General features: G+C 39.0%; 111 protein-coding genes, 1 tRNA gene and 1 pseudogene (1 of these 113 running past the window's edge). 26 read left to right on the top strand and 87 right to left on the bottom strand.

Translation table 11 applies throughout. The annotated features are described in order from the left end of the window. From I6F40_RS10020 to rlmE, 10 genes are all read right to left on the bottom strand, one after another. On the bottom strand, positions 1–99 hold the start of the coding sequence (locus tag I6F40_RS10020; RefSeq protein WP_166376963.1) for a phosphate ABC transporter substrate-binding protein. It extends 324 nt beyond the left edge of the window; 99 of the gene's 423 nt are visible here — the first part of the coding sequence; its start codon is at positions 97–99; its stop codon lies off the left edge, out of view. An 11-nt stretch (positions 100–110) separates the two neighbouring features. Beyond that, positions 111–1,445: a hypothetical protein gene (locus tag I6F40_RS10015; protein ID WP_197192844.1), complete on the bottom strand. Its 1,335-nt coding sequence runs from the start codon at positions 1,443–1,445 to the stop codon at positions 111–113. Between the two features lie 1,127 nt (positions 1,446–2,572). Then, the gene (locus I6F40_RS10010) at positions 2,573–4,198 is read right to left on the bottom strand and encodes a methyl-accepting chemotaxis protein (RefSeq protein WP_166376961.1); all 1,626 of its coding nucleotides are present in this window, start codon (positions 4,196–4,198) and stop codon (positions 2,573–2,575) included. Between the two features lie 200 nt (positions 4,199–4,398). After that, positions 4,399–4,483 (bottom strand) — tRNA-Leu (locus tag I6F40_RS10005). Positions 4,484–4,563: 80 nt separating this feature from the next. Further along, a complete protein-coding gene (gene secG / locus I6F40_RS10000; protein WP_002962769.1) occupies positions 4,564–4,917 on the bottom strand; it encodes a preprotein translocase subunit SecG in 354 nt (117 codons plus the stop codon). Between the two features lies 1 nt (position 4,918). After that, a complete protein-coding gene (tpiA, locus tag I6F40_RS09995) occupies positions 4,919–5,668 on the bottom strand; it encodes a triose-phosphate isomerase (protein WP_166376960.1) in 750 nt (249 codons plus the stop codon). 71 nt (positions 5,669–5,739) lie between these two features. Then, positions 5,740–7,089 (bottom strand): phosphoglucosamine mutase, encoded by a 1,350-nt coding sequence (gene glmM, locus I6F40_RS09990; RefSeq protein WP_166376959.1) that lies wholly within the window; start codon positions 7,087–7,089, stop codon positions 5,740–5,742. Next, entirely contained in the window at positions 7,086–7,934 is an 849-nt protein-coding gene (folP, locus tag I6F40_RS09985) for a dihydropteroate synthase (RefSeq protein ID WP_166376958.1), read from the bottom strand. The genes glmM and folP overlap by 4 nt, the downstream gene beginning before the upstream one ends. Positions 7,935–8,012: 78 nt before the next feature. Further along, positions 8,013–9,956 (bottom strand): ATP-dependent zinc metalloprotease FtsH, encoded by a 1,944-nt coding sequence (ftsH, locus tag I6F40_RS09980; RefSeq protein WP_032827068.1) that lies wholly within the window; start codon positions 9,954–9,956, stop codon positions 8,013–8,015. Between the two features lie 66 nt (positions 9,957–10,022). Continuing rightward, a complete protein-coding gene (gene rlmE / locus I6F40_RS09975; protein ID WP_007586629.1) occupies positions 10,023–10,652 on the bottom strand; it encodes a 23S rRNA (uridine(2552)-2'-O)-methyltransferase RlmE in 630 nt (209 codons plus the stop codon). Between the two features lie 88 nt (positions 10,653–10,740). Here rlmE and yhbY point away from each other — a divergent pair, with 88 nt between their 5' ends. Then, positions 10,741–11,037: a ribosome assembly RNA-binding protein YhbY gene (yhbY, locus tag I6F40_RS09970; RefSeq protein WP_002963153.1), complete on the top strand. Its 297-nt coding sequence runs from the start codon at positions 10,741–10,743 to the stop codon at positions 11,035–11,037. Positions 11,038–11,117: 80 nt separating this feature from the next. Here the strand turns inward: yhbY and I6F40_RS09965 are convergent, their stop codons facing one another. After that, the gene (locus I6F40_RS09965) at positions 11,118–11,621 is read right to left on the bottom strand and encodes a SixA phosphatase family protein (protein ID WP_165728722.1); all 504 of its coding nucleotides are present in this window, start codon (positions 11,619–11,621) and stop codon (positions 11,118–11,120) included. Beyond that, positions 11,618–12,772 carry a serine hydrolase domain-containing protein gene (locus tag I6F40_RS09960; protein ID WP_165728721.1) on the bottom strand — a complete coding sequence of 385 codons (1,155 nt, stop codon included), beginning with the start codon at positions 12,770–12,772 and terminating at the stop codon, positions 11,618–11,620. The genes I6F40_RS09965 and I6F40_RS09960 overlap by 4 nt, the downstream gene beginning before the upstream one ends. Before the next feature lie 113 nt (positions 12,773–12,885). On the opposite strand from I6F40_RS09960, the gene I6F40_RS09955 reads away from it, so the two are divergent. The 6 genes from I6F40_RS09955 (at position 12,886) to I6F40_RS09930 (ending at position 18,876) form a co-directional block, all read left to right on the top strand. After that, positions 12,886–13,689 carry a hypothetical protein gene (locus tag I6F40_RS09955; protein ID WP_007586622.1) on the top strand — a complete coding sequence of 268 codons (804 nt, stop codon included), beginning with the start codon at positions 12,886–12,888 and terminating at the stop codon, positions 13,687–13,689. Positions 13,690–14,118: 429 nt separating this feature from the next. Then, on the top strand, positions 14,119–14,901 hold the full coding sequence (locus I6F40_RS09950; RefSeq protein WP_231609340.1) for a MipA/OmpV family protein: 783 nt from the start codon (positions 14,119–14,121) through the stop codon (positions 14,899–14,901). Then, positions 14,891–15,274, top strand: coding sequence for a DUF3019 domain-containing protein (locus I6F40_RS09945; RefSeq protein ID WP_007586617.1), 384 nt, complete (start codon positions 14,891–14,893; stop codon positions 15,272–15,274). The genes I6F40_RS09950 and I6F40_RS09945 overlap by 11 nt, the downstream gene beginning before the upstream one ends. A 25-nt stretch (positions 15,275–15,299) precedes the next feature. Then, positions 15,300–16,004, top strand: a complete 705-nt coding sequence (locus I6F40_RS09940; protein ID WP_166376954.1) for a response regulator transcription factor — start codon at positions 15,300–15,302, stop codon at positions 16,002–16,004. Positions 16,005–16,023: 19 nt separating this feature from the next. Beyond that, positions 16,024–17,316 (top strand): sensor histidine kinase, encoded by a 1,293-nt coding sequence (locus I6F40_RS09935; protein ID WP_166376953.1) that lies wholly within the window; start codon positions 16,024–16,026, stop codon positions 17,314–17,316. 204 nt (positions 17,317–17,520) lie between these two features. Further along, the gene (locus tag I6F40_RS09930; RefSeq protein WP_197192842.1) at positions 17,521–18,876 is read left to right on the top strand and encodes a sodium-dependent transporter; all 1,356 of its coding nucleotides are present in this window, start codon (positions 17,521–17,523) and stop codon (positions 18,874–18,876) included. Positions 18,877–18,955: 79 nt separating this feature from the next. Here the strand turns inward: I6F40_RS09930 and I6F40_RS09925 are convergent, their stop codons facing one another. Both I6F40_RS09925 and I6F40_RS09920 read right to left on the bottom strand, forming a co-directional pair. Next, positions 18,956–19,405, bottom strand: coding sequence for a GNAT family N-acetyltransferase (locus tag I6F40_RS09925; RefSeq protein WP_165728719.1), 450 nt, complete (start codon positions 19,403–19,405; stop codon positions 18,956–18,958). A 74-nt stretch (positions 19,406–19,479) separates the two neighbouring features. Continuing rightward, positions 19,480–20,223 (bottom strand): sporulation protein, encoded by a 744-nt coding sequence (locus I6F40_RS09920; RefSeq protein ID WP_007586609.1) that lies wholly within the window; start codon positions 20,221–20,223, stop codon positions 19,480–19,482. A 265-nt stretch (positions 20,224–20,488) separates the two neighbouring features. Here I6F40_RS09920 and I6F40_RS09915 point away from each other — a divergent pair, with 265 nt between their 5' ends. Then, complete coding sequence (locus I6F40_RS09915) at positions 20,489–22,063, top strand: cation:proton antiporter family protein (protein ID WP_007586608.1); 1,575 nt, start codon at positions 20,489–20,491, stop codon at positions 22,061–22,063. Between the two features lie 347 nt (positions 22,064–22,410). Continuing rightward, complete coding sequence (locus I6F40_RS09910; RefSeq protein WP_007586607.1) at positions 22,411–22,635, top strand: DUF3820 family protein; 225 nt, start codon at positions 22,411–22,413, stop codon at positions 22,633–22,635. Between the two features lie 88 nt (positions 22,636–22,723). On the opposite strand, the gene I6F40_RS09905 is transcribed toward I6F40_RS09910, so the two are convergent. From I6F40_RS09905 to ilvY, 6 genes and pseudogenes are all read right to left on the bottom strand, one after another. Beyond that, positions 22,724–23,971 carry an ATP-binding protein gene (locus I6F40_RS09905; RefSeq protein ID WP_024608150.1) on the bottom strand — a complete coding sequence of 416 codons (1,248 nt, stop codon included), beginning with the start codon at positions 23,969–23,971 and terminating at the stop codon, positions 22,724–22,726. Between the two features lie 25 nt (positions 23,972–23,996). Beyond that, a complete protein-coding gene (locus I6F40_RS09900) occupies positions 23,997–24,689 on the bottom strand; it encodes a response regulator (RefSeq protein ID WP_007584133.1) in 693 nt (230 codons plus the stop codon). Positions 24,690–24,703: 14 nt separating this feature from the next. Beyond that, on the bottom strand, positions 24,704–25,084 hold the full coding sequence (locus I6F40_RS09895; protein ID WP_024594036.1) for a DUF3019 domain-containing protein: 381 nt from the start codon (positions 25,082–25,084) through the stop codon (positions 24,704–24,706). 1 nt (position 25,085) lies between these two features. Beyond that, positions 25,086–25,898 carry a MipA/OmpV family protein gene (locus tag I6F40_RS09890; protein ID WP_197192841.1) on the bottom strand — a complete coding sequence of 271 codons (813 nt, stop codon included), beginning with the start codon at positions 25,896–25,898 and terminating at the stop codon, positions 25,086–25,088. Positions 25,899–26,345: 447 nt separating this feature from the next. Further along, positions 26,346–26,489 (bottom strand): annotated as a pseudogene (locus I6F40_RS19700) (GGDEF domain-containing protein); the annotation flags it as partial. Positions 26,490–26,646: 157 nt separating this feature from the next. Then, positions 26,647–27,552, bottom strand: a complete 906-nt coding sequence (ilvY, locus tag I6F40_RS09880; protein ID WP_166376951.1) for an HTH-type transcriptional activator IlvY — start codon at positions 27,550–27,552, stop codon at positions 26,647–26,649. A 138-nt stretch (positions 27,553–27,690) separates the two neighbouring features. Here ilvY and ilvC point away from each other — a divergent pair, with 138 nt between their 5' ends. Then, positions 27,691–29,163: a ketol-acid reductoisomerase gene (gene ilvC / locus I6F40_RS09875; RefSeq protein ID WP_166376950.1), complete on the top strand. Its 1,473-nt coding sequence runs from the start codon at positions 27,691–27,693 to the stop codon at positions 29,161–29,163. A gap of 190 nt (positions 29,164–29,353) precedes the next feature. Beyond that, the gene (locus I6F40_RS09870; RefSeq protein WP_166376949.1) at positions 29,354–31,273 is read left to right on the top strand and encodes a methyl-accepting chemotaxis protein; all 1,920 of its coding nucleotides are present in this window, start codon (positions 29,354–29,356) and stop codon (positions 31,271–31,273) included. 88 nt (positions 31,274–31,361) lie between these two features. Here the strand turns inward: I6F40_RS09870 and I6F40_RS09865 are convergent, their stop codons facing one another. Then, a complete protein-coding gene (locus I6F40_RS09865) occupies positions 31,362–31,691 on the bottom strand; it encodes a GIY-YIG nuclease family protein (RefSeq protein WP_166376948.1) in 330 nt (109 codons plus the stop codon). 107 nt (positions 31,692–31,798) lie between these two features. On the opposite strand from I6F40_RS09865, the gene I6F40_RS09860 reads away from it, so the two are divergent. Continuing rightward, the gene (locus I6F40_RS09860; protein ID WP_166376947.1) at positions 31,799–32,158 is read left to right on the top strand and encodes an outer membrane protein assembly factor BamE; all 360 of its coding nucleotides are present in this window, start codon (positions 31,799–31,801) and stop codon (positions 32,156–32,158) included. 133 nt (positions 32,159–32,291) lie between these two features. Here I6F40_RS09860 and I6F40_RS09855 read toward each other — a convergent pair whose 3' ends face one another. Together I6F40_RS09855 and I6F40_RS09850 are read right to left on the bottom strand one after the other, a co-directional pair. Next, positions 32,292–32,615: an RnfH family protein gene (locus tag I6F40_RS09855; protein ID WP_007584122.1), complete on the bottom strand. Its 324-nt coding sequence runs from the start codon at positions 32,613–32,615 to the stop codon at positions 32,292–32,294. Continuing rightward, positions 32,612–33,052 carry a type II toxin-antitoxin system RatA family toxin gene (locus tag I6F40_RS09850; protein WP_166376946.1) on the bottom strand — a complete coding sequence of 147 codons (441 nt, stop codon included), beginning with the start codon at positions 33,050–33,052 and terminating at the stop codon, positions 32,612–32,614. Before I6F40_RS09850 ends, I6F40_RS09855 begins: the two co-directional genes overlap by 4 nt. 146 nt (positions 33,053–33,198) lie before the next feature. On the opposite strand from I6F40_RS09850, the gene smpB reads away from it, so the two are divergent. Both smpB and I6F40_RS09840 read left to right on the top strand, forming a co-directional pair. Continuing rightward, entirely contained in the window at positions 33,199–33,678 is a 480-nt protein-coding gene (gene smpB / locus I6F40_RS09845) for an SsrA-binding protein SmpB (protein WP_007584119.1), read from the top strand. 586 nt (positions 33,679–34,264) lie between these two features. Continuing rightward, positions 34,265–36,856 carry a TonB-dependent receptor gene (locus tag I6F40_RS09840; RefSeq protein ID WP_166376945.1) on the top strand — a complete coding sequence of 864 codons (2,592 nt, stop codon included), beginning with the start codon at positions 34,265–34,267 and terminating at the stop codon, positions 36,854–36,856. A 59-nt stretch (positions 36,857–36,915) separates the two neighbouring features. Here I6F40_RS09840 and I6F40_RS09835 read toward each other — a convergent pair whose 3' ends face one another. Together I6F40_RS09835 and fadR are read right to left on the bottom strand one after the other, a co-directional pair. Continuing rightward, on the bottom strand, positions 36,916–37,521 hold the full coding sequence (locus tag I6F40_RS09835) for a peroxiredoxin (RefSeq protein WP_007378637.1): 606 nt from the start codon (positions 37,519–37,521) through the stop codon (positions 36,916–36,918). Positions 37,522–37,885: 364 nt separating this feature from the next. Continuing rightward, on the bottom strand, positions 37,886–38,599 hold the full coding sequence (fadR, locus tag I6F40_RS09830; protein WP_004335692.1) for a fatty acid metabolism transcriptional regulator FadR: 714 nt from the start codon (positions 38,597–38,599) through the stop codon (positions 37,886–37,888). 544 nt (positions 38,600–39,143) lie between these two features. On the opposite strand from fadR, the gene dsbB reads away from it, so the two are divergent. Beyond that, positions 39,144–39,662 (top strand): disulfide bond formation protein DsbB, encoded by a 519-nt coding sequence (gene dsbB, locus I6F40_RS09825; protein ID WP_166376944.1) that lies wholly within the window; start codon positions 39,144–39,146, stop codon positions 39,660–39,662. 1 nt (position 39,663) lies between these two features. Continuing rightward, positions 39,664–39,966: a DUF6170 family protein gene (locus I6F40_RS09820; protein WP_166376943.1), complete on the top strand. Its 303-nt coding sequence runs from the start codon at positions 39,664–39,666 to the stop codon at positions 39,964–39,966. Positions 39,967–39,990: 24 nt separating this feature from the next. Here the strand turns inward: I6F40_RS09820 and I6F40_RS09815 are convergent, their stop codons facing one another. Beyond that, positions 39,991–40,287 (bottom strand): ComEA family DNA-binding protein, encoded by a 297-nt coding sequence (locus I6F40_RS09815; RefSeq protein ID WP_166376942.1) that lies wholly within the window; start codon positions 40,285–40,287, stop codon positions 39,991–39,993. A gap of 311 nt (positions 40,288–40,598) precedes the next feature. Here I6F40_RS09815 and I6F40_RS09810 point away from each other — a divergent pair, with 311 nt between their 5' ends. Continuing rightward, entirely contained in the window at positions 40,599–40,916 is a 318-nt protein-coding gene (locus I6F40_RS09810) for a YebG family protein (RefSeq protein WP_007584105.1), read from the top strand. A gap of 275 nt (positions 40,917–41,191) precedes the next feature. Here the strand turns inward: I6F40_RS09810 and putP are convergent, their stop codons facing one another. Continuing rightward, on the bottom strand, positions 41,192–42,670 hold the full coding sequence (gene putP / locus I6F40_RS09805) for a sodium/proline symporter PutP (RefSeq protein ID WP_101217622.1): 1,479 nt from the start codon (positions 42,668–42,670) through the stop codon (positions 41,192–41,194). Between the two features lie 332 nt (positions 42,671–43,002). Between putP and I6F40_RS09800 the strand changes: the two genes are divergently transcribed. Beyond that, positions 43,003–44,229 (top strand): EAL and HDOD domain-containing protein, encoded by a 1,227-nt coding sequence (locus I6F40_RS09800; RefSeq protein ID WP_197192839.1) that lies wholly within the window; start codon positions 43,003–43,005, stop codon positions 44,227–44,229. 262 nt (positions 44,230–44,491) lie between these two features. On the opposite strand, the gene I6F40_RS09795 is transcribed toward I6F40_RS09800, so the two are convergent. From I6F40_RS09795 to ccmA, 10 genes are read right to left on the bottom strand one after another with little or no spacing between them, the layout of a single operon-like run. Continuing rightward, positions 44,492–45,223 (bottom strand): MlaA family lipoprotein, encoded by a 732-nt coding sequence (locus I6F40_RS09795; protein ID WP_007585858.1) that lies wholly within the window; start codon positions 45,221–45,223, stop codon positions 44,492–44,494. A gap of 9 nt (positions 45,224–45,232) precedes the next feature. Continuing rightward, positions 45,233–46,483: a c-type cytochrome biogenesis protein CcmI gene (ccmI, locus tag I6F40_RS09790; protein WP_166376940.1), complete on the bottom strand. Its 1,251-nt coding sequence runs from the start codon at positions 46,481–46,483 to the stop codon at positions 45,233–45,235. After that, positions 46,484–46,945, bottom strand: coding sequence for a cytochrome c-type biogenesis protein (locus I6F40_RS09785; protein ID WP_165739534.1), 462 nt, complete (start codon positions 46,943–46,945; stop codon positions 46,484–46,486). Continuing rightward, positions 46,945–47,514 (bottom strand): redoxin family protein, encoded by a 570-nt coding sequence (locus I6F40_RS09780; RefSeq protein WP_007585852.1) that lies wholly within the window; start codon positions 47,512–47,514, stop codon positions 46,945–46,947. Before I6F40_RS09780 ends, I6F40_RS09785 begins: the two co-directional genes overlap by 1 nt. Beyond that, entirely contained in the window at positions 47,511–49,481 is a 1,971-nt protein-coding gene (locus I6F40_RS09775) for a heme lyase CcmF/NrfE family subunit (RefSeq protein ID WP_166376939.1), read from the bottom strand. Before I6F40_RS09775 ends, I6F40_RS09780 begins: the two co-directional genes overlap by 4 nt. Positions 49,482–49,483: 2 nt before the next feature. Continuing rightward, on the bottom strand, positions 49,484–49,963 hold the full coding sequence (gene ccmE, locus I6F40_RS09770) for a cytochrome c maturation protein CcmE (protein ID WP_166376938.1): 480 nt from the start codon (positions 49,961–49,963) through the stop codon (positions 49,484–49,486). Further along, positions 49,960–50,163: a heme exporter protein CcmD gene (gene ccmD / locus I6F40_RS09765; protein WP_166376937.1), complete on the bottom strand. Its 204-nt coding sequence runs from the start codon at positions 50,161–50,163 to the stop codon at positions 49,960–49,962. The genes ccmE and ccmD overlap by 4 nt, the downstream gene beginning before the upstream one ends. Positions 50,164–50,165: 2 nt before the next feature. Further along, on the bottom strand, positions 50,166–50,903 hold the full coding sequence (locus I6F40_RS09760) for a heme ABC transporter permease (protein ID WP_007585844.1): 738 nt from the start codon (positions 50,901–50,903) through the stop codon (positions 50,166–50,168). Then, positions 50,903–51,589 (bottom strand): heme exporter protein CcmB, encoded by a 687-nt coding sequence (gene ccmB, locus I6F40_RS09755; RefSeq protein ID WP_002959286.1) that lies wholly within the window; start codon positions 51,587–51,589, stop codon positions 50,903–50,905. The genes I6F40_RS09760 and ccmB overlap by 1 nt, the downstream gene beginning before the upstream one ends. Then, entirely contained in the window at positions 51,589–52,209 is a 621-nt protein-coding gene (gene ccmA, locus I6F40_RS09750; protein WP_166376936.1) for a cytochrome c biogenesis heme-transporting ATPase CcmA, read from the bottom strand. The genes ccmB and ccmA overlap by 1 nt, the downstream gene beginning before the upstream one ends. Before the next feature lie 113 nt (positions 52,210–52,322). Between ccmA and fliK the strand changes: the two genes are divergently transcribed. Next, complete coding sequence (gene fliK, locus I6F40_RS09745) at positions 52,323–54,614, top strand: flagellar hook-length control protein FliK (protein ID WP_166376935.1); 2,292 nt, start codon at positions 52,323–52,325, stop codon at positions 54,612–54,614. 2 nt (positions 54,615–54,616) lie between these two features. After that, on the top strand, positions 54,617–54,925 hold the full coding sequence (locus I6F40_RS09740) for an EscU/YscU/HrcU family type III secretion system export apparatus switch protein (protein WP_166376934.1): 309 nt from the start codon (positions 54,617–54,619) through the stop codon (positions 54,923–54,925). Between the two features lie 31 nt (positions 54,926–54,956). On the opposite strand, the gene I6F40_RS09735 is transcribed toward I6F40_RS09740, so the two are convergent. The 31 genes from I6F40_RS09735 to I6F40_RS09585 form a co-directional block, all read right to left on the bottom strand. Continuing rightward, positions 54,957–55,358: a DUF2802 domain-containing protein gene (locus I6F40_RS09735; RefSeq protein WP_166376933.1), complete on the bottom strand. Its 402-nt coding sequence runs from the start codon at positions 55,356–55,358 to the stop codon at positions 54,957–54,959. 17 nt (positions 55,359–55,375) lie between these two features. Beyond that, positions 55,376–55,873 (bottom strand): chemotaxis protein CheW, encoded by a 498-nt coding sequence (locus tag I6F40_RS09730; protein WP_166376932.1) that lies wholly within the window; start codon positions 55,871–55,873, stop codon positions 55,376–55,378. A gap of 21 nt (positions 55,874–55,894) precedes the next feature. Then, the gene (locus I6F40_RS09725) at positions 55,895–56,671 is read right to left on the bottom strand and encodes a chemotaxis protein CheW (RefSeq protein WP_166376931.1); all 777 of its coding nucleotides are present in this window, start codon (positions 56,669–56,671) and stop codon (positions 55,895–55,897) included. 3 nt (positions 56,672–56,674) lie between these two features. Then, the gene (locus I6F40_RS09720) at positions 56,675–57,445 is read right to left on the bottom strand and encodes a ParA family protein (RefSeq protein WP_007585827.1); all 771 of its coding nucleotides are present in this window, start codon (positions 57,443–57,445) and stop codon (positions 56,675–56,677) included. 12 nt (positions 57,446–57,457) lie between these two features. Further along, complete coding sequence (locus tag I6F40_RS09715) at positions 57,458–58,414, bottom strand: flagellar motor protein MotB (RefSeq protein WP_166376930.1); 957 nt, start codon at positions 58,412–58,414, stop codon at positions 57,458–57,460. A 2-nt stretch (positions 58,415–58,416) separates the two neighbouring features. After that, on the bottom strand, positions 58,417–59,181 hold the full coding sequence (locus I6F40_RS09710; RefSeq protein WP_166376929.1) for a flagellar motor protein: 765 nt from the start codon (positions 59,179–59,181) through the stop codon (positions 58,417–58,419). After that, positions 59,174–60,340 carry a protein-glutamate methylesterase/protein-glutamine glutaminase gene (locus tag I6F40_RS09705; protein WP_166376928.1) on the bottom strand — a complete coding sequence of 389 codons (1,167 nt, stop codon included), beginning with the start codon at positions 60,338–60,340 and terminating at the stop codon, positions 59,174–59,176. Before I6F40_RS09705 ends, I6F40_RS09710 begins: the two co-directional genes overlap by 8 nt. 58 nt (positions 60,341–60,398) lie before the next feature. After that, complete coding sequence (locus I6F40_RS09700) at positions 60,399–62,582, bottom strand: chemotaxis protein CheA (RefSeq protein ID WP_197192838.1); 2,184 nt, start codon at positions 62,580–62,582, stop codon at positions 60,399–60,401. 15 nt (positions 62,583–62,597) lie between these two features. Then, positions 62,598–63,365 (bottom strand): protein phosphatase CheZ, encoded by a 768-nt coding sequence (locus I6F40_RS09695; RefSeq protein WP_166376926.1) that lies wholly within the window; start codon positions 63,363–63,365, stop codon positions 62,598–62,600. A gap of 18 nt (positions 63,366–63,383) precedes the next feature. Next, positions 63,384–63,767, bottom strand: coding sequence for a chemotaxis response regulator CheY (gene cheY, locus I6F40_RS09690; protein ID WP_008132609.1), 384 nt, complete (start codon positions 63,765–63,767; stop codon positions 63,384–63,386). Positions 63,768–63,807: 40 nt separating this feature from the next. After that, on the bottom strand, positions 63,808–64,518 hold the full coding sequence (locus tag I6F40_RS09685) for an RNA polymerase sigma factor FliA (RefSeq protein ID WP_166376988.1): 711 nt from the start codon (positions 64,516–64,518) through the stop codon (positions 63,808–63,810). Between the two features lie 26 nt (positions 64,519–64,544). Beyond that, on the bottom strand, positions 64,545–65,405 hold the full coding sequence (locus tag I6F40_RS09680) for a MinD/ParA family ATP-binding protein (RefSeq protein ID WP_166376925.1): 861 nt from the start codon (positions 65,403–65,405) through the stop codon (positions 64,545–64,547). Next, positions 65,398–66,879, bottom strand: a complete 1,482-nt coding sequence (flhF, locus tag I6F40_RS09675; protein WP_166376924.1) for a flagellar biosynthesis protein FlhF — start codon at positions 66,877–66,879, stop codon at positions 65,398–65,400. Before flhF ends, I6F40_RS09680 begins: the two co-directional genes overlap by 8 nt. A gap of 20 nt (positions 66,880–66,899) precedes the next feature. Beyond that, entirely contained in the window at positions 66,900–69,011 is a 2,112-nt protein-coding gene (gene flhA / locus I6F40_RS09670; RefSeq protein ID WP_166376923.1) for a flagellar biosynthesis protein FlhA, read from the bottom strand. Positions 69,012–69,084: 73 nt separating this feature from the next. Beyond that, the gene (flhB, locus tag I6F40_RS09665) at positions 69,085–70,215 is read right to left on the bottom strand and encodes a flagellar biosynthesis protein FlhB (protein WP_197192837.1); all 1,131 of its coding nucleotides are present in this window, start codon (positions 70,213–70,215) and stop codon (positions 69,085–69,087) included. A 9-nt stretch (positions 70,216–70,224) separates the two neighbouring features. Then, positions 70,225–71,004: a flagellar biosynthetic protein FliR gene (gene fliR / locus I6F40_RS09660; RefSeq protein WP_166376921.1), complete on the bottom strand. Its 780-nt coding sequence runs from the start codon at positions 71,002–71,004 to the stop codon at positions 70,225–70,227. Positions 71,005–71,006: 2 nt separating this feature from the next. Next, on the bottom strand, positions 71,007–71,276 hold the full coding sequence (gene fliQ / locus I6F40_RS09655) for a flagellar biosynthesis protein FliQ (protein WP_166376920.1): 270 nt from the start codon (positions 71,274–71,276) through the stop codon (positions 71,007–71,009). A 40-nt stretch (positions 71,277–71,316) separates the two neighbouring features. Beyond that, on the bottom strand, positions 71,317–72,057 hold the full coding sequence (fliP, locus tag I6F40_RS09650; RefSeq protein ID WP_166376919.1) for a flagellar type III secretion system pore protein FliP: 741 nt from the start codon (positions 72,055–72,057) through the stop codon (positions 71,317–71,319). A 4-nt stretch (positions 72,058–72,061) separates the two neighbouring features. Continuing rightward, positions 72,062–72,445 (bottom strand): flagellar biosynthetic protein FliO, encoded by a 384-nt coding sequence (fliO, locus tag I6F40_RS09645; RefSeq protein WP_166376918.1) that lies wholly within the window; start codon positions 72,443–72,445, stop codon positions 72,062–72,064. Continuing rightward, on the bottom strand, positions 72,442–72,840 hold the full coding sequence (fliN, locus tag I6F40_RS09640) for a flagellar motor switch protein FliN (protein WP_166376917.1): 399 nt from the start codon (positions 72,838–72,840) through the stop codon (positions 72,442–72,444). The genes fliO and fliN overlap by 4 nt, the downstream gene beginning before the upstream one ends. Before the next feature lie 20 nt (positions 72,841–72,860). Then, complete coding sequence (gene fliM / locus I6F40_RS09635; protein WP_166376916.1) at positions 72,861–73,949, bottom strand: flagellar motor switch protein FliM; 1,089 nt, start codon at positions 73,947–73,949, stop codon at positions 72,861–72,863. A 9-nt stretch (positions 73,950–73,958) separates the two neighbouring features. Next, positions 73,959–74,474, bottom strand: coding sequence for a flagellar basal body-associated protein FliL (gene fliL / locus I6F40_RS09630; protein WP_197192836.1), 516 nt, complete (start codon positions 74,472–74,474; stop codon positions 73,959–73,961). 57 nt (positions 74,475–74,531) lie between these two features. After that, complete coding sequence (locus I6F40_RS09625) at positions 74,532–76,316, bottom strand: flagellar hook-length control protein FliK (RefSeq protein ID WP_197192835.1); 1,785 nt, start codon at positions 76,314–76,316, stop codon at positions 74,532–74,534. Positions 76,317–76,406: 90 nt separating this feature from the next. Further along, the gene (gene fliJ / locus I6F40_RS09620; RefSeq protein WP_197192834.1) at positions 76,407–76,853 is read right to left on the bottom strand and encodes a flagellar export protein FliJ; all 447 of its coding nucleotides are present in this window, start codon (positions 76,851–76,853) and stop codon (positions 76,407–76,409) included. Then, complete coding sequence (gene fliI, locus I6F40_RS09615) at positions 76,853–78,187, bottom strand: flagellar protein export ATPase FliI (protein ID WP_010553908.1); 1,335 nt, start codon at positions 78,185–78,187, stop codon at positions 76,853–76,855. The genes fliJ and fliI overlap by 1 nt, the downstream gene beginning before the upstream one ends. Positions 78,188–78,205: 18 nt before the next feature. Then, positions 78,206–79,012 carry a flagellar assembly protein FliH gene (gene fliH, locus I6F40_RS09610; RefSeq protein ID WP_166376911.1) on the bottom strand — a complete coding sequence of 269 codons (807 nt, stop codon included), beginning with the start codon at positions 79,010–79,012 and terminating at the stop codon, positions 78,206–78,208. 3 nt (positions 79,013–79,015) lie between these two features. Then, the gene (gene fliG, locus I6F40_RS09605; RefSeq protein WP_166376910.1) at positions 79,016–80,056 is read right to left on the bottom strand and encodes a flagellar motor switch protein FliG; all 1,041 of its coding nucleotides are present in this window, start codon (positions 80,054–80,056) and stop codon (positions 79,016–79,018) included. Then, on the bottom strand, positions 80,049–81,764 hold the full coding sequence (gene fliF, locus I6F40_RS09600; RefSeq protein WP_166376909.1) for a flagellar basal-body MS-ring/collar protein FliF: 1,716 nt from the start codon (positions 81,762–81,764) through the stop codon (positions 80,049–80,051). Before fliF ends, fliG begins: the two co-directional genes overlap by 8 nt. A 20-nt stretch (positions 81,765–81,784) precedes the next feature. Beyond that, entirely contained in the window at positions 81,785–82,117 is a 333-nt protein-coding gene (gene fliE, locus I6F40_RS09595; RefSeq protein WP_166376908.1) for a flagellar hook-basal body complex protein FliE, read from the bottom strand. 155 nt (positions 82,118–82,272) lie between these two features. Continuing rightward, positions 82,273–83,739, bottom strand: a complete 1,467-nt coding sequence (locus tag I6F40_RS09590) for a sigma-54-dependent transcriptional regulator (RefSeq protein WP_197192833.1) — start codon at positions 83,737–83,739, stop codon at positions 82,273–82,275. Beyond that, positions 83,736–84,848 (bottom strand): sensor histidine kinase, encoded by a 1,113-nt coding sequence (locus I6F40_RS09585; RefSeq protein WP_166376906.1) that lies wholly within the window; start codon positions 84,846–84,848, stop codon positions 83,736–83,738. Before I6F40_RS09585 ends, I6F40_RS09590 begins: the two co-directional genes overlap by 4 nt. Before the next feature lie 131 nt (positions 84,849–84,979). Between I6F40_RS09585 and I6F40_RS09580 the strand changes: the two genes are divergently transcribed. Then, positions 84,980–85,570 (top strand): DNA-3-methyladenine glycosylase I, encoded by a 591-nt coding sequence (locus I6F40_RS09580; RefSeq protein ID WP_166376905.1) that lies wholly within the window; start codon positions 84,980–84,982, stop codon positions 85,568–85,570. A 179-nt stretch (positions 85,571–85,749) separates the two neighbouring features. Here I6F40_RS09580 and I6F40_RS09575 read toward each other — a convergent pair whose 3' ends face one another. Then, the gene (locus tag I6F40_RS09575) at positions 85,750–87,186 is read right to left on the bottom strand and encodes a sigma-54 dependent transcriptional regulator (protein ID WP_166376904.1); all 1,437 of its coding nucleotides are present in this window, start codon (positions 87,184–87,186) and stop codon (positions 85,750–85,752) included. 449 nt (positions 87,187–87,635) lie between these two features. Here I6F40_RS09575 and fliS point away from each other — a divergent pair, with 449 nt between their 5' ends. Beyond that, positions 87,636–88,025, top strand: coding sequence for a flagellar export chaperone FliS (gene fliS / locus I6F40_RS09570; protein ID WP_166376903.1), 390 nt, complete (start codon positions 87,636–87,638; stop codon positions 88,023–88,025). Positions 88,026–88,030: 5 nt separating this feature from the next. Further along, positions 88,031–88,342, top strand: coding sequence for a hypothetical protein (locus I6F40_RS09565; RefSeq protein WP_166376902.1), 312 nt, complete (start codon positions 88,031–88,033; stop codon positions 88,340–88,342). Between the two features lie 828 nt (positions 88,343–89,170). Here the strand turns inward: I6F40_RS09565 and fliD are convergent. The 17 genes from fliD to I6F40_RS09480 all read right to left on the bottom strand — a co-directional run bounded on the left by fliD (position 89,171) and on the right by I6F40_RS09480 (position 107,728). Continuing rightward, positions 89,171–90,595 (bottom strand): flagellar filament capping protein FliD, encoded by a 1,425-nt coding sequence (gene fliD, locus I6F40_RS09560; RefSeq protein ID WP_197192832.1) that lies wholly within the window; start codon positions 90,593–90,595, stop codon positions 89,171–89,173. Between the two features lie 25 nt (positions 90,596–90,620). Continuing rightward, positions 90,621–91,004 carry a flagellar protein FlaG gene (locus tag I6F40_RS09555; RefSeq protein WP_166376900.1) on the bottom strand — a complete coding sequence of 128 codons (384 nt, stop codon included), beginning with the start codon at positions 91,002–91,004 and terminating at the stop codon, positions 90,621–90,623. 96 nt (positions 91,005–91,100) lie between these two features. Continuing rightward, the gene (locus I6F40_RS09550; RefSeq protein ID WP_166376899.1) at positions 91,101–92,498 is read right to left on the bottom strand and encodes a flagellin; all 1,398 of its coding nucleotides are present in this window, start codon (positions 92,496–92,498) and stop codon (positions 91,101–91,103) included. A 237-nt stretch (positions 92,499–92,735) separates the two neighbouring features. Then, positions 92,736–94,142: a flagellin gene (locus I6F40_RS09545; protein ID WP_197192831.1), complete on the bottom strand. Its 1,407-nt coding sequence runs from the start codon at positions 94,140–94,142 to the stop codon at positions 92,736–92,738. Between the two features lie 280 nt (positions 94,143–94,422). Beyond that, on the bottom strand, positions 94,423–95,682 hold the full coding sequence (gene flgL / locus I6F40_RS09540) for a flagellar hook-associated protein FlgL (RefSeq protein WP_166376897.1): 1,260 nt from the start codon (positions 95,680–95,682) through the stop codon (positions 94,423–94,425). A 2-nt stretch (positions 95,683–95,684) separates the two neighbouring features. Beyond that, positions 95,685–97,691, bottom strand: a complete 2,007-nt coding sequence (gene flgK, locus I6F40_RS09535) for a flagellar hook-associated protein FlgK (protein ID WP_197192830.1) — start codon at positions 97,689–97,691, stop codon at positions 95,685–95,687. 1 nt (position 97,692) lies between these two features. Beyond that, entirely contained in the window at positions 97,693–98,688 is a 996-nt protein-coding gene (gene flgJ / locus I6F40_RS09530) for a flagellar assembly peptidoglycan hydrolase FlgJ (RefSeq protein ID WP_166376895.1), read from the bottom strand. Positions 98,689–99,070: 382 nt separating this feature from the next. Next, positions 99,071–100,165: a flagellar basal body P-ring protein FlgI gene (locus tag I6F40_RS09525; protein ID WP_197192829.1), complete on the bottom strand. Its 1,095-nt coding sequence runs from the start codon at positions 100,163–100,165 to the stop codon at positions 99,071–99,073. 10 nt (positions 100,166–100,175) lie between these two features. Further along, the gene (gene flgH, locus I6F40_RS09520) at positions 100,176–100,859 is read right to left on the bottom strand and encodes a flagellar basal body L-ring protein FlgH (RefSeq protein ID WP_197192828.1); all 684 of its coding nucleotides are present in this window, start codon (positions 100,857–100,859) and stop codon (positions 100,176–100,178) included. A gap of 16 nt (positions 100,860–100,875) precedes the next feature. Next, positions 100,876–101,664 (bottom strand): flagellar basal-body rod protein FlgG, encoded by a 789-nt coding sequence (flgG, locus tag I6F40_RS09515; RefSeq protein WP_166376892.1) that lies wholly within the window; start codon positions 101,662–101,664, stop codon positions 100,876–100,878. Positions 101,665–101,685: 21 nt separating this feature from the next. Beyond that, positions 101,686–102,429, bottom strand: coding sequence for a flagellar basal body rod protein FlgF (locus I6F40_RS09510; RefSeq protein ID WP_166376891.1), 744 nt, complete (start codon positions 102,427–102,429; stop codon positions 101,686–101,688). Between the two features lie 226 nt (positions 102,430–102,655). Beyond that, the gene (gene flgE, locus I6F40_RS09505; protein ID WP_166376890.1) at positions 102,656–104,020 is read right to left on the bottom strand and encodes a flagellar hook protein FlgE; all 1,365 of its coding nucleotides are present in this window, start codon (positions 104,018–104,020) and stop codon (positions 102,656–102,658) included. Between the two features lie 62 nt (positions 104,021–104,082). Continuing rightward, positions 104,083–104,763, bottom strand: coding sequence for a flagellar hook assembly protein FlgD (locus I6F40_RS09500; protein WP_166376889.1), 681 nt, complete (start codon positions 104,761–104,763; stop codon positions 104,083–104,085). A 13-nt stretch (positions 104,764–104,776) separates the two neighbouring features. After that, the gene (gene flgC / locus I6F40_RS09495) at positions 104,777–105,208 is read right to left on the bottom strand and encodes a flagellar basal body rod protein FlgC (protein ID WP_166376888.1); all 432 of its coding nucleotides are present in this window, start codon (positions 105,206–105,208) and stop codon (positions 104,777–104,779) included. Between the two features lie 5 nt (positions 105,209–105,213). Beyond that, the gene (gene flgB / locus I6F40_RS09490; protein WP_166376887.1) at positions 105,214–105,621 is read right to left on the bottom strand and encodes a flagellar basal body rod protein FlgB; all 408 of its coding nucleotides are present in this window, start codon (positions 105,619–105,621) and stop codon (positions 105,214–105,216) included. Positions 105,622–105,944: 323 nt separating this feature from the next. Beyond that, a complete protein-coding gene (locus I6F40_RS09485; protein ID WP_166376886.1) occupies positions 105,945–106,775 on the bottom strand; it encodes a CheR family methyltransferase in 831 nt (276 codons plus the stop codon). A 20-nt stretch (positions 106,776–106,795) separates the two neighbouring features. Then, a complete protein-coding gene (locus I6F40_RS09480) occupies positions 106,796–107,728 on the bottom strand; it encodes a chemotaxis protein CheV (RefSeq protein ID WP_166376885.1) in 933 nt (310 codons plus the stop codon). Between the two features lie 133 nt (positions 107,729–107,861). Between I6F40_RS09480 and flgA the strand changes: the two genes are divergently transcribed. The 3 genes from flgA (at position 107,862) to flgN (ending at position 109,390) form a co-directional block, all read left to right on the top strand. Further along, positions 107,862–108,569, top strand: coding sequence for a flagellar basal body P-ring formation chaperone FlgA (flgA, locus tag I6F40_RS09475; protein WP_197192827.1), 708 nt, complete (start codon positions 107,862–107,864; stop codon positions 108,567–108,569). A gap of 76 nt (positions 108,570–108,645) precedes the next feature. Then, the gene (gene flgM, locus I6F40_RS09470) at positions 108,646–108,966 is read left to right on the top strand and encodes a flagellar biosynthesis anti-sigma factor FlgM (RefSeq protein ID WP_197192826.1); all 321 of its coding nucleotides are present in this window, start codon (positions 108,646–108,648) and stop codon (positions 108,964–108,966) included. Continuing rightward, positions 108,959–109,390, top strand: coding sequence for a flagellar protein FlgN (flgN, locus tag I6F40_RS09465; protein WP_197192825.1), 432 nt, complete (start codon positions 108,959–108,961; stop codon positions 109,388–109,390). The genes flgM and flgN overlap by 8 nt, the downstream gene beginning before the upstream one ends. Before the next feature lie 143 nt (positions 109,391–109,533). Here flgN and I6F40_RS09460 read toward each other — a convergent pair. Next, the coding region (locus I6F40_RS09460) for a beta strand repeat-containing protein (protein ID WP_197192824.1) at positions 109,534–115,343 on the bottom strand (5,810 nt) is incomplete at its 5' end.

The raw sequence follows: 115,343 nt of genomic DNA, 5'->3' as shown, positions 1-115,343 counted from the left end.
GTTGTTTTTATTTACAACAACAGACAACGCTGCGTTGCTTGTACTCGTCATAATAGACGATAATATTAATAAGAATAAAATTGATTTAAAGATTCTCATGGATTATTCCTTTAAAAAATAATATCTAACGATACAGTTGATACAATAATGTTTTTACCAGTAGCTGAAAGTGTTTCGTTAGTAAGGTTTAAAAAACCTGAACCACCAGTCGCAAGGCCATCATTATTTAAAGGACGAAAGCTATCGAATTGCATTTTCAATGCCATTTTTTTGTAAAAATCCCAACGAAGACCCGCTGTAATTGTGTTTGAACGTGAACTTGAGTTTCTAACAACATATGTATCTAAGGGTTCGCTACCTAAACCAACAACCTGAGAATCAAGGCTAGCTTTTAAATCAGCATCAACATCTAGTTCAAAGTTTTCAGTTAAAGATTTAGCATATGAGTAGCCAACATAAGGCGTAAGTGAATCGAATCTATATCCAACCATGCCATAAGCAGCTATACCGTTCGATAAAGCAGAGTCTGCTTTTCTGTGTGCCCATTCAAATTGACCAAAGTAGCTGCCGTTATCGTATACTACAGCAAGGCTTGTAAGGTTAAATGGTCTGCGCTTACGTTGAATAATACTAAATACATCATCTGCATTTGGAACCACGTCTGAGCAAGCACCTACAGCACAATTATCACTTTGAGGATCTATAGAAAGTCCTAGTTGATAGTCTGTACTAACTAACATTCTCATATCACCTGGGACGTAATCACCTTCAGCGCTAATAGTTGAATGTTGAGCATTCATGTATCCAGCTCTGAAAGTCCATGAATCATACTGTACTGTACCAACTAAACCTGCCATGTGATGAAATTTAATATAACTTTTACCAGGGAAATATAGTTTATCAAATTTGCCAGCATAAGCTTGTATTTGGTACGACACATCGCCGTCACCAATAAAGTTACTATATATAGCATCAACACCATCGATATTATTGATTGTAGCTTGACTATATAAATCTATAACAGGTCTTACCCAAACGTTAGAATAGTTAACATTACGCGTGTCTGAACCTAAAAATACAGGTGATACAAATCGTCCTGCTCTTAAGCGAAGATTTGGATTATATTTGTAGCTAATATAAGCCCAATCTAATGATGGCTGGTAATTATTCTTGTAGTTACGACGTGATAGTAGTTGCACTACACCTGATAATTTATCTGATATTTGGTATTGACCCTGTATACCTAGCACGGTGTCATTGTCAAAACTCCAATGATCATCAGCACCGCTAGGTAGCGTATTGTTCTGAATAAATTCGATGTCTTGTTTATTCGTTTTTACTGCACTTAACGTAGCAAAACCAGATATTTTAAAGTCATCTGATGCTTGAGCAAAGTTAGATAATGATATTAAAGTTAAAGTTAAACAGATATAGATGTATTTCATTTTGACCCTTGATTTAGCTAGTTTGTATTTAGCAAGTTCCCTTGTAACTAAATAAAACCAATCCTTTTGTTTGATTCTCTACTTTTATTATAATCCATTTATACTTTTTTTGAAACAAATATTGAACTTATACCATTTCACTTGGTCCAATGGTTTCAAATTTTTAGTAGGTATACACAACATACTAAAGGAGGAAGTTTTTTTGGATAATTTAAATATATAAATATTCCATTTATGAAACTTTCAAAGCACAACCCTTTACTTCAATCAGCCGCCTCACAGAATCCAATTTATAGTCAGATGTACTAGGCGTGTTGATCTTTGTGGATTTACATTTGTTCAATCTAGGGGCGATTTAATCACTGCGCGAGATTTGTAACATAGTGGGCTCGGTAACAGCCCCGCGTTACCCTACTGTCTTACATCCATGTAAGAATAAGTAAAAATCGAGCAACAAAGAGTGAATCGTCCCCTTGGGAGAACCCAAAGGGCAGCGCATGTTTGGTTTTTATGCTGCGGTATCGCCTACTAATGGGGAGTAATAAACTTGAGAAAACTTAAGCTAACAATGGATGGCTTGAACTTTTATTAGCTATCGCTGCTCAGAAATAGATTAATCCGTAAGCTTATTAACAAGCTCGGTTTTGCATTATTACAAGAAGTTAATTACGCAATTAGAAGCGTTTTGACGAAAGGCCTTAAAGATATTAGGAACAGCGACCTTTTCCATCGAACATTAGGCACGATCGGAACCGTCTAAATGATGTAGTTTAGGTATTCATAGCGTGGACTTTCTCGCGTATGACTAGCACCTTACAAAAATGAAATAGCACACGATTCGCCGGTCAAAATAAACCATAGGAAGCCGGGTATCCGTAAGTACATATGGTGTGCATGATTAATCTGAGCAACCATTTAATCCTTGATAGTACTTTTTCAGTGCTGTGGTAATTTTAGATGCCTAGCTAAAGACTACGCAGTTTAAATTGGAGGATGAGCGAGGACGGAATTATCAATGGTGCTTAAAAGTATTAAAAATAGATACACTATTATTGAAAAAAACATGCCGTTCACCTCAAGTAAACGGCACTAACTATTGAGTTCGCTTTTTCTATATTAAGTGGAAATTATTCTATTCTAAATTTAGCTGTTGCATCGAGTAAGTTATCAGAGAGGTAATGTAAATTTTTGGCAACATCACGTACAGCGAGTAGAGAACTCATCGTATCCTCAAACGATACATGCATATTGGATACGTTTTCAACAACCATAGCAGCAACAGATGTTTGTTCCTCAGTCGCTGCTGCTATCTGCGAATTCATACCATTAATTTCTAACATTTGCTCTGCAATTTTCTCTATTGAAATACCTGTTTTCTCTGCCGCAGTCGCATTATCTGTTGCCATGTCTCTAGCTGAAGTCATAGCAGATACAGACTCATTTGCAGCGGTAGTTAATGCGCCAAGTAATTCTCGAATCTCATTAGTTGAATGCGCAGTACGAGAAGCTAGTTCACGAACCTCATCTGCCACTACAGCAAAACCACGTCCATGCTCACCAGCACGAGCGGCTTCAATTGCAGCGTTAAGAGCAAGTAAGTTAGTTTGATCAGCGATAGAAGTAATAACGTTTAAAATCTGCGATACATTTTTTGTGTCATCTGCAAGCTTATTTATAGTTGTGGCGGCTTGATTTATTTCGTTACTTAGCGTGCGAGAAACCGTGACTGACATTTTAACTTGTGTACGACTTTGCTCGACTTCTTTTTCGGCAGTTTCTGCTGCGTGAGAAGCACTAGCTGCAGATTGAGATATGTCACCTACGCTCTGCTTCATTTCTTCCATTGATTGTTTAACAACCTCTGCATCGGTCGTTTGTTTAGTTGTAGCACGCTCCGCTTGTTCCATACCTTGAACTAGTCGTGTTGAGTTTTCCATTAAAGGCTCACACACAGCAATTACTTCAAGAACCGTCTCTCTTAATAAAGAAATAAATGCGTTAAAGTTAATAGAAACTTGTCCAATCTCATCTTCTGAATTCACAGCTAGTTGTGTGCTTAAAGAGCCATTACCGCTTGCTAATAAACCTAGGTTGTTAGCTGCATCACTAGCAGATGAACCTATATTTTTAGCAATCCATATAGCCATAAATAACAATAAAATTAATGAGATAATTGATACAACTAACATTAAGGTTAATGCTTCATCAGAGCGCGTTTTGGTGTTGGCAACCAGTTCAAAAAAACGATTATCAGCTTTTTGTTGAGCACCTTTAAAGCTTTCTAAAACAGATCCATATAAGCTTGTTTTAAGCTGCGCTTGTTGCTGGATTTTACTAAAATCAGCAGTCCCATTAACCATACCTGTAGCAATGCTTGAGGAAATTTTTTCATAATCTGACAACTCATTAATAATATCGTTACTAATGTAGGAATTATTAAGCTGTGTTATTAAGGTAATATTAGATTCAATAGTTCTATAAACATCATCTGCCTTAGTAATAATGTCTTGTTCACCGAACGTAACAGCTTGAGTATAAAGCTCATCTAACTTCTCAAGAAGCCCTACGTTCTCCGAAGTTATTTTTACTATTTCATATGATGAACTACCCATCTCATCAAGGGAAACCTTGTTATCATTCATTGCTAAATAATTTACCAATACGATCACTACAAAAGCCACTATCGCAATACACGTAATAGCATGTATTTTCTTAGTGATGCTTAAGTTTTGAAAAGAGAAGCCTGAAGCCATGCTTTACTACCTTATTTTAATGTCTATATCCATTATCGGCCTGATATCTATAAGTGTGAGCTAAATTTGTAATATTTCTAGTTTTTTTTCTAATAAATAGAATAATTATTTAACAACGTACAAGTTTAGCTCAAAAAACACTCGAAATATATTTCACATACAAAAAAACCAGTAACATCACTATTACTGGTTTCTAAATTTGGTGCGGATGGGGGGACTTGAACCCCCACGCCCTAAAGCACCACCCCCTCAAGGTGGCGTGTCTACCAATTCCACCACATCCGCATTATTAAGCTTTCGCTTAATTGTTAAACATGTGATTTATTTGAGGACTATAAATCGTTTAACGATAGCTTTACGCTAAATTAGTTTGGTACGTCAGAGCTTTGCTCTTTAGTAGATGTTACTGGAACATCTTCTTCAACAGGAACTACTGTTTCTACTGCTGGAGCTGCTTCTAGGTTTTCCCATTCGTCAGTCTTTTTAATTTGACCAGCAGTTAGGTTTCCTAACACAATGCTTAATACAAAAAATACCGTTGCTAAGCTTGTGGTTGTTTTTGTCATAAAGTTACCTGCACCTGACGAACCAAAAACTGTGCCTGATGCACCAGCGCCAAATGAAGAACCCATATCTGCGCCTTTACCTTGTTGAATTAAAACCATTCCAACTAGAGCCAAAGCCACAACTAAATAAACTACTAATAAAATTTCGTACATCTTATACAGTCCCTTTTGCACTGTTACAGATTGCAGTAAAAGATTCTGCTTTTAGACTTGCGCCGCCAATTAAGCCGCCATCTATATCTGTTTGTGCAAATAATAATTCGCTATTTTTTTCATTAACGCTACCACCATATAAGATGGTAAGCCCTTGTGCTAAATTGCTATCAAGTGATGCAATTTTGTCACGGATAAATTTATGAACAGTTTGTGCCTGCTCTGGCGATGCAGTCTTACCTGTGCCTATGGCCCAAACGGGCTCGTATGCTATCACAGAATCTTTCAGTGCTGCTACACCTAATTTCTCTATTACTGCATCAATTTGTGCAGCAACTACTTGTTCGGTTTGACCGTTTTCTTGCTCACTTTCGCTCTCGCCTACACATAATATTGGTGTTAACCCAACTTGCTGTGCTCTAGCAAACTTTTCAGCGACGGTTGCATTACTTTCGTTATAAATACTGCGGCGTTCAGAATGACCAACGAGTACGTAAGTTACACCTAAATCTTTTATAAGCTGCGCATCAACTTCACCAGTAAATGCGCCAGGTGTATTTTCAGAAACAGTTTGAGCTCCTGTAGAAACACCGCTAGCTACCATTGCTGGTACAAGTGGGAATGGAGGAAATAAAACAATGTCCATCTCTTGTGATTTTACATCGTTAATAGCGTCAGACATTTGTTTAACTAACTCTAAAGAGCCATTCATTTTCCAGTTGCCTGCGACCATCGCCTTGCGTATTGCCATTATCCACTCCACATTAGAAAGCGGACGAGATATTAACTTTTCTCGCCCAAAGTTACAAGAGATTATTGTTATTAATCAGTTTGTTTGCTCATAGATTCTACAACAGCTGCAATTTTTTGAGCGCTGTCTATTACAATCTTTTCTTGCTCTGCTTCAACCATAACACGAACCACAGGTTCAGTGCCTGACTTACGCAGTAAAACACGGCCTTTATCGCCTAAAGCAAGCTCAACTTCTGCTACAGCTGAAAGTACTTCTGGTGCTTTTGTAGGGTCAGTTCCAGCTGTATAACGCACGTTAATCATCTTCATTGGATACTTGGTAAAACCAGCGCCTAAGTCTTGCAATGTACGATTTTGTGCAACCATAGCAGCAAGTACTTGTAAGCTTGAAATAATACCATCACCCGTGCTAATTAAGTCTAGATTCAGTACATGGCCTGAGCTTTCACCGCCAATTTTCCAGCCTTTTTGCTGTAGTAATTCCATAACATAGCGGTCACCCACTTTACTGCGAACAAACTCGATACCTTTTGCTTTTAAAGCATTTTCAAGGCCCATGTTAGACATAACAGTGCCAACTACCCCACCGCCCAAATTATCATCTTCGGCTGCTTGGCAAGCAATAATATAAACCAGATCATCACCATCAAAAACACGGCCATTATGATCAACCATCATTACGCGATCACCATCACCATCGTATGCAATACCTACGTCGGCTTTAAGTTCAAGCACTTTACGTTTAAGGGTATCTACGTGAGTAGCGCCACATTCATGGTTGATATTAACGCCGTTAGGCTCACACGCATGTGTTATTACTTCTGCGCCAAGTTCACGCATAACAGAGGGTGCAATATGATAAGTAGCACCATTTGCACAATCGACAACAATCTTAAGACCTTCTAAAGACAGGCCTTGCGGGAACTGGCTCTTACAAAACTCTATATACCGGCCATCCGCACTTACCAAGCGCGATGCTTTGCCTAATTTATCTGAAGCAACACATGTCATTTGCTCATCAAGCATAGCTTCAATTTCAAGCTCTACTGCGTCATCAAGCTTTAAGCCTTGACCATTGAAAAACTTAATACCGTTATCGTAATACGGATTATGTGAGGCACTAATTACAATACCTGCCTCAGCACGAAATGTTTGCGCTAAATAAGCAACGGCCGGTGTCGGCATAGGGCCAAGTAATACAACATCAATACCAGCGGCAATTAAACCAGCCTCAAGTGCGGTTTCAAGCATATAGCCCGAAATACGTGTATCTTTACCTATAATTACTTTTTTAGTGCCACTTTGAGATAATACGCGTCCAGCAGCCCAGCCTAATTTCATTGCAAACTCAGGGTTTATTGGAGCAGCGCCTACAAGTCCACGCACGCCATCGGTGCCAAAATATTTTCTTTCTTTCATTGTGAAATTCCTTGTTCGCAGGCTTGGTATACCCCAAGTACATCTGCGGTTTCTTTTACGTCATGTACACGAATAATTTTTGCGCCATTTTGCACTGCGATTAAGGCACCTGCTAAGCTGCCCGCTAACCGTTCATTTGTATCTCTATTTAATAAATTACCTATCATCGATTTACGAGATAATCCAGCCAATAACGGCAAACCTAATTTATTAAAATCATCAAACCTAGCCAATATTTGATAGTTATGACTAAGCGTTTTTCCAAATCCAAAACCTGGGTCTAGAATAAGTCGTTCAAACTTAATCCCAGCTGTTTCACATGCTTTAATACGTTCACTAAAAAACAGATTTATATCTATAAACAAATTATCGTAATGAGGTGACGATTGCATGCTGCGGGGCTGCCCTTGCATATGCATTAAACAAATTGCTACATCTTCATACTGCGCAACCGTTTCTAAGGCATCTATTTCTTGTAAAGCTCTAACATCATTGACTATATCTGCCCCTGCGAGTATTGCTTGCTCCATTACCTGTGCTTTACTGGTATCAATCGAAATGACGCAATCACTGTGCTGACGTATCGCTTTAATAGCAGGGATTACTCGAGCAAGTTCATCATTTAAGCTAACATCTGGCGCGCCTGGGCGAGTAGATTCTCCCCCTATATCTAAAATTGTCGCACCGTCATCTAATAATTGCATTGCGCGCTTTAGTGCTATTTTGGGATCTAAAAACTGCCCACCATCAGAAAATGAATCCGGCGTTACATTTAATATTCCCATAATGACGGGCTTTTCAAGATTAAGCGTACGCCCTCTCGGAAGCTTTAATATGTTAGTCATTGCCAACCTTTATTCTTTTTCTAAATAGCTGATACAAAAAAGCCCCGAAGTTCGGGGCTTTCATTACTATTTTAACGATTATTCAGCTTTGTCATCAAGGTTTGTTTCATCTTTTTTTGATGAATCATCAGTCTTTTGACTTTCATCAGCAACTGGTTCTTGAGGTTCTTCCGCTTTTACCGGTTTAGCTTCATGACGGTCATGCGCATCACGCGGTTCACGTACTGGTTGGCGTGCCATTAAATCATCAATTTGCTTAGCATCAATAGTTTCGTATTTCATTAACGCATCTTTCATTGAGTGAAGAATATCAATATTTTCTTTTAATATTTCTTCTGCTCTTTGATAGTTACGATCTGAAAGTAATCGAACCTCTGCATCAATTACTTTTGCCGTGTCGTCCGACATGCTAGATGAACGACTACCGCCACCACCCATATACATTTCGTTCTGATCTTCAGCGTAAAGTAACGGACCTAGTTTTTCACTTAAACCCCAATGTGTAACCATTTTACGCGCTATATCTGTAGCTCGTTCAATGTCATTACTTGCACCCGTTGTTACTTTATCTGCGCCGTAAATAAGCGCTTCAGCAATACGGCCACCATAAAGGCTAGAAATCATTGATTCTAAAAGCTCTTTTGAATGACTAACACGATCTTGCTCAGGCAAGTACATTGTTACACCCAGCGCACGGCCACGTGGAATAATAGATACTTTATAAACTGGATCATGTTCTGGCACCATACGACCAACAATAGCATGGCCAGCTTCATGGTACGCTGTCATTGCTTTTTCTTGCTCGCTCATCACCATGGTCTTGCGCTCTGCGCCCATCATGATTTTATCTTTAGCAGCGTCAAATTCAGCCATACTTACAACACGTTTATTACCACGCGCTGCATAAAGTGCAGCTTCGTTTACTAAGTTAGCTAAATCCGCGCCAGAGAAACCTGGAGTACCACGTGCTATAAGAGCAGCTTCTACGTTATCGCCTAATGGCACTTTACGCATGTGTACTTTAAGTATTTGCTCACGACCACGAATATCAGGTAAACCTACTTCAACTTGACGGTCAAAACGACCTGGGCGAAGTAATGCAGGGTCTAGTACATCTGGTCGGTTAGTTGCTGCGATAACAATAATACCTTCGTTACCACCAAAACCATCCATTTCTACTAGCATTTGGTTAAGTGTTTGCTCACGTTCGTCGTTACCGCCGCCCATACCAGCACCACGTTTACGACCAACAGCGTCAATCTCATCTATAAAGATAATACAAGGCGCCGCTTTTTTAGCTTGCTCAAACATGTCTCGTACACGTGACGCACCAACACCCACAAACATTTCAACAAAATCTGAACCAGAAATTGTAAAAAATGGCACTTTAGCTTCACCAGCAACAGCCTTCGCAAGTAACGTTTTACCGGTACCTGGAGGACCAACCATTAGTACACCTTTAGGAATACTACCGCCAAGTTTTTGAAACTTAGAAGGATCTCGTAAAAAGTCTACCAGCTCAGTAACATCTTCTTTCGCTTCATCACAACCTGCAACATCAGCAAACGTTGTTTTAATTTGATCTTCACTCATTAAGCGAGCTTTACTCTTACCAAATGACATAGCGCCTTTACCGCCGCCGCCTTGCATTTGACGCATGAAGAATATCCATACACCTATAAGCAGTATCATCGGGAACCAAGAAATAAATATACTTGCTAAGAATGATTGTTCTTCAGGTTGTACACCCTTCACATTTACATCATTTTTAAGTAAATCATTTATTAAGTCTTCATCGTACATTGGCATCGTTGTTTGAAAACGCTCACCACTGCTCTTAGTACCAGTAATATTTCCTGTACCGCGGTCGATAATAACTTCTTGTAAAGAGCCACTGCGGACATCTTTTACAAATTGAGTGTAACTTGTTTGACGATCAACTTGCTCGCCGCCATTAAAGCTCTGAAAGACTGACATCAGCACAACTGCAATCACCAGCCATAGTATTAAATTTTTCGCCATATCGCTCAAGGGGTTAACCTCTTGTATCCAATTAATTTAAATTCAACTAAACGCCAAGCAACTGTACTACAGTTTGTATCCAGTCGCTACTATATATACTTCCCGAGAACGGGCACGTGAGGCATCAGGTTTGCGTATTTTCACTGCTTTAAAACTATTACGTACATCTTGCAAGTATTGATCAAAGCCTTCTCCTTGGAAAACTTTAACAATAAATGCGCCATTTTTCTTTAGTACTTGACTACACATATCCAGCGCAAGTTCTACCAAATACATACTACCCGCTTGATCTACTGAGTTATTGCCACTCATATTTGGTGCCATGTCAGAGAGTACCACATCAACATTTTTACCATCAATACGTTTTAACAACGCATTTAATACAGCCTCCTCACGAAAGTCACCTTGTAAGAAGTCAACACCCGCAAGTGAATCCATCGGCAATATATCACACGCGATCACTTGGCCTTTGTCACCTACTTTTTCAGCCAAATATTGAGACCAACTTCCTGGAGCCGCCCCTAAATCAACAACTGTCATACCTGGACGAAGTATTTTATCTCTATTTTGTACTTCATCTAATTTAAAAACCGCTCGGGAACGCCAGCCTTTTTTTTGCGCTTCTTGAACATATTTATCATCAAAATGTTCTTTCAGCCATCGCTGTGAACTGGCTGACTGTTTTTTATTTGTCATAAATTAACACGCAACTAATTAGTAATATTCTCTAGATGGCGTTAGAATACCCTTAATTCAAGCCATATTCAGCAAAATTTGTATAAACATGACATTATCAAACAAACAAAAGCAGTTTTTAAAAGGTCAGGCACATAGCCTTAAGCCTGTAGTTTTACTAGGTTCTAACGGTTTAACCGAAGGCGTAGTAGTAGAAATTCAAAGTGCATTAGAAATTCACGAATTAATCAAAGTTAAAGTTCCAACTGACGATCGTGAAACAAAAGCATTAATTTTTGAAGCAATCGTACGTGAAACTGGTGCGACTAAGCTACAAACGATAGGTCACACTATTGTGCTTTATCGTCAAAGCGTTGAGAAAAAAATACATTTACCGCGTAACTAATTATTCCTGTTAAAGGATTTAGTGCGTTTAAATTAAAAAAACCAGCTTAATGCTGGTTTTTTATTATTTAACATTTTAAATCAAAAACTCATTTTATGATGGGTTACATCATATTCGCTACCATTACTACTGCGCTTCTTATTCAATATAAAGTACTGAGAAAATTGTGTTTCACTCATTGCTGGCACTTTTTCATTCGAAAGTAGCTCGGCTAGTTGCGGTGTTGTATTACTGTGCCCAATAACAACAACTACACCTTTTAGTTTTAGTAACTCATTTTTTAAATCACTTAGCTTACCTGCGTTATACACATTTATTTTGGTATTAAAATGTGCCTGCAAAGGTGCGGCTGTTTGCAACGTGCGTTTATAGTTGCTGCTAAAAAGATGTATATTTTGATGTTCTTTAAACAACGTAACTAAATTATTTGCACGTGCCTTCCCCTCTTCTGAAAGCGCTGGATTTTTACCCGTTAACTTTTCGCTATGACGAAACAAATATATCTCATCAGGTGCTGCAAACACTAAACTACAATTGAATGACATGATTAAAAAAGTGATTGCTAATATTATTTTATTATTCATATTTTTTTACCTCGTTTGTATTCTAATAGCCTGTCGATAAATTCAGTCGTTAGCTCATTGATTACGCCGGTTTCAGCATTAACTATTAAGCTAAAACCAATATTTAAGTGAGGAAATACAACCACATCACTTCTATAACCTTGCACCCAGCCACTATGATAGTAAAGTGTTTCATCAGCATAGTTATAAACGCGCCAGCCTAATCCGTAATAGGCTTCATTGAGGTGTTTTTTCCATACCCTGCGATGCATTTCTTTTTTTGTATGTGTATAAGGGCGTGTTTGTTTTGCTAGAGTATCCAATGACAAAACATCAGGATATTGGCCCAGCTGCGCTCTTAACCAAATAGCCATATCACTTGCGCTAGCGTTCACACCCGCTGCAGGTCCCACTTTATAATAATTTTTTTTAAGCTTAGCGCTATACCAGCGTTTTTTACCCCGCACATGAGGTAGAGCATAATTATTGTCATGCACCATTTGTTCAAAACCTAAGCTCGCATCACTCATTTTTAATGGCTCAAAAATAGCTTCTCGTAACCACTGTCCGTAACTTTTATCGGTGCTTTGTAATATCACATCGCCTATAAGACTAAACATAACGTTTTGATAGCCATAACATTCGCCGGGTTTGCAAATTGGTTTGACGCTAAGCAGCTTTTCAACAATACCTGGGTAATCCATACGAGATTCAATTAAATTGTCGTATGCATTAGGAACTAATCCACTTGAATGGCTCAAAAGATGAAACACCTTTAAATCATCTTGATAAACAGTCCCTTTAAAATCAGTTATGTATTCGCTAACAGGCTTATCTAATTCCAGTAGGCCGTTAGCAGCCAATTTAGCTGATAACGAGCCTGCAAATGTCTTCGAAACAGACGCGAGTCTAAACCGAGTATGCTTATTAACTTTTTGTCCATTTCGTGATTTAGTTACGCCCATGGTGTGGATGTAGTCTGAATTGTTTATATTTACAATCGAAAGCGCTGCACCGGGTATACCTTTACTTTTTAATTTTTTTTGTGCGTAACGGCCGTACTTTTTTACAAATGCATCCCAATCAGGATCCGCTTTTGCTGCAAAACCCATAGAACTAAACAGCAAACACAAAGCAGATAGGCAATACGATAAAGAGTTGAGATACTTCATTTTTTATAAAATTTATCTTTTTAACTACATCTGCGCAGATAATATCATGAAGTTTTGTTTGTACTAACGTACAATACGACGATTATTTGGTTTTAAGCGAGTGTTTAGTACTTATGCGTTTTTTAGTTGTGTCACTTTTTATTTTATTATCAACTGGTTGTGCTATTACAAAGCAACCGGCCGAACCACTGGCTATGCCATTAAAGCCAACATTAAAAAGTCAGACCTATCAACTTGAGTACACTACAGAGCACTCATCTCCAAAAGTTAAATCGGTTCAGCTTCCTGCACATAAAGTAGTTAGAAACCAAACAGTAAAAATCATTACCGATAAGGCAAGCGTAACCGATAAACTTCTATCGCAAATTAGCCAAGCACTGAACGATAAACAACTAAAAGTAACAACTAAAAATAACAGTGACTACACACTGACTATTCAGCAACTCGATTTAACTTTCACAGATGATACTAAGTACGCAATAAAGCAACCAGAGAAGCCATTTACTTTATATTCAAATGTTGCCCAGCAATACCCAACACAACAGTGCGCTGCAATATTTGCACAAGTTAGTATGCGTCTCACGCACAAGTCATCGGGTGATGTTGTTTGGTTTGCTAAATCTTCAATCGACAGTGCAAGTTTTCATCGTGAACCACTAATTTACAATTTCACCGAAGAGCAAAAAATAACAAATGAGCTTGAGGTTGTCGCTTTTATTCATCAGCAAAACACTGACGAGGCCCGAATTGAAAGACTTGGCAAAGATATTCAAATACCTCAGTACAAAACGTTGTCAAAACTATCTAGCCTTACCAAACTTAGCGGTCCATGTAATAGAACAGAAGTAAGTGCATTAACACCTATGATGCAGTTTTACTTGAGTAGTATATTAATCGATAAAATTAAAGTTCAGTAAATTAGGGTCTGTTGATCTTTACGGATTAAAATTTGTTCAAACTAGGGGCTATTTAATCGCGGCGCGAGATTTGTAACCTAGTGGGCTAAGTAAAAACCGAGCAACAAAGAGTAAATAGCCCCTAGGAAGAACCCTTTGGGCAGCGCCTGTTTGGCATTAATGCTACGTTATCGCCCATTTATGGGGAATAGCCACACTGCATAGGCTCTGCCTTACCTAAATACCAAACAGACTGCTGCAAATTTAACCTTGAAAGATCAACAGACCTAACACTTACTACATTTTTTTACAGATTAAAGGAACGAATTAACAATATACTACGCTTAATAACAAATAATAATTAGGCCCTAAGGGATGAGAAACGCTTTGCTTAACCATACTTTACTGAGCATAACACTGCTTTTTTGCTGCATTTTTAGCACGTCGAGTATGGCAAGTAACCGCTATTATGCAGATAATACGTTAGAGCCAATCCAAGGCTTTGCGTGGGATTGGAGTGCTGGTGCGGGCTTTTATATTGAAGATTCTTACCTTGTCGGCATTGAGTCTTACGATAAAGGCGTTGAGCTCGACTTAAGTCTTGCTGTTTCCTACGATAAATTTTACCTTGATTTCGATCACAATCAACTCAGTGGCGGCCTTGTAATAGGCTACAGTCTTATAGATAAATTTGATTGGGGCCTAGATATATTAGGCACAAATACTCAAGCTGGATTTGACGAAAAAGGCCTCGGATTCTATAACCATGGTGTTATAAAAGAACTCCAAGGTATAAAAAAACGTAATTACGACTTTGACGTCGGCCTTCGACTTTCTCGTCGATTTGAAAATTCTCAATTCTCTTTTGAATACCTTCATGATGTATCTGGCGCGCACAATGGCTGGGTTATAAACAGCTTTTTTAGTCACATTTTACCATGGCGAAACTGGGAGTTTAGATCTGGTGTTGGTTTAAGCGCCTACTCTGCTGACTTTACCAATTATTACTTTGGCATTGATAGCGATGAAGCCACCAGCCTTCGCCCGATTTATAGCAGCAATGCCAGTACTAGTATTATTTTTGAGTTCCATGCTGAGTACCCAATAAGCCAAGATTGGGTGTTTTTATCCGGCTGGCTTACCACATGGTTTTCAAAAGAGATTGACGACAGTCCAATTATTTCCCAAGGATATCAACACAAAGCCAAGGTAGGCCTACGTTATGTATTTTAGATGGATCTGTGTATTACTGATCTTCCCCAGTACTTTTACTGTTAAAGCTCAGGAACCTCCTGAAGCACTTATAGCAGTTCCAGACACCTGCGTTGCATTGCGCGAAGGGCGAAATTGCTATGCTGACGTAACGCTAACGTGGGAGCAACCTATCATTGGTAATTACTGCCTACGTGACGCCACCTCAAAGTACATAATGCAATGTTGGCTCAAGCAACAGAGCGGTACCTTTAATTATGCATTTGATTCACAGCAAAGTATTTCATTTGAACTATTTGACAGCAATACCTCTAAAATAATTAGTATTGCCGAAGTAAAGCTTCAATGGGTATATCAAAACAGGCAAAAAAAGCGCCGCTGGCGACTATTTTAATACCAATCGCATTAAGGATATTTTCATGGATAACTATGGCACTATTTTACTCGTTGAAGACGATGTATCACTTGCTCAATGGGTTGCTGAATATTTAACAGAGCAAGGCTACACAACGCATGTTTGTCACAGAGGTGACGAAGTAATTAGCCAAGTCAAAACGTTAAATCCAAATATCGTGCTCCTTGATATTATGCTTCCAGGGCAAGATGGTATAAGCGTGTGTAGAGAACTTCGTAGTTTTTATAATTCGCCCATCATAATGCTCACCGCACGCGATGAAGAAATGGATGAGGTCATTGGTCTAGAAGTAGGTGCAAGCGACTACATAATGAAACCTGTACGCCCTCGTGCATTGCTAGCGCGTATAAAAGCAGCCCTTCGCCAAAAAAATGAGCCAAATACCCCACACGTTAACGAGAGTGTTATTAATGTTGGTGCGCTTAGTATTGATACCGAATCTAGAAATGTAAAACTCAACAAGCAAGACGTAAACATATCAAGTGCTGAGTATTTACTGCTTCATTACCTTGCGAGCAATGCAGGCCAAGTGGTCTCGCGTGACGCTGTATTTAAAGCAACCAAAGGCAGAGAATACGATGGGCTTGATAGAAGTGTTGATGTACTTATTTCTGCACTTCGTAAAAAGTTTAATGATGATCCACAAAACCCTGAAAAAATTAAAACTATTTGGGGCCGTGGATATTTACTTGTTTCTACTGCGTGGTAATAAAGTGATGAATAAATAAATGAAAAAGTTTTATATATCGCTTCTAGGCAGTGCACTTTTATCTATTGTGGTATTGGGCTGGCTTATTGATGCTTTTAGTCAACAAGCGCATACCCCACAGGATGAATTTAGTCAGCAAAGTAAAATGATCATGGGTTTTAGCAAGCAGTTAGCTAACATACCCACATCTGAGCGCAGCGATTATGTAAAACAACTGGCGCTAGAGTTTGATGTTTTAATTGATTACAAACCTAATGAATCACTTGCTTTACCGCCTTCTTTATTATTACAAATGCACACGCCGGGTGGGCTGATTTTAGAAGATCAGCAAGGCTTTTATATGCTTTATAGCAGCGCTGTTTTAAATCCTTTTCACTTATCAATGCGTTTAGATAAAATTTTTGATAGCGAGCAACATAATGACATTATATTAACCTTGCTCTTTTACGCAGGCTTATGTGTATTTATGGGGTTTATTATTGCGCCCTTAGCTAAACGATTAACCGTGTTAAATGAAGCCGCTAAAAAGTTTGCCTCTGGTAATGTTCAAGCCCGAATAAAAGTATCGCATTTTACTTACATAAAAGACGTAGAGCTTACCTTTAACCGCATGGCCAGCCAAATAGAGAAGCTTGTCGCCGAAAACAAGCTAATGGCCTCAAGTTTATCTCATGATATACGCACCCCTATCGCGTGCCTGCGATTTGGTTTAGATGCGGCATTAGATAGCCATGATGAGCAAAAAGTAAAACAGTATTTAACCCGTATGGAAAATGATTTAGACCATATGGAATCGATGCTTAGTAGCTATTTAGCATTTGCTACTTTAGAGCAAAATGCTAATAAGCTGACCTATTCATCAACAAACATTAAGTTCTACCTTGAAGATATTTTAGTGCAACTTACACCTAAGCTTGAAATGCAAATGCTCAACGTACAGCTCAATAGTACCGATAAAATAATAAATGCAGATCTTCACTGGCTTGCTCGCGCAATTACTAATTTATTAACTAACGCATGTGATTTTGCAAGCCAACATATTTACTTAAGCGCAAAGTTACACGAGCAACAGCTTATAATAACGGTAGAAGATGACGGCCCGGGTATCGCTCGAGAAAATTTTAGTAATGTATTTAGCCCATTTTTTAGGGAAGAAGATCACCGTAACAGAGCTGATAAAAGTTACGGCCTTGGTCTAGCTATTGTTGAAAAAGTAGCCGACTGGCATCATGGCAGTGTTAAAGTAAGTAAAAGTACCCAGCTAGGTGGTGCGTGTTTTACTCTCACTATTGCACAGCATCATAATTCGTAAAGCAATAGTTGCAGACTGTAATTAACAATTATTAAACAAAATCAACTCGTTATTTTAAACGACTCGATAACAACAATTAAAATCGATGGTTATAACACACACTTTACTTATTAAATTGTGCTAGATCAGCAAATAAGCACTTTTTATTTTTTAACATTTCCAGTAGATTGTCACCGCCGTCACACAATAGAGAAGTACAATAATATGAGCGCAGTTAGAGGCGAGTTCAGCTCTCGCTTTGGTTTTATTATGGCCGCCGCGGGTTCTGCCGTTGGTTTGGGCAATATTTGGGGATTCCCTACACAAACAGCAAGTAATGGCGGTGCTGCATTTTTAGTCGCATATTTAGTGCTTGCGTTCTTTTTAGCCTACCCCGCTTTAATGGCTGAACTTATGATTGGTCGTCATGGCCAAGCAAATGCGGTTTCATCACTTCAAAAAATATCTAATAAGCCATGGCAAAAACACTTTGCCTTTATTGTTGGTTTTGGCGGTATTTTATGTGCTGGCTTTATATTAAGTTTTTACGCCATTGTTGCCGGTTGGATGCTCAGCGCTACAGCTGAACCCATAGCTACTCTTGTCGGTGCCGACACAGCATCGACATGGTTAAGTGAGCAATCACTTACCCGGAACATCATATTCACTCTCGTCTTTATCGTACTAACTGTCGCTATTATTAGTAGAGGCGTTGAGAACGGTATTGAAAAATGGTCAAAACGTTTAATGCCCGCTCTTTTGGGGATTTTATTTGCACTTATTGCTTATGTAATGACCCAAGATGGCGCAATGGAGGGTTTAAAGGCTTACTTAGTTCCTGATTTTTCGTCTATTTTTGACGCAAAACTATTAGTTAGCGCACTAGGACAAGCTTTTTTCTCTTTATCGCTAGGTACTAGCGTAATGATTATTTACGGCTCGTACATTAGCAAAAAAGAAAATCTTGTTTCTTTAGGTGCCTATGTAACCCTTATTGATGTATTTATAGCCTTTGTAGCGGGTTTACTGATTATTCCGGCTATGTATGTAGCGCAAGCTCAAGGCGTTGAAATATTCTCGGCCTCAACAGGTAAATTACTCTCTGAAGATACGTTAGTGTTTCAAGTACTCCCTGCTTTATTTGATGGAATGGGCGAAGTTGGCTTATTTGTGGGCTTTTCATTTTTTGCGTTAATGAGTATTGCCGCTTTAACGTCATCTATTTCAATGTTAGAGGCACCAGTATCATACACTGTAGAACACTTTGGGATGAAACGCGTTCAGGCAACCTGGTTGATTGGAGCTTTAATTGCTATCGTTAGCATTATAATTGTGTGTAACCTTAGCAGCTTATTTGGCTTAGTGATTACTTTAACTACAAAAGTAGCTCAACCTTTGCTTGGCCTGATGTGTTGTATATTTGTAGGCTGGATTTGGTACAGAAGCTCATTACTTAAAGCAATTAAAGAAGGTAATCCTGAGGTCCATAACACATTGTTTTGGAAAATATGGCCTTGGTATACCAAGTTTGTGTGTCCACTTGCTATTGGTATGGTGTTTTTACACTCACTCTTGAGCTAAATAATACCTTAACCTTAAAATAGTCTTAAATTAAAATAGCCCACATTAGTGGGCTTTTTTATAGCTGCTTAAATTGGATTTATTTAGTGAGTTTTAAAATCATATCTTGATGAGGTATACCGTCTTCTAAATATTCACTTTTATAATCCTCAAAGCCAAAAGAGCGGTAAAAATCAAGTAAGTAAGTTTGTGCACCTATATAAATATCTCGCTCAGGCCATTGTGCTTTGCAGCAGTCTATAGCTTTAGTAATAAGTAAAGTAGCATACCCATTACCACGCGCTCCTTCACTCACTAGCACGCGACCTATTGCGCTGTATTGCTCACTTTTGTCATAACAACGCGCATAAGTTTGTAGTTGCTCATTATCCAATGTATATAAATGCTGTGTATTTGAAGCAATATCTACATCATCAAGTTCAGGGTAAGGACATTTTTGCTCTACAACAAACACATCAACCCGCCCACGCATAATAGTAAAAAGAGTCTGTGTATCAAGAGCGTCAAACTGCTCACATTTAAACTGCATATTAAATCCTATAAGCAAAAAACCCAGCTTAGGCTGGGTTTATTAAAATCACTCGCTAGCTTAGTTAGCTTATACTAAGTAAATAAGCGCTCTAGCTGATCACACAACTGCGATAGATTCACATGATCGTGCTCTATGGTCAAATCTACATAACCATCGCCTTTAAAGGCTCTGTCTAGCTCTATAAGCACATGTGTTTTATGTGCCTCTGGTACAAACGATAATTCAATCTCCTGAATGCCAAATAAGCTGCGGCTATTAGGTTTATACTCAAGTTCTTGATAACAGCCAGATAATGACTGAAAAGTTGAAGCCCGTAAGTGGCCTTTTTCTACGTCAGCTTTCATTAAACTAAAACCTAACTTTTCCATCGCTTGCATACACGTTTTAACCGCTTCATTAGGGTAAATGTGTAAATGATCTTTATCTGTTGGGTCAAGTGCTAAGTCTATATCTAGGCCTGTTTCTAGCCATACATGTGATTGATTATAACCTGCATTAATTTCTGTAATAGGTGTTTCAGAATGAAGACGTGCTTCAAAAGGGATGTTTTTAACTTCGCCTGGCTCAATTGTACCAATATCTGTAATTCGCCATTGCTCAATTACATGATTAGTAAAATAATCACCATCATCACCCGCAACTTTAACACGAGTCATTAATAATAAATCTAAGCCTGCGATATCTTGGCTAACATCCCCTGCTGTGATAACTATTTGTGCGTTAAAAAGTTGACCTGGTTGTAGGTGTTCAGTTTCTAAAATAGTGTCTACTTTTGCAGCACCAATACCTACCGACGCTAAAATCTTTTTAAACATATCTCTCTCCTTAAGCTGAGCTGCTCTATTATTTGCTCTGGCTTAAACTTCTTCGTTATCGCATCTTAACCATATTTAAAAGCTAATGTCAGTGAAAAAATGTTATTTACATACTATTTACGATTAAATAAGTGTTTAATGCGCATTTTTCATACGCAGCAAGGCAAGTAATTGATTAGACGCGTTCATTTTTAGGTCTATTATATTTTCAATGGCATAAATTTTTCGTTACACTGCAACACCAAATGAAGTGATATTAAGAATTATGGAACTAATCTATTTTGCTGCCGCGTTTGTTTGTGGTTTTGCCGTTTATCAATTAAAACTACCTCCTCTTATTGGATTTTTATTAGCAGGCTTTGCTTTAAATTTATCGGGATATAAAAGTACAGAGTTGCTCGATACAATTGCAGCCCTTGGCGTAACCCTTCTTCTTTTTAGTATTGGCTTGAAACTTAAAGTTAACAGTTTGATTAAACCTCAAGTTTGGGCACCTGCAACATTGCATATCATTTTTAGCAGTGCGTTATTTAGTGGTTTTATGCTGTTACTTGGCGTATTCGCTATTCCACTATTTGTTGATTTAAGTTGGCAAAGTGCTTTATTGGTTGGATTTGCACTGAGTTTTTCGAGCACTGTATTTGCAGTAAAAGTACTTGAAGAGCGCGGAGAAATGGCAAGCCTACACGGCAAAATAGCCATTGGTATATTAGTAATGCAAGATATCTTTGCTGTTATCTTTTTAGCTATTAGTACCGGTAAAGTCCCAAATTTATGGGCAATTGCACTAATAATTGCTTTGCCTTTATTACGACCTGTAATGTATGGCGTGTTGAACCGATCTAAACATGGTGAACTATTACCATTGTTTGGTTTTTTCTTTGCTCTAGTTGCTGGTTATCATGCATTTGAATTTGCAGGTCTAAAAGGCGATTTAGGTGCATTAATAATAGGAATGATGTTTGCCCCTCACAAAAAGGCAGGCGAGCTATCAAAATCCCTGCTTAATTTAAAGGACATATTGCTAGTTGGCTTCTTCTTAAGTATTGGTTTGAGCGCAGAGCTAACCACTAACTCCTTGATTGTTGCTATTATACTTATTTTAGTATTACCCGTTAAAATAGCGCTTTATTATGTGTTCACTAATATATTTAAACTACGCGCGCGTACATCATTACTTACTGCTTTTAGCTTATCTAACTACAGTGAGTTTGGTTTAATTGTATGTGCAGTGGCTGCAACTACAGGCATGATCACCTCTGAATGGCTAGCTGTAATGGCAATTGCTGTTTCTATTACCTTTATAATTGCCTCCCCATTAAATAAACGTTCAAACGAGTTGTACGTCAAAATTGAGCACTGGTTATTAAAGTTCGAAAGCAAAACTCGTTTAGCTGAAGAGCTACCTGTTAACCTTAACGATACTAGAATAGTCATTTTTGGTATGGGACGGATTGGTACTGGTGCTTATGAGACTATCAACGCGACTCACCCAAATGTTGTTGCAGGTATAGATATAAAACCTGAGGTGGTAGATAAGCACGTTAACAGAGGCCGCAACGTCTTAATTGCTGATGCAACCGACCCTGACTTTTGGCAACGAGTAAATCACTCGCAAGTAGAAATGGTTATGCTTGCGATGCCAAAACACATGCAAAATATTTTTGCCTTAGAGCAACTACAAGCCTCCGGTTATAAAGGTCAAGTAACAGCTATTGCAAACTACCCTGATCAACAAAAAGAACTAGAAGAAATGGGTGTTCATTCTACTTATAACTTTTACCTAGAAGCCGGTAGTGGTTTTGCAGAGCACGTTAAACAAGAACTATTTAACGAATAATTACTTTTTATGACGTCTATAATATAACAAGGCCTTAATCAGTTAAGGCTTTGTTATTAGTTTTTAAATAAAAAGCAATTCTATTTACATTCCTTTACAAGCCAATTCACCACAACAATGAAAAACAGGTAGACTAACTGTGTTGGTTAAATAAGAACCCATGTTCTAATAATAACTTAATTAGATCCCAGCTAATTAAAGTTCAACTAGGTTTATATCAACATAAAATTATTAAATCAGAGGGCCTACTCCCTCGCAAAATAGGCTGTTTCTTGCCCGTCACAGCCTATTTTATATCTCTAAAATCCCTTACACTTACGCATACTTTAAATACATAAGTAGTTTTTATGGATCCAAAACAACTAAAAATAGCTATTAATACCATAATGCCGTTTGGAAAATATGCAGGACGGCCATTGCTTTTACTGCCAGAGCCTTATTTAGTCTGGTTTAATCAGCAAGGGTTTCCTGACTCAAAACTAGGGAGTCAACTTGCGATGATGTATGAGGTAAAACTAAATGGCCTTGAGCAAATGTTAATGCCATTACTTGAAAAAAATAAAAATAGTTGAGAACTTTTTTAAGTACTTGCGGTCTATTATATTGCTACTTGTTGATTTTGGTTTTTAACCGCAAAAAAAGCGCCTCTAGGCGCTTTTTTTATGTCTTTAATTTGAGGGGTAAATATACAATAAATTTAGCACCACCTAAGCTTGAGTTTTCTGCTTTACACTCTCCTTGGTGCCACGATACAATTTTAGCAACTATAGCGAGTCCTAAACCAAAACCACCGGTATCCTTGCCTCTACTTTTATCTAGTCGAGTAAAAGGTTTAAATACATTTTCTCGCTCAGCGGGAGCTATCCCCTCACCATCATCTTCAACAATCAATACGATGTGTTTTGTCTCTTGTAGCAATGAAATTTTAACTTGTTTATGAGTGTATTTGAGCGCATTGCCAATTAAATTTTGAAATACTCGCGCCATAAAGTGACTATCACAGTAATAATTTAAATGCTCAGGGAGGTTTACAGAGAGCGTTGTTCGGGCTTCAAAGTTTAGCTTTTCAACAGTTGTTTTTACCAGCCCAGCTAAGTCACAGTTTATTGGCTGTAAACTAGGTTGTTGAGAGTCTAATCGCGCGTATTCAAGCATTTCAGAAACTAGTGACTCAAGCTCGCTAATGTCTGTTTGCATATTTGTTAGGTATTTCTCACCTTTTTCGTCAAGCATTTGTTCTTGCAGCATTACTATTGCAAACTTTAAACGTGCTAGTGGTGTTCTAAACTCATGCGACACCGATGAGGTAAGTTCTTGCTGCGCACTAAGTAAAAACTCAATACGTTGCTGCATTACCTTTAATGTATCAGTAATAGGTAAAAAGAAAGACTTAGAAGAGTCGTTTAGTTGAAAGTCTTGCAAACCCTCTACCGCTTCACACGCTTTACGTAGCTTTGCAAAGTCGCGCCATAGTAAAAAGCTCCACAGCCCAACAGGTATACCTACAATAATAAGTAGTAATAAATACGGCCAAACAGAAGATGATTCCTGCGTTAATACACCTACCGGTCCTACTTGAAGTAATGAATCATTACCGAGATCTACATACCAAACAATGCGTTGTTGCTTATCGTATAAGTATAAGTAGTGGTTTTGGTTGAGCTGCGATTGTTGTTTTTGAGGGAGTATTAAATCACGTCGTTCAATCACTTTACTTTCAAAGTTGTGCTTTAACTTTTTAAGACCATTTGAAGTTTGTGAGAGCAACCAGAGTGATTGCCCAAACTCATCATCTAAGAAGACCTGCTGTTGCGACTCTTCGTAAGGCCACAATTGCTCTATAACACCGCTCACTACAAACAAAGAAACGATGATATATAAATATAAGCTGGTAAACAGTTTTCCCATTAAAGCCGACTAACCTTAAATAGTTCTAAAGATCCCATGCATCAGAAACAAATAAGTAGCCTTGTCCCCATACAGTTTTTATACGATATGGCTTATCGCTGTTGTCGCCTAATTTTTTACGAATTCGTGATACGCGTACATCCACAGTTCTATCAAGTCCATCGTATTGGCGGCCAATCATATGCTGGTGCACATGTTCTCGACTTAGTACTTCACCCGCATTTGACGCTAATAGCCATAATAACTCAAACTCGTGCGAAGTTAATACAATCTCCGAATCACTTAGTTTTACAATACGACTTGTTTTATCAATGACTAAATCACCAAACTGGAGCTCTTCGCTTGATTTTACCATGGGTTGTCCACGACGCAGTAATGCATTAATTCGCGCTAGTAATACACGTGGCTCTGCTGGTTTTATTACATAATCATCAGCGCCAAGCTCTAAGCCAAGTACTTGGTCGAAGTCTTCACCTTTAGCAGTCAACATTAAAATTGGTAGAGTAAATTTATCTCTTACTTGGCGGCAAACGCTAAAGCCATCTTTACCTGGCAGCATAACGTCTAAAATCATTAAATCGGGTGTATTGTTTTCTAGGTAATTAAACACTTCGTCACCACGGTCTAATACTTCGACTTCAAGGCCATTATGTTCAAGGTAATCTTTTGTTAGTTGTTGTAAACCGAGATCATCTTCAACAAGTAAAATTTTTGGCATTAGTTGCTCCTAAATTAAAAAAAGCTCCACGGAGAGCGAAGCCTACGCCTATTTTTTTTAGCATGGGCGCTTTGTACTTCAACCTGTGTTTTTGCTATTAACACACCCGTATGAGGATTGATTAAGGAGTATATGGTCTCCACCTGAACACGCGCTTTATAATTAAATTGCCCAGAAAGTTGTTGCTCCCAGCATTGAAGCCGTTGCTCTTGCTGATACAAACAGACATCACTGTAGGTGTTTAATTGCCATTTAAATTGTAAATCAAGATCGCAAAAACCCTGCTGTTCAGAGACAACGCAGACTTTTGGAGAAACGCTAAAAAAAGGGGTTTGTGCCACACTAAAACCACTAAAAAAAGTGGTAATAAAGACAACTAATATTGAATACTTCATATTAAAAAGTACGATCGAATCCTATAAATGCAGTCATTGAATAAGTACGTTCAAAGAGCGGACTGCCATCCATAGCCGAATAGTCGTAATATGCTACATGAAAACGAAGAGAGTCAGCCTTACTCAGTGGCCAACGGGCGTCGATTTTAGCATAAGGTTGCCAACTACTACCAACGTCTATTTTGCCAAATTGAGTTTCACCCTCATTAAGTCCATAAAAATAGCTATTTAGTTCCGCAGATTTATAGTTTATTCCAAGTGTTGGCTTTATTTTGAGCTTTCCTAGCACAGTATGATACTGCCACTGTAATGCTGCGCGTACACCTCGATAAACATCGGTTATATCATGCAGAGCCTGAACCGAAAAAACATGGTCTTCATTTACATAGTGATATGCAATACCCGCATCCAGTGCAATTTGCCGTTTATGTAAATTATCAATATTAACATAGCGAGAGGACGAGGCTTCATCTTGCATTACGAACTGATTGTTGAGGGCACTACTTTGTAGTGTAAATACATTTTTAGGGTGCCAGTCTATAAAAAAGCGAGACTCAGAGTTGAGTTCACCAACTAGATTAAAGTGATGCTTAGGGGTTTGCAAAAATGAATAACCAAGACGGCCATTATCAAAAAACCATTGCTCTGCATAAAACGCAACTTGAGGAATAAGCACGAGCGGAATATTATCTCCACCATGCAAAGGGTTGGTTATAACTCCAGCCCCCACGCTTAAACTCAAATGCAGACGATCGGTTGTTATATCTTGCTCTGTATAATCGTCAGCATGCTTGCTTGCCTGTGTTGCTTGCACCGAAAGGCAAACAAACAAAGTGCTAAAACATAGAGCTGTTAATAATGAGAAGGCATACCGCATCAGCGTAAATCAAAGTATCAAAATAAGTGAGTTCCCCATACTAGCAAGGTCTTTTTAAACTAGCTCTAGCTGGTTACAATTATTCACAATTTGTATACAAAAATGTTAACTTTATGCTTTTCGGACTATTTATCTTTCAAGGTAGTTGTGTCTAAGGACTATATTTTGAGTTGCTTGTGTAATTTTTGACTAATAGTACTTTAAGATACTTTGAAAATGAGGCACTACGTAGCAAATGCAATTATTCAAATAAAAAATTACTAAGAGCTAACTCGCTACAGCTCTATTGGGTTTTACCTGCTTGTTTACCAAAACTGAAGTTGGATTAAATCGCCCTAAATTGAGCGGCTTTAACCCAAATAAATCAGAAACCTCTGGCACTTATTAAATATCAGGGGTTATTTCTATACGATTTCGTCCATGTGTTTTGGCAATGTATAAGGCTCTATCTGCACGTTCAACTAAAACAGAACTATTTGTAAATGGCCGTAAAATTGCTGTACTAAAACTTGCAGAAATAGCACGTTTTGCAGCATCACTTTACTTTTTAAAAATCGCCTTTTTTAATCATTGGGTAGAATGAGCAACTAATTTGGCGTGGTTCGTAAATACATTTTCAAGCGTAATTTTTTTATTATTAACCCACACTCGACTATTCAACTAACTTGTTTGTCCTCTATACACATTAAATCGCTTTGGCATCTAAAGTTTGCGCAATATTCCACAAAGCACTGATTGCAGGGTCATTTAACTCTTTCCTTAATACTGCCAAACCAATATCAAACCCATCAGGTGCTTGCATTTTTGGTGTTAGTATTTGTACTTTATCTTGCAGCGGGCTGTTATCTAGTACTATTTTAGGGACCATTGCGACACCTAACCCTAAGCTCACCATAGATACCATTGCTTCGTGCCCAGCAACTTGTGCGTAAATTTTCCCGTGAATATTATTTTTGCGCCACCAGTGTTCTAACCTTTGGCGAGAAAAACCTTGTTCTGGCACAATAAATTCTAAATCAGACCAATTAATGTCATCACTATTTTGTGTTAGTTTTTGTGTGATCGGGCATTGAATTTTTGGTCCAATTAATAAAAGTGGAGAGTGCCCTATATCTACAAAAGCAATTTGCGCCGGTAACTTATTTGGCTTAGCTGCAATAGCCATTAATTCATGCCCATCTAACACACGGTTTATAGCAAGTGCAGGGTCGCCTGTATTTAATGTTATTTCTATATACTGATGCTGCGCACGAAGTTGCTCTAATATTTGATGTAAAAAACTATAAGATGCAGTAACCGAGCAATAGATACTTACTTTGCCGTAAATATGTTGTTGTGGGTCTTTTACATCCGTTTTAAAACGCTGCCAATTAGCAAGCGTTGCTGTGGCGTAATCAATAAACGACTCACCTTCACGCGTTAATTTAACACTGCGGTTATCGCGTACAAATAATGCAACACCTACCTCTTCTTCCAAGTGTTTTATATTGCGGCTCAAAGTGGGTGCGCTTATGTGGCAAAGTTCGCTTGCGCGCCCAAAGTGGAGCGTTTTAGCCAGCGCTAAAAAGTAGTTCAAATGTTTATGATCCATGCCAAACCCAGTGTTTCATATTATGAAACACTTTAATTCAAATATATCATTTTACGCAAGCAACGATTTTACATATGGTGTTTGTAAGCGCAATAAACTTTGCGCATCTAACAAACATGACTTTATAGGACACTAACAATGGCGAATTATTTCAATACCTTACCTTTACGCGAGCAACTAGCGCAATTAGCGCAATGTGAATTTATGGACGCAGGCGAATTTGCCGATGGCGTTGACGCACTTAAAGGCAAAAAACTAGTTATTGTAGGCTGTGGTGCACAAGGTTTAAACCAAGGCTTAAACTTACGTGACTCTGGTTTAGATGTTTCTTACACATTACGCGCATCAGCTATTTCTGAGCGTCGCCAATCATTTTTAAATGCATCTGAAAACGGTTTTACTGTTGGTACTTATGAAGAATTAATTCCTACAGCTGACGTAGTACTTAACTTAACGCCAGATAAACAACATACCGCTGTAGTAAGTGTAATTATGCCACTTATGAAAAAAGACTCTACCCTTGCTTACTCTCATGGCTTTAATATTGTTGAAGAAGGCATGCAAGTACGTGAAGACATTACTGTAATCATGGTTGCACCTAAGTGTCCTGGTTCTGAAGTACGTGAAGAATACAAACGCGGTTTTGGTGTGCCAACTCTGATCGCAGTTCATCCAGAAAATGACCCTCAAGGTCTTGGTTTAGCACAAGCTAAAGCGTATGCAGCGGGTACGGGCGGACATCGCGCAGGTGTACTTAAATCATCATTTATTGCTGAGGTTAAGTCTGACCTAATGGGCGAACAAACCATTTTATGTGGCATGTTACAAACTGGCTCTATTTTATGTTTTGATAAAATGGTAGAAAAAGGCGTTGATGCGGGTTATGCATCAAAACTAATTCAATACGGCTGGGAAGTAATTACCGAAGCACTTAAGTACGGTGGCGTTACTAACATGCTTGACCGCCTTTCAAACCCTGCAAAAGTAAAAGCGTTTGAACTAAGTGAAGAACTAAAACTAATTATGCGTCCGCTTTATAATAAGCACCAAGATGACATCATCGACGGCACCTTCTCACGCACCATGATGGAAGACTGGAATAACGATGATGTAAACTTACTTAAATGGCGCGGCGAAACAGCAGAAACTAACTTTGAAAAGACTCCTGCTGGCGATGTAGAAATTTCAGAACAAGAATTTTTTGATAACGGTATTTTAATGGTAGCAATGGTTAAGGCAGGTGTTGAACTTGCATTTGAAACCATGACAGCAGCCGGCATTATTGAAGAGTCGGCCTACTACGAGTCATTACACGAAACGCCATTAATCGCCAATACTATTGCGCGTAAAAAGCTTTTCGAAATGAACCGTACTATCTCTGATACTGCAGAATACGGCTGTTATTTATATAACCATGCATGTTTACCATTACTTGCTGATTTTATGAAAAACGTTGATACCGACATTATTGGTAAAGGCCTTGGCGAGCACAGCAACCAAGTTGATAACCAAACATTAATTCAAATTAATGCTGCACTGCGTGAACACCCTGTTGAAAAAGTAGGTGCAAAATTACGTGGTTACATGTCAGCAATGAAAAAAATTGTTTAATTGTAAATAATAAAAATTCGCTTGTTAGAAACCAAGCCCATATGTTTAACATATGGGCTTTTTTATACACATTCATAAAGCTTTAATGGTACTACGCTACCCTCAATTTATTTCTTGTAAGCAGTATTTAGCTCAAAATAAATAATGTGTTAATATAGCCCTCTACTCAGTTGTAAAATTAATTAATATCATGACGATACAAAACCTTTCTATTACTCAAAAAATCACAGCTTTAGGCAGTGTTATTGCTATATGTGTAGCCGCACTGATTGGTTTGACTTCCCTACACAGCTCAAAGGATATTATTGAGCGACGTATGATTGAGTCAGAGTTACCTAGCAAACTTCAAACAATCAGTAACCATGTAGGCGGTGAAATCAACGAGTTACTCGGTGCTGCTCAGCAACTATCATCAAACGAATTTGTTTTACAATGGGCTCAATCAAACAATCAAGATGACACCTTTTTATTGAAAGAATTAAATCGCGTGGCTCAGCAATACGATTTAGCCACCGCATCTTGGGCAAATAGAGAAACTGCACAGTATTGGAACCAAAATGGTTTTTTGCGTGTGTTAAAAAACGATGCAGCCGATGGCTGGTTCTTTGCTTTTAAGCAATCAAAACAGCCTTACTCTATCAGTATTTATCAAGAGTCAGCCAATGATGTGAAAATGTTTGTAAATCATCAGCAGGCTAATGGCACTGGTTTAGCGGGTCTTGCAAAAAGCATTACAGATATGCAAAAGCTGTTACAGCAATTTAAAATTGAGAAAACTGGCTTTGTATTTATTGCTGATAAAAGTGGATTAATTCAGCTCCATAAAGATGCCAGTAAAGTAGCTAAAATAAATATTGATGATTTATATACTGCAAACATTCACAGCCAACTATTTAATAGTAATGGCTTTGCACTAGAAGAAATTGACTTAAATGGGGAACCCACTCTTGTCGCTGCGACCCCAGTTAAAAACACCGATTTATATGTTGTAGCTCAAGTACCAAAAAGTGAAGTTTTCGCAAGTGTAAATACCCTTCAATGGCAAATTTTTACTTTTACAGTAATTACAGCATTAGTTGCTAGCTTGATTAGTTACTTACTTGCTCGTTCACTCTCATCTCCACTTTCTAAAATGGCTCAGTTGTTTTCACGCTTAGGTTCTGGCGATGCAAACTTAGCGTATCGTTTACCAGAATCAAGCCAGCCAGAGCTTAATAATCTAAGTGATGGCTTTAACCAGTTTATTAATAAAATAGAAACAGCGATTACTCAGGTTGCCAGCGAAAGCCGCGGTATTCGCCAAAGCTCCGATCATGTATTTGAACAAGCAAAACGAAACTCTCAAGCAATAGACAATCAAAAAGAACAAACAATATCTGTCGCAGCAGCAATCAACGAAATGGGCGCTACTGTGCAAGAGATAGCGCAAAGTGCTGCAAATACAGCTAAGTTAACCAATAGTAGCCGTGGAAGCACTATTCAAAGCCACAAACAGGTACTCCAAAGCCAAGCAACTATATCAGCTCTTGCCAGCGATATTGATGGCATAACAGAGCAAGTTACTTTGCTTTCTAAAAAAACTGTAGATATAGCAAGTATTGTTGACTCAATTAGAGGGATTTCGGAGCAAACTAATCTACTTGCTTTAAATGCGGCTATTGAATCTGCTCGCGCAGGCGAACACGGACGCGGTTTTGCTGTTGTTGCTGATGAAGTACGTGCACTGGCAAACCGTACATCGCAATCAACCACCGAAATTCAATCTATGATTGAAGAGCTTACGAGAATATCTGATGATGTAGTTAACGATATTAGTCAATCGAAAGATAAAGCTCAGCAAAGCGTTGGTGCTATGCAGAACTCGGTAGAATTACTTGATGAAATAACCGAAACTGCAAATCAAATAAACGATATGGCAACGCTTATAGCGACAGCAACGGAGCAACAAAGTAATGTGGTTGCCGATGTAAGTCGTAATATTGAGCAAATAAGCGAAATTAGCGATAAAGCAATGAGTGAACAAATCGATACAGAGCAAGCCATTCGCGACTTAGCAAACAGCGCACAAACACTTGATGCACTTGTAGCTACCTTTGAAAAGCACCGCTAAGCAGCTATAACATTACACGCCTGCTATGAGCAAAAACTATATTCGAAGATAGTTTTTGCTCATAGCTAATATGCTTAATTTATACAAACTAAGTGCTTTTGCTATCGCCGGTATTAAATGCTGAAACGTACGCTTCCTTTTTGGCTCTAGGGAGCTTTTTTAATTGATACTCAAGCTTACTTGCTTCACTTTTATTGCCCACTTGCTGATGGTGGATAAGTAAAAGAGGCCCTTTCCCTCTAAGGTTTTTAGCCCCTTTGCCAGCTTGATGAGTTGCAAAACGCTTTTCAACATTAGTGGTGATCCCTGTGTACCAATGACCAAATCGTGTTTCAACTATATATAAAAACCAAATAGACTCAGTTTTTAAAATATTCGTTTCAATATGCTGTAAACTTTTTTCATTATTAGTGGTCAAAACATTACCTTAACGCCCTTAACATAAAACAATTGCTTAAAAGGGTTTTACCTTCAGTGACTAATCGGTATCATGCAGATTATAAAAAATAAGGATCACAACTAACAATGCAGTCGTTAAAAACTTTTTCTCTTTGGCTTATCGTTGCTTTAACACTTAGCTCAGCAGCAGGTTGCTCTAGTTGGGTATACCGAATTAACATCCCACAAGGCAACTTTTTAGAGCAATCGGATATTGAAAAACTTCGTGTAAATATGACCCGAGAGCAAGTTGTTTATGTATTAGGTAGACCTATTGCCGAGGACGCCTTTGATAACAATACTTGGCGCTATGTTTACAGCTTTAATAAAGGCCGTAAAAACGAGCAACATAAAGAGCTGGTGATTAACTTTGAAAATGAAAAGTTAGTTTCAATCTCAGGTGATTATGACCAGCCTGAAAACTTTACTACACCGCTCGAGCAATAAACTTCTCAGGTAGTAAAAAAGGTGAGCATGACTCACCTTTTTTACTGGTTTACTTAAAAATCGTATACCATTTTAAACGACGTTAGCGTGTTATTTAATCTGTTAAATTGTTCGAGATTTATATCGATTGGCATTATTTCTCAAGTGGGCGACCACCCGTTATTTTATTAGCACGCCCCTCTTCTTTGGCTTTTTCTGCACGTTTTCTGCGAGCATCTTTAGGATCTGCAATTAATGGACGGTATATTTCTATACGGTCACCGTCTTTTAATTCATAGTTAGCTTTTACAGTTCGATTCCACACGCCTAATGTTAGCGATGTGGCATCTATTTCTGGGCACTTTTCTATAATACCCGACTGAATAACAGCTTGCTCGACTGTAGTCCCTTGCGGCACTTCAATTGATAAACACGTGGCCGTGGTCGGTAATGCAAAGACCACCTCAACATTAATCATACTCGCGCTCCATAAACCTGTTTTGCACGTTGAGTAAATGCACTCACCATATTTTTTGCTACATCGTTAAAAATCTTCCCAAAGGCAAGCTCTATTAACTTACTTGAAAATTCAAACTCTAGCTGCAAATGAACCTTACATGCTTTGGCGTCAAGCTCTTGAAAATGCCAGCGCCCTTTTAACGTTTTAAACGGACCATCAACAAGGCGCAGTAACACGGTTTGTTCATCAACAAAGGTGTTTTCGGTGGTAAACCACTTTTTTATACCCGCCTTAGATATTTCTAAACTCGCGGTCATGTTATTATCGTGCTGTGAAACAATTTTTGAGTCTGAGCAATTTGGTAAAAACTGTGAATAAGCTTCTACATCATTAACTAGATCAAACATCTCTTTAGTGCTGTACATAACCAGCGCACTTTTTTCTATTTGTGGCATACTCACTCCCAACTGTGTGGGCGAATTTTAGCAAGCTTTGCGCGTTTCCCCAAATTTTCATGCTGCTTAAATTAAAGCTTAATTTTAAAAGCATTATTAAAAAAATCGATGTAAAACATCTCACATTACGTATATTATAGGGCACTATGGCTAAGAAAAATTCATCAAAATCGACAAGTAATACCATCGCGCTAAACAAAAAAGCGCGACATGAGTATTTTTTACACGATAAGTTTGAAGCGGGTGTTGAACTACAAGGCTGGGAAGTTAAAAGTATCCGAGCTGGTAAGGTGAACATCACTGAAACTTATATTCATCTTAAAAATGGCGAAGCATTTTTACTTGGCAGTCAAATTCAGCCACTTATAAGTGCATCGACCCATGTAATTTGCGACCCGCTACGTTATCGTAAATTGCTATTAAGCAGACGCGAACTTGACCGTTTATTCGGTGCAACAGAACGCGATGGCTATTCTTTAATAGCCACAGCTATGTACTGGAAAAACTGCTGGGTAAAACTTGAGTTTCATTTGGCAAAAGGTAAGAAATTACACGACAAACGCGAAGACGGTAAAGATAAAGACTGGTCGCGTGAAAAAGAACGCTTAATGAAGCATAAAGCATAAATAAAAACGCCTAATTTATTAGGCGTTTTTAATTTCACCTATATAAAAATTCAAATAATAGCAATTCGCTTAATTAAGTAATCTACTTTGAAATAAGAAAATCGTGTCGATAACAAGACAAAACTAGTTATTTAGCCATTCTCAGCAATTGCTCCTGCATTATCCTACCTCCTGTATCTATGCAGTCGTAAATCAGAAAATTTTCAACGCCTTTAGCATTAGCTTTAATCCCTCAAATTGTTTAAGTATTATTGCGAATTGGTATTCATAATTAAATAAATTAAAAGCAGAAAAACAAACATAATTTTTTAATTTATAGAAATAAATTATTACAAATTATTTTAATCATTAGCTATTCCACACATGGCTTCATCTAGCTATATAACAATTATTAACCCTATGTCCTATTCACGCTTAGTTTCGCCTAGAAAACAAAGTATAAATAAGGTCATAAAACCCACAAAAAAGCATTAAAACCAATACTTAAATCATAAAACAAGTCAATTGCTAACACTTAAGTTACATGATATTAATGCATGCGCTTGTTAAGCAAATAAATTCATAATATATCAACAAGGACTTAAGGATGAAGCAATTAACTGCATTTACACCGAGTATTATTGTGGGCGCAACACTCGCATTATCAGCAGGTTTTACAACTACAACTTACGCAGCTGAAGAAGCTAAAAAAGTAGAGCGAATTCAGGTTACTGGTTCTCGTATTAAGCGAACCGATATTGAAGGGCCTTCTCCGGTGCAATCAATCGGTAGAGCTGAAATCGAAAACATGGGTTACGATAATTTACAGCAACTTCTAGAAAGAATGCCTGTAGCAGGTAGCGGTACTTTCTCTACTCGTGGTAACAACCAAGATTCAACCGCTAACGGTTCAGCTGCAGTAAGCTTACGTGGCTTAGGAGCCGATGCAACACTGGTACTAATTAATGGTCGCCGTGTATCAATTAGTGCCTTTGCTGAAGGTATCACCAACTCATTTGTAGATATTAACAGTATTCCTGTTTCTGCTATTGAACGTATCGATATACTAAAAGATGGCGCTTCAGCTATCTATGGCTCTGATGCAGTAGCGGGTGTAGTTAACGTTATCTTAAAGAAAGATATTGATGGTGTTGAGATTAACCTAGGCTATGGCGGTACAGATGGTCCAAATTATGAAGAAACAACAGCAAGCATAGTTTGGGGTACTACAAGCGAAAAAAGTAGTGCGTCAGTTATCATTGATTACTTTAAAAACACCTCTCTTTCTTCTGATGAAATGGGTAGCCTTGGTACTGCAAACCAAGCTCCTTATGGTGGTGAGGATTTCCGTTCATCTCGAGGTTTCCCAGGCTACTTTATCGTCGATGACGTTAAAACAATCGACCCTGCCTGTCCTGTTGAAAATGCAACTTCAAGTGGTAGCTGTTTATTTGATTACGGCCCATATGGATATGTTGCCCCAGCATCTGAGCGTGTAGGCGCTATTTCACAATTTGAATACCGCTTTGATAACGGTATTACTGGCTTTTTAGAAATGGCTGTTCAGCATAACAGTTCTGTCGCTGCAGGTGCACCAACACCACTTGACGAAGATGCAGGCCTGACGGTACCCGCTAATCATCCAAACAATCCATTTGGTGAAGACATTCAAATTGGTCGTTACCGTACAGTAGATGCAGGCGCTCGACAATGGGACATTGAGTCAGACACCTTACGCTTTGTTGCTGGGTTAAAAGGCGAAATAAACGATTGGAGCTGGGAGACAGCGGTACAAAAAGGTCGCAGTAAATCACTACAAACAGGCGATCGTACACAAGGCTGGGTACGCACCGATTTCTTACAACAAGAAATTGATGCCGGTAACTATAATCCATTCGGTGGCACATATAACGACCCAGCTGTAATTGACAGAATCACAACCAGCTTAGTGCGTCGCGGTGAGTCTCATATGACCTCTTTTGACGCTAACATTACAGGTGAAGCGTTTAGTTTTGGTGGCGAAGCTGTAATGATGGCCGCCGGTATTGAGTACCGTGAAGAAGATGTAAATGATATCCCTGATGATCAATTTCAACGTGGCTTAATATTTGGTACTGAATCAGTATCAGCTTCTGCTGATCGTGAACAATACGCTGCATATGTTGAGTTCTCAATCCCACTTGCTGAAAACCTCGAACTACAATTAGCCGGTCGTTACGATGATTATAGCGACTTTGGTACAACTACAAATCCAAAAATAGCTCTGCGCTGGGCACCGACTGATGAAGTAACGGTTCGTGGTTCTTGGGCGCAAGGCTTTAGAGCGCCTTCATTAGCGCAAATAGGCTTAGGTCCATCACAAAAAAGCCAATTTTTTGTTGATACACAGCGCTGTGAACAAACAGGATTAGATTGCCAAGCACTTGATTACAATATTGAGTTCTCTGGTAACCCTGATTTACAAGCAGAAGAGTCAGAATCATGGAACGTGGGCGTTATCTGGGCACCTACAGCTGAGTTTGGTTTAAGTGTCGATGTATGGAGTATTACTCAAGATAACAAAATCGATGAAGAAGAATTTGGTCCTATTTATGCTGCAGAATGTGGTAACCAAAATAGTACCGTATGTGTTCGTTTAGCCCCTACAGGCGGTGCAAGCTTAGGCACAATACAAAAAATACACAGCACATTTAAAAATTTATCATCGCAAGAAGTGTCTGGTGTTGATGTTTCAGCAAACTATAACCACTCTCTTGATGACTTAGGTTTACTTAAATTTAATTTAGAGTGGGCATATCAAGATAAGTTTGAAAAAGATGGTCGTGATTACACGGGTGAATATGGCTACCCAGAGCATCGCTTTATTTTCTCAACCAACTGGGAAATTGGTGAGTTTAACACCAATGTAAATATCAGTTATGTAGGTGAATTTGAAGATACGCCTGATATCGACTTTGATGGCAATTTAGACTTTGATAGCAATACTTCACGTATGATTGACTCGCAAACGCTTGTTGATTTACAAACGTCGTACCGTATTACTGAGTCAGCTAAGATATCTTTAGGTGTTAATAACTTATTTGATGAAGAGCCACCATTTGCAATTGGTGATGGCGATGGCGATTTATACGGTTATGCATCAGCTGTGCATAATCCTCGTGGTCGCTACTTGTACACTAAAGTAAGCTTTTCTTTCTAAATAAAAGACACAAAAAAACCGCCAATTGGCGGTTTTTTTATTTAAAACTAGGGGCTAAATTATAGCTCGCCTTCGTTTTCAGATAAGAACTTAGCAACGCCTTCAGGGCTTGCGTCCATACCTTTTTTACCTTCAGTCCAACCAGCAGGACATACTTCACCGTGCTCAGTGTGGAACGCTAGCGCGTCAACCATGCGAAGCATTTCGTCGATGTTACGACCTAGTGGTAAATCGTTCACTACTTGGTGACGTACATTGCCTTCTTCGTCGATTAAGAATGAACCACGAAATGCAACACCCGCTTCTGGGTGCTCAACGTCATACGCTTTACAAATTTCGTGTTTAACATCTGCAACTAGTGCGTATTGAACTTTACCAATACCGCCGTCTGCAACAGCAGTGTTACGCCATGCGTTATGTGAGAATTGTGAATCGATAGAAACACCAATTACTTCTACGCCACGCTTTTGAAACTCTTCAAAACGCTTATCAAATGCAATAAGTTCAGAAGGACATACAAACGTGAAATCTAGTGGGTAAAAGAAGATAACTGCTTTTTTACCTTTAATTGTTTCATGAAGGTTATAGCTATCTACAATTTCACCGTTACCAAGAACAGCTGCAGCGGTAAAGTCTGGTGCCTGGCGGCCTACTAATACACCCATTTTATTCTCCAAATATTTTGAGTTTGTTTTCAATTGCTTTCGCAATGCTGGTACTTATATGGGCGCTAAAAATTAAAAACCAATAGCGCACACATATAATTAATTGGCATTCTAAAGTTATTCACTACAAAAGAACAATCGCATTTAACGATGTGAGCAATCGAAAATAACGAACACTTACAACTTGCACTAATCTGCTTGGATAATAGGTCTATTTTTAAGTGTGAATTGCGTTGTAATTAGATAGAAATTTTGACGTTACTGAAGAAGGGTTAATACATTAAATTGTTTAAAAATTCATATAATGCGGTATTAATTTTTACAGATACAAAAAAACCTGCAAATGCAGGTTTCTCGTTTAGATTTAATCCATTATATCTGAGGGCATATCGCCACGGATTTTTTGCCAAATTTCACCTGTTTGATGACCGTATTTACGCATCATCGAAATAGCACCATCGTGCTCTTTATTTTCTGCCAAGATTGTTAAATCTTTATAAAACTGACGAGCAAGTTCACGAGTTCCGGCATCAGAGAAGTAATGACAACCAATCTTTGAATAAAAGCCTCTAAAACCGTTGAGTATTAATACATAAATACGGTTATTACCCGCAACGGCTAATTCGTGATGAACTTTATAATCGTAGTCAGCAAATGCCTGCGCAGTATCTTCTAGCTCATGACTTTGTGATAAAATTTCAATTACACGTTCAGGATTTAACTTAATTGCAGCACGTGTATAAATAGCACTAATATTAGTACGTGCAGATAAAAGCTGATCTGTCAGCTCTGGCATCTTGTCTTCATCTAAGCGCGCTAGTGTTTCAAGAATATTTAAACCAGATGTCTCCCAAAAGTTATTTACTTTTGTTGGTTTACCATGCTGAATTGTTAACCAACCATCACGTGCTAAACGCTGTAATACTTCTCTCAAGGTCGTTCTTGTTACACCAATTAACTCTGAAAGTTCTCGCTCGGCAGGTAGAATTGAACCTGGAGGGAAATCGCCGTTCCAAATAGATTCAACTATATATTCTTCAGCAAATCCTGCTGGGCTTTTCGCTTTAAAAATTCTCATCCAGTTCCCACTCGAATTAATCAACACTCATCGTTTTACACGAATAACTGACTGATTGTACCAGACGAAGCATAACTAACAAGTAAAGTCAGGTATATAAATAAGCAAATGAGTAGAAATTAAAGATTAATAAATAATAAAATTTAGGTTTCTCTAATATAGCTACAATGTATAAATATACAGAGCAATATTCACTGTAGGTACATTGTAATTGTTGGTGTTTTGTATTTACACCATACTTAGCTGAATCAACTTAATACACATAAGTACATTAAAAAGGAACACCTATGCAACAGAGCGTTCTAGCAGCAACTTTAAAGAATTGATTTGGCAATGCACCAATGTGATATAAGTAAGCGATATAACTAAGCTTATGTATAAATGGGAACTAACTAGAGCATCATGTAACCTCTGCTGAGGCTGTATTGAGTGGTCAAAAATTTCATCTTATAAAAAGCGACTTCGGTAGCTTTTTTTTCCTTTTTGTTGCCGCATACATTATCCTAGGTCATAATCTAACGTCTTATTTAAACGCGGAATTTTTATGAACTGGCTTGCGCAATTACCCACCCAACGTACCCCGTGGCTTTTATTTACAGCTATCGTTTTTTTACTTGAAGCGACCGCCCTTTTCTTTCAATACCAAATGGGATTGGCACCTTGCATAATGTGCATATATCAACGTACAGCTGTACTGGGCCTATTAGGCGCAGGAATTGTAGGTGCAACTAAACCACAGAGCAAAGCAGTTCGTGCATTAGCGTATGTAATTTGGGGTGTATCGAGTGTTTGGGGATACCTTATAGCTCGCGAGCATATTGATATGCAAACCACCACAGACCCTTTTGCATTTAGCTGTGAGTTTGAACCGAACTTCCCGTCGTTTATGCCGTTACATGAATGGATACCTAGCTTTTTTCAGGCGACCGGGGATTGTGGAAATATAGATTGGCAATTTATTGGTTTGAGCATGCCTGCTTGGATGGAAATTATATTTGGGATTTTCTCACTAACACTATTTATTATAGTTATTGGCCGTTTATTAATTAAAAAGTCGATTTGATATGTTTACATTTTTTTCAAGCCAATTAGATGAGCTTAAACACCTAAAAGTACGCAAGCGTCAGGACGTAATAGCACTTTCTTTAAATATGCTATCGCCAACAGATAAAGTGTTACTACGTATAATAAAATTATTGTTACTTAGCCCATTATTTTTAATATTTACGGTATTTAAAGGCTGGATATTAATCCCATTTTTAATACTCGGTGGGCTTTGCTATCCGCTATTAACAACACCTATTGAAATTAACTTTGCTAAAAAGCACTTAAACGAAGCGCTAAAACAATTTAATCAGGGCGTATAACGCCCTGATTATTACTTACTCGCTTTAAAGTGATATTTTCCCTTCTAATTTGGCTAATAGCTTTTTACCAATTCCTTTAACTTTCGATAAATCACTGACGCTTTTAAATTCGCCGTTTTCTTCACGGTAATCCACAATTGCCTGCGCTTTTTTCTTACCTATACCCGGTAGCTTAGCAAGCATACCTGCATCAGCATTATTTATACTAATTGTCTCAACTTGAGACATTTGCTTAGTTACTTCCGATAGTTGTGCGTATACGGTAGTTGCAGGTAGTAAGCATAATAAGCTTATTATGAATAAATTTTTTAACGTTTTCATTAAACTTGTCCCTATTCTTCTTTTCTTAATTTTGAATGTTGCTCAGGAAAACTAAAAAGTAAGGAACTGAAAAGCTCATCACTTAAAGTGTATCTAAACGCATTATCACTATAATCCGAAATCCTGAAAATGCAGCTGGTACAACTAGTGATTTCTTAACTAAAGTAAAGTTACCGTTTTTTGTCAAATTTGACTCTTAAAAATTAATACTTCGCGCTTGCAAATTCACTTACAAACCATTACTGTACATAAAAACAGTAATCTAATGGTTTTTACAAACCACGGTGCCAAGCAATTTTGCAGGAGAAATCATGGCTGTTGTTGTTAAATATGTTGTAGAACGAAACGGAGTCGAGCGTATGACGTTTACTACCAAAAAAGAAGCTGATGCTTATGACAAGATGCTCGATATAGCAGAATCACTTGAGCTAATGCTAGAAAAGGTAGACGTACCGCTTAGTGAGCAACAAATTGAATCACTTGCTTTAGAAATAGCGAAAAGCAAAGATGACTTTATGACCATATTGAAGGGCGGCAAAGATCCGGTTGTTACCAAAGCGCCAGCGAAAAGTAAAAAGTCAGATAACGTTGCATCAATTGAAGATAACAACGATAAAAAAGCAAGTTAACTCGTAGATTGCCCTCTCCTCGGACGGGACAAACTAAATAAAAAAGGGAGCAACTTAGTTGCTCCCTTTTTTATTATACCAATTCGCTTCATTAAGTGATCTATTTTGAGGGTGGAAAAACGTGTTGATAACTAGGCAAAAAATTCGATATTTAGCTGTTCTAAATGAGAATTTTTTAACGCCTGTAGCAACACGTTTAGCCCCGCAAAATGATTAAATATTATTGCGGATTGGTATTACTTACTACTCATTTTAAAATAAATAGTAATTGCTATTTAAAGCTCTTTTTCTACTTCATCAAATAAAGCAGTGATGTTTTGCTCTGGCTCTTTTGTTACTAAGCTAACAACAACAATTGCGATACTCGCTAAAATAAAGCCAGGTACTATTTCATACATAAAGCTACTTAAACTTTCACCATTAATAGTAAACGGACCATAAATCCAAACAAGCACTGTAAACGCACCTACTAACATACCAGATAAGGCGCCAGCAAAATTCATACGTTTCCAATAAAGGCTAAACAATACAAGTGGTCCAAAAGCAGCACCAAAGCCTGCCCATGCATTACTTACTAGGTCTAAAATAGAGCTATCTCTGTCGTACGCTAAATAAATTGCAAACAGGGCAACAAATGCAACACTAATTCGACCAACAGTAACTAATTCAAAGTCGCTAGCATCTTTACGTAAAAATGTTTTATATAAATCTTCAGTCAATGAACTTGAGCTTACTAGCAATTGTGATGAGATAGTACTCATGATAGCAGCCAAAATTGCAGCTAGTAAAAAGCCAGCAATAAGTGGATGGAACAATAACTCAGAAAGAATTAGGAAAATCGTTTCAGGATCTTCAACTACAATATTATTTTCGTAAGTATAAGCAGCACCAAATATACCAGTACCAACAGCACCAAGGGCAGCAACAATCATCCATGTCATACCAATACGGCGAGCTTTAGGCATATCCTTAACACTACGTACCGACATAAAACGAACGATGATATGTGGTTGACCAAAATAACCTAAACCCCATGCCATTGCAGAAATAATACCTAATGCAGAGCCTGCTCCAATCCAGTTAAGCATATCTGGATTTACACTATGTAAAGTAGACTCCAGAGGTTGTTCAAGTAAAGAGTATGCAACGGTAGGCACTAGAATCAGTGCGATGAACATAATACAACCTTGCACGAAATCAGTTAAGCTAACCGCTAAAAAACCACCAAACAAAGTGTATAAAACAACGACACCCGTTGTAATGTATAAACCCACTTCATAACTTAGACCAAATGAGCTTTCAAACAATTTTCCGCCGGCTACAACACCAGATGACGTGTAAAGAGTAAAGAAGACTATAATCACAACAGCTGATACAACACGTAATAAGTTTGACTTATCATTGAAGCGATTTGAGAAGTAATCTGGGATTGTTATAGAGTCATTTGCTTTTTCAGTGTACACACGTAATCTAGGTGCAACTAACAGGTAATTTAACCAAGCACCAATCACCAAACCAATTGCTATCCATGTACTACTAAAACCAGTAACAAACATCGCACCAGGTAGGCCCATTAAAATCCAGCCACTCATGTCAGATGCACCTGCAGATAGTGCAGCAACACTTGGTGATAGATTTCGTCCACCTAACATGTAACCTGATACATCGCCAGTAGATTGCTTATATGCATATAGTCCGATACCTAACATTACAACAAAATATAATGCTAGTGAAATAATCATTCCTGTTTCCAAATTAGCCTCCGCATAATTATTAATAACAGGCTCTTGATCCGAATATTGACTCTTAAAATATTATAATAAAGACACTATTAGGATAAAAACCATTCTCGCTGACTATATCATGCCTAACAATAAAATCTCCAACTTGTTGCTTCCAGCTGATATAAAAATACTCATGTTGAATAATTTTAAAGCGAATTGGTAAAATATAATAAATTAAATAGAAGAAACACCTTAATTTATAATGATAATTTATTAATCATGCAAATATACGTAATGCTATTTCAAGTCATTTCCCATATATTATTACAATAATCAATTACATTACTTTTACGGAACTGTTTATGTATTTTTACGCTGCACGCCAACCTATTTTAGACAGAGATAAGAAGCTTATTGGGTATGAGCTTTTATTCCGTGATGGTGTTGATAACGTATTTCCTGATATAGATGGTGACGAAGCAACAACACGACTTATAGAGGGTAGCCAGTTTAACTTTGGCTTAGAAGATTTAACCGATAACAAACCTGCCTATATAAATTTCACGTTAGAAACACTATTAAAGGGTTACCCTACATTATTGGGTAAAGACACTATAGTTGTAGAAATACTTGAAACTATCCAGCCTGGTAAGCGTTTATTAGCTATCGTTAAAGATTTAAAAGATAAAGGTTACACAATCGCTCTTGATGACTATATCCACCAACCTGTATGGCAGCACTTTTATCCATTCATTGATATTATCAAAATCGACGTTTTAACTAATGATATGGACACAATAAAAGCTATTTTTAACGACTTAAAACCACATTTACATATTAAGTTACTTGCTGAAAAAGTAGAAACCTACGAAATTTACCAACAAACTTTGGAAGTTGGATTTGATTATTTTCAAGGGTTTTTCTTCTCAAAACCTGAAATGGTACAGAGTAAAGCTCTACCGCCTTCAGGAATAGCATTAGCAGAATTACTTTACGAAACATCAAGCACAGATATGGATCTTAGAAAAATCACCAATGTGTTTGAGAGTGATGTAAATCTATCTTATAAGTTACTTAGATATTCAAATTCGGCAGCGTTTACTAAGCGGGCTGAAATAAGTACTATTAAGCAAGCTCTTATAGTGCTTGGCGCCAATGAAATTAAAAAGCTATTGTCATTACTGTTTGCAGCACAAGTATCAGCAGACAAACCTGTAGAGCTAATTAGGCTATCGCTTACGCGCGCTCGATTTGCTGAACTACTCGCTATATCTCATGGACAATTTAAAGATACCGGCATGGCATTTTTAACCGGTATGATGTCTCTTATGGATGCTATTTTAGATGAGAGTATGGAAAGCGTGATGAAAAAGCTTCCACTTTCTAATGATATAAAAGCAGCGCTATTAAACGACGAAGGCTTATTGGCAAAATATTTAAACTTAGTTAAGTATTATGAACAAGCAAACTGGTCAGCTGCAAACGAACTAACGAAAGAGCTAAACCTAGGAGAAAAAGTTCCCGATGCCTATCACGAAGCGCTAGCTTGGGTTAATGAACAAATACAGTTAGTAGTTAACGAAAAATAAAAAAACTGAACTCTGGTTAAGATATTTACTAATATATTAAGTCATAATGATATTTAAATTTATTTTTCTCTAGCCAGGGATTTTCAGTGAAAACAAGGCGAACTTACGCGTCAATAGTTGGCCTTTTGCAAGTAAATTCAACGTAGTTAGAGCTGAAAATAGCTGCTAGAGATAGATTTATTATCCAGACTTCAGGTTAAATATATAAACAGCAAATAAAAACGCCAGCATTTAGCTGGCGTTTTTATGAGTGGCTTTTCAATTATAAACTTTCTAAAAAGTCTTCATCAAAATCAGCTGGCTCTTCTTTTATAGGTGGGTTGCCATCGTACAGCTCATAAATTTGACGCTGGAAGTAAATATCTTTTACAAATAAGTACGGATCAAGTGAATCATTTAGTAACCCTTCTTGTGGGATTAATGATGCACGCGCCTCAACGGCTTTTAAAACAAACACTAGAATAGTTTGTGGAGTCGTTAGCGCAACTTCAGGCAATACAAAGTTGTCGACTACATCACCGGTCAGGTTACGTGCTGTTGTAGGACCCATGCCAGGTAGCATTAAATAAGCGCCATCACCCACGCCCCATACACCTAACGTTTGTCCAAAGTCTTCATCTACAATTTCAAGACCAAGTGAACTGGCAACATCAAAAATACCAAAAATACCAACCGTAGAGTTAACTAAAAAACGCGCTAAGCTCACACTTGCATTACCCGGCTTACCTTGCAAACCCGCATTAATCATATCGACAGGTGCTGTAATATTACCTGTAAAATTAACAATACCGTTTCTTACCGGTACAGGCGTTACTTCAACATAACCTACAGCAACTGGGCGCAATAAATAAGCATCCAGTACATCCATATTAAAGTCGTATAACGGACGATTAATACTTTGCAGCGGATCTCTGTCATCTACTTTGCTTTGTGGTACTTGAGCACACCCGGCTAGTATCAATAAACATAAAAAAGTAAAACTGTGTTTTAACATCTAACGTCCTTAAGGTATTAATGTATCAATTTGAAGTTGGTAGTCACTTACACTTTCACGCTTTAACGACTCTGAATGACCTTCTAGCTCACCAGAACTTGGCATAACCGAGTCATCTATAGAAATACGCGCCGAAATAATAATATTTTCTGCGCTAGATAAGTTAAGTCCTGCAACCATTGCACTACTATCACTCAACTCAACTGTAATTGGAAATGAATAATTAGCGAGTTTAACAGCAGCTAATGGCATTGGCGAACCACTTGCTGCTTTTGCAAATATAAACAAGATACCGTCTTTTGGCTGTTTATCTATAAGCTCTTTTGCAATGTCGACTGTAACTGCAATAGCACCCGTTGTAGTAACTGGCATAACAGAGCCATCCGTTTGCATTTGCTTCTCTATATCAGCGATACGCTCAGAGATCATGCTATAACGAGAATCATTTTTTTCCATACTCGCAAGTAAAACTTCAAATGCAGCTTTGGCTTGAGGCCAATCTTTACGTTCATAAGCAATGAGTGCTAATAACGAAATTGCATCTAAATTGGTAGGCTCAACTTTTAGTACTTTTGAGAGCATACCTGCCGCACGGGTCATATTAGCTTCGCTGCCTTCTAATAATAAAACTTGGCTATAACTAATAAGTACCTGCATATTATCAGGATTCATACGTAGTGCTTTATCAAATGACTGCTGCGCCATGTCAAATTCATTAAGCGACATAGCAACTCGTCCAAGTAGCATCCAAGCGACTTCGTCATCACCTGAGCGGCTAAGCTTTGTACGAAGTGCCAATGCAAAAGCCTGCAGCTCATTTTGGCTAAGTGGCTCACCTTTTTGCATTACAGCACGCTCGCCGTAATCAGCTAAATTATCCATTGCATCATGCCAAGCCGAAATTTGCTGCTGACTACCCGTTAAACCATAAAAAACACCTGTTAGAGCAAGAACAAATGCGCCACCAGTTAAAGCAAAAATACGATTATTACCTTTGCTGTTTAGTGATTTTTCTGGTGATAACTCATTCAATAAACGGCGTTTTAATTCAATAATTGATTCTGCATGATTTACGGTATCAATACGCTGATTATCTAAATCGGTTTGTAAATCAACTAAACGCTGCTCATAAATGCTAATTAGCTCAGCATTGGCGTTATGAGTAATTGTTTGAACGCGCTCTTTTTTTAAAAAAGGCAACATCACAAACCCAAGAGCAACCAGTGTGAGTAAAGCAAAACACGCCCACATTAAAATCATTTAACTTTGCTCCTGACGTTTATTTTGTTCAATTAGCTTAGCTAACAGCATTTCGTCGTCACTGCTCCACGTTTGTTTTACTGATGCTTTTCGCTGGCGAATAACAATAAAACCAAAGCCGACTATGACAATTAACACAGGTAATACCCAAAGTACTAAAGTCGCTGGTGTAACTGGTGGGTCGTAATGAACAAAATAGCCAAAGCGGTCAATCATGTAATCAATCACTTCGTCTTTGCTCTTACCTTCTTTAACCAATACGAGTACTTTATCGCGCAAGTCTTTAGCAACCACAGCGTCAGAGTCCGCAATGTTTTGGTTTTGACACTTAGGACAGCGCAGCTCTTTAGTTAGCTCTTCAAACAATATTGCTTGTTTGTTGTTATCAAATTGATAGCGATCTTGCTCTGCAAACGCACAGATGCTTACAAAAAGGCTAAGCGTAAGTAGTAACCATTTCATTATTTAAGCTCCTGCATAATTGGCGCAAATTTAGCTCGCCATACTCGCGGGTTTATATCGCCCGTGTGATGCAACAAAATAGTGCCGTTTTTATCGACTAAAAATGTTTCAGGCGCACCCGAAACACCTAAATCCAACGACAAAGTACGATGTAAATCCAAGATATTAAATTGATATGGGTCACCCGCACGTTGCAGCATATCGCTCACTTCTGTTCGAAGTGATTGCATATCAAACGGGCCATCAAAGTCAGCGTCGTAACCTTGTACGTAATAAAGCCCAATAATTTTAACGCCTTGCTCACGTAACTTAGTTAAATAACCAAGTTCAACTAAACATGTTGGGCACCAAGTACCCCATACATTTAGTAAGTAAACTTCGCCTTTTAAAGACTCGTTGGTCCACGGCTTATTGTCTTGCATTAAATCAGGTAGATTAAATGCTGGCATTTCTTGACCTAACCGACCCGTTTGAATTTCACGAGGATTAGCAAAAAGGCCTTGGTATAAAAATACACATACAAAAGCAAATACTAAAAGCGGCGCAATAGCTAAAATTTTACGGTTCATAAAACATTCTCCGATGCAGCTCTACGCGCTGTTTTAGCTGATGTGCGGTAGCGTTTATCAAATAAAATCATAAATCCAGCAAGGGAAATAAGCACACCGCCAATCCACATCCAACGAACAAACGGTTTATGATAAATGCGAAGTGACCATGCACCTTGGCTCAACTGCTCACCTAACGCTAAGTATAAATCACGTGTAAAGCCTGCATCTATGGCCGCCTCGGTCATAAACTGCATACCAATATCATACTTACGTTTTTCGGCGTGTAAGCGTGTTACTAGCTCATTGTTTTTAAGCACCGATACAACACCAGCATGACCACTGTAGTTCGGCCCGCGAATAGTTTTAACACCATCAAAACGATATTCATACTCGTTAAGCTGAACTGTGTCGCCTTGCTTCATCGATACGTCACGCTCAACTGAATACGCCGATGTAAGCGTTACACCCGCAATAACAAACGAAATACCAATATGCCCAAGCACCATAGCCCAGTAACTTACACCTAAGCGTTTTAAACCTTCTTTTAAGGTGCCGTGTACAGCAGATTTAGTGTAAATGTCGATGCCAGTTGATATTGCAATCCAAACCGCAAGTGTTGTAGCTAGTAGCGTAAGTGGTTTTACTAAATCGTAACTTGAAAACAACCAAGCACAGGTAATCACTACACTGGCTAATACGCCCATTAATATTTTGTTTTGTAAGAAAGCCCATTTATTTTGCTTCCAGCGTAAAAATGGTCCTATCCCCATCAAAATAGCAAACGGGACTAAAATTATTGCAAACATCTTATTAAAAAACGGTTCGCCAATAGAAATACTGCCCAGGCCCATTTCTTTATGAACCATAGGTAATAACGTACCCAGCAATACAATTAATGTAGCAACTACTAAAAATATATTATTGAGCCATAACGCCACTTCGCGTGATACAAACTTGTATCGACCTTCACTATGTACTTGTGATACACGCAGTGCATATAACGCTAAGCCACCACCTACAACAATGCCTAAAAAGGCGAGTATAAATAAGCCACGATCAGGGTCTGTAGCAAAAGCATGCACCGATACAATAATACCCGAACGCACAATAAAGGTGCCTAACAAGCTTAATGAAAATGCTGCGATAGCAAGTAGTACGGTCCACGATTTAAATACACCACGTTTTTCGGTTACGCTTAATGAGTGTAGTAATGCTGTTGCAACAAGCCATGGCATTAATGATGCGTTTTCGACTGGATCCCAAAACCACCAGCCGCCCCAGCCAAGCTCTGAATATGCCCACCAGCTACCAATTGTGATTCCTAGAGTTAAAAAGCCCCATGCAGTCATTGTCCACGGACGTGACCACTTAGCCCATGTGTTATCAAGCTTACCGGTTAACAACGCAGCAATAGCAAAAGAGAAAGCGACTGATAGCCCTACATAACCCATGTACAATAATGGCGGGTGAATAATCATGCCCGGATCTTGAAGTAACGGATTTAAATCACGCCCTTCAACAGGGAAATAAGGAAGTAGGCGCTCAAACGGGCTTGAAAGTAGTAAGGTGTACATCATAAAACCTACACCTAAAAAACCAAGTACGCCCAATACGCGAGCACGTAGCACCCAAGGTAATGATTTAGAACGCGCAGCGACAACTGCAGTCCAACCAGCTTGCATTACTAACCACAGTAAAATAGCGCCTTCATGGCCGCCCCACGTAGAGGTGATTTTGTAATACCAAGGTAGTGTACTACTTGAATGATATGCCACATACGATACGGTAAAATCATCCGTTACACTGGCGTAAATAAGTGCTGCAAAAGAGATTAAAACAAAAGCGAATTGCCCAATTGCTAAAGAGGGAGCTGCGCGCATTAATCGAAGATTACCGGTATGCGCGCCCCAAAGAGGAAAAATACACAGTAAAACGCTTAGCACCATGGAAAGCGTTAAAGAAAAATAACCAATTTCTGGGATCATAGCTAATTACCACTATCTAAGTTGTATTTTGGTTTTTCGTGCTTAATACCTTTAACTGCCTCTGCAACTTCTGCTGGCATATATTCTTCGTCATGCTTTGCAAGCACTTCAAATGCTTCAATAATATTAGGTTCGATTAATACGCCCTGCGCTACAATGCCTTGCCCCTCACGAAACAAGTCTGGCAATATGCCTTGATAACGCACGGTCACTAATGGACCTGTATCAATTAGCTTAAAGCTTACTTGTAAGCTCTGTTCATTACGCTCAACCGTTCCTGGTACAACCATGCCACCAATTCGTAGCTTTTGGCCAATGAATGGTTTTTCTTTATTAGGCCCTTTGCCATCAATAAGTTCGCTTGGCGTATAAAAAAGATTAATATTTTCTTGAAGTGCATAAAGCACTAAACCAATTGATCCACCAATACCAAACAGTACGGCAATAATTACCAATAGGCGCTTTTTACGTCTTGGATTCATGAGGCTTGTTCCTGTTTAGCTTTTTTAATTCGCGCTTCACGTATTATTTGTTGCTCTACTGAAGCCATAATACGTTTGGTATCTCTTAAAGAGTTCATTAAAATACCAAGTAAAATAAGAGCGCATGTACCAAAAGAAAGCCAGATATAAAACCCGTAGCCTCCCATTGCAATAAAATCAGAAAAAGAGTCGAACTGCATAATTACCCCTTATTTAACAACAAACGCACCCACGGTCGGTGCTTTTCGCGTTGCAAAATTTCATTTTTAAGACGAATTAAAGTCACTGTTCCTACAAAAGCAGCAAAGGCTAAAATATTAACCATAAGAGGCCAAAACATACTTGGGTCTATTGCTTTAGTATCTAGTTTTGTAATGCTTGCGCCTTGGTGTAGCGTATTCCACCACTCAACTGAGTAATGAATAATAGGTAAGTTAATTACGCCCACAATCGCTAAAATAGAAGCCGCACGCCCTGCTGACTTCTTATCTTCAAATGCATGGTAAAGCGAAAGCACGCCAAGATATAAAAATAATAAAATAAGTTCAGACGTTAAACGCGCATCCCATACCCACCAAGCGCCCCACATAGGTTTGCCCCAAGCAGCGCCAGTAATAAGCGCTATAGCAGTAATACAAGCACCAACAGGCGCTATAGCAATAACGGCAAGTTCGGCATTTCGTAGTTGCCATACAAGTGCAACAACAGCTGCAATAGCCATTGATGAGTAAGCCCCCATAGACAAAATGGCGGAAGGAACATGAATAAAAATGATACGGTAGCTGTCTTTTTGTTGGTAATCAGCAGGTGCAAAACCAAGCCCCCATACCCATCCAACAATCATACTAACTACGGTAACTACGGCAAAATAAGGCAGTAACGTATTGCATAACTGGTATGCACGCTCTGCTTTAGCATAGGGATGTAACCACTTCCACATTAACTTACACTCACTTTTAAAGCTGACGATATGGCAATTGGTGCGCTAATAATAGCAATAAGTAACATTGCACCAAGGATGGCAAGCTGCCCACTATAATCCAGCGACATGGTGCTGGTATCGATAGCCGACGTTGCAAAAATCAAAACAGGAATATACAAAGGCAATACGAGTAAACTCATCAAAATACCCCCTTTTTGTAATCCCACAGTAAGCCCTGCGCCTATTGCGCCAATAAAGCTCAATAGTGGAGTGCCTAATAATAATGTTAAAACAGTTGCTGTTAACGCCGTACTTTCTAGGTTTAACAACAATGCAAATAGCGGCGTCATTAATACAAGCGGTAAACCTGTTACCACCCAGTGAGCAGCCACCTTAGCAAGTACGGTTAACGATAACGGGTAAGACGATGCAATTAGCTGCTCCAATGAGCCATCATTAAAATCATCTCTAAACAGCTTATCCAAGCCCAACATGGTAGAGAGTAATGCGGCAACCCAAATAATTCCCGGTGCCATTCTCGCTAGTAAACCAGGCTCAGGCCCGATTGCTAACGGAAATAATGAAATTACAATTAAGAAGAACAAAATAGGATTTACAATTTCAGCGCGCTGGCGAAACGCAAGTTTTACATCTTTGGTAAATACCGCACTGAATAGCAACCAATAAGAATGTTGACGAGTCATTAGTGGCGATACTCCAGTGTAACCGTTTGCAAGTTACTAAAATGGGTCGTTAAGTCTTGGTGAGTCGTTAATAAAATAGCACCACCGCTTTGTAAGTGTTCAGTAAATCGCCGCTGCAAAAAAGCAACACCGCTTTTATCAAGCGCGGTAAATGGCTCATCAAGTACCCATAATTTAGCATCACTTAACCAAAGCCTTACCAAAGCCACACGTCGTTGTTGCCCAGCAGATAACATTCTAACTGGTACATCTTCAAGTCCAACAAGGCCAAGTTGCGCTAAAATAGGATACAAGTCAGGCTGATTCATGTAGCCATTAATTTGTAACCAATGACGAACATTTTCAACTGCACTAAGCTGAGTGTTTACGCCTGTTTTATGGCCTATAAAGAGTAGTTCTCTGGCATACTCTTCGTAATACTTAGATATAGGCTGTTCTTGAAATAATACAGCCCCTTCGTCAGGCGCAGAAAAGCCAGCGATAATACGCAATAGCGATGTTTTACCTGCCCCATTAGGACCCGCTAATTGCATGATTTGACCGCTATTAAGGCTAAAATTAAGATCCGCAAACAAACAACGATCTTGCTTGATGCAGGTGACGGACTTAATGTATAACAAGATGACGATTCTCTCTGCCAAAAATTAGGCGTTAGTCTACCATAATGATAGGGTAATACGAATATTGCTTTAAAATCGATTCACTTAAAATAGAGAAAACTTGATTTAAAATAATGAATACGCCAACGCAAATCACATTATCTAATTCATTGGTTATCAATCAATCGGGCAACGCTCAAACGAATGAATTATCGCAATTACCTGATGAGGTACTTGCCGCTAAAAACATACAATTTTCGAAAGATTCGATTACGCTTGATGTATTCATTGATAAACATTGGCAAACATTAAGGCTTGGCACTACAAGCGCACCTCATAATTTACAAAAAATAGCCAGTGCTAACATACAACTTAGTCCCGATGGCAAACAGCTCAACATCACACCGAACAGTACAACCATTACTTTAAACAAGCCGGCTCAATTACAACGTTTATTAAATTATATAAGCACGGGCACTGAGGTACAAAGCAAACCACTGGATGTTCAAGTAGTTGTATCTCCTACCCCCAGGCTAGTTATCGATAAGCTCAACGTCAGTATTGCTATAAATAAAGACGTAGCGCAGTTACTTATAACTGAGCAGCCTTTAAAAGTAGTTGTTAGCACTACAAATAAAGGCGCCCAGCTTAATGTTATTAATCGCTTTGCTGATACAGTTCATACGCAACCACTTAACCAAGCTAAACTTACTAATTTACTCGCAGCCTTATTGCCTAGTGCGCAATTACAAGCAACACCTAAACTAGCAATTTTAACTCATCCTCAAAAGTCAGGCTCGTTTACAACGCAAATTACTAATCAACAAGTTAGTGAACTACCCAGCACCCCTATAAAAGTAAACTTAGCAAATCAAGCTGATAAGTTATTTATTAAAACCGATACTAATAATATAAAAGTGACACTTAATAACTCATTTTCTAAACCGTTTAACGAGTTACTTTTAGCTCAAAAAAGCAATACCCCTGAATCTGTGCCCACTATTAAAGCAAGCTCACTGCTTACACCTGACAGCCCAATAAAGTCGTGGCTACAAAATAGCTTTAGTGATTTAAAAACGCGAATTAATGATGCAGTTAAATATTTTGAAAGTAAGCCCTTTGCAACAGCAAATAAATCTGAATTAACACCGCTATCAGCATCATCTGCGCTACAGAGGCCGGACTTAGTTATACAATTAACAGAATCACCGCTTGATAAAATCAACATTACCCAAAATGTAAGTACTGCGTTAAATAGCAATACGAGCAATATTTTACCAGAGCACTTTTCAAGGCTCCCGCCGCTTGTGCAATTAACTCAACTTATGAAAGGAAGTGTTAGTATTTGGCAGCCACTCATTAATGGAGCTAAAGAGCAAATAACTCTCCCAGTACAATTAGCCATAACTGATAGTAAGCAAAATAAAACAAGCTCTGCTAGCATTGAAAACATTCAACCATTAACAGAGCAGCTACCAAATATCGCCTCTCGTAGTCAAATGCTACAACCAATAGAAGCAAAATTATTAAGTACACTGCTAAAGTTTCCTGATACCACTATTCCTACTGCTCAGCTGGCTCATAATAAACAACTTTTGAGTAGTCAAATTACTGATATTGTAAATAGAGTCACTAAAGATACCCCCGATTTAACTCGCTTGATCAACCAAGCATTTAATCGTATGGTCTCAAGTAACAATATTAATCCTTCGACCATACAGCGTGAAATACTTGCTACTTTACAGCCCAATCAGCTAACGGGTGACATGTTACAAAGTAGCTTTACTAAAGGGCTTGAGCAAGTTGCAGTGAGTATTTTAGCTGCCCCTATTATTAGCCAATCAGTAGCGCCTATCAGTTTTAATAATCAAACTGGCTTAGATGCACTTTTGCAAGTACTCATACCTACTTTTAAAACAGGTAACATCGGAGCGAAAATGCTTGAGCAACTCCAACAAGCTCAAGTCCAAGCTTTGGCCAGCGAAATTGTGCACGTTAAAAATACACTTACCCAAGTGAGTGTTTCAACACCAAATCAACAGCCAGACACAAACCCTCTTGCACAATTTTTATTGCCAATGCGATTGCCAGCAGAGGCCGCCCAAACAGAAATAACACTGGGGCAATATAAAAAACCAAGTGCAGATAAGTTAGAAGATAAAAATGTATGGTTTGTAAGGTTAAACTTTGATTATGCCCAACTTGGACAGTTACAAATTACCGCTGAGTTAATGGATAAAGCACTTAATTGCCAGCTGTTGGCATCAAGCCAAGAAGTAAGTGCAATTGCTCACCCTCACTTAGATAACTTAAGATCTAAACTAGCTAAACATGGTTTACAAGTTGGCGAACTTAATCTGAAGCGTGGTGATGCTAATAATCAGGCATTTTATAAATCTCATGCAATTATTAATATTAAGGTTTAGTCATGAGTGATGCATCTATCAATAAATCAGCCATTGGGCTTTTATACGAAGCTGGCAGCACACCAACCGTAAGCGTTAAAGGGTTTGGTGAATTAGCTGACGAAATAATTGCGGCGGCGAAAAAAAAAGGAATTATGATCCACGAAGATGCGGCCCTTGCTAAAACGTTGTCTCACTTAGAGTTGGGGGAAGATATCCCAAAAGAGCTTTATTATGTTATTGCAGAGCTTATTGCGTTTTCGTATGTATTGAGAGGTCAATTTCCGCCGGGTTGGCAGGACTTTCAAGGGAAGTTGAATATTAAGGCTTGAGCTTATTTATGTGCTTATAACTAAAAAGGCGCTAAGCGCCTTTCTGTTTATGTAATGAAAATAGTAATTCGGCTTCTGCTCTTGGTAATTCGCATTCGCGAATCACCTCATCTAGATCAGCGCCTAACTCAACCATTTTGACAGCACGAGAGTAAATTTTAGCGTCAGGGTCATCGTATTTTTGCGCCGCTTGTTGTTGTATCAAATCTTGATTTTGTTGCTCAACCTCAAGCACTCGTTTACCAATACTTAAAAGTCCTGTTCTAAGCTCTGATATTTCACTTCGCAAAATATGTGTTTGCTCTGAGCTATCTTTCAGTTGCTGTAATGCAGCATTAATTTCATTCGCTTGTTTGTTTTTTAATGCAATTATTAGCGCAAGCGATATAAGTCCTACCGCTAACGCTGATATAGCTATACTAAGTAACAGCATAATTTATTTGGTAAAGCTTATATATCGCTTAACTCATCCCATTCGTCATCACTGAGTAATTTATTTAAATCAACTAAAATCAGTAACTCGTTTTCACGATTACAAACGCCTTGAATAAACTTAGCACTTTCTTCAGTACCAACATTTGGTGCACTATCGATTTCAGAGCTGCGCAAATAAACAACTTCAGATACGCTGTCAGCTAAAATACCTATAACTTGCTCTTCAGCTTCAATAATTAAGATACGAGAGTTGTCAGTTGCATCCGCAGGTAGCAAACCAAAACGAGCACGAGTATCAATAACTGTTACTACGTTACCGCGTAAGTTAATAATACCAACCACATAAGAAGGAGCACCTGGCACCGGGGCTATTTCAGTGTAGCGCAGTATTTCTTGAACTTGCATTACATTTACGCCGTAAGTTTCTTCTTCTAACTTAAACGTAACCCACTGTAAAATTTCATCATTATTATCCGCGTTTTTATTTGCTGACAGTAATTTATCTTGATTCATGCTATTACCCCGTAATGGTCATTACTTCTGACGGCTATCTAAGCCTTTCTCTAATAATATATTTAAATTATCAACGTCTATTAAAGCACACATTTTTTCTTTTATAACGCCTGCAAGCCATGGGCGCTTACTTTTATTTGTACGCCATTTTACATCTTCTTTACTCAATGTAATGTTATTTATCAACTTTTCAGCTAATAAGCCCCACTGGCTATCACCTAAGGTAATTAAATACTGATAATCTAAAGACGCCTCTAATTTATCATCATACTTTTCTGGCATTACCCAACGAGCAGTATCAACAACATTAAGCTTCTCTTCTCTGTTGAGCATAACGCCTTTAAACCATTTTGGCTTACCAAATAAATGATTTACTTCACCTAATTGATGTATACCGCCTAATGCTTTTAATGGTACAGCCAATGTTAAACCAGCGACTTCAAAAAATAATGCCTGAAATTCGCCGTCAAAATAGTCAGACTGACAATTGGTTGCAATCTGTGGTTCTGGCTTTTCTATAGCATTGCATATCGATTTTATTACTTCATCGTCAACAGCTTTTTTGGCTTCAATCATTGGTTCAGTTTCAACACTGAGTAAGTCTTGATCAAATATTTTTTCTGTGGCTTTTATTTGTTCTTTGGGCTTTAAATGAATGTGCGCGTGTTGTGAACTATCTGGAACTTGCTCAAGTAATTTTGCAATTGGCTCAAGGTTATCTACAGGCTCGTCTTCACATAACAAAGCCCCTAGATATTGCTTCATTACTTTTTCATTCGCAAATAATTGCTTACTCATTCATTAACCTTGTTCAATTAAATATTCTAGCAGTGCTTTATATGCGTATACACCACGCGAACGAGGACAATACTCTACAGGCACTTTTTGCGCAAAGCTTGCATCTCTAAATTTAGTATCTACCGGTATCACACCTGGCCAGACTTTATCACCATATGTACTTTGCAGTGTTTTATATGCTTCTAACGATGCTTTAGTACGTTTATCATACATAGTAGGGATTATAGTATATTGATAATCTTTCGCTTGAGAGGTTTGCATTAATTCCATAGTCCGCATCATTCTATCAAGCCCTTTAAGTGCTAAAAACTCCGTTTGCACAGGCACTAAAATTCGTTCGCTTGCTGCAAGCGCATTCACCATTAACACCCCTAAAACTGGGGGACAGTCTAAAATAGCATAGTCGTAATGTTCGCTTATTTTTGCAAGTGCTTTTTTTAATATTAATCCCATTCCTGTTTTATTACCCATGCTTCTATCAAGCGTGGCTATTGCCATAGTTGCGGGTAAAATATCTAGATTTTCAAGTGTTGATGGGCATAAAGCTTGAAGTATCTCTTCACTTTGCATACTTGTGCCACGCGCAAAAATATCATAAACACTCACTTCTAAATCCTCTGAATCGATGCCAAAGTAATAAGTGAGTGATGCATGAGGGTCTGTATCTATAAGCAACACACGCTTACCTTGCAAGGCTAAAATACCAGCAAGGCTCACTGCGGTCGTTGTTTTACCAACCCCCCCTTTTTGATTAGCGACAGTCCAAATCTTCACATTACATCCTAATTACTGTTCATTTCGCGTTGTTATGCGAATACCACCATGAGGCAAACGAATTATTTTTATTGTGTCGTCATCTGAAGGAAGTTCAACTTCAGGCGCTACCACTAGATGCTCACTTGCTTGTCCATCTTTGATGCTTTTTTTTTGTGGTAAACCATACTTAGAAAGTGCAATAACAACTTTACGATTCTCTGCTCGCCCTTGTTCTGTATCATTACTTACAAAAGGTGAATATTGACCATAACCTTCTATCGCCATTCTGGCAGAATTAATACCCAATGCTTCAAGCTCTACTAAAATTGACGTTGCTCTAGCTACCGAGAGTTCCCAATTTGAGCGAAACATTTCATTACGAATACTTTCATCATCAGTATAGCCACGTACTCTAATATAGTTATCTACTGGAGCAATAATATCTTTAACAATCTTTACAACTTGTTTTGCTCGAGAGTGAGCAACTGAGCTGCCACTTGAAAATAACATACCTGAGCTTAGCTCTATAATCAGCCAATCTTGATTAAGCTCTAAACTAGCTTCCCCATCACGAATTTCATCAATAAGCGCTGACTGTAATTTAGTTAATAAGCTGTCGAGAGGCTTTCCTAGATATTTTTGTTGTATGTTACTTGTATCACTTTGACCGTCGAGTAGCTCTGGGCCTTGTTCTTCTTTTAAAATACTTTCGCCGTAAAGAACTTCTTGTTCAGGTGTTACTCTATCAGTCAATATCCCATTACCATTAACGCCTTCACCTTGAGCAGAGTGCTGGCGGGCTGATTTATCAAAAACATGTTCGAGGGAGTCTGACAATATTTGAAATTGCTCTTCTTTGTTAATCGCTATTGCATACAGCACGACAAAAAAGGCAAACATAATGGTCATGTAATCGGCATACGATACAAGCCAACGTTCTGTATGCTGGTTTTTAGGGGCAGAATGGCGAAGTCGTCGGCGCAACATGTTTACTCGTCCACGAAATTAGGACGCTCTACGCGGTAGGCTTCAAGCTTTAATTCTATATTGACTGGGCTTTCGCCGATGCTTATTGCAATGATGCCTTCGGCAAGCATTTCATGGTAAAGCATTTTTTGCTCTACACGCTGCTTTAATTTATTTGCCATAGGTAAAAACAATAAATTAGCTAAACCAACACCGTAAATCGTCGCAATAAATGCAGTTGCAACGCCAGCACCAAGCATTTGCGGATCGGTAATGAACGACATTGCCTGTATTAAACCAAGCACGGCGCCTAAAATTCCAATAGTAGGGCTGTAGCCCCCCATTGCTTCATAAACACGAGCGGCTTCGAGTAAACGATCGCGCTCTAGCAGTAAATCTATTTCAAGAGTATCACGTAGTTTTTGCTCTGAGCAGCCATCGACAAGTAAGCTTAGACCTTTTGCAGCATAAGCATCTGAATTGGCTAACGCTTCATTTTCAAGCGCTAAGTAACCTTCTTGGCGCGCTTTATAAGACCATCGTTTAACTTGCTCTATTGCTTCTTCAATATCGTATTGTGGCGCGACAAAAACCCAAGAACTCATATTTAGCATTTTTTTAAATGTGCTAGCCGATGTTTGCAACATAACAGCGCCAAGCGTGCCGCCGAATACAATAATAAGCGCAGGGCCATTAAATAGGGCAGAAACAACGCCTCCTTCTAAAGAGTAACCTAGTCCTATTGCACCCAATGCCACAAATAGTCCGAATATTGAGAGCTTATCCACAACCCACCTCTCTCTTTATCCGTGCAGCAACATCACTAAGTGCTAAACTCTCACTTGAAAGCCCCGCATTAGCAATTGCTTGAGGCATTCCGTAAACAACACAACTCTTTTCATCTTGTGCCCAAATGGTTGCACCCATTTGTTTTAACATTCTCGCACCATCGCGTCCATCAGCCCCCATACCTGTTAGAACAATAGCAAGTACATCACCTTGATACGCTTTGGCTGCACTAGCAAAAGTAACATCTACGCTCGGTTTGTAGCTTATTCTCTCGCTATGATCCTCAAATACACGCAGTGTTCTATTTGCCCCGCGCCCTTCGACCATCATCTGCTGTCCACCAGGTGCTAAATAAGCAGTTCCAGGCTGTAAGCGATCACCTTGTTGTGCTTCTTTCACTTTTATCTGGCACAGGCCATTCAAACGTGCCGCAAATGCGGGTGTAAATGCTGCAGGCATATGCTGAATAAGTAAAATAGGGTGAGGAAAATTAGCTGGTAGTTGGGTCAATATAGTTTGTAGCGCAACAGGCCCACCTGTGGACGTACCAATAGCAACGAGTTGGTATTGTTTTCCACTTGCTCGCACTGTGGCTACATCCGAATGTATAAATGCAGCAGGTGCTGATCTTTGAAAACTTCTATCTGGTTGTTTTACAGGGGGCGTTGATGTATTCGTTCCTTGCGGAAGTGAGCTTGTTATCGCTCTAGTTGGTATTACTGACTTAGGTGGTGTTACAGGCCTAAATGTTCCTGCTAAACGTCTTCGCCCTATATCTTTCACTTTATTTTGCAAAAGCTTTATAGCGTCTTCATTATTACGGGCAATATCTTCAAATTTTTTCGGTAAAAAATCCATTGCTCCAGCATCAAGTGCATCAAAAGTTGCTGTTGCGCCATCACGTGTTAGTGATGAAAACATTAGGATAGGAGTTGGATTACTCGCCATTATTTCTTTAACTGCGCTAATGCCATCAAGCACTGGCATTTCGACATCCATGGTGATCATATCAGGACGTAATTGAGCTGCTTTCTCAACAGCTTCTCTGCCATTAACAGCAAAGCCTATAACTTGTATGTCGCTATCTTGCTCAAGGATTTCGCTTACTCTACGGCGAAAAAAACTTGAATCATCAACAACTAAAACTTTAACGGCCATTTAGCTCTCTTATTAAATTTATGCGTAGGTATATATTAAATATATACCTACTTTATTATTAGCCAGCGTAATGTTTTAACATGCTTGGAACATCTAAAATTAGTGCAATGCCACCGTCCGAAGTAATTGTAGCGCCAGCCATGCCTGGCGTACCTTGCAATAATGCATCGAGCGGTTTAATAACTACCTCTTCTTGACCAATTAATGAGTCAACAACAAAACCAACTTGCTGCGTACCAATTTGAACAATAACTACGTGGCCTTTTGCTTTTCGCTGCGAACGATCTGTGCCTTTAACTAACCAATGCTCTAAGTAAAACAACGGTATTGCTTTTTTACGCACTATAATTGTTAGTTGCCCATCAACCACATTTGTTTTTGTTAAATCTAAATTGAATATTTCACTAACACCAGCTAGTGGTAACGCAAATGTTTGTGCACCAACAATTACCATTAGGGTCGGCAATATAGCTAAAGTAAGTGGTACTTTTATTTCTAAAATAGTACCTACGCCTAACTCCGATTGAATACTTACAGAGCCATTTAGTTGGGTGATTTTAGTTTTCACCACATCCATTCCAACACCACGACCAGAAATATCAGAAATCTCTTCTTTAGTAGAAAAGCCTGGTGCAAAAATAAGGTTATAAGCATCAGTATCAGAAAGTCGACTCGCTTGGTCGTGATCGAGTACACCTTTACTAATTGCGATTTTTTTCAGTTTTTCAGCATCCATACCAGCACCATCATCTTTAATGGTTAGCAATATATGATCGCCCTCTTGGGATGCTGATAAAGTAACGTTACCTGTTCTAGGCTTACCTGCAGCCTCACGAACCGCTGGCATTTCAATACCATGATCAACTGAGTTCCTAACTAAATGCACAAGTGGATCAGCAAGAGCTTCAACTAAATTTTTATCTAAATCGGTTTCTTCACCTACAAGTTGTAAGTTGATATCTTTGTTTAAGCTGCGTGCTAAATCGCGTACTACGCGAGGGAAACGGCCAAATACCTTTTTAATTGGCTGCATTCGCGTTTGCATAACCGCGCCCTGAATATCAGCAGTCACTACATCTAAGTTCGATATTGCTTTACCCATCGCCTCGCTATCTGAACTAGTTGCTAAACTAACCAGACGATTTCGTACAAGTACTAATTCACCAACCATATTCATAATTTGGTCAAGTCGTTTTGTATCTACGCGAACTGTTGTTTCGGCTGCAGGCGGCGCTGTTTTTTTAGGTGCTGCTTTAATAACGGATTTTTCTGCCGGCTTAGAAGCAGGAACTTCCGCAGGTTCTGGTTTTTTTATAGGCATACTTGCTTTAGAAGCTGGTGCAGCAGGCAAAGTAGGCTGCTTTACAACGGGAGTACTCTCTATTGATTTAGGAGCAGTACCTTTACCGTGAAGTTCATCAAGGAGTGCTTCAAATTCGTCATCACTAATTTCATCATCTGATGAATTTAAGTTTGATTTAGCAGGTTCTGCTGGTAGTTTTACAGCGTTATTTTGCTTAGGCTCTTTAGTTGTAACATTACCAAAACTGCCAACACCGTGTAACTCATCTAGTAAGTTGTCAAATTCGTCATCTGTAATGTCACCATTAAAGTCACTACTTACTAGCGGTTTTTCAACAACAGGACCTTGGCCTTTACCGTGTAGTTCATCAAGTAAGTTTTCAAATTCATCCTCAGTGATTTCGTCTATGTCACCAGTACTAACTGAAGGAGTTCCGCTAAATAATTCATCAAATGCAAATGGATCATCGTCAGCTGCTGGCGTATCAACCACCTCATTTTGAGATTGCTCAACATCTGTTTGTGAAGATACTCCGTTCAGTTCAGCTTCTGTTGGAGGTAAGCCTAATATATGAAGGGTTTCAAGTAATTGAGGGTCTGCAGGTTCAGGCTTATCTCTATTTTGAATAGTTGCGAACATTTCATTAATAGTGTCGAGTGCTTGTAAAATAACATCCATTAATTCTGAATTAACCGTTCGCACGCCTTGACGTAATAAATCAAATACGTTTTCAGCACCATGACAAGCATCAACAAGCTCCGTCATTGCAAGAAAGCCTGCACCACCTTTAACAGTATGGAAGCCTCTAAATATAGCGTTTAATAATTCAGTATCTTCTGGATTATTTTCCAGTTCAACTAACTGTTCAGATAAAAGCTCTAGGATTTCTCCTGCCTCTACAAGAAAGTCTTGTAAAATATCTTCATCGACTTCAAACATGCAGTTACTCTCCTCTTAAAAGCCCAAGCTTGATAAAAGATCATCGACTTCATCTTGATCAGACACAACATCATTACGCGATTCTTTATCAATAATAGGGCCTTCTGGACCTGCTAAAGTTTGTGTAACAACTGGTTCTTCTATTTTTTGTTGTTCTATTATCTCAGCTGTGCTGTCATCTTGAGCAGCAAATGCTGTTAAAAGATGAAGTAAGCTTTCTTCTACTTCTCTAACAAGCTCAATAACGCGACGGATAACTTGCCCTGTTAAGTCTTGATAGTCTTGAGCCATTAATACATTAGTCATTAAGTTCTGTAGCTCATCCGTTTTATGATGAGAGTTATTCATAAACTTATCGATACTGTGACACAGCGATTTAAACTCACCGAGCTCAATCTCGCGGCTCATTAAACGATCCCATGTCGGTTTGATATGGGATATTTCATCGGCCAATTGTTGAGCTATAGGTAAACTAGCTTCAACGGCATCCATTGTTTTATTAGCGGCATTTTCTGTCATTTCTATAACATAATTAAGTCGCTTTTTAGCATCTGGAATAGCATCTGTAGTTAGATTAGCCAAACGAGTATCAAGCTCAAAGCCTTTTAGTGATTCGTGCAATTGACGAGTCAATTTTCCAACTTCAGCAAATAATTCAGAGTGTTCTTTAGACGCAGTCTCCAAAATTAATTGATTTGCTTTATCTTGTTCATCATTTTCTAAAAAAACAACGAGTTGACGAGCTTGTTCTAACGTTATTTGAGGCGCAGCAGGTGCTGGCATAAGCCTCTCCCTTATCATTTAGCCTAAACGTTCAAATACTTTTTCTAATTTAGTTTTTAATGTTCCAGCCGTGAATGGCTTAACAATATAACCATTAACACCGGCTTGCGCTGCTGCTATTATTTGTTCTTTTTTAGCTTCTGCTGTTACCATCAATACGGGAATATGTTTTAACTTATCATCCGCACGAATTGCTCTTAAAAGATCAATGCCTTGCATTCCTGGCATATTCCAATCGGTAACCACAAAATCGAACACCTGATTTTGTAACATAGGCAAAGCTGTAGAACCATCATCAGCTTCTTGAACGTTAGTGAAACCTAAATCACGTAACAAATTTTTTATAATTCTTCTCATTGTTGAAAAATCATCAACTACAAGAATTTTCATGTTTTTATCCAAAACATCCTCCAGTGAGGCCTTAACCTGTGTTTACTTACTACTAATTTATCCAGTCATTGATTTTAGCCTTGAGCTTAATCATCGCCTGACCATGTATCTGACTTACACGCGATTCACTTACATCGAGTATATGTCCTATTTCTTTTAAATTCATTTCATCGTTATAGTACAAAGAGAGCACCATTGCATCACGCTCCGGTAGTGACTTAATTGCACTTAGTAAAGATGCATTAAACCGCTCTTTTTTTACATTATTAAAAGGTCTATCTAGTGCAAAATCCTGGTCTATGGGAGTAATAACATCCTCATCTATGCCAAGGTCTTCAATACCTAATACTTTACTAGAATTTACATCACTTAAAATATGATGGTATTCATTAAGCGAAATTTCAAGTTTTTCAGCAACTTCTGTATTCGTTGGTTCACGATTAAGACTACTTTCGAGCCAAGTAATTGCCTCTGCAACCTGTCGGCTTTTTCGGTGTACTGAGCGAGGAGCCCAATCACCACGGCGCATTTCGTCAAGCATAGCTCCGCGAATACGAATACCTGCAAAGGTTTCAAAGCTTGCGCCCTTTGTCGCATCAAAGTTTTTTGAAGCTTCTATTAAACCTATCATCCCCGACTGAATTAAATCGTCAAGTTGAACGCTAGGAGGTAATCGAGCAATTAGATGGCACGCCACCTTTTTGACAAGTGATGCATGCTTCTCAACAATCACATTTAAATTTTGTGTTGATTGATATCCCATAGCTCTATTCACCAATGTTGTCATAATTAGCCGTTTACTAGCTTCTCAATGAAAAACTCTAAATGACCAGATGGTTGGTTTGGTATTGGCCATTTAACTGCTTTGGTTGCCAACGCTTTAAAAGCAAGAGCGGCTGGCGAATTTGGAAAAAGTTCTACAATCACTCTTTGACGACGCGTTGCTTTACGCATATTTTCATCATAAGGAACGGTGGCTACTAGCTCCATTGATACATCTAAAAAGCGATCTGTAACTTTAGAAAGCTTTGCAAACAATTCCGTGCCTTCTCGCATACTGCGGACCATATTGGCAACAATTTTGAACTTATAAACACCATGTTCACGACTTAATACTTTAATAAGTGCGTAAGCATCCGTTATCGATGTTGGTTCATCACACACGACAACCATTACATCTTGTGCCGCGCGTGAAAAGCTCAGTACCATGTCTGAAATACCAGCGGCTGTATCTACTATCAAAATATCAAATTCGGTATTCAATTCGCTAAATGCACGAATTAGCCCCGCATGCTCAGATGGTGACAGTTCAACCATACTTTGCGAACCCGATGTAGCGGGTACAATTTTAATACCTGCTGGGCCTTCAACTAAAATTTCGTCAAGCTCGCATTCACCAGACAAAACGTGTGATAAATTGCGCTCAACACGCAAACCAAGCATAACATCACAGTTTGCTAAACCTAAGTCGGCATCCAGTACTAACACTCTATTACCTTGCTGCCCTAATGCAATAGCGGTATTTAGAGAAACATTTGTTTTCCCTACTCCACCTTTACCACCGGTTACAGCAATAACTTTTACGCCATTGTTACTGTTCTGACTCATTTTTCGCAGGCCGCTTGCTTGATCTAATACTGTGTTAATCATACATCCCTACTGAACTTGACGCCACTGATTGATGCCTTGAATCTTGTGCTTTTATTCTTTTTAAATACAATTGCTCAGCCTTTTTTACTAGTTTTTCAGCATTTGCAACACGAATATCTTCTGGTACTCGTTGACCATTAGTAAGATACCCTATTGGAAGACGATTTTGAATCGCAATACTAATAATTTCACCTAAACTTAATGACTCATCTAACTTAGTGAAAATACAGCCGCTTAACTGTACTTTTTTAAAGTGGCGTACTGTTTCTTGTAGTACATTAATTTGTGCTGTGGCACTTAGTACCAGGTAGCTACGAATATCCACACGTTGGTTGCGCATTAACGTATTCAACTGCTCCGTTAAACGCAAATCTCGTTGACTCATACCTGCAGTATCAATTAATACTAGTCGTTTATTACGCAGATGATATAAAACTTCAGCTAGTTCATTAGCATCTTTAACTTGCTTTACACCACAACCAATAATACGGCCATAAGTTGCAAGCTGCTCATATGCACCAATTCTGTAAGTATCAGTGGTTATTAGAGCCACTTTATCAGCGCCATATTTTTGTGCGCCTAAAGCTGCAAGTTTAGCAACAGTCGTTGTTTTACCAACACCTGTTGGACCTACTAATGCATATACCCCACCTTGGCGAAGTATTTCATTATTAGTTGTTTGCATTTGATCCTCGACCATCGTTAACAATGCTTTCCAACCTTGTTGACGAGATACGTCATCAGGTACGAAACATGCCATTTGTTGCGCGACTTCTTTATCAATACCCATGCCGACTAAACGGTCAACCATACAAGCACGTGTAGGATCGCGTCGCGCCATATCTTGCTGCATTAAACCAGACACTTGATGTTCTAATAATTGACGAATTGCGTTCATTTCTTCACGCATGGTTGTCATTTCTTGGCTTTCATTATTTGGTTTTTGTTGAAGAGTCGTTACTGGGCTATCTAAATCATCAAAGTCGCGATCTAAATCATCAAAACCCAAACTATCTGCTTGAGTTTGTGGGCGAACTGGCGCTGCATTTTCAGGAGCAAACATATTTTTAATACGCGGCTGCGCAGCTGGTTCTTGATAGTTATCAGTAGTATCAATACCCGATTGTGAAAACATAGATGCAAGTTCAGGGGAACGTGGACGCGGCGACTGACGCTCTAGTAATGCTTGTAAGCTGTCAGCCACTTTTGCTTGAGGTTCAGGTTTGGCACGCTGAGGCTCTGGCTTTATAAAATTATGCATACTTTGCTGTGCTGCTTGAACACGAGGCTCAGCAGTACGTTGTGGTTGCGCTGCTTCTTTAGGGGCTGCTTTGTCATAATCAACTGCCGCTACAATTTCTACACCGTTAGCCAGCTTCTTATTTGACATAATAACCGCATCAACACCTAATTCATCTTTAACTTCTTTAAGTGCTGTGCGCATATCTTTAGCAAAAAAACGTTTTATTTTCATGATTCAACCCCTTTAAATTCTTATTGTTGGCCTACAGAGCTAACAATCTTGATCTGTCTTTCATCTGGTATCTCTTGATAAGACATCACTCTCAATCCTGGAATGGTGTACTTAACAAAACGAGATAACACAGTGCGTAACATTCCTGACGTTAGCAATATCGAAGGCTCTCCAGCCATTTCTTGGTTCTGATGCGCTTGCGTCAATGACACTTGAAGTCGCTCAGCAAGTCCTGGCTCTATACCGGCACCTTCGTCGCCTGCATTTTGCAATGACTGATGCAACATCTGTTCCAACTCAGGCGCCAAGGTTATGACAGGAATTTCTGATGACATGCCCACTGCATCTTGAACGATTAATCTTCGCAGTGAAATACGTACCGCAGCCGTTAGTACATCAGGGTCTTGGCTACGCGGACCATATTCAACAAGGGTTTGAACAATTGAGCGCATGTCGCGAATAGCCACCCCTTCATTCAATAAATTTTGCAGTACTTTTACAATTGCAGTTAATGGTAATACATCGGGTACTAATCCTTCCACTAAACGAGGGTGGCTTTTAGCAAGCATATCAAGCAGGTTTTGGACTTCTTCATGTCCTAGTAGCAACGCCGCACTGTTAGTTAATAACTGGCTAATATGGGTTGCAACTACCGTGGCAGAATCGACAACGGTGTAACCAAGTGATTGTGCTTCATCTTTTTGATCAGGCTTAATCCAAACTGCATCAAGGCCAAAAGCAGGGTCTTTAGTGTCGACTCCTTTAATTGGTCCAAACACTTGCCCAGGATTAATCGCTAGCTCGTCGCCATGTTTAAGCTCGCTTTCACCGGTTGAAACACCCATTAGTGTTATTCTGTATGCATTAGGGTCAAGCTCTAAATTATCGCGGATATGTACAGGTGGCACCAAAAAGCCAAGTTCTTGAGAAAGCTTTTTACGAACCCCTTTAATACGATTAAGTAACTCACCACCCTGTGATTGGTCAACTAAAGGAATTAATCTGTAACCTACCTCTAATCCAATTACATCAACCTGTTGAACGTCATCCCAACCAAGTTCTTTTTGCTCTTGTTTATTTGCAACACCCGTTGCAGCGCTTCCACCATTAGCTGCTTCCTCAGCCTCTGCAGCGGCGGCTTTTAATTTACTTTGCTGTGTGTAGTAAGCTAAATAGCCTAGTAACGCACCTAAACTTAAAAAAGCAAAGTGCGGCATGCCAGGCACTAACCCCATAATGATCAAAATACCAGAAGCAATAAAGAGTGATTTTTCATTACCAAGTTGTTTCTTGAATTGGTCACCCATATTGAGCGACTCATTTTGGCGTGTTACAACAATCGCTGTACCAATTGAAAGCAGTAAAGAAGGTAGCTGAGCAACTAAGCCATCACCAATAGTAAGTAAAGTATATACTTCCATGGCATCGCCAAAGCTCAAATTGTGCTGAATCATACCTACAAACAAACCACCAACAATATTGATGATCAATATAACAATACCTGCAATGGCATCGCCTTTTACAAATTTACTCGCACCATCCATTGAGCCATAAAAGTCGGCTTCTCGGGTTACTTCCTCGCGGCGATCACGCGCTTGCTCAGCACTTATAAAACCAGCATTTAAATCGGCGTCAATTGCCATTTGTTTACCCGGCATTGCATCAAGGGTGAAACGTGCAGATACCTCAGATATACGCCCAGCACCTTTAGTAATTACTACAAAGTTAATAATGATCAGAATTAAAAATACAACCAAACCAACAGCGTAGTTACCACCAATAACAACTGAGCCAAACGCTTCAATTACTTTACCAGCAGAATCACCACCATTATGACCTTCAAGTAATACAACTCGAGTACTGGCAACGTTGAGCGCTAAGCGCATAATCGTAGCGATTAGCAATACAGAGGGGAATATACCAAACTCGACCGGCTTCATCGTGTAAACAGTCACGAGTAAAACCACTAATGCGAGGGCAATATTAAACGAGAAAAGAATATCGAGTAAAAATGGCGGCAATGGTAAAATCACCATTCCTAAGGCAGCAAGTACAAGCAAAGGAGTACCGACCCCTTTGGCATAGTCTTTTTTGTCTCTGTTAAGTTGTTGTAATACCGCTTTAAAACTCATAATTCTACAATTTCAAAAAATTGACACTGCATTGAATTAGCAATAACTATTCCAAGTTACTAGGTTAACGATTTTAATATTTATAGGCATCTGGGATGGGTAGCTTATTGTTAAGCTTAGTTGGGCGTTTTCCGCGCCCTTTATTAAAGCGCTTAAGCTGAAATACATAGGCTAAAACTTGCGCTACAGCGGTGAATAACTGATCCGGTATTTGTTCGCCAACTTCAGCAGTATGATAAAGTGCTCGAGTCAGCATCGGGGATTCTAAAATAGGTACTTCATTCCCTATTGCTACTTTTCTAATTTGCATCGCCATTTCATCAATGCCCTTTGCAAGCACAATAGGCGCTCCTGCACGCTCTGTGTCATATTTTAATGCTACCGAATAGTGAGTTGGATTGGTAACAATAACATCAGCATCTGGGACGTCTTGCATCATGCGATTTTGTGACATTTGCCTTTGAGTCTGTCTTATACGCGCTTTTATTTGTGGATCACCTTCAGAGTTTTTATACTCATCTTTAACCTCTTGCATTGTCATTTTAAGTTGTTTGTTATGATTATAACTTTGAAATGGAGCATCAATTGCCGCAATAATAATTAAAGTGCACGAAAGACCCAAGAACATCCAAGCTAAAATTTCTAAGGCATGAATAATATTACCCGGTGCACTTTCTAAACTTAAGTGCAGTATTTCATCAAAAAAGGTATTAATTAGAAATATAGCGGAACTTGCAACTAAGCCAAACTTTAATAGTGACTTTACAAGCTCAACAGCCGCTTGCGGGCCAAACATTCGCTTAAAGCCTTTCATTGGCGACATTTTACTTGCTTTAGGCGCGGCTGCTTCCCAGCTAAAATTAAAACCACCTAACAAGGTATTACCTATAAACGCAGCTAAAACAATAATAAATACGAACATGGCCATAGGAAATATTAAAGCGTCCGCAACTTCTCCCCATACAGCAAACATTTTAGTAGTGTCAAAGGCTTCGTTACGATTCAAGTTAAGCGTACGGCCCATTACATTGTATAAACCTTTGCCAATTTCAGGTCCATACATCAAAAGCGATATAGCCGAAAAAATAAGTACAAACATGGTACCTAGCTCTTTAGAACGCGCTATTTGACCTTTCTTTTTAGATTCTTCAAGCTTTTTGGATGTGGGTTCTTCTGTTTTTTCTTGTCCTGAGTCTTCAGACATGCCTTTCTCCTAAGGTGAACAACCAACTAGAGTACACATTAGCTCAACCATTTTTAACCATTGAAATTCAAACTGAGTAACAAAGTTACCTAGTGTCGCCCAAATAATAATGAGCCCAGCTACCAAGGTAAATGGAAAACCGATAGAGAAAATATTTAGTTGAGGAGCTGCACGCGTCATAATACCAAACGACATATTAATAACGAGCATAGCCGTAAGCGGTGCCAGTGAGAGTACAAGTGCTGTCGTAAACATCCAGCCACCCCATGTCACTATGTCCCAATAATGATCGACGGCCCACCAATTGCCGTCAATGGGTAATACATCAAAACTATGCACGACCATTTGAATCATCATTAAATGACCATTAAACACAAAAAATAGCAACGTCGCTAAAATAAGGAAGAACTGACCAACCGCTGGAACACTTGCACCATTAGAGGGGTCAATAACAGAGGCAAAACCTAAACCGGTTTGCATTGCTAATATTTGCCCTGCTAACACAAAAGTATTTAATAAAAGTAGAGATGCAAAACCAATGGCAGTACCAATTAGTATTTGTTGGATAACCACTAAAATCATCTCAAACGAAAACAAATTAGTAAATGTAGCCGGTGGAAGAACAGGCACAACAACAAAAGTTACAACAACCGACAAGCCCATTTTTATTCTTGTTGGAACATTTTTAGCGCCCAAGCCGGCCATAATCATAATCATTGAGCTGATCCGTACTAAGGGCAGCAAAAAGTCGCTCAACCATTGAATGATTACTGAAAATGGATACTCCACATTTAACCTGCAATTTCAGGGATAAGTAATACTAGTCCGGTAAAAAAGTCCATTAACTCTTGGGTAAGCCAGTGCCCACCAACAATAAGTGCACTAATGGTAATTAATAAACGAGGCAAGAAACTTAATGTTTGTTCATTAATAGACGTTGCAGCCTGAAATACGGCAACCACTAAACCAACAATTAAACCGGGTATTACAATTGCAGACACTAACTTAATGACTAAAAATAAAGAGTCGCTTAGAATATCAACAAATATTTCAGGTTCCATGTTGTTCCCTTATTGTTGAGTCACATTGATGCTAAGCATACTAAGTCCCCAGACCAAAGCTTTTTGCTAAGGTACCCATCACCAAGCTCCAGCCGTCTACAAGCACAAATAACATAATTTTAAATGGCAAAGACACTATCATCGGAGAAAGCATCATCATACCCATTGCCATCAGTACTGAGGCGACAACTAAATCAACGATTAAAAATGGGATAAAAAACATAAAGCCAATTATGAACGCGGTTTGCAATTCGCTAGTTACAAATGCAGGGATCAATACTATTAATGGCGTGTCTTTTGGCGAGTCGAGCTGATCGTAACCAGCAATTTTAGCAAATGTTTCTAAATCTTTAAGACGAACTTGGGAAAGCATAAATGCTTTCATCGGCTCTTTGGCAAGCTCTAAAGCTTGTATAGAAGTAACTTGTTCATTTAAGTAAGGTTCTATGGCCCGCTCATTAATTTGCTCGTAAATAGGCGCCATTATAAAAATACTTAAAAAAAGTGACATACCTAGCAACACTTGATTAGACGGTGTTTGCTGTAAGCCAATTGCTTGGCGCAAAATAGCAAGGACTACAATAATTCGTGTGAAAGAAGTCATCATTATTATAGCAGCAGGTATAAAGCTCAGTGCCGTCATAATAGCTAAAACTTGTAACGTTACTGAGTAATCCTGCGTGCCGTCTGCATTTGTTGTAATAGTTAGCGCATCAATTCCTTCAGCACTTACGCTTGGCACAAACACCATGGCAAGAATAATAAGTAGCCACTTTGTCATAGGTTTAATTCTTTTTATTTTGGTTTGATTGCGGGTTTAAAAGTTTCCCAAAACGCTTAGCTAGCTCTGGTAACTCTTTTTCAGTTAAAGGTGTCTCTAATTTATGCAAATAATTAATACTGTGCGGTGTTACTCCTAATAAGTGCTGGGCGTTATCAATTTCAATAACCAATAAACGCTCCCGAGAACCCAAAGGTAGGCTACGAACAACCTTAAATTCGTCGCTATTGACTAAATTTGGGTTTAATTTTTTTACAAAATAAGCCAATACAAGTATGAGTACCAGTACAACAGCTAATGAAAGCACCATAGAGATTATATCACCTGATGGAGCTGCTGATTCTGCTACTGGAAAAACTGAATTTGCTAATATACTTAAACTACTCATCGTAACTTCTTAATCCGTTCAACTTGACTAACAACGTCCGTTAACCTGATACCAAATTTGTCATTAACCACTACAACTTCACCATGAGCAATCAATGTACCATTGACAAGCACATCGAGTGGTTCACCTGCGACTCTATCAAGTTCAACGACTGAACCTTGATTGAGTTGCAGTAAATTACGTATATTAATTTTAGAACGTCCAACTTCCATTGAAATAGTTACTGGGATATCTAAAATCGTATCTAATTTACGCTTTTCATCGCCACTCATTTCATGTCGTTCATCACTTAATTCGTCTAGCTCCGCAACCTGTGCTTCGCTCCCCTCTTCCGGAGTTTCTGCCTCAGCTAATGCTGCAGCCCATTCATCCATAGTATCTTGGTCATCACTCATACTTTTCGCCTTTAAATCAATTACCAGTCTAAGTCTACACCTTTAGAGAGATATAAATCATCTTCTAGTTCTTCTAATTCTGCATCTGAATCAATCTTCTTGCCGCCTTTGGTAAATACATGCAGCTCAGATTTAACTGAATCAGGTCGTTTAATTTTTTCACTAATTTGGAGTGCAACATTGTCGCGTGAACGACCCATTTTAGCTCTAAATGTAGGTAATTCTTCAACAAATACGGTTATATGTTCAGGCATTTCAACCGGAATGATATCACCCGCTTTGAGTTCCATAATTTGTCTTAGGGTTAAATCAACTTCAAGCAATTGAGTCGACATATCAACCTCTACATCCATGATTTCGTCGCGAAGCGCTTTACTCCATCGGAAATCAGTATCTTCAGTGTCCGACTGAACACCTGCATCTAACAGTTCCCGAATTGGCTCAAGCATAGAATAAGGTAAAGCAATATGAAAATCACCACCGCCACCATCAAGTTCAATATGAAAAGAGCTAACAACAACGACTTCTGTTGGACTTACAATATTAGCCATAGCCGGGTTTACTTCGGAATCGAGATATTCAAAAGATACATCCATGACTGGTGCCCATGCTTCTTTATAATCTTCAAAAATTATCTTAAGTAACATTTGCACAATTCGACGCTCTGTCGGTGTAAATTCTCGACCCTCTATTTTTGCATGGTAACGGCCATCCCCACCAAAAAAATTATCTACCAAAATAAACACAAGCCGTGCTTCCATGGTGATAAGACCCGTCCCTTTTAATGGCCTAAAACGAACCATATTTAAACTAGTTGGGACGAAAAGAGTATGGACATACTCGCCAAATTTAATCATTTGTACGCCGTTAATAGACACTTCTGCGGTGCGGCGCATCATATTAAATAAGCTAATTCGCATATGGCGAGCAAAACGTTCGTTAACAATTTCCAGTGTCGGCATGCGACCGCGCACGATGCGATCCTGCGAAGAAAAATCGTACTGGAGCGTACCTCCGCCGTCCTCACCTTCGTTTATATCCTCCTCATCAACGTCATCAATACCGTGTAATAGTGCATCAATTTCGTCTTGGGATAATAAATCGCTCACACTAGCCCCTTATTGCATCACAAAGCCGGTAAATAATACCCGCTCGATTACTTTACTGCCTTCAACATTCATCAAAGCGGCTTGTACTCTCTCAAGGGCAGAAAAGCGCAGTGTCTCTTTACCTGCACTCGTACCTAGCTCATCTGCTGTTGTAGTAGAAAAAACGCTTAATAATGTGCCTTCAATAAGTGGAATATGCTTTTTGGCTGTTTCTTCATTTATACTATCACGCACTAACAGCTGTACTTTAATTTGTACAATTCTATCGCGACTCGAGCCAGGTACGTTAAATATAAACGGTCGTGGCATAGCAACATATAAAGCATTTCCTAACTCAGCTAATGAACCTGACTCTGCTAAAGATGTATCTGCAGTTTCTAAGTTATCAACCGACGCATCCGAACCCGATATATAGAAATAACCAGCAATAACAACAATAATAAGCACTACTGCCGCTATGATTATTATTAATTTCTTTTTACTTTTATCGGTTTCTTCTATTTTTAAACTCTTGTCTTCGGCCATCATGATTCCTTTAATCGCAAAGGTACTTGCTTGTTTTAGTTATTATAATAGCAGTACTTAGGCATAGTAATCTATTGATGATGAAGTTTGTTTTCGAGAACTTTGCGCAGTATTAGCAGTCAGCTCCTGATCGCTATCATTAATAGCTTCTTTATCAACCAAGTTACCTTGAGTTCTATTCTCGCCTTGCTCAGACGACTCACCACCCGATTGCCCATACGAAATAGTACTTTCACCAAGCTCCAACCCTTGCTGCGCTAACATTTCACGCAACCGTGGCATAGATTGTTCAAGTGCTTCTTTAGCTTGTTGATTTTGTACTACAAAGTTTATATGTGCTTGTTCTGCATCGCTTCTAATACGAATTTGCATGCTGCCCATCTCTGGTGGATCAAGACGAACTTCAGCTTCTTTGTTATTAATACTCAACATAGAGCTAACACGTTCTTGCAGTAACTTAGCCGCATCACTTTTAACTATATTAATTGCTTGCATAACACCTGGGTCAATACCTACCTGCTTTACTTGCGATGTACTTTGTAGTTGTTGAGTTTGTATTATTTGAGTATCAAGTAAGCTCTGATCGAAGCCTATTGAATCGTCTTGGCTTAATGTGCTCGTTTTCTGAATATTGAAAGCAGCTGTAATTTGCGTAAATACTTGCGCTACGCGAGCCGGTACTTGCTCTGCGCTTATATTTTTCAACCCATCTTTTTGCATTTGCTCAGATAACTTTACTGCGCTTTCATCTTTCAATGAAGTTGTAGCCACTTTATTTAGTTCAGTATTTTCACTTGTAGAAAATTTTGAGCCTACCTTTTGGGAGTCATTTACAGTACTTTGAGTGCTTGGCGTTAAAAACGTTTTTGATTCTGATTTAACGGTATCGGTATCAGCAAGTCCTATTTCAATTGAAGCTTTCAACTCAGTAACTGTTTGCTTGAGTGCTTCCAACCTCTCGCCTTTAGGCTGCTCAGCTTTAATATAATCATTTAATTGAGTTAATAAGCTTTGTTTTTCAGTCGTATTAAGCGTATCAATCTCAGAACTGAAAGACTGCTTAGTTACGCTACTCTGCGCTTCTTCATTATCTGTAATAAACTGTGCAAGCAGCTGCTTTAAAGCTGCTACGTTACTAACGTTACTAGGCTTATCTAATGCTTGAGTTTGCACACTTAGCTGTAACCTTTGCTCTGGCGTTAAACTGGCAAGTATTTTATCTGCTTTAATTAAATCAGTATCTTTAGTCATTAATGTATCTACAGCAGTACTTTTATCTCTTTCGGTTATTTGTGTAATTGCTGTTGCAGATGCAGCAACTGATGAATCAATACTAGGTGAATCAATGCTAGGAATATTTTTGCTCTCAGAAACAATTCTACTTATGGATTTTTCAATAGCAATATCAGCTTTAAAACTATCTGTAGTTGATGCCTGCTTAAAATCAACTTCGTCAGTTACTCCATTAACCTCGCCAGCTGGTCCATCAACCTTTCCTGTTGGTTTTGAAACAGAGGTATTAATAGCCTGTGCCGAACTTATTTGAGCCAGCATACTATCACCAGAGACGACTATGACTTCACTTATTGTGTTTCCATCCAAGGTTATAGGTGTCTCTGTCTCCTCACTAGACTCTCCATTGTTGAGACTGGCAATCGAATTTTCAGCATCGGGGCTTTTATTGCCTTTTTGCAAAGGTTCAATAAAGCTGTGCGCTGCGTTTAGTTGACTTAAAAACTCCGCACCTGAGTCTTCTTCATCATTTTCTAAGCTATTGTCTTTAAAAGCTAATAATGCATCTTTTTCTGAAGGAGCTAAAACAGAAATGTTATTTATCGCCATAAGTCACCTAATACCAATACGGCAATGTGCCACCGCATATCGCCAAAAAGTTAAATACCACAAAGTAACATAGCAATTAACGTGCCTGAATTATAAAACTTTACGGCGCTGAAAAAATTGGTTAGCAGAAAACTCATCCAACATTTTCTGCTCATTTTTAGCCATTAATGCATTTGCTTTTAGTTTCTGATTTTCGATTAACTTAGCGACCGCTTTAGCTTTAATTTGCTGCTTAAGCCACAATGCCTTACGTTGAGTAACAACTTGTTTAGCTGTGTTTACGGTACTTGCTTGTTGGCGAATCGCTTCTTCAATTTTAGATATAAAAGCATGATATTGCCCAAACCCTGCACTGGATAAACCCGACTTACCTTTGAGATGTAATTGCTGAGAGTATTCAAGTCTAAAACTATTTAGACCTTGTAACTTTTGTTGATTGGCTTGCAAGTTTTGGTTTGCTTGCAAATAACTCATACGCAAATTTTCTTCTTTATCATTTTCAATTTTAAGTAATAAATCGAGTTTATTTTTAGCCATTATGCCTGCCCTAGTAACTGAGCAAGGCCTTGCAGGCCATCATCATAACTAATGACATCTCGCATACCTTGTTGTAAAAATGCATTTACTCTTGGCATCATGTTTATGGCTTGGTCAAGCATTTGGTCGGTACCCTTTTGATAAGCACCTAAAGTGATCATATCTTTGTTTTGCTGATACATGGAGTACACTTGCTTAAGCACTCGGGCTTGCTGCATATGCGGCTCAGAAACAACTTGAGGCATAACACGCGAAATCGACTTTTCGATATCGATTGCAGGATAGTGTCCGCTGTCGGCTAAATCACGCGATAGTACAATATGACCATCTAAAATAGCTCGCGCGGCATCAGCAATAGGGTCTTGCATATCATCGCCTTCACTTAACACCGTAAAAAAGGCAGTAATTGAACCTTGCCCTTCACCGCCATTACCAGCACGTTCCACCAGCGCAGGCAATTTAGCAAACACCGAAGGCGGATAACCCTTTGTAGCCGGCGGCTCGCCAACAGCAAGTGCGATTTCACGTTGTGCCATTGCGTAACGTGTTACCGAATCGAGTAACAATAATACGTTTAAACCCTGATCTCTAAAATATTCTGCAATAGTTACGGCGCTCTCACAGCCTTTTAAACGCATAAGTGGTGATGAATCAGCAGGCGCTGCAACAACAACTGAACGCTTGCGCCCTTCTACACCGAGTATTTCTTCAATAAATTCTTTTACTTCGCGGCCACGCTCCCCCACTAAGCCAACAACAATGACATCGGCTTCGCTACCTCGGGTCATCATACCCAGTAGTACTGATTTACCCACACCAGAGCCGGCAAACAAGCCCATGCGCTGTCCTTGGCCTACTGTAATAACAGAGTTAATAGCGCGCACACCTACATCCATAGGCTTAGTGATTGGTCTTCTTGAAAGCGGGTTTATAGTATTTTGTGCAAACTTTAAATGATGTTCAGCATTAATTTTACCAAGGCCATCTAGCGGGCGGCCTAAGCCATCAACCACACGTCCTAATAAACTCATACCGACAGGTAAACCTAAATTATTAACTTGAGGAATAACACGTGCACCAGGTAATACACCAGAGATATGGTCGTTAGGCATTAAGTACAAAGTTTGATCGTTAAAACCAACTATTTCAGCGTCTACAAAGCCGTTCATGGTTTCTATTTTGCATTGACTACCAACGGGCGCACGTAAACCTCTAGCCTCAAGAGTAAGGCCAACAACACGGGTTAAAATACCAGCTACAGCGGGTGCTGGGGTTTTAATATGTTGTTGATATTGAGATAAGCGTTCGCTTAATGATGCACGTTGAGTTGACATAAAACGCCAATAAAATGGTTAGATACCACTATCATGCAAAAAACTATCCAACGTTTCTTTGACACGTGTTTTAAGAGTCATATCGAGTGACGATTGTGCTGTTTTGACTTCACAGCCACCGCGTTCAAGTGTGGGTTCTGCCATTAATTGCCAATTGTTATCAATAATGGTTTGTTCTCCGTAGCTTTCTTTTATTAGCTCCAAGTCTTCTGGGTTTAAATGAATTCGCACTTTCTCTTGCTCAGCATTAAGTGAATTAATACTTTGTTTTAGAGTATGTAAAATCACATCAGGTGATGTTTTTACTTCTTGATAAATAACAGCTTCAGCTAACATGCTAGCAAGTTGTATTAATTGCTTTTCAGCTTGTTCGTCCACTTTATTTAGTGGTGCAGTTAACCCTTCTAAAATACTTTTTAAGCTTGTTAACTGCTCTTCAATTAATGGTTTTACATCATCACGGCCTTGCGTTTTCCCTTGTTCTAACCCTTCTTTGTAGCCTGCTTCTTTACCTTCACCCACGCCTTTTTCAAAACCGTCTATGTAGCCTTGTTCATGACCTTGTTTAAGGCCTTCCTCGTAAGCATCTTGCCTAATACGTTCTAGCTCAACCATGGTAAGCGCAGGAAGTTCTGGTTCTTGCGGCTCGTCAACTGGCATTTCTTCTGCTAATTCTTTTTTATACAATTCACTGAGCGGTGTTCCATAAGCTGTAGAGCGATTGCCAAAGCTATTTTCATCTGGTGCTATATCTGGAATAGCCCAGTTTTTTAATAATTCATCAGCTTCGTCAGCACGAAGTGTGCGACCTTTTAATTTGCTCATGGTTTATAAGAACTCCTCACCACCACTGCCACCCAACTGAATTTCACCAGAGTCAGATAAACGACGTGCTGTTGATAAAATCTCTTTTTGCGCTGCTTCTACTTCACTTATACGCACTGGTGACATTGCTTCTAAATCATCAGCAATCATTTCGGCTGCACGCTTAGACATGTTGCTCAGTATTTTATCCTTAAGTGCATCGTCAGTGCCCTTAATTGCTTTCATCAATACGTCTTGCTGTACTTCGCGCAGGATTGCTTGAATACCACGGTCATCAACATCCATTAAGTTTTCAAATACAAACATAAGGTCTTGTATTTGCTGCGACATCTCTTCATCATGCTCACGAATAGAGTCCATTAACTGCCCTTCTACGTTGGTATCTAGGTAATTTAAAATATTTGCAGCAGCCTTCAAGCCACCCATTTTAGCTGCTTGTGCACCGGCCTGGCCGGCAAATTGTTTTTCCATTATTTCATTTAGTTCTTGCAGTGCTGCAGGCTGAACTTCTTCAAGGTTTGCAATACGCATAGTCAAATCTAGGCGTACTTTTTCAGGAAATTGAGAAATAATCTCAGCTGATTGCTCTGGCTCTAGATACGATAATACAATTGTTTGAATCTGAGGGTGCTCATTACGAATAATACTAGCCACCTGTTTTGAATCCATCCATTTTAATGAATCGAGACCTTTAGCGCCTGAGCCCATAACTATTTGATCAATAAGGCTCGCAGCTTTATCTTCACCAAGAGCTGCTGTAAGGGCTTTTCTAATAAAGTCTTCCGATTGAAAACCAATTGTACTAAAGCTTTGAATCTGTTCTATAAATAAATGATGCACAGCGCTTATTTTAGCTTGCGAAAGATCCTCTAATCCAGCCATCGCCATACCCACTTTTTGCACCTGTTTAGGTTCTAAGTGCTTAAGTATTTGAGCTGCATCTTCTTCCGTTAAACTCAATAACAATATAGCTGCTTTGTCGACTCCATCTAGCTTATCAACATCAAAAGCCTGCGGGAGTTTTTTTTGTTCTTGATCAGTCATCTTCTGTTAACCACGCTTTTACTACTTGTGATGAGAGTTCTGGTTCATTAGCTACTAAGGCGCGAATTGCCTTAAGTAAGTCTTCGTCGCCATGTAAATCAGGTAACTGCAGTGTACCATCACTTGAGAAACCAACCGAAGCAGAATCAAAATCTTTATTTAGCATATCAAGTGTACTATCGCCAATATCTACGCCTGAGTTTAATGCATCTTCGTCGTATTCTTCTAAAGTATCATCTGGATAAATCAGGCGTTTCAGCATTGGTTTTACTACTGCCATAATTAATACGATAATCACCAAGGCACCCAATACAAGACGGACCATTTTCATGAACCAATCTTGTTCCCACAATGGTACTTCAATATCTAAACCTGTCGCTTCACGTACAAACGGGACAGTAACAACTTCAAGTGCATCACCACGTTGCATATCAAACCCAACACCACCTTGTAATAAGCGACGAATATTTGACAATGCTTCTACTGATCGCGGAGCCATGGTTGTCTCACCGTTTTCTCCTACTTTAGGAATATAGTCTACGGCAACTGATACACTTATTCTTCGTATTACACCACTTTGCTGACGTTTGTGTGAAATAGTTGTATCGAGTTCATAATTACGTGTTGCTTCTTTATGGGTACGGCTTGGTGAAGTAGCAGTACCAGCGCCACCCTCAGTAACTGATTCAGGGATATCTGAATTAACTGGTGGCTGATTTGTCAGCGCACCAGGGATCCCAACAGCTAAACCACCAATATTATTTTCTTCGAATGTAGTTTCACTCCTAACAGCCGGTAAGTCTGGGTTATAGCGTTTTTGAGTTTCTTCAATCGCGCTAAAGTCCATACTCAAATCTACCTGTGCTGTGTAATTTGAAAGTCCAACAACCGGTATTAGAATACTGTCTATTTTTTCAAGGTATTCCTGTTCGCGCTTACGCTCTAAGTCGTACTCTTTACGAGAGCGTGCTGCTAATAAGCTTTGCGAACCTGAATTTAATAAACGACCATTTTGATCGGTAACCGTTACTCGTGTAGGTTCTAAGCCTTGTACTGCAGAGGCAATCATATCAACAACGGAGTCAACTTCTTCACGATCAAGCGATCTGCCGCGTTTAAGTGTTAATACAACTGTCGCTGATGGTTTTTTCTCTCTGCGGGCAAATACATTTTCTTTAGGAATAGCTAGCAATACTTTGGCGCGAGTTATATTGTTGAGCTCTTCAATAGTGCGTGCTAATTGTTGTTCGCGGCCATGCTTTAAACGTTCACGCTCTAAGCGCTGGCTAACACCAAAACCCATATCTTGCATAATAATATCAGAGCCCGAATCTGGCCCTTGGTCTAGCCCTTCGCGAGTCATTAACAACTTAATGTTTTGATACTCACTTTCATCAACCGATACCACATTGCCATCAAGTTGATATTCAATTTTTTGCGCATCTAAAAAGTCTAGGGTTTGGATAAGTTCTTCGGTTTGCATTTTGCCTAATGGGCGCATATCTGGCTGACGAGCCCAGATAATTATAAAAATTGCGATTGCTAAACAAATGGCTAATGCAATAACCAATGTTACTTGGCGCAATACATCAACACCATTCAAGGCACTTAAATAGCCTGACTTTTGCTCTTGTTGATCATTTTCGTCTGTTTGCTCAATGCCATCACCAGCGAGTGCAAGATCTGTAGATTGATTAGATTGCGCCACAATAATTCTCCACTACCTAGTTAAACAGGCATGTTCATGATTTCTTTATATGCGTCAACAAGTTTATTACGAACTTGTACTGTAGCTTCAAAAGCAACTGATGATTTTTGAGAAGCAATCATCGCCTCTGCGAGCGATACACTTCGATCGCCCATCTCAACCGCTTTTACTTTTTGCCCAGCATCTTGCTGTAATTCATGTACTGTATTTAATGCACTACTCAGCATCTCGCCAAATTGTGAAGTAGAAGTAGATTGTACTTGAGTAGGCAATTTATTAATTTGATTATTACGGCCAGCTTCTAAAGCCATTGATTGCATTTCTTGGAATATAGCACTATTTTGAATTTTCATACTTTAGTCTCTAACGATACAGTTAACTCTTACAGTTACTAAAGCACAAACTATGCCAATTAAAATAACCTATTAATACAGTGAGTTACTAGTTTATTTTCGAGTCAGAGTTTTGACAACCCTAAATTAAAAATGTTTAATTTAGGGTTTGGAGGTTATGCAGGAAGTGAAATACCTAAGTCACGCATTTGCGCTAATTTATAACGTAGAGTTCGTGGGCTTATACCCAGAGTTTCAGCCACGTCTTTACGCTTACCTTGACAACGTGCAAGGGTTTCTAAAATAATTCGATGCTCTTTATCTTTAAGCTCATCTTTATAGCTACCTGTATCTGCAGATAGTAAACCTTGCTTAGGTTCAACCTCAACAGGTGATTTTTCATCGTAGTATGCAGAGCTTAACGTGCTTTTCTCAATACCTTGAGCTTCTTGAGTTACCTCGGCTGCCGACACTGTTTGCACCGCAGCCAATGAAGGCTCCATAACAAAGTTATTAGATGCTAAGTTTTCGATAAAAATAGCATGCTCGTTTATTGTGTTGCCCGTACGCAGTATAAGTGCACGTTGTATAACGTTATCAAGCTCGCGCACATTACCAGGCCATGTATGAGCCAATAGCTTTTGCTCAGCCGCTTTATCTAGATACGCCATCGGCTCTTTACTTTTACTAATATGGCGCTCAATTAAATGCTTAGCCAATACAATAATATCACCGGGGCGTTGGCACAATGGTCGCCACATCAATGGAAAAACATTAAGCCTGTAATATAAATCTTCTCTAAACTGGTTTTTAGCAACCGCTTCTTTTAAGTCACGATTACTGGTAGCCAAAATACGCACATCAAGTTGAATTGTTTTACGGCCACCTAAACGCTCTACTTCACGCTCTTGCAGTACACGCAAAAGCTTAGCTTGTAACCCTAAGTCCATCTCAGTAATTTCATCAAGTAAAATAGTACCGCTCTGCGCTTGCTCAAACTTACCCGGGCATGCTTGAATCGCGCCCGTAAAAGCCCCTTTTTCATAACCAAATAAAGTGGCTTCGAGCATATTTTCAGGAATAGCCGCGCAGTTAATCGCCACAAATGGTTCATTACAACGGCTCGACTTATCGTGAATATAACGAGCAAGTACTTCCTTACCAGAACCACTTGGGCCAAGTACCATAACACTAGCATCAGAGCGTGCCACTTTACTTGCAAGCTCTAACAATTGAATACTCGTTGGGTCAGCAACAATAGGGCCGTCAGTTTCTTTTGCTTTTTCAGGCAAATAACGGCTCACCATATTCAGCAGCACTTCAGGTGCAAATGGTTTAGCCATGTAGTCAATTGCACCTAGGCGCATGGCCTCTACAGCATCGTCAATTGTGGCGTACGCCGTCATCATCAATACCGGTAAATCAGGATGGTTTAATTTAATACTACGTAATAGATCAAGCCCACTCATTGCGCCCATTTGCACGTCGCTTACAACAAGCGAAAATTGATCTTTTTTAAGCAATAACATTGCTTGCTCAGCGCTATTGGCAGCAACACATTCAATACCCGACATTTCAAGGGTATCTATTAAAGCCTCACGTAAACCTGCGTCATCTTCGACAACTAAAATAGTGTTACTCATGATGATTCCTCTAGTTTAGATGTTGACTTAATAGGCAGTAACAAGCTAAAGCAGGCACCACCATGTGCATTATTAGTTACCTCAACACGGCCTTGGTGTGCGTTAGCCACCGAACTTACTACAGCAAGCCCTAAGCCTGTACCTTGAATTTTAGTAGTAAAAAATGGTTCGAAAATCTTATCGCCTTGGCTTAAATCAACACCTGGTCCATTATCGCTCACGCTAATACAAACCATATCTAAATTTTTTAAATCTCTTTGTGCACTTATTTTTACTTTTGCACCACTGCCGATAACTTGAATACTGTTATGCACAAGGTTTTGAATAGCACTAGCTAATGCTGTTTTATTACCAACTATTTGTATATCTGGTTCAGGTAAGCTTATATCCAGCTCACTTTCATTGAGCGCTACCATCGCATCAGCGCCCGCTTTAACTTCAGTCAACAGCTGCTGCATTGAAACTTGCTCTACAACTTGCTGCTCACCACTTTTTGCAAATAACAGCATATCATTTACTTGAGTTTCCAAATCTTTCAAGCGAGACATTAGTTTTGTTTGAAAGTTATCGCGAGATGCTTCCGGTAAGCGTTTAGAACCTAAATTAGCCGCGTAAAGCATAGCGGCTGAGAGCGGCGTACGTACTTGATGTGCCAACGAGGCAACCATTTTCCCAAGCGCACTCAATCGCTGCATATGCGCAACCCGCTTTTGTAAACGGCGGGTTTCGGTCAAATCAGTCATTAAAATAAGTTGCCCAGGCTCTGGTGCTAAAGCAGTAATATCTAGCTTTATTAAGCGTCCGTCTTTTAAAGACACTTCGTGGCCATCATCTTGATGCGGCCTAAAAGAGCGCTGAATAACATTAAACCAGCGTTCGCCTTCAAGTGGTTCACCAAGCATATCAATCGCTATTTGATTCGCTTTAGCAATTAATCCCTTGCCATCAAGTACAACCACACCTGCGGGCATAGTATCAACTAAATGCGAAAGCCAACTTGCTTGCTTACGCAGATCGCTTAATTCACCAATGTACTCCTCTTGGAGTAAACATGGGTTATACTGATTTGCAGAAAAAAACTGTGGTTTTAGCACGCTTGCAAGAGCCATAATCAAATCTCAAATTGATGTAGATACATGTCTAAATGCACGATTTATACCAAAATTTATTTCATATTTTTCATCATGTTACATCAATAATTTGAGCGACATAAAAATGACGCTCGCTAAAAGGAATAATAATGAGTGAGAAAATAAAGTGCCGCTGTCCATGGCTCGATACGAGTAAACCCGACTACGTTATTTACCATGATGAGGAGTGGGGTGTGCCCCTGTATGAGGATACAAAGCTGTTTGAATTTATCACGCTTGAATCTGCGCAAGCAGGTTTAAGCTGGTACACAATTTTAAAAAAACGCAGTGGTTATAAAAAAGCATTTGCTAATTTTAATATAAATAAAGTGGCACAATTCACGCAAGATGACGTGGAAAGATTAATGCTTGATGAGAACATTGTGCGCAATCGCTTAAAAATTGCTGCAACCGTTAACAACGCAAAATGCTTTATAGAAATACAAAAAGAATTTGGAAGCTTTAGTAACTACCAATGGCAGTTTGTGGGCAATAAGCCCCTTATAAGTAATTTAAATAACGTTGAGGACTATCCAGCAATTACAGAGGCATCAACCGCATTTGCTAAAGATTTAAAAAAACGGGGTTTTAAGTTTTTAGGCCCTACAACGGTTTACGCTCATATGCAGGCCTGCGGTATGGTTAACGATCACAGTAATGATTGTTTTAGAAAAGAAGAAATTATTAAGACATTTAGTTAGTCAGTGGGTAAGTGATTAAAAGCTACGCTTTTCACGTGAGCAAGCTCAACGTCTACCGCCAAGGTTTAGATTTTAGGTTATCTTGTAGACGCGAAGCTTGCGTGACGGGCAAAGCCCGTAAGGTAGTTGCTCATTAATGAATAATAAATAACGAAAAGCATTTCACCATTTTCGTACTTCTAATCTCTTGAAAGATTATATTTTTTCATTTTTTCGACTAACGTAGTTCTGCGTACTCCTAATATTTCTGCAGCGCGAGCAACAATATAGTCGTAACGTTCTAGCGCTTGCGTTATTAAGCTTATTTCAAGTTCAGCTAAGTAATCTTTAAGTTCAATACCATCATCAGGTAAAACCCCGCTACCTGCTTGGCTAAAATCAGCTTCAGGTTCACTCTCATAATCACTAAACCCCGAGCTAAAAATATCGTTAAAGGCATCTTTTTCCATTAACTCTTCAGGGTATTGAGGCTCGTATGCCTCAACCTCAATATAACGGTATTTATCAGGTAAATCGGGGATATCAACCACTTTTTCAGGAAACATAATAACCATACGTTCCACTAAATTTGCAAGCTCACGAATATTACCCGGCCAACTATGCTCTTTTAAACTTTCAACAGCGCGTTCAGTAAACTTAGCGGTTGAGCCACTTTGCTCATTAACGCGGCGCATTAACTCTTTTAATAATAACGGTATGTCATCAGCACGCTGAGAAAGAGACGGGCTCTCAATAGGAAATACATTTAAACGATAGTATAAATCTTCGCGAAACGTGCCTTGCTCTATCATAGATTCGAGGTTGCGATGAGTCGCTGCAATAATGCGCACGTCGGCTTGAATTGCCTTTGTACCACCCACACGCTCATAGCTGCGCTCTTGTAATACGCGAAGCAGTTTAACTTGCATTTGCAGTGGCATATCGCCTATTTCATCCAAAAATAGCGTACCACCCTGAGCCAGTTCAAACCGCCCTTTACGAGCAGAAATAGCACCAGTAAATGCACCTTTTTCATGGCCAAATAATTCACTTTCGAGCAACTCACCAGGAATAGCACCACAGTTTACGGGTACAAAAGGCCCCTTAAGACGTTTTGACAATAAGTGTACGTTACGTGCGACTACCTCCTTCCCGGTACCCGACTCACCTAAAATGAGCACATTCGCATCAGTTTTAGCTACTTGCTCAATTAAAAAACGTAAATCTTTAACTGCGGTTGTTTCACCCACAAGGCCATCAAAAGTATTATGCGGTTTATTATGTTTATGCTCATTGGGAAGCATTCGCTGATATTGCTGGCAATCATGTAACAACTGAGTTGTTATATCGTGGCTAAATGGTTCACACACTAAGCCAACAACATTAGCAATACTTAGTAAGGGTTTGAGTGTTTCGCCTATTAATAAAAAAGGAAACGTAGGGTAGCGCTTTATTAAACTTTCATGATCAAGTGATTGCAAAGCACCTAAAATTATAATGCATTCTTTATTTTGGTACTTACTAAATGCTTGTTCAAAATCAGCTTCGGTATGTAATTGCACCGCTTCACCAATAAAAGTAAGTGAGGCATATAATCCTATCGAGCGATTATTATTATTATCTAAAATTAAGATCATTTTTAGCGGCCATTTATTTCACTAATTTATTCTGTTAACCAAATTGTAATCCAGTTGAAATTGTATGCAAGCACTAGTGGCGACTTTTTGACATTAACGCCAAAAAACAGACACTTTAAAATAAATTCCAATACTTTCAGACTACTTCTACAATACAAAATTTATGCTTCACCACCAAATAGTAGTAACAAATAAGCATATAAACTTTTATGGAGCTAACATATGGGGCTAACATATATTCACTTTTTACGATAAGGTTTAACTCTTGGTAGATACCTAGTCCTTAGGTATTTTGTGATTTAGGTTAAGTCTGTAATGTGTAAGACTATGCAAATAGTAAATATACTTAAAGATATAGCTACTTTTGCCGATATAGAGTAGTTAGTTTATATTTTGGAACTAAACTTGCTTAAATTGCTAGATATATTATTAAACTTTTAGGATTAGACATGGCCCATGCATCAATAAATAAATATCGCCAAATAACCGTTAGTAGCGTAAAGGAAATGACGCCATATGAACAAGTTAAACTTGTTTTTGTAAATATCATCGGTAAGTTATCTGCTGCAAAAGGATTTGTTGAACGAAAAGAGTTAGCCAAGAAGGGAGTTGCTATCTCTGATTGCATTACTTTACTGGGTGCTCTACAACAGGTATTAAACTTTGAGAATGATAACGAGATTTCATCTAATCTTGATGCTTTGTACGATTACTGCCAGCGTAATTTATTAGTCGCTAATTTAGAAAATGATATACAAAAGATCGATGAAGTTATTCTTTTAATTAAAGAAATTAAGTCAGGTTGGGAAGAAATTCCTTTCGATCAAAGAGCTCTGTAGTAACTATGTCTTTTACCACAGTAACCGCTGTTCATATTTCCGATAGCGAAACACGCAGGCAGTGCAACGAGCTTTTACTTTTAGCTGATTCAGATATAGATCAAGCGCTAAATGCGCATCACACATTAAACAGCTACTTAAAAAAATCACTTACTGAAGATAAAAACTTTTACTCAGCTGACGAACTTAAATTTTTAATTGATCTTATCCAGCAACTTTCTAATAAGATAGAAAGTGAAAAGCGGCATATAGCGACTAAAATAATCAGTAAGCAAAAAAGTAAAAATGCAGTAAAAAAGTATAAATCTCATTTTTAAAAATGCCTTTAGTTAACTTACATATCCACTTTATTTTAGTAATACGGCACTTTTACAATACTCCCACTACGTAAATTTGCTTAACGCATAACAAATCAGTCAAATATAAACTTTGGCTGATTTGTTATCGCTTAGAGTTAAATCTTCACCGCCAACTGCATAGTCTAAATAATCTACGTCTCATTATTACGATATGAAGCAAGCTATCTAGATAATGTTATACATTTGAGTTATATCAACTCAGTTAATTAAGTAGTCAATCTTGAGGTAAGAAAACTGCGTCGATAACAAGGCAAGAATCTCGTTATTTAGTTGCTCTATATCAGAAATTTCTAACGCAGTTAGCGCCCGGTCAATCCCCCTAATTGATTAAGTATTATTGCGGATTGATATTATATCAATCTGCTTGTATGAAGGGTCTATTTAAGGATAAGAAAATCCCGCTAGAACTAGAAAAAATTATTGCATCTGGTTGTTCTAAAAAATTTTTCAACGACGCTATAGAGTGATCTAATTCGTTAAATGACTCAAATATTTATACAGGTTGATCTCAACCTTCTCTCTTGAATAGAATCGCCAGTTTCTGCTCTCATACACGTGGATATAATAATTTTCCGCAAGTAGGTGGGTTGTTTTTTTATCTTGGAGTAGTCATGCATATAATAGGACGCATCTTGGTATTGTTTTAATTAGAATTAGCATTCGTTTTTTGGACTAATAGCTTTTAGTTAGCTATGCAGGTAGGTTTTTCTAGTGATGAGGTCAAAGTAACAAGTTAGAAGAGTACCTATTACTTTACTTGACCTCAAATTTATAATTTTATCCAGCTTAACTTGATTGTTTAACTACACCAGGGAGATTAGCTAATTGTTGTGTTAAATAACTACCTGTTGCGTTCATATTTGCCACAAGTAAATCCATGGCATTATATTGGCTTAATAAGCGACTTTCATAAGCAGCCATGCGTAAAGTAAAGTCTTCAGCATCCTCGCCTAGTTTATCTATTTGCGCTTCTCGCCCATCTATACGTGTCTCAATTATTCCACCTGAGGCCGTATAACCTTTAATAACCGTATCTAGTTTGGCAACGAAACCATCGTCTTCGTTTTCGCCAACAAAAAAGGTCATTATTGCTGCGGGGTCATCTTCAACAGCCTTTTTTAGCACATCGTCATCAATACTTAACTTGCCTGAGCGCTCAGTTCTAATACCGTAATTTGATAAAAAGTCAGTATTCCCATTTCCTGTACTAAATTCAGAGGTAAGTAATGCTCTAACTTGGTTCACTGAACCTCGCAGCAATGAGTCACCCGCTAATGCACCCACTCCATTTTCAGCAGATGAACTACCTAATTGTGCAGATAAATCAATAAACGCGTTAAATTTCTCTACAAATGATTTTAATCCTGCCGCTATATTATTATTATTTTCGGTTATTTTAGCCTTACTTAAATCATCACTAACGCCATGTGTTTTTTTAGCTGTAATGGTTACGCCGTCAATAACACCGGCAAATTCATTAGTACTACTCGTTGCAACTAAAGTCCCATCAATTGTTATTGATGCATCAGTGGCTTTAATTGTTTCATTTAAATTTTTGGCATAGGTAGGTGAAGCTGGATCGCTATCAAATGCTAAGCGCGATAAACCTGCATTGTCGGTATTGTTAGCATCGCTTACATCATCTACAACAATTTTAATTGCATTTGCTTCGCCAGTTTCTTTACTTGATAGTACTAAATGCTGGCCTGAGTTATCAGTAATAATAGTTGCGTTCACTGAGTCATTGTCATTAGAGTCATTAATAGCATCGCGAATATCAGCCAGAGTCGCTGTATCAGAAACATCGATGTTAAAATTATTGCTACCCGAACTAATAGTGAGTTTACCTTCACCAACAGCAGCATCTGCGCCAATAGCTTCTGACACTAATTTATGGTTTTCTGCTAAGTTGTTAACTTTTATAGAGTAGTTATTAGTTTGTGCATTTTTTTCAGAACTAAGAGAAACAAAATCGTCACTTCCGCTAATGGTGCGTTTTTGAAAATTATCAACATCCCCCAACGACTCTAATGAAGTGTTAAGTTCTTCTAATGACGATTTAAGCGCACCAACAGCTGATATATCAGTGGTATGAGTTGCTTGCTGGCGAGTAATTCGTGCTTGGTAAGGCGCTTTTTCGGCATTAACTAAAGCATCTACAATTTCGCTAACCTGTAAACCCGAACCGATACCTGTAAATGAAATAGCCATAATACACTTCCTCTTTAATTGCTAACTAAACCTTAAAATCAACCAACACACCAGTAGCTTCGGCTAGCTTAGACACAATGCCTAACACCTCTTCAGACGGGTACTGCTTGACTAAATCACCACTTTCTTTGTCAATTACTTTAATAACATTTCTACCTGAATCTTCATCAACTTTAAATTGAATACTACGATTCATTTCACCCATAAAGTTTTGCAATTGTTGCGCCACTTTTTCTAGCTTGTCGGGTGATAATTCGGCATTACTTGAGCTTTCGTTTACTTTTAACTCTGAGGAGTATGTATTTGCATTGGCTAACTGAGCTTGATTTTGTAGTGCGGAGGAAGGCGTGTTGGTTTTCTCGCCTTGTAAAGCAAGCATATTGTTTAACTGTAAGCTTTGAGTTTCCATAATTCGCTCCTAGTTTAAAGCGATAATTTATTAACTAATACAACAAAGGAAGGGAGACCCTTCCTTGTTATATTTAGTATAGAGCTTATTTAAAAATTAACCTAATAAGCTTAGTGCTGCTTGTGGCAACTGGTTAGACTGAGCTAAAATTGTTGTACCCGCTTGTTGCATGATTTGGTTTTTAGTCAGTTTAGCTGTTTCTGCAGCATAGTCAGTATCTTCGATACGACTTCTTGATGCTGATACGTTTTCAGAAACGTTTGCTAAGTTACTAATTGTATGGCCAAAACGGTTTTGCACCGCACCCAAATCAGCTCGTTGCGCATCAATTTGTGCCAATGCCGCATCAATCGTTTGAATTGCATTTTGAGCACCTTCACTCGTAGTGCCTGAAATATCAATATCTTCAACAGATACTAACTTACTTGAGCCACCCGTTGCTCCAATTGCAGCCGCGCCAGCTCCTAGTATCTCATTCACTGATGCTCCAGAAATACCAATTTTATTCGAAGATGATAACTCTAAAGTAGATGAAACAGCCTGACTACCAGCAGCAGTACCGCCTCCTAATGATGCAGTACCTGCTGTAGCAATAAGCTCAATACCATTAACACCCGTTGCCTTAATCGTTAAATCACCGCCTGATTCAACAACATCATATCCATCTGCTACCATAGCTTCAGCTAAACGTGCAGCATCACCACCAAACTCAGCAAGCTTATAAGTGTCTTCACCTATATTTAAATCACCTACATCAGAAGAACTCAAACCCTCTAACGTAGTGCTTAACTCTGACGTTGCCGTCACGCCAGCTGCTGCTGTATTTATTTTAACAGCAATATCTTCAGCACCATCGCCTGCTGTAACCGAAACGCCTTTACCGTTAATATTAAGCGTGGCATCAGCAGTAGTCGCATTTTGTAATGCTAATGTAGTATCACCAGCAGTACCTAAAACACCGCCCGCTCCAGTTATAACATTTGCACCAATCGCATCAGCTGAAACATCACGTAGGCTTACGTTAATTGTTTCGTTCGCGTTTGAGCCCACTTGGAACTGTTTAGTACCAAACGAGCCATCTAACAAGCTAGTGCCACCAAATTTAGTCGTATCAGCAATACGGGTAAGTTCTTGTTGTAGTGCACCTACTTCTTTTTGTAGTGCCGCACGAGCATCAGCATCGTTTGAACCATTCGCTGATTGTAGTGACAAGTCACGCATACGTTGTAAAATATTTGCTGATTCAGTCATTGCGCCTTCAGCCGTTTGCGCCATTGAAATACCATCGTTCGCATTACGCTGTGCAACACCTAAACCATTTACCTGTGAAGTTAAGCGGTTAGCAATTTGCAGACCAGCCGCATCATCTTTTGCGCTATTAATACGCATACCCGATGAAAGACGTTGCATTGATGTACCTAATGCTTCGCTTGATTTTGCTAAGTTTCTTTGTGCGTTGATAGACGATACATTTGTATTTACTGATAAAGCCATGTTATAACTCCTGATTACTTTCGTAATGTAACTAATTGATTTTAACCAAGAGCCATCACATATTTAATTTGTTCAAGCTCCGTTCTGATTAAGTTAACGGCCGTTATAAAATTACCTTTAGCTTTTTTTTAAAATAAATAACAATAAAAACAAAAAAAAACTTAAAACCATGAAATAAAACAAAAAAAGCCAAGCATATTTGCTTGGCTTTTTTCGGTAGCTGGTTTGCTTTAGGTGTTAACCGCCTAATAAACTTAACGCGGCTTGTGGTAATTGATTCGCCTGCGACAATATAGTGGTGCCGGCTTGCTGCATTATTTGGTTTTTTGTTAGTGTTGCAGTCTCAAGTGCGTAGTCAGTATCTTGAATACGGCTTCTCGACCCTGCCACGTTTTCAGCAACGTTCGCTAAGTTACTAATAGTATGGCCAAAGCGGTTTTGCACCGCACCTAAATCAGCGCGCTGTGCATCAATTTGTGACAATGCCGCATCAATAGTATTAATAGCTGCTTGCGCACCTACACTGGTTGTGCCAGAAATATCAATATCTTCAACTGTTGTTAGTGTACTGCTTGATGCACCTAAAAACTCTGCTTCATCTGCCGTACCATCATTAGAAATACCAATAGTATTTGGTGATGACAACTCCACTCGCGATGTTTTAGCTGTATCAGCAGTGGCTGCGGCCACACCATCAAACGTTAAAGTACCCGCTGCGGTACCCACTGTTTCAGCAATGGCTTCAATACCATCTGTTCCAGTTGCTTTGAGGGCAATAGAATTAGTGTCTGGATCAAACACTGCATCATAACCATCAGCCGTCATGTCTTGTGCTAAGCGCGTCATATCACCGCCATAACCGCCTAAGTCATATTCGTCGTCACCAATCTTAATCGTTGCGTTATCAGCACTAGTAATGCCTGCAATAGTCACATCCAGCTTAGCAGTTGCAGTAACTCCCGATGCAGAATTATTGACTTTGTCTGCTATTTTAGTAGCCCCTTCTGCTGCAATAGTAATGTCTTTACCATTAATATTTACATTACCCGCAGTAACAGTAGCTGCAACACTCGCTAAAGTACCAGCAGCAGCTGCCGCACCTAACGCAGTGCCTCCGCCTTTAACTTCATTTGCACCAATTGCGTCAGCCGACATATTGCCCAAGCTTACGTTAATTGTTTCATTGGCATTAGCACCAACCTGAAACTGCTTAGTACCAAATGAGCCATCTAGTAGGCTGGTGTTACCAAATTTAGTTGTATCTGCAATACGTGTTAGCTCTTGCTGAAGCGCACTCATTTCTTTTTGTAATGATGCACGGTCTACCGCACTATTTGAACCATTGGCTGATTGCAGAGATAAATCACGCATACGTTGCAGAATATTTGCCGACTCTTGCATTGCGCCCTCAGCCGTTTGCGCCATTGAAATACCATCGTTCGCATTTCGTTGAGCAACGGTTAAACCATTTACCTGAGACGTTAAGCGGTTAGCAATTTGTAAGCCTGCCGCATCATCCTTTGCACTGTTAATACGCAAACCTGATGAAAGTCTCTGCATTGAGGTTTCCAGAGCCATGCTAGATTTAGTTAGATTGCGTTGCCCATTGAGTGATGCAACATTTGTGTTTACACTTAAAGCCATTTTACCATCTCCTAGTTTAATCAGAGTGTGGTTCAAATTACTTAGCAGGAACCACGCTTTCTATGACTATAGAAATGCACATGTTGTGCCAACTCGAATTAAATAACCTAACTACTTGTTTATTAACAAATTAACAGTACTAACTTTAGGTAGTATGAGAGGTTTTTAACTTTTTTAGGCTTTATACTTGAAGAGGGGGTTTGCGATGACAATTTTTTGCCGCTTTGAAAAGGCAAGTTATTACCTTTATAAAGTAAAGGTAATAACTGTTGACTGTATCTTATATATAATCAAATAGTGATAGTTTAGCTAAGCGACCAAATGTAGCTTGTGATGCTTGTAGTGCGGTTTCTTGTTTGGTTAGCTCACTAATAGCAGCAGCTGTATCTATCTCGACTAAATCTGACTTGTTTGATTTATTATTTATATCCAAAGCACTATTTGAATCAGTTACTCGCTCCACTACATTCATACGTCCACCAAGGCTCGCTTGAGTAAAAACAACCTGCTCGCTGGCATTTTTCAACTGAATAAGGCCATCTGACAGTGCTTGCTGTAGTCCCTCGCCCTCAAGCTCTTCATCATTTAAGCTAGTAATTAAGTCTTGTAAGGTGTTTAGTACATTTTCTTTATGTGGTTTTTCAAGGCTAAAGTCTAATTGGCCGGGCGCGGTGCCCTCTAAACTAATCTGCATACCTGCAAACTCAATTGGCTCATCTGTTACTTCGCCAATAACAGGTGGAGTTAAAGATGCGCCATCCCGAAGAATCTCATACTGAGCGGGATCAGCTGGTGTTGCACCAGGAACAACCACTACGTTATAAGTATTGATTGTTGCTGAAACAGCAGGGTCGGGATCTGAGTTATAGCTATCTTTATGAAACTTATCAAATTCACCTTGGTTTTCTACGTACACAGTGCCAGAAGTAATAGTACCTGTTGCAACTCCCTGGTTTGAAGTGACATCTAACCGTGCATCTACTTTTTCAAAGGCATTAAAACCATTATCGCTGGATTTAATATCAACCCCTTTTGCAATAGTAATTTCATGTTGTCCTTGATCTCCTTGATATTCATATTTCCCATCGACACTATTAAAGGTATACGTCTGAATATCATCTTGGTAACCAGAAAAAATGTACTCTCCACCTTCTGACTGAGTATTCATTAAGTTAAGTAATGATTTTTGTAACTCTTGTAGCTCTCCTGCAATTGACGCTAGCGCATCTTTGCTGAGTGACCCATTACCTGCTTGAATAGTTAGCATCTGCGCTTCTAAAATAGCGTCATTCATTCCCGATAAAATACTTTCTTCGGTTTCTAATCGACCTTTTAGCTGATTAATATTTTTAGTATGCTGCTCATTCGTTTGAATTTTATTTGAATACAACATTCCTTGAGATATTGCTGCTGGGCCTTCTGAAACAGTTAAATACTTTTGCCCTGTATTTACACGTTCTTGCGCACCGGCCACACCTTGTTGGTTATCGAGTATTTTATTAATATTATTTTGATACATTAAGTTATTTGATAAGCGCATAATTACCTCGCAGCACTGAGTAAAGTCTCAAAAATAGAACGAGCGGCAGAAAGCACCTGAGCTGAGGCCGCATAAGATTGCTGAAAACGTAGTAAATTGGCTGCTTCTTCATCAAGGTTCACACCAGATAAAGACTCGTACCATGCCTCTGATTGCTCAGCTAACGCATCAAATGCGGCTCCATTCGTTCTAGCCTGACTAGTTACCACACCAATTTCAGTAACCAATCCTGCATATGCTTGGTTAAACGTTTTATGATTATCGGCACTAGTACTAGTGACTACATTTTGACGCACTAGGTCGCCATTTTGCAATTCAGCGAGTTTTAAACCGTTACGATTATCATCAAAGCCACCTTCATTAAATTCTAGAGTAAAACTATCGCCAGCCGCCGGTGTACCTTCAATATTAAAGTCAAACCCATAAGTTGCAAATGCGCCGCCAGCTTGATTAAGCAGATTATTAGCCGGAGGAATTATTGTAACCGTCGTGGTATTTATGTTGTCTGAAATTATATACTCGTCTGGATTCGCTGTTTTTACTATATTAATAGGTCCATTCGCTAATGCTAATGGGGAAGTAGTAAAGCTACCCGTTGTAACATCGCTAACTTCTCCTGCAGAAATGGAAGCCGTGCCTGTGTTATCACCATCTGCAGCGGTTCTCACTGGTGAGGCAAGTGCTAAGTCTTCACCGCGCCCAGTAAGCAAAGATATGTTACCAGCCGCACCTGAGTTTAACTTTACTTGAAATTGATCTCCTGCATTTCCAGCACCCACTACACTTATTTGCAAACCAAAAGACTCTCCGCTCACAACTGTTGACGAGTCAATAACACCGGCCACTACATTAGCTAGTGAAGGATTTCCAAGCGGCTCACCTTTATTGTCAATTGGTTGAATACTGACTTCATTAGGATTTGCTGTATAAGTAATAATAAAATCACTTGCTGGTAACTCACTACCCATACCAGGCTCTACAGTGGCAGTAATACTGGCCGTACCTGTATTGTTTTGATAAGGAAAGCCTCCAACACTAGGAATTTCAAATATATCACCGCCAAGCTGACCACTTGCATCCATACCTAAATGATTTTGTTGATTGAAAGAATCAGCTATTGCCAGCCCCATTTGACCTAGTTGATTTTGTGTAGGGATTAAAATATCATCTCGAAAAGCAAGCAATCCACCAATTTTCCCTTTTAATTTACTAGCATCAACATCTAACGGCACCGCTTTTCCACCATTAACATCTAAGCGAAGCTCTTGAAAGTTAGGATCTGGGTCTGCACTCATAGAAAATAGATTAAAAGTACCATTTTGCATAACGACAGCTTCACCGGTTCCCATAAATACAAGCTTTTCACCATTTGGCCCATCAAGCGTTTCAATATCTATTAATTCAGATAAGTTACGTATCGCTTTATCACGCTCGTTGTAAGCAGAGCTAGCATCTGAGGCACTATTAGTACCATTAATTCCGACAATTTCTTGATTTAAAGAGCTAATATTTTCGATTAAAGTATTAGCTTCAGTGGAGAATATTTGTAATTGCTCATCGACTACTCGTTTTTGTTCAACTACAATCCCCGAAAGCCTATCCATCTGGTCAAGTAGGTTTTCTGCATCACTCATAACTAAAGAGCGAGCTACAGATGATGATGGTTGATTGAGTGCTTCTTGAACATTATTAAAAAATGAATTTAAGCTCGTTGATACACTATTTGACTCTTGTGAGAATAGTGTATCAATTCGGTTTGCTTCACTTTCAAACTGATCAAAAAATGTTTTATTTGATGTATCTCTGTTTAATTGTTTTTGTGCAAATTCATTAAGTAAACGGTACGTCTCGCCTCTCCCCACTTGATTATCAATCATCGTGGTATGTTCGGTCCGTTCACGTACGTAACCTTCCGTGTTTACATTGGCAATATTTTTACTTGTCGTTTGCAGTAAATCAGAACTTGCTCTTATTCCAGAATTTGCAATGTTTAATAAATTAAACGACATATTACTTTACTCCTTGGCGGATCACGCTTGTTGCAATATTTTTAAGCTCAGTACTATTAAGTACTTGTTTAATTTTATCCGCATAATTTGGGTCTGTTGCATAACCAGCTTTTTGGAGAGAATCTAAAAAATCATTTGGTTTTGCTGTATTTTGTAATGCTTCTTTGTAGCGTGGGTTTTGCGTCAAAAAATCTACAAAATCATTAACGCTGTCTTTAATTGAATCATAAGCTCTAAAGCTTGCTTGTTTTTTAACGGGTGTACCTTGCTCAAATTCAAGCGTTACTTTGCTTGCTTTATCGCCTTCCCAGCTTTTATCTGACTTAATATTAAATAAGTTATTTGAACTGCCGCCATCACTTTTATTAATGATATGCTTGCCCCAACCTGTTTCAAGTGCTGCTTGTGCAACCATAACGGCTGGGTTTAAACCAATTTTTTTAGCCGCTGTTTTTGCATGCTCCCACACTGAACTTACAAACTCTTCGGCAGTGTCGAAGTTTGCCTTATTGTCATTCGACTTAGCCTCTTCTGTAATTTTGTTATCAGTTAATGGAATGGTTTCTTTTTTATACTGTTGATGCGGCAACTCTGTGCCTGCACGCTGATCACTTAAAAAATCATTGCTCGTTCTGAGTACTGAGCTTGGCGTGTAGTTTTTAGCATCAGGGGAGAGTTGTTGAACGATTAAATCAGCCAGCCCTAATGAGCCATTAGATGACAATTCAGATGAAAGTTGTTGGTCGTGCATTTCTTCAAAAAACTTTACGCTACTTGAATTAAATGGGCTTTCTTTGTCCTCAAATGCTTCATTTGCTTTGCGCATACCTTTGAGCAACATTTGCGTAAATATTGCTTCAAATTGTGCAGCCGCTTTTTTAAGCGCAGCTTTAGAAGCATCTGTCGATGCGTCGCCACTTGTTAAGGCTTCTTGTCGAAGTGAGTTTAAGTTGCCTAAATCAAAAAAGTTTTGCTTATCGAGGTGGTTCGTTTCCATCGGCTTTTTGACACAAAATGAATAATGCAGTTAAAAATGCAAAAATTGAGCCACTACCAAACAAAACGATAAAGATAAGTATAATAATTTTGAGTTATACCAATTAGCTTAATTAAGTGATCTGTTTTGAGGCAGGAAAACCTTGTTGATAGTAGGCAAAAACTTCGTTGTTTAATTGTTCTCTGCAATTGCGCCTGCGTTGCGATACCTTGTGCACCCATGCGGTCGTAAATGAGAAAAGTTTAACGCAGCTAGCGTCAGTTTTGCCCTCTTCAAAATGATTAAATATATTGCAGATTAGTGTACTATAAATAAAAGAGCCCTATATCTTGTTTGAAAGATATAGGGCTTTAAGTAATACGTAATTTATGTGCCTAAAGATTTAAATAACAACTAGCTGGCCATTAATTGCGCCCGCTTCTTTTAATGCCTCTAAAATAGCCATTAAGTCACCAGGTGCTGCACCCACTTCGTTAATTGCACGCACTAAATCATCTAAGCTCACACCTGGATTAAATACAAATGCCCGCGAGTCATCTTGATTTACATCTATAATACTCTGCTGCGTGACAACAGTATCCCCTGCACCTAGCGGGTTTGGTTGCGTCACATTTTGTTGCTCTGCAATTGTTACTGTTAAGCCGCCGTGAGTAATTGCTGCAGGTTGAAGCTTAACGTTTTTGCCTATAACAATAGTGCCAGTACGCGAATTAACTATTATTTTAGCTGCCATATCAGCTGGCTTAAATTCTAAATTTTCAAGTGTTGATAAATACGATACACGTTGCGAGGCATCTCTGGGGGCAACAACACGAACGGAAACAGAGTCAATTGCTTGCGCGCTATTTGGACCAACCAAATCGTTAATTGTTCTTTCTAAACGTTTAGCCGTTGTAAAATCAGGACGGTTTAAATTAAAGGTAATAAAGTCACCTTGCATAAACGGGCTTTCTACGGTGCGCTCAACAGTTGCGCCATTGGGTATACGACCAACAGTGGGAGTGTTCATAACAACTTTACTACCATCTAAGCCTTCAGCTCCAAAACCACCTACAATTAAGCTACCTTGCGCAATTGCGTACACGTTACCATCTACACCTTTTAAAAAAGTTTGTAATAAAGTACCACCACGTAAGCTGCCTGCACTGCCAATAGAAGAAACAGTTATATCTATTGTTTGCCCTGGTTTTCTAAATGCAGGTAGTTCAGCATGGACTGCAACAGCCGCAACATTTTTAATTTTAGGACTTTGAGTTGAAGGTAATGTGATACCAAAGTTATTCAACATGCCTCTAAAACTTTGTTGAGTATATGAATTTTGTTCGCCAGTACCAGGTAAACCTACTACTAAACCATAGCCTACCAACTGGTTTGAACGTACCCCTTCAACCATAGATACATCTTTTATGCGCTCGGCATTGGCAGTAAACTGCCAGCCTAATAATACAATTAAGCATAAAGTTTTAAAGCTGTTCATGTGACTACCTCTAAAATGGAAACAGCGAACTGCTAAAGAAACGTGTGAGCCAACCAGGACTTTGTGCTTCTTGCGTCTGCCCTTTACCTGAGTATTGAATACGTGCGTTAGCAATACGGTTTGATTCAACCGTATTATCGGCGCTTACGTCTTGAGGGCGAACTAGCCCTTCTAACCGAATAAACTCTTCGCCTGTATTAAGCGTTAGCCACTTTTCGCCACGGATCACTAAGTTTCCGTTTGGTAAAACGCGCATTACGTTAACCGAAATATCACCCACTAAACTGTTTGATTGATTTGATTTTGAGTCACCTTTAAACGACGAGTCACTACCAACACCAAACTGAATGCTATCACCACCTATATTTACAGGTAGACCGCCGAATCCAATAACAGGGTCTAAGCTTGCTTCGGTTTCTTTGTCTGTTTCTGTTTTAGCTGCTTTTGTTGCTTGAGTTGACTCTTGCAATTTAACCGTAATTATATCGCCAGTACGCAGTGCTTTCTTATCAGAATACAAATCGTTTGATGTATGAGTATTAAATAGTGAACCTGTTGCTACCATCGGCTCTAAAATAGGCTCAGGGTACATAGGTGCGTAGTAAGGATCATCCTGTACTATTTCACTATTTTGCGTTGACATACAACCACTTAAAAATAATGTGCCTGCTGCAAATAAAATAATATTACGCATAATTCCCCCCGCACTATTAAAGCTGTTGATTGATGTAACTCATCATTTCGTCAACAGCCGAAATTACTTTTGAGTTCATCTCATAAATACGCTGAGTTTCAATTAAGTTTACCAGCTCTTCAGTTACATTTACGTTTGATGTTTCAAGTGAGCCCTGAATAATGCTACCTAATCCTTCAACGCCTGGGTTACCTTGCACTGGAGCGCCACTTACAGCTGTTTCGGTATATAGGTTTTGACCAATTGGCTCAAGACCCGATGGATTAATAAAGTCACTAATAGTAAGTTGACCAATGACAACGTTGTCGGCTTGGCCTGCAATACGTACAGACACTTCGCCATCTTGAGAAATAGTTATTGACTGAGCGTCTTCAGGAACGTTCATTTCAGGCTGAATAACATAACCTGCTCCCGATGTCACAATTCGACCATCACCATCAGTAGTAAACTGACCATTGCGAGAATAGGCGATATTGCCATCGGGTTGAAGTACTTCAAAAAAACCTTCGCCAGAAATCATCCAATCTAACGAATTTTCAGTGGTCAACATGTTACCTTGCGTAAATTCTTTTTGGTTGGCTACAACTTTAGCACCCGCACCTAACATTAAACCTGAGGGCATTTGGGTATCTTGCGATGAACGGCCACCAGGTTGGTTGATATTTTGATAAAGTAAATCTTCAAAAATGGCACGACTTTTCTTGTATCCAACCGTACTGGCGTTAGCTAAGTTATTTGATATAACCGAGATATCGGTTTGTTGGGCATCAAGCCCAGTTTTGCTGATCCATAATGCTGGGTTCATAATAGAGTCCTCATTTTAAAGTTAAACTATTCTCAACAGCTGATCTTGACGCTCGTCAATTTCTTCGGCTGTTTTCATAAGCTTTACTTGTAATTCAAATTGTCGTTGATGGCTGATCATATCGACCATTTCGTGAACTGGGTTAACATTAGACATCTCCAATGAACCGCTTAATACTTTTACATTGGCTGAGGTTTCAACCGTTTGATTTGGCTTTGGCCTAAATAAACCATCGTTACCTTTTTCAAGTGTGGAATTATTAGCTTCAACTATTTTTAAGCGATCAACTTCTTCTAAAAAGTTAGCTGGCGCGCCTTGTGGTCGTACTTGAATTGCACCATCTTCACTGAATCCGATTTTTTCAATCGGAACAGGTAAGATTATAGGACCACCTTCGCCAATTACTTGACGCCCACCACTGGTAACCAACATACCTTGGGCAGTTATATTAAGCGTACCTACTTTAGTGTAAGCTTCGTTACCTGAGGCGTCTTGCACGCTTAGCCAGGCGTTGTCGCTCATTGCTATGTCTAAATCACGGCCGGTTTGAACAATACCGCCCGATGTCATATCTGAACCAGGGCGTTCTTCCATAGAAAACACCCTTGTTGGTAGACCTTCACCAAATGCTTGCATCGATCGTGCTTGAGCAAAATCAGATTTAAAGCCTGTGGTATTGGCGTTCGCCAAATTATTGGCTTTAAGAGCCATACCCAGCATGCTTTGCTTAGCGCCAGACGCGGCAATATAGACCATTTTATCCATAACATCGACTCACATAAAAATCTCTGCAATAGTAAATGCAATATAGATGCCAGATTAAATTTAATACTATAAAGAAATTATTATGGCGTGGTTTAAATGTGTCTTACCAATCTGCTTAAATTATATAAATACTTATGCCGGCTGGTATTAACTACCCCAACGTTGAATCAGCCAATAAAAAGGCTGCAATTAAGCAGCCTTTAAGGATAAATTAAACAGTTTTAGTTTATCGTATTTGTAAAATACTTTGCTGAATTGTTGAGTTAACTTCAAGCGCACGCGAGTTTGCTTGATAGTTACGCTGTGCAGTGATCAGATCAACTAATTCGCTAGTTAAATTTACGTTTGATTGTTCAAGTGCTGATGAATTTATTTTACCCAGTGAACCAGAACCAGGTTCGCCAGCAATAGGTTCCCCCGATGTTATACTTTCTTTCCAGCTCGTATTACCAACCTGTTCCAAGCCTTGCGAGTTCGCAAAGCGAACCATAGCGACTTGCCCTAAAAAAGTAGAATCGCCATTACTATATGAAGCAACTAGCTTACCATCTGTACCGATATCAATACCTGCTAAACGGCCAACTGTTGCGCCATCTTGATTAAGGGTTTTCACTTCAAAATTACTTGCATATTGAGTTGGTATTTTAGTAACCCCATTAGCCTCATCGCGCCAATTGATAGTGATATCATTTGGAAACGTAGCACCATTGCTTAACAGGTCAGAAAGACCTGGTGTGGCTGATGTAACAGTAAGAGGGTCAAAAGTAGTTCCTGTATTTGCAACACCGTTTGTGCTGAGTGGCTGGCCACTTGCATCGAAGCGAAATGTAGAAATAGGAGTATAAGGTGCGGCAGTTTGCTCTAGGCCATTTTCGTCAAACGACTTACCATCTAGTGTTGTATGTACTTCCCACATATTTTCATCACCTACAACTGGTGGTGTTGCTGGCGCAGGCTTAACAAAGAAAAACTGCAATACGTGCGGCTCACCGAGTGAGTCATACACTGTTGTTGAAGTTGATGAATTATAACTAGCGCTTACACTTGGATCGAACGCAATTGTGGTTGCTTGTTCGCGTGAATCTAAATTAAATGAGTTATATATAGTAGATGTTGCACGCGGTGAACCTGAAGAATCTGGTATTTGCAGAGCAGACGAAGTACTTAAACTAACAGATGTTGTATCACCCGTTGTTGGGTTAACAGGAAACCCTTGAAGAAAATTCCCTTGTGAGTCAACCATATAGTTATCTTTATCAAGTTTGAAGGCCCCCGCACGTGTGTAACTAAAATCTTGCTCTCCAAGCACAGCGCTGGTAGCAAAGTAACCCTCACCAGTAATAGCTAAATCTAATGAATTCTGAGTAAACTGAAGTGAACCCTGATGAAATTGCTGTGCAACCATCGCTGTTCGAACACCATCACCGTTTTTTGTTTTACTTGTACTAAATACTGATGATGCGTACACGTCTGCAAATTCAGCACGTGACTCTTTAAAGCCCGTACTATTTACGTTGGCAATATTATTTGCGGTAACGTCTAAATCTTTTTGTGCGGCAGCAAGGCCGGATAATGCAATGTTAAAGCTCATAATTAACCTCTAATCTATTAAACTTTAGCCTAAAGGCCAACGTGAGAAATATTAAGTATCTATTACGCGATTTCTGCGACATCTGTCAGCCTAACCGCACCTTCTCTAGTGTTAATAATGATGCCGCTTGCACCATTAATATTAACACTTTCAATATTTTTAAAAGTAGCAATAGGCAAACTTGAAAACTCACCGCTAGTACTACCTTCAGCTTTAATTTTATAATCGCCTGGAGGCAGACGCTCACCACCTTCATTTTTTCCATCCCATGAGAAACGGATAGCACCAGCTGATTGTGCGCCTAATTCAATGGATCTCACTAACTGTCCAGATTCATCTTCAATCCGAAGTGTTAAACTCTCAACTGGATTTTCTGCAACAACAGAACCACGCGCTTCTTCAGATTCTTTTAACTCTAAAGTATCAGATTCTAAAAGTGCTTTTTTCCCTACTAATGTAGATGCTTGTAACGCTGAGTTTGAAGTCATTGATGCAGCTAATGTTTCAAAATTAGAATTTAAATTTGAAATACCTTCAGCCATCGTAAAGTTCGTCATTTGCGCAATCATCTGATCGTTATCAGCCGGGTTACTCGGATCTTGAAACGATAATTGTTGCGTTAACAATGAGAAGAAGTCTTCCTGAGTTAATGCATCACTTTTCTCTTCAGTGTCTACTTGCTTATCTTGCCACCGTAAAGAATCTAAATAGGATGTGGTGGATGTACTGATATCGTTGCTCATAGCCTACCCTCTGTTACCTCTGCCCTAACAGCAGTGTTTTACTCAACATTTGTTTAGCTGCATCGGCAACTTGTACATTTGTCTGATACGAACGAGAGGCAGATATCATATTTGCCATCTCTTCAACGACATTTACGTTAGGCTTGTAAATATAACCATTTTCATCAGCACTAGGATGATTCGGGTTATATTCAATTTGTAATGGTTTATTACTTTCAACAATGCCTAACACCTTAACGCCTACAGAAGAACCTTGTGGGTTGCTTGCTGAGGCAGAAGCTTTAGTAAGTTCGGCAGCAAACACTGGTTGCCGCGATCGGTATGTTTTATCCTGAGAAGAACTAACCGTATTCGCATTAGATATATTACTGGCCGTCGTATTTAAGCGCACATTTTGTGCACTCATAGCTGAACCAGCAATATCGAAAACATTATATAAACTCATAATTATTATCCTTGGCTGCCGAGTGCTTTATTCAGACCTTTAAATCTACCAGTTAAAAACTGTAAACTCGCCTGATACTCCATAGCATTCTGTGTATACAAGTTTCGTTCCACCTGTATATCAACAGAGTTACCATCACCTGTATCTGTTTGATTTGGCGTACGAAATAATTCAGAACCACCTACACTTCGAGTTCCTCCGGCAATGTGTTTATCGTTTGTTCTTACCATAGTATTGCCGCCTAACTGGTGAGATTTTGCCGTTTTTAATGCAGTGGCAAAATCAATATCTTTTGCCTTATAGCCAGGCGTATCAGCATTAGCTATATTAGCAGCGAGCACTTCGGCTCTTTGCGAACGGATCAACATAGCATGCGGGTGCACACCAAGCGCTTTATCAAAACTGATAGCCATAGCCACCTCCAAAAAATTGACTTAGCTTAGATAAAGCAAGAAATAAGCCATTAAATTTATTTTTGTTTAAAGCTATTTATCCAAATAATTAAACACAGTGTTAAAAAACTAAATTTAGAGAGATGGGAGGGTTTAGGTATGAGACTTCAGATATTATAGAATGCTTTAATATGGACATATGTAAGATAAAAATATTTAAATTAAATGAACTGCGGAGAGATAATTTCTCTACATCTGAATTCTATCTGTTCGCTAAAAACAAAAAACGACGCTAAGTGCGTCGTTTAAATATAAAAAATTAGAAGGGTAATAAGCTACTAGCATTACTTTTTTTGATAAACAATACCAGGGTTGCACCTAACCATATCAAACTCATCACTTAACCCGCTCATAGATTCCGACGCCCCTAAAAGTAAATAACCTTTAGGGTTTAGTGCTTGAGAGAATTGCGCGATAATTTTAGCTTTTACTTCTGGTGCAAAGTAAATCAGCACATTACGGCAAAATATAATATCGAACTTACCCATAAGTGCGTATGAGTCGAGCAAGTTAAGGTGTCTAAAACTTACTTGTTTTTTTATTGAATCGTTTATCTGAGCCATACCGTTGCCGCTGTCTTTGAAAAACTTTTTACGGCGTTCTGCTGATAAACCTCTTGCCAGTGCTAGAGAGTCATATTCTGCGTGTTTACACATATCAAGCATAGTGTTGGATATATCTGTAGCGACTATTTGTGCCCCCATGCGTAACACACCCGGCGAGCTTGCCTGGAATTCAGCAACCGACATGGCAATTGAATATGGCTCTTGCCCTGAGGAACTTGCTGCAGACCATATTTTTAATGGTCTGTTAAGTCCTTTAAACTCAGGAAAAAATTTAGTTTTTAATAATTCAAACGGATATTGATCTCTAAACCATAACGTTTCATTAGTTGTCATCGCATCAACGACTGCTGCTCTTAATTGACGCTCATGCAGGCCTAATGTTTTATTTACTAGCTGTGACAAAGATTCAACATTAAATCGTTTCATTAATGGCGCCAAACGACTTTTGACTAAGTATTGCTTATTTTCGCCTAATACAATACCGCATTGCTGTTCTAAAAATAATCGAAATTGATTGTATTCACTTTGCTGTAAATCTTTATTATTCAAATCAATAACACCTATGTTTATTAATCACAATTAACCCATTTTTTTACTGCTGTTGCGAGTTCATCAGGATTAAATTTTGCAATAAAATCATCTGCACCTACTTTTTCAATCATTGCTTGATTGAAAACCCCGCTCAAAGAAGTGTGTAAAATAACATGTAACGGAGCTAATTTAGGGTCTGCTTTTATTTCTGCTGTTAATGTATAACCATCCATTTCTGGCATCTCTACATCTGAAATAAGTAATCCTACACGCTCAGTTATATCTTTTTCACAATTTTCAGCGATTTCTTTCAATCGCTTTAAAGCTTCTTTACCATTTTTGGCAAGTTCAGTATGAATACCTAGAGGCTCTAATGCTCGTTTAATCTGATTTCGTGCCACAGAAGAATCATCGGCAATAAAAATAATTCGCTCACCTAAGTCTTTTTGAATATCGCTTTGTGTAGCCGCAACATCCTCACTCACTAAGGTATTAACTGGGCAGATTTCGTTCAATATTTTTTCTACGTCTAAAATTTCGACTAATTCGTCTTCAATTTCAGTCACGGCAGTTAAATAAGAATAACGTCCCGCACCAGCAGGTGGCGGCATTATTTTTTCCCAATTCATATTTACAATACGCTCAACTCCACCGACAAGAAAACCTTGCACAGTTCGGTTGTATTCAGCAATAATTATAAAACTGTCTTTAATATTTTCAATTGGTCGCCCACCGACAGCCATAGAAAGATCGATGACTGAAATAGTTTGTCCACGAATATGGGCAACACCACGAATATAAGCATTTGATTTCGGCATATTAGTTAGCGGGGGACATTGCAGCACTTCTCTGACTTTGAATACGTTAATCCCAAAACGTTGACGTCCTCTGAGTTTAAACAGTAATAATTCTAAGCGGTTTTGCCCAACCAACTGAGTACGTTGATTCACTGAATCTAAAACACCTGCCATTCAAATCTCCTAAAAAATATACGGAACAATAATTGCTTCTATTTTATAAAGTCACACAGTACAACGAGAGCGTCTATAATTTGACGCTAAATATTTATACCCTGTTTTAAACTATAAGCATAGCCGAAACATTATGAGTTTGTTAAAAAAAATCAGAAGATACAGTGTTTTTTATATTCTTGCTAGCCTCTGCTTTGTATTACCTTTGCAAGCTAAAGTTTTTAGTAAGGATTTATTACAAGAAATGGCCATTACTTATGTAGCTGAGCAAATAGATACCACAATCGACGCTAAAACACATTTAAGCACCCTGCCGCTGGATAGCCGGATCCCTGATCGTATCTGTAATAGCCCCCTTGATCTAATGTCCGCAGGTGAGCCTCCATACAATCGCCAAGTTACTATTCAAGCAAAATGTAATGATGAACAAGCTTGGGCTCAATATATTCATGTAAGAATTGTTGAAATGGAGCCTGTTGTCGTAGCCACTGTAAACCTAGCCCGTGATGAAGTAATTACTAAATCACACCTAACTATAGAAATGAAACCATCTCATTTTATTAGAGTGCAATATTTAAATGATCCCGCTATTTTAATTGGTAGCAGAAGTAAGCGAAATATTAGAAGTGGTGCGCCGGTGTTGCTTAATCAAATTTGTATGGTTTGTAAGGGAGATTCTGTTAATATTTACGCAAACCTCAAAGGGCTTCGAATTAAGACAACAGGTATTGCTTTAGAAGATGGCACCTTGGGTGAACAAATACAAATTAAAAATAAAAAGTCTGGTAAAGTTTTAAATGCGCGAGTAGATGGTGTAGAGTCTGTTCAAGTAAATATTTAATTTAGATTTATACTAAAGTATCCTACGTATAAGCCGATAACTAGGCATCAGTTGGGTAATATACAGGTTTATTATTATGGTTAGTCAAGTTAATGGTAGTAATCGACAAGCTAACGCGCTTGCAAACGCAAAGCAGCAACACGTTGATTTAAAAAAAGATAATGCAAATACGCAAACTGTACAGACTCCTTCGCCGAAAGCTGCAAGTGATTCTGTAAGTTTAACGCCGCAGGCACAGCAACTAAAAACACTTCAAGATAAAGCACAGGAGTCGCCTGGTTTTGACAGTGAAAAAGTTGCTGAACTTAAAAAAGCAATCACTGAAGGCAAATACCAAGTGGACAGCGAAAAGCTTGCTAAAAATTTAGCTGATTTTGAGTTTGATATATATGGCTGATCATAACAGTTTAATTAGCGTAAAATTAAATCAACAATCAAGTTGCTTAGATTCTTTACATGCGCTATTAAATGAAGAACTTAGTACGATAGCCTCTCGAAGAGGTGCTGGTTTAAAAGAAATTGCCCAACAAAAAATGTCTTTCTTAACCAGATTAAGTACTCTTGACAAAGACCTAAGTAAATTAATTGCTAGTAATGACTTTCAAAATCCGGAAGTCTCTGAGTTAATCACTCAAGTCAAAACCCAGCTTGAAGAATGCCAAAAGCAAAATAATGTTAATGCTCATGCAGCTCGTCAGGCGCAAATAAGTGTTAAACAATTAAAAGATATATTAATTGGCGCACCAACATCAATGACTTACGACCAAGATGGTAAGTCAGTAAATACCGAGAGCAAACTGGTTCGAAATTTAAAAGCTTAGCCTACAAATTTATATTAAAAAAAGCCTTACTGATTAATCAATAAGGCTTTTTTAATGGCTTCATTCTCAGATATCAATATAAACCCATTCAGTATTTAATGATGTAAGCCCCTTAATAAGTAATTAAGAGGGCTATATTGATATTAAATGTCCGTTTGGTTATTACTACTTTCAATTAAGTGTTTAATCATCTCTTCAGATTGATTTTGCACGTCAACCGCAGGTGTCGCTGCATCAGTGCTTCCCCCACTTTTCGCTGGAGTATAAGCAATTGCAGAACCTTCATCCTCAACCAGCGTATTTAGCGCTATAAGTTGCTCCGCACCTTCGTTAATGATTACGTCATTAAAATTAAGCGGTTCTGCCGAACTCATTTGCACCGTTTGCTCCGGTGTTGATAGACCACTCAAGTTACCTAAATCAATCGTTTCAGTGCTTAATATGTTGTTGCTTGAAATTTCATTTGGGTTTGTATCGCCCAATGCTGACTCTTCGCTAAATGATTCAGGGATTGTGTCGCCAGAGGCAGTGCTTGCTCCATTATCGTAAATATTTCCCGTACCTTCTATTGCGTTGTCAGTATTTTTGATTAAGTAGTTTCCAACTTCATCTACAGTTACAAAGTAGAATTGCTCTCCTCCACCTATGTTTAGATTGAGTAAATTTAGAAAGCCTCCCCAATCTCCATTGCTATCGGAAGTAAAACTTCCTGCATTATCTAGTACATCTAAATCTAGACCGAGTAAGTTAACACCCAATAATGAAGAGCCAATAATATACACTTCAGTATCTGGCTCTGTTGTTCCTTCAACTGACGGTAATAAAACACCTAATGTCCCAGAGTCAAAATCAGTGATTTCAAAACTTATTGGTGTAGTATCAATAACCAATCCAGATAAACTACCGCTTGATGTTGTATTTCCTGATGCATCAGTTGCTACCGCTGTTACAGTATAAGCCCCATCAGCTAAACCTGTATCCGGTGAAGCACTCCATGCACCGGATGCGTTAGCAGTTACTTGTTTAGTGACTTCAGTTGGGCCGTTAAAGGTTACTACTATAGTTTCACCGGCGCCGGCTGTCCCGGTAACAAGTGGGTTTTGATCCGCTGTTAGATCTAACCCCGAGTCAATTGTAATACCTGAGTCAATTGCGCTACTTGATGATTGCGTACCGATATTACCTGGACCATCAGCAATGCTTACATCAACGCTGTAGTTACCCTCAGAAAGTACTTCTGTTGATGTCACACTCCACGTCCCATCTGGATCCACGGATGCGCCAACATTGTGAGTGGCACCAGCTGAATCAGTAAACATAACGATTACTAACGCGCCTGCAAAACTTCCAGTTACTGACCCTGTAACAGTAGGTGTTGTATCTTGCCCTACCAATATTGGATCTATGACTACAGTTGGTGCGGTGTAGTCGGTGCTTGACCCCATAGTATCGCTAGAAGAGTTACCCGCTGTATCGCTTATTGATGCTGTTGCACTAAAGCTACCTTCACTAAGCGCGGTGGTAGCTGTTACTGACCATGTGCCATCAGTTGCAACTTGAGTTGTAATAGTTTGTGAATCGTTATTAGCATCAGTAATAACAACACTCACACTGGTACCTGCTGATGCATCACTTATACCTGTTATAGTCGGTAGCGGATTATTAGTTACTGATAACTGGTCAACTTCAATTGTTGGTGCTGTAAAATCAATTAATCCACCAAGACTTGTAGAACTGATAAGCCCTAAGTTTTCAACTGTAGCATCAACTGTAAACGCACCTGCAGCTAATGGTACGGTAGGTATTAACGTCCATACTCCCACGATAGCCTGTGTGTTGTAAGTAGTTGCTGTACCGCTACTATCGGTAATAACTAACTGTACGTCACCTGCTAATACATCGGTGGTACCTGTAATCGTAGGCGTTGTATCGCTTGTATCTACAATTTGATTAATTAATAAACCAGGTAAGGTTGTACTAATAGTGCCCGTTTGCGTTGCCTTTGCCTCATTCCCAGCATTATCTATGCTAATAGCCTCAACGGTAATTTCTCCTTCAGGTAATAAAGGAGCAATGACAGACCAAGTACCATCTCCCAAAACAGTAGTAGTAACTGTTTGTACTGCGCCTGTTGAGTCAGTGATATTCACAGTAATTGAACTACCTGCGTCTTCATCACTACTACCTGTAATAGTAGGTGTTAGTGTATTAAGTACACCAATTGCCTCAACTCCTAGCTCTGGGGGTAAAGTATCTATCGTTACTTGCTCAATGACCGACTGCCCAGTACTGCCTGCTGCATCAGTTATACTCGCATACACATCATATACACCATCGGATAAGCTAGTAGTTTCCAAAGACCACTTGCCATCGCTACCAACAAGCGCATCAAATACCGTTTCATTGCCGTTACTATCAACCACTGTTACGTCAATATCTGTACCTGGTGCTTCTTCCGATGTGCCTGAAATAGTTAATAAATCGGTATTGTTAATACTCAATGGTAGAATACTCACAACTGGTACTAATGAATCAACTACAAATTCGAGGGTATCGGTTACTACGTTGCCCGAATCATCAGTAATACTGACATTGGCAACGTGCTGCCCTTCAGATAATGCATCTAGTTGAAGTGTGAATACCCCAGCAGCATTAACTGTCGTCTCGACTATTGAACCATCATCAAGCTGAATTTTTACAGTGCCGTTAATTAAATCACTAGTACCTTGAATTATTGGCGTTGAATCAGATGTTGTGCCAATAACTTCTAAGCCTAAGCTAGGAGATAATGTATCTACAACCTCGATCAATAAGATTGTTGTTGTTAAACCAACCTCATTTACTATATCTACGGTTACACTATATGTACCTTCAGCCAATGATTGAGGAACCTGCACAGCCCACGTATTATCGGCTTGCACTATAGCAACTAGCTCTTGTACTGCATTATCGCTATCTACCACTCTAACTAACACTTCCGTGCCTGGTGCTTGATCGGTTGACCCACTAATTATTGGTAAATCCCCCTCTCCAGTTACAAAGTTAACTACTGCATCGAGTACCGGCGTTGTGTTATCTATATCTGCTGTTGTTATAGTTGTTGTATTACCCGCTTCATCTGTAGCTGATGCAGTGACTGTTGACAAGCCTATAATATTAATTGTAAGGCCAAGTAATTCCCAATCTCCATTAGCATCAGTTAGTACTTCATAAGTACTATCAACTAAGCTTCCTGCCAGTCTAGTTGTTACAGTTACAGTTTCATTGGGGCCCAAATCAGATGTACCCGATAGTGATAATAACCCTCCGACTAAAAACGAAGGAACAATTGTTAATTCCGGTCCAACGGTATCAACCTCACCGCCTGTTCTGTTGTCGACCGAAGTATTACCCGCAGTATCGCTAATAGTTGCACTAACACTGTAAACACCGTCAGCTAAAATATTATCAGCGGCCGCTTGCCAGTCTCCATTGCCATCGGTTTGAACGGTCATTTGATGAGAAGCTCCAGCAGAATCAGTAAAGGTAACAATAACGTTTGTATTTGCCTCGTTAGACGTGCCTGTAATTAGCGGTGTGCTATCTTGAGTCAGTATTAATGAACTTTGATCAATACTGATTTCGGGGGCTATTGTATCGATAGTTGCTGTATTTGTTGCGTCCCCGGTATTACCCGCGCTATCAGTAACAGAGACTTCAACTAAATAATCTCCTTGTGATAGAGAGCTAGTTGCCTCTACAGACCATACACCACCAATTTGAACTGTTGTATTTACAGTATGCTCATTACCTTGTGCATCAGTGAATACCACTGCAACAGCATCACCCACATTGGCACCTGTCACACTTCCTGAAATACCTGGGGTTAGATCTGTACTTCCTACAATATTATTAATAGTTACAACTGGCGCTGTTATATCAACTCCCCCTGTAGTACTTGTGTTTACAGGGTTACCGGCAGTATCTGTGGTTGAAGCTGAAACAGTGTAAGTACCCTCGCTCAATTCTGTACTTGCTGCGACTGACCATGTGCCATTTGCACCAACAGTAGCATTAACCGTTTGCTCTGCACCTAAGCTATCCGTAATTAAAATAGTAACTAATGCGCCCTGTGGTGCAGTGGTTGTACCTGAAATAGTTGGCGTTGTGTCATTTAAAGTTACAAGCGGTGTAATACTAAGTGCTGGTGCTGTTAAATCGATAACACCACCGCCCGTTGCATTACTCGTTAATCCTCCTTCAGTCACACTTGCCGAAACAGTAAACTCACCTTCAGGAAGAATACTTGTCGCATCTACACTCCAGATCCCGCTTACTACCGAAGTAGTTACAGTATGTGAAATGTTATTAACGTCAGTTATAACGACCGTAATTTCTGTGTTATCTGCCGCACTACTTGTGCCTGATATTGCTGGTGTTTGGTCATTAGTATCAACAATTGTATTAATGTTGATTGTAGGCGCATTAGTATTTAGCGTTGCGGTAGCATTTGCTGAAGCACTATTACCTGCGGTATCAACAATAGTTGCAAAAACTGTAACTTCACCATCAGTCAGTGCGTCTGTTATATCTACACTCCAAGCACCTCCTGCGCCAACAACAGTTGTGTAAGTCTCGGTACTATCTCCATCGGTCACAGTTACAGTAATACTCGTGTTTTCAGGTTCATTAGATGTACCTGAAATAGTTGGCGTGCTGTTATTAATTGTACCTAATGCATTTATAGTAATACTTGGTGCTTGAGTATCAACAAAACTCGAACCTGTATCGGAGCCTGTATTACCAGCGTCATCAGTAATACTTACCCCTACATTATAGCTGCCATCCGGTAAGCTTGGCGCTGTAACTTGCCAATCGCCGTTAGCATCAACTAATGCAGTTAAAATGTGTGTGTCATTATTACTATCTGTAATGACTATATCGCCCACTGTCCCCTGTGGTTCAGTTGAAGTACCACTTATAATGGGTGTATCGGTGTTAAATACAGTTATATTATTAAGTGCAACAACAGGCACTTGGGTATCAATTGTTAAATCAATAGTCGTGCTGCTGGTATTATTAGCATCATCGGTAATACTTACTTGCGCCGTATAATCACCATCAGCAAGTGCAACAGGTACATCTACTTGCCAATTACCATCTGTACCCACTGTTGCTGTTAGTGTTTGACCGCCTATAAGAATGGTTACATCAGCACCTATCTCATTACTTGTGCCTGAGATTGTAGGGGTTGTATCTATTGTCGCATTAACTTCGTTCACACTTATTGTCGGGGCAACACTATCTATTTCACCTTGCACTTGCTCGGTTGTTAAGTTACCAACACTGTCTCTAACCTCTGCAACAACGGTATACTGACCTTGCGCTAGCTCTGCAGGTACAGCAACAGACCAGCCGCCACCGGCTTGAACTGTCGCAGTAAACGCTTGGCTTTGCCCTGCACTATCAGTCACAGTTATATTAATTACAGTGCCTTGCCCCATATCGGTGGTGCCGCTAATTACTGGGGTACTATCATTCGATAAAGTATCGACACTAACAGTTAATTCTGGTGCTACATTATCAAAATCAAGTGTATTGATTGTTCTGATGTTACCAGCGGCATCACTTGCACTGGCTGTTACATAAGCAAGACTTAGTAAAGGTACTGTTATGTTTGCAAGCCCCCACGTACCATCAGGATTTGTTGTCGCTGTATAAGTTGCACCAACTAACCCACCAACTAGGTACTCTGTAATAGTGATCACAGAACCCCCAGGTAGATCAGAATCCCCCGAAAGAGAAACCAAATTACCCAATAAAAACGATGGAATAATTTCAAGATCCGGAGCGGTTATATCCACTTCGCCCGTGTCTGTACCCGTGCCTGTATTACCCGCTGCATCTGTAATGCTGGCGCTGACGCTATAATTACCTTCAGCTAATGTACCTGTTGGCGTTGCACTCCAGTTAC

Origin of the sequence: Pseudoalteromonas sp. SWXJ133 (assembly GCF_015864365.1) — a bacterium.
GTDB lineage: Bacteria > Pseudomonadota > Gammaproteobacteria > Enterobacterales > Alteromonadaceae > Pseudoalteromonas > Pseudoalteromonas arctica.
Note: the sequence above shows the minus strand (reverse complement) of the source record. Positions and strands in the feature narration are given on the sequence as shown.

Bases quoted from the DNA above. Each gene is read 5' to 3' on its own strand.
- fliO (WP_166376918.1), bottom strand. From the start codon at position 72,445: ATGAGTAGTTTAAGTATATTAGCAAATTCAGTTTTTCCAGTAGCAGAA.
- flhF (WP_166376924.1), bottom strand. From the start codon at position 66,879: ATGAAAATAAAACGTTTTTTTGCTAAAGATATGCGCACAGCACTTAAA.
- I6F40_RS09905 (WP_024608150.1), bottom strand. From the start codon at position 23,971: ATGGGAAAACTGTTTACCAGCTTATATTTATATATCATCGTTTCTTTG.
- dsbB (WP_166376944.1), top strand. From the start codon at position 39,144: ATGAACTGGCTTGCGCAATTACCCACCCAACGTACCCCGTGGCTTTTA.
- I6F40_RS09915 (WP_007586608.1), top strand. From the start codon at position 20,489: ATGGAACTAATCTATTTTGCTGCCGCGTTTGTTTGTGGTTTTGCCGTT.
- fliP (WP_166376919.1), bottom strand. From the start codon at position 72,057: ATGACAAAGTGGCTACTTATTATTCTTGCCATGGTGTTTGTGCCAAGC.
- I6F40_RS09680 (WP_166376925.1), bottom strand. From the start codon at position 65,405: ATGATTAACACAGTATTAGATCAAGCAAGCGGCCTGCGAAAAATGAGT.
- flgJ (WP_166376895.1), bottom strand. From the start codon at position 98,688: ATGGAAACGAACCACCTCGATAAGCAAAACTTTTTTGATTTAGGCAAC.
- glmM (WP_166376959.1), bottom strand. From the start codon at position 7,089: ATGAAAGAAAGAAAATATTTTGGCACCGATGGCGTGCGTGGACTTGTA.
- fliK (WP_166376935.1), top strand. From the start codon at position 52,323: ATGAATACGCCAACGCAAATCACATTATCTAATTCATTGGTTATCAAT.
- I6F40_RS09510 (WP_166376891.1), bottom strand. From the start codon at position 102,429: ATGGATAAAATGGTCTATATTGCCGCGTCTGGCGCTAAGCAAAGCATG.
- fliQ (WP_166376920.1), bottom strand. From the start codon at position 71,276: ATGGAACCTGAAATATTTGTTGATATTCTAAGCGACTCTTTATTTTTA.
- I6F40_RS09840 (WP_166376945.1), top strand. From the start codon at position 34,265: ATGAAGCAATTAACTGCATTTACACCGAGTATTATTGTGGGCGCAACA.
- I6F40_RS09930 (WP_197192842.1), top strand. From the start codon at position 17,521: ATGAGCGCAGTTAGAGGCGAGTTCAGCTCTCGCTTTGGTTTTATTATG.
- fliS (WP_166376903.1), top strand. From the start codon at position 87,636: ATGGCCCATGCATCAATAAATAAATATCGCCAAATAACCGTTAGTAGC.
- I6F40_RS09730 (WP_166376932.1), bottom strand. From the start codon at position 55,873: ATGAATCAAGATAAATTACTGTCAGCAAATAAAAACGCGGATAATAAT.
- I6F40_RS09725 (WP_166376931.1), bottom strand. From the start codon at position 56,671: ATGAGTAAGCAATTATTTGCGAATGAAAAAGTAATGAAGCAATATCTA.
- fliI (WP_010553908.1), bottom strand. From the start codon at position 78,187: ATGTCAACTCAACGTGCATCATTAAGCGAACGCTTATCTCAATATCAA.
- ccmI (WP_166376940.1), bottom strand. From the start codon at position 46,483: ATGATTTTAATGTGGGCGTGTTTTGCTTTACTCACACTGGTTGCTCTT.
- I6F40_RS09850 (WP_166376946.1), bottom strand. From the start codon at position 33,052: ATGCCACAAATAGAAAAAAGTGCGCTGGTTATGTACAGCACTAAAGAG.
- ccmE (WP_166376938.1), bottom strand. From the start codon at position 49,963: ATGAATCCAAGACGTAAAAAGCGCCTATTGGTAATTATTGCCGTACTG.
- I6F40_RS09700 (WP_197192838.1), bottom strand. From the start codon at position 62,582: ATGTTTGAAGTCGATGAAGATATTTTACAAGACTTTCTTGTAGAGGCA.
- fliL (WP_197192836.1), bottom strand. From the start codon at position 74,474: ATGGCCGAAGACAAGAGTTTAAAAATAGAAGAAACCGATAAAAGTAAA.
- I6F40_RS09950 (WP_231609340.1), top strand. From the start codon at position 14,119: ATGGCAAGTAACCGCTATTATGCAGATAATACGTTAGAGCCAATCCAA.
- I6F40_RS09480 (WP_166376885.1), bottom strand. From the start codon at position 107,728: ATGGCAGGTGTTTTAGATTCAGTGAATCAACGTACTCAGTTGGTTGGG.
- I6F40_RS09685 (WP_166376988.1), bottom strand. From the start codon at position 64,518: ATGGGATATCAATCAACACAAAATTTAAATGTGATTGTTGAGAAGCAT.
- I6F40_RS09800 (WP_197192839.1), top strand. From the start codon at position 43,003: ATGTATTTTTACGCTGCACGCCAACCTATTTTAGACAGAGATAAGAAG.
- fliH (WP_166376911.1), bottom strand. From the start codon at position 79,012: ATGAGCAAATTAAAAGGTCGCACACTTCGTGCTGACGAAGCTGATGAA.
- I6F40_RS09810 (WP_007584105.1), top strand. From the start codon at position 40,599: ATGGCTGTTGTTGTTAAATATGTTGTAGAACGAAACGGAGTCGAGCGT.
- I6F40_RS09500 (WP_166376889.1), bottom strand. From the start codon at position 104,763: ATGAGCAACGATATCAGTACATCCACCACATCCTATTTAGATTCTTTA.
- rlmE (WP_007586629.1), bottom strand. From the start codon at position 10,652: ATGACAAATAAAAAACAGTCAGCCAGTTCACAGCGATGGCTGAAAGAA.
- I6F40_RS09775 (WP_166376939.1), bottom strand. From the start codon at position 49,481: ATGATCCCAGAAATTGGTTATTTTTCTTTAACGCTTTCCATGGTGCTA.
- I6F40_RS09565 (WP_166376902.1), top strand. From the start codon at position 88,031: ATGTCTTTTACCACAGTAACCGCTGTTCATATTTCCGATAGCGAAACA.
- fadR (WP_004335692.1), bottom strand. From the start codon at position 38,599: ATGAGAATTTTTAAAGCGAAAAGCCCAGCAGGATTTGCTGAAGAATAT.
- I6F40_RS09760 (WP_007585844.1), bottom strand. From the start codon at position 50,903: ATGTGGAAGTGGTTACATCCCTATGCTAAAGCAGAGCGTGCATACCAG.
- flhB (WP_197192837.1), bottom strand. From the start codon at position 70,215: ATGTCTGAAGACTCAGGACAAGAAAAAACAGAAGAACCCACATCCAAA.
- I6F40_RS09785 (WP_165739534.1), bottom strand. From the start codon at position 46,945: ATGAAATGGTTACTACTTACGCTTAGCCTTTTTGTAAGCATCTGTGCG.
- I6F40_RS10015 (WP_197192844.1), bottom strand. From the start codon at position 1,445: ATGAAATACATCTATATCTGTTTAACTTTAACTTTAATATCATTATCT.
- I6F40_RS09550 (WP_166376899.1), bottom strand. From the start codon at position 92,498: ATGGCTTTATCAGTAAATACAAATGTATCGTCTATCAACGCACAAAGA.
- I6F40_RS09590 (WP_197192833.1), bottom strand. From the start codon at position 83,739: ATGAGTAACACTATTTTAGTTGTCGAAGATGACGCAGGTTTACGTGAG.
- I6F40_RS09965 (WP_165728722.1), bottom strand. From the start codon at position 11,621: ATGAATAATAAAATAATATTAGCAATCACTTTTTTAATCATGTCATTC.
- tpiA (WP_166376960.1), bottom strand. From the start codon at position 5,668: ATGGCAATACGCAAGGCGATGGTCGCAGGCAACTGGAAAATGAATGGC.
- I6F40_RS09895 (WP_024594036.1), bottom strand. From the start codon at position 25,084: ATGAAGTATTCAATATTAGTTGTCTTTATTACCACTTTTTTTAGTGGT.
- I6F40_RS09815 (WP_166376942.1), bottom strand. From the start codon at position 40,287: ATGAAAACGTTAAAAAATTTATTCATAATAAGCTTATTATGCTTACTA.
- fliJ (WP_197192834.1), bottom strand. From the start codon at position 76,853: ATGGCTAAAAATAAACTCGATTTATTACTTAAAATTGAAAATGATAAA.
- fliD (WP_197192832.1), bottom strand. From the start codon at position 90,595: ATGGCTATTTCATTTACAGGTATCGGTTCGGGTTTACAGGTTAGCGAA.
- fliG (WP_166376910.1), bottom strand. From the start codon at position 80,056: ATGACTGATCAAGAACAAAAAAAACTCCCGCAGGCTTTTGATGTTGAT.
- ccmB (WP_002959286.1), bottom strand. From the start codon at position 51,589: ATGACTCGTCAACATTCTTATTGGTTGCTATTCAGTGCGGTATTTACC.
- I6F40_RS09945 (WP_007586617.1), top strand. From the start codon at position 14,891: ATGTATTTTAGATGGATCTGTGTATTACTGATCTTCCCCAGTACTTTT.
- I6F40_RS09925 (WP_165728719.1), bottom strand. From the start codon at position 19,405: ATGCAGTTTAAATGTGAGCAGTTTGACGCTCTTGATACACAGACTCTT.
- yhbY (WP_002963153.1), top strand. From the start codon at position 10,741: ATGACATTATCAAACAAACAAAAGCAGTTTTTAAAAGGTCAGGCACAT.
- flgB (WP_166376887.1), bottom strand. From the start codon at position 105,621: ATGGCTATCAGTTTTGATAAAGCGCTTGGTGTGCACCCGCATGCTATG.
- ccmD (WP_166376937.1), bottom strand. From the start codon at position 50,163: ATGCAGTTCGACTCTTTTTCTGATTTTATTGCAATGGGAGGCTACGGG.
- I6F40_RS09820 (WP_166376943.1), top strand. From the start codon at position 39,664: ATGTTTACATTTTTTTCAAGCCAATTAGATGAGCTTAAACACCTAAAA.
- flgG (WP_166376892.1), bottom strand. From the start codon at position 101,664: ATGAACCCAGCATTATGGATCAGCAAAACTGGGCTTGATGCCCAACAA.
- I6F40_RS09955 (WP_007586622.1), top strand. From the start codon at position 12,886: ATGCGTTTTTTAGTTGTGTCACTTTTTATTTTATTATCAACTGGTTGT.
- I6F40_RS09910 (WP_007586607.1), top strand. From the start codon at position 22,411: ATGGATCCAAAACAACTAAAAATAGCTATTAATACCATAATGCCGTTT.
- flgA (WP_197192827.1), top strand. From the start codon at position 107,862: ATGAGTTTGTTAAAAAAAATCAGAAGATACAGTGTTTTTTATATTCTT.
- I6F40_RS09575 (WP_166376904.1), bottom strand. From the start codon at position 87,186: ATGATCTTAATTTTAGATAATAATAATAATCGCTCGATAGGATTATAT.
- I6F40_RS09735 (WP_166376933.1), bottom strand. From the start codon at position 55,358: ATGCTGTTACTTAGTATAGCTATATCAGCGTTAGCGGTAGGACTTATA.
- I6F40_RS09940 (WP_166376954.1), top strand. From the start codon at position 15,300: ATGGATAACTATGGCACTATTTTACTCGTTGAAGACGATGTATCACTT.
- smpB (WP_007584119.1), top strand. From the start codon at position 33,199: ATGGCTAAGAAAAATTCATCAAAATCGACAAGTAATACCATCGCGCTA.
- flgK (WP_197192830.1), bottom strand. From the start codon at position 97,691: ATGTCGTTTAATTTATTAAACATTGCAAATTCTGGAATAAGAGCAAGT.
- secG (WP_002962769.1), bottom strand. From the start codon at position 4,917: ATGTACGAAATTTTATTAGTAGTTTATTTAGTTGTGGCTTTGGCTCTA.
- I6F40_RS09855 (WP_007584122.1), bottom strand. From the start codon at position 32,615: ATGATTAATGTTGAGGTGGTCTTTGCATTACCGACCACGGCCACGTGT.
- ilvY (WP_166376951.1), bottom strand. From the start codon at position 27,552: ATGGATCATAAACATTTGAACTACTTTTTAGCGCTGGCTAAAACGCTC.
- I6F40_RS09780 (WP_007585852.1), bottom strand. From the start codon at position 47,514: ATGAACCGTAAAATTTTAGCTATTGCGCCGCTTTTAGTATTTGCTTTT.
- folP (WP_166376958.1), bottom strand. From the start codon at position 7,934: ATGACTAACATATTAAAGCTTCCGAGAGGGCGTACGCTTAATCTTGAA.
- I6F40_RS09695 (WP_166376926.1), bottom strand. From the start codon at position 63,365: ATGCCAGCACCTGCTGCGCCTCAAATAACGTTAGAACAAGCTCGTCAA.
- I6F40_RS09525 (WP_197192829.1), bottom strand. From the start codon at position 100,165: ATGAACAGCTTTAAAACTTTATGCTTAATTGTATTATTAGGCTGGCAG.
- I6F40_RS09920 (WP_007586609.1), bottom strand. From the start codon at position 20,223: ATGTTTAAAAAGATTTTAGCGTCGGTAGGTATTGGTGCTGCAAAAGTA.
- flgN (WP_197192825.1), top strand. From the start codon at position 108,959: ATGGCTGATCATAACAGTTTAATTAGCGTAAAATTAAATCAACAATCA.
- flgC (WP_166376888.1), bottom strand. From the start codon at position 105,208: ATGAGTTTATATAATGTTTTCGATATTGCTGGTTCAGCTATGAGTGCA.
- I6F40_RS09900 (WP_007584133.1), bottom strand. From the start codon at position 24,689: ATGCCAAAAATTTTACTTGTTGAAGATGATCTCGGTTTACAACAACTA.
- I6F40_RS09625 (WP_197192835.1), bottom strand. From the start codon at position 76,316: ATGGCGATAAATAACATTTCTGTTTTAGCTCCTTCAGAAAAAGATGCA.
- I6F40_RS09860 (WP_166376947.1), top strand. From the start codon at position 31,799: ATGCAGTCGTTAAAAACTTTTTCTCTTTGGCTTATCGTTGCTTTAACA.
- I6F40_RS09740 (WP_166376934.1), top strand. From the start codon at position 54,617: ATGAGTGATGCATCTATCAATAAATCAGCCATTGGGCTTTTATACGAA.
- I6F40_RS09960 (WP_165728721.1), bottom strand. From the start codon at position 12,772: ATGAAGTATCTCAACTCTTTATCGTATTGCCTATCTGCTTTGTGTTTG.
- fliE (WP_166376908.1), bottom strand. From the start codon at position 82,117: ATGAAAATTCAAAATAGTGCTATATTCCAAGAAATGCAATCAATGGCT.
- I6F40_RS09555 (WP_166376900.1), bottom strand. From the start codon at position 91,004: ATGGAAACTCAAAGCTTACAGTTAAACAATATGCTTGCTTTACAAGGC.
- ftsH (WP_032827068.1), bottom strand. From the start codon at position 9,956: ATGGCGAAAAATTTAATACTATGGCTGGTGATTGCAGTTGTGCTGATG.
- I6F40_RS09705 (WP_166376928.1), bottom strand. From the start codon at position 60,340: ATGGCCGTTAAAGTTTTAGTTGTTGATGATTCAAGTTTTTTTCGCCGT.
- I6F40_RS09580 (WP_166376905.1), top strand. From the start codon at position 84,980: ATGAGTGAGAAAATAAAGTGCCGCTGTCCATGGCTCGATACGAGTAAA.
- flhA (WP_166376923.1), bottom strand. From the start codon at position 69,011: ATGAGTTTTAAAGCGGTATTACAACAACTTAACAGAGACAAAAAAGAC.
- I6F40_RS09795 (WP_007585858.1), bottom strand. From the start codon at position 45,223: ATGTTAAAACACAGTTTTACTTTTTTATGTTTATTGATACTAGCCGGG.
- fliN (WP_166376917.1), bottom strand. From the start codon at position 72,840: ATGAGTGATGACCAAGATACTATGGATGAATGGGCTGCAGCATTAGCT.
- ilvC (WP_166376950.1), top strand. From the start codon at position 27,691: ATGGCGAATTATTTCAATACCTTACCTTTACGCGAGCAACTAGCGCAA.
- flgE (WP_166376890.1), bottom strand. From the start codon at position 104,020: ATGAGCTTTAACATTGCATTATCCGGCCTTGCTGCCGCACAAAAAGAT.
- I6F40_RS09935 (WP_166376953.1), top strand. From the start codon at position 16,024: ATGAAAAAGTTTTATATATCGCTTCTAGGCAGTGCACTTTTATCTATT.
- flgH (WP_197192828.1), bottom strand. From the start codon at position 100,859: ATGCGTAATATTATTTTATTTGCAGCAGGCACATTATTTTTAAGTGGT.
- flgL (WP_166376897.1), bottom strand. From the start codon at position 95,682: ATGCGCTTATCAAATAACTTAATGTATCAAAATAATATTAATAAAATA.
- I6F40_RS09585 (WP_166376906.1), bottom strand. From the start codon at position 84,848: ATGGCTCTTGCAAGCGTGCTAAAACCACAGTTTTTTTCTGCAAATCAG.
- I6F40_RS09835 (WP_007378637.1), bottom strand. From the start codon at position 37,521: ATGGGTGTATTAGTAGGCCGCCAGGCACCAGACTTTACCGCTGCAGCT.
- I6F40_RS09715 (WP_166376930.1), bottom strand. From the start codon at position 58,414: ATGTTGCGCCGACGACTTCGCCATTCTGCCCCTAAAAACCAGCATACA.
- flgM (WP_197192826.1), top strand. From the start codon at position 108,646: ATGGTTAGTCAAGTTAATGGTAGTAATCGACAAGCTAACGCGCTTGCA.
- I6F40_RS09870 (WP_166376949.1), top strand. From the start codon at position 29,354: ATGACGATACAAAACCTTTCTATTACTCAAAAAATCACAGCTTTAGGC.
- I6F40_RS10010 (WP_166376961.1), bottom strand. From the start codon at position 4,198: ATGGCTTCAGGCTTCTCTTTTCAAAACTTAAGCATCACTAAGAAAATA.
- I6F40_RS09545 (WP_197192831.1), bottom strand. From the start codon at position 94,142: ATGGCTTTAAGTGTAAACACAAATGTTGCATCACTCAATGGGCAACGC.